Annotated in this window: 85 protein-coding genes and 6 pseudogenes (1 of these 91 cut by a window edge); 44 read left to right on the top strand and 47 right to left on the bottom strand. The window is 65.6% G+C overall.

The window, feature by feature from the left end; genetic code table 11:
• On the top strand, positions 1-187 hold the end of the coding sequence (gene pcaF / locus ACRAQ3_RS19010; protein ID WP_432256764.1) for a 3-oxoadipyl-CoA thiolase. 1,010 nt of this gene lie to the left of the window's left edge; 187 of the gene's 1,197 nt are visible here — the last part of the coding sequence; its start codon lies beyond the left edge, outside the window; it ends in the stop codon at positions 185-187.
• A 188-nt stretch (positions 188-375) separates the two neighbouring features.
• Here the strand turns inward: pcaF and ACRAQ3_RS19005 are convergent, their stop codons facing one another.
• Entirely contained in the window at positions 376-1,209 is an 834-nt protein-coding gene (locus ACRAQ3_RS19005) for an amidohydrolase family protein (protein ID WP_432256763.1), read from the bottom strand.
• On the bottom strand, positions 1,206-1,502 hold the full coding sequence (locus ACRAQ3_RS19000) for an RbsD/FucU domain-containing protein (RefSeq protein WP_432256762.1): 297 nt from the start codon (positions 1,500-1,502) through the stop codon (positions 1,206-1,208). Before ACRAQ3_RS19000 ends, ACRAQ3_RS19005 begins: the two co-directional genes overlap by 4 nt.
• A 131-nt stretch (positions 1,503-1,633) precedes the next feature.
• Between ACRAQ3_RS19000 and istA the strand changes: the two genes are divergently transcribed.
• A complete protein-coding gene (istA, locus tag ACRAQ3_RS18995) occupies positions 1,634-3,121 on the top strand; it encodes an IS21 family transposase (protein ID WP_432256761.1) in 1,488 nt (495 codons plus the stop codon).
• Positions 3,118-3,882 carry an IS21-like element helper ATPase IstB gene (gene istB / locus ACRAQ3_RS18990; protein WP_432256760.1) on the top strand — a complete coding sequence of 255 codons (765 nt, stop codon included), beginning with the start codon at positions 3,118-3,120 and terminating at the stop codon, positions 3,880-3,882. The genes istA and istB overlap by 4 nt, the downstream gene beginning before the upstream one ends.
• Before the next feature lie 427 nt (positions 3,883-4,309).
• On the opposite strand, the gene ACRAQ3_RS18985 is transcribed toward istB, so the two are convergent.
• The 3 genes from ACRAQ3_RS18985 to ACRAQ3_RS18975 are packed head-to-tail and all read right to left on the bottom strand — an operon-like array spanning position 4,310 to position 5,667.
• Positions 4,310-5,218, bottom strand: coding sequence for a recombinase family protein (locus ACRAQ3_RS18985; protein WP_432256759.1), 909 nt, complete (start codon positions 5,216-5,218; stop codon positions 4,310-4,312).
• Complete coding sequence (locus ACRAQ3_RS18980) at positions 5,218-5,358, bottom strand: hypothetical protein (protein ID WP_162620521.1); 141 nt, start codon at positions 5,356-5,358, stop codon at positions 5,218-5,220. Before ACRAQ3_RS18980 ends, ACRAQ3_RS18985 begins: the two co-directional genes overlap by 1 nt.
• Before the next feature lie 45 nt (positions 5,359-5,403).
• On the bottom strand, positions 5,404-5,667 hold the full coding sequence (locus ACRAQ3_RS18975; protein WP_432256758.1) for a hypothetical protein: 264 nt from the start codon (positions 5,665-5,667) through the stop codon (positions 5,404-5,406).
• A 476-nt stretch (positions 5,668-6,143) separates the two neighbouring features.
• On the opposite strand from ACRAQ3_RS18975, the gene ACRAQ3_RS18970 reads away from it, so the two are divergent.
• Entirely contained in the window at positions 6,144-6,473 is a 330-nt protein-coding gene (locus ACRAQ3_RS18970; RefSeq protein ID WP_432256757.1) for a hypothetical protein, read from the top strand.
• A gap of 459 nt (positions 6,474-6,932) precedes the next feature.
• On the opposite strand, the gene ACRAQ3_RS18965 is transcribed toward ACRAQ3_RS18970, so the two are convergent.
• Positions 6,933-16,481 carry a peroxidase family protein gene (locus tag ACRAQ3_RS18965; RefSeq protein WP_432256756.1) on the bottom strand — a complete coding sequence of 3,183 codons (9,549 nt, stop codon included), beginning with the start codon at positions 16,479-16,481 and terminating at the stop codon, positions 6,933-6,935.
• 779 nt (positions 16,482-17,260) lie between these two features.
• Here ACRAQ3_RS18965 and ACRAQ3_RS18960 point away from each other — a divergent pair.
• Entirely contained in the window at positions 17,261-17,890 is a 630-nt protein-coding gene (locus ACRAQ3_RS18960; protein WP_432256755.1) for a hypothetical protein, read from the top strand.
• 195 nt (positions 17,891-18,085) lie between these two features.
• Here ACRAQ3_RS18960 and ACRAQ3_RS18955 read toward each other — a convergent pair whose 3' ends face one another.
• Positions 18,086-19,015 (bottom strand): sulfotransferase family protein, encoded by a 930-nt coding sequence (locus tag ACRAQ3_RS18955; protein ID WP_432256754.1) that lies wholly within the window; start codon positions 19,013-19,015, stop codon positions 18,086-18,088.
• Positions 19,016-19,173: 158 nt separating this feature from the next.
• On the opposite strand from ACRAQ3_RS18955, the gene ACRAQ3_RS18950 reads away from it, so the two are divergent.
• Positions 19,174-23,286 carry a choice-of-anchor Q domain-containing protein gene (locus ACRAQ3_RS18950; protein ID WP_432256753.1) on the top strand — a complete coding sequence of 1,371 codons (4,113 nt, stop codon included), beginning with the start codon at positions 19,174-19,176 and terminating at the stop codon, positions 23,284-23,286.
• Between the two features lie 413 nt (positions 23,287-23,699).
• Positions 23,700-24,487 (top strand): annotated as a pseudogene (locus tag ACRAQ3_RS18945) (integrase core domain-containing protein).
• 105 nt (positions 24,488-24,592) lie between these two features.
• Here the strand turns inward: ACRAQ3_RS18945 and ACRAQ3_RS18940 are convergent.
• The gene (locus ACRAQ3_RS18940) at positions 24,593-26,203 is read right to left on the bottom strand and encodes a BCCT family transporter (RefSeq protein ID WP_432256752.1); all 1,611 of its coding nucleotides are present in this window, start codon (positions 26,201-26,203) and stop codon (positions 24,593-24,595) included.
• Between the two features lie 465 nt (positions 26,204-26,668).
• Here ACRAQ3_RS18940 and ACRAQ3_RS18935 point away from each other — a divergent pair, with 465 nt between their 5' ends.
• Positions 26,669-26,899, top strand: coding sequence for a hypothetical protein (locus ACRAQ3_RS18935; RefSeq protein ID WP_432256751.1), 231 nt, complete (start codon positions 26,669-26,671; stop codon positions 26,897-26,899).
• A gap of 374 nt (positions 26,900-27,273) precedes the next feature.
• Here the strand turns inward: ACRAQ3_RS18935 and ACRAQ3_RS18930 are convergent, their stop codons facing one another.
• The 3 genes and pseudogenes from ACRAQ3_RS18930 to ACRAQ3_RS18920 form a co-directional block, all read right to left on the bottom strand.
• Complete coding sequence (locus ACRAQ3_RS18930; protein WP_432254231.1) at positions 27,274-28,476, bottom strand: IS256 family transposase; 1,203 nt, start codon at positions 28,474-28,476, stop codon at positions 27,274-27,276.
• A gap of 70 nt (positions 28,477-28,546) precedes the next feature.
• Positions 28,547-28,684, bottom strand: a pseudogene (locus ACRAQ3_RS18925) (IS3 family transposase); the annotation flags it as partial.
• 28 nt (positions 28,685-28,712) lie between these two features.
• Entirely contained in the window at positions 28,713-29,822 is a 1,110-nt protein-coding gene (locus ACRAQ3_RS18920; protein ID WP_432256750.1) for an ATP-binding protein, read from the bottom strand.
• A gap of 377 nt (positions 29,823-30,199) precedes the next feature.
• Here ACRAQ3_RS18920 and ACRAQ3_RS18915 point away from each other — a divergent pair, with 377 nt between their 5' ends.
• Complete coding sequence (locus tag ACRAQ3_RS18915) at positions 30,200-30,706, top strand: cupin domain-containing protein (protein WP_432256749.1); 507 nt, start codon at positions 30,200-30,202, stop codon at positions 30,704-30,706.
• Positions 30,707-30,853: 147 nt separating this feature from the next.
• Here the strand turns inward: ACRAQ3_RS18915 and ACRAQ3_RS18910 are convergent, their stop codons facing one another.
• The gene (locus tag ACRAQ3_RS18910) at positions 30,854-31,345 is read right to left on the bottom strand and encodes an autoinducer binding domain-containing protein (RefSeq protein WP_432256748.1); all 492 of its coding nucleotides are present in this window, start codon (positions 31,343-31,345) and stop codon (positions 30,854-30,856) included.
• Between the two features lie 122 nt (positions 31,346-31,467).
• Between ACRAQ3_RS18910 and ACRAQ3_RS18905 the strand changes: the two genes are divergently transcribed.
• Positions 31,468-32,073 carry an autoinducer binding domain-containing protein gene (locus ACRAQ3_RS18905; protein WP_432256747.1) on the top strand — a complete coding sequence of 202 codons (606 nt, stop codon included), beginning with the start codon at positions 31,468-31,470 and terminating at the stop codon, positions 32,071-32,073.
• Positions 32,074-32,204: 131 nt separating this feature from the next.
• On the opposite strand, the gene recD2 is transcribed toward ACRAQ3_RS18905, so the two are convergent.
• A complete protein-coding gene (gene recD2, locus ACRAQ3_RS18900; protein ID WP_432256746.1) occupies positions 32,205-34,427 on the bottom strand; it encodes an SF1B family DNA helicase RecD2 in 2,223 nt (740 codons plus the stop codon).
• Between the two features lie 422 nt (positions 34,428-34,849).
• Complete coding sequence (locus ACRAQ3_RS18895) at positions 34,850-36,421, bottom strand: SLC13 family permease (protein ID WP_432256745.1); 1,572 nt, start codon at positions 36,419-36,421, stop codon at positions 34,850-34,852.
• Between the two features lie 593 nt (positions 36,422-37,014).
• Here ACRAQ3_RS18895 and ACRAQ3_RS18890 point away from each other — a divergent pair.
• The 5 genes and pseudogenes from ACRAQ3_RS18890 to ACRAQ3_RS18870 form a co-directional block, all read left to right on the top strand.
• A pseudogene (locus ACRAQ3_RS18890) lies at positions 37,015-37,128 on the top strand (integration host factor subunit beta); the annotation flags it as partial.
• Between the two features lie 94 nt (positions 37,129-37,222).
• The gene (locus tag ACRAQ3_RS18885; RefSeq protein WP_432254231.1) at positions 37,223-38,425 is read left to right on the top strand and encodes an IS256 family transposase; all 1,203 of its coding nucleotides are present in this window, start codon (positions 37,223-37,225) and stop codon (positions 38,423-38,425) included.
• 58 nt (positions 38,426-38,483) lie between these two features.
• Positions 38,484-38,699: pseudogene (locus ACRAQ3_RS18880) on the top strand (HU family DNA-binding protein); the annotation flags it as partial.
• 1,238 nt (positions 38,700-39,937) lie between these two features.
• Positions 39,938-41,038, top strand: a complete 1,101-nt coding sequence (locus ACRAQ3_RS18875) for an HPP family protein (protein WP_432256744.1) — start codon at positions 39,938-39,940, stop codon at positions 41,036-41,038.
• A 166-nt stretch (positions 41,039-41,204) separates the two neighbouring features.
• Positions 41,205-41,519, top strand: a complete 315-nt coding sequence (locus ACRAQ3_RS18870; RefSeq protein WP_432256743.1) for a hypothetical protein — start codon at positions 41,205-41,207, stop codon at positions 41,517-41,519.
• Between the two features lie 900 nt (positions 41,520-42,419).
• Here the strand turns inward: ACRAQ3_RS18870 and ACRAQ3_RS18865 are convergent.
• The 8 genes from ACRAQ3_RS18865 to ACRAQ3_RS18830 form a co-directional block, all read right to left on the bottom strand.
• Complete coding sequence (locus tag ACRAQ3_RS18865; protein ID WP_432256742.1) at positions 42,420-42,782, bottom strand: hypothetical protein; 363 nt, start codon at positions 42,780-42,782, stop codon at positions 42,420-42,422.
• Positions 42,779-43,126, bottom strand: a complete 348-nt coding sequence (locus ACRAQ3_RS18860) for a hypothetical protein (protein WP_432256741.1) — start codon at positions 43,124-43,126, stop codon at positions 42,779-42,781. The genes ACRAQ3_RS18865 and ACRAQ3_RS18860 overlap by 4 nt, the downstream gene beginning before the upstream one ends.
• Before the next feature lie 76 nt (positions 43,127-43,202).
• The gene (locus ACRAQ3_RS18855) at positions 43,203-43,382 is read right to left on the bottom strand and encodes a hypothetical protein (protein ID WP_432256740.1); all 180 of its coding nucleotides are present in this window, start codon (positions 43,380-43,382) and stop codon (positions 43,203-43,205) included.
• Positions 43,383-43,620: 238 nt separating this feature from the next.
• Positions 43,621-44,025 carry a DUF1428 domain-containing protein gene (locus ACRAQ3_RS18850; RefSeq protein WP_432256739.1) on the bottom strand — a complete coding sequence of 135 codons (405 nt, stop codon included), beginning with the start codon at positions 44,023-44,025 and terminating at the stop codon, positions 43,621-43,623.
• A 1-nt stretch (position 44,026) separates the two neighbouring features.
• Positions 44,027-44,521, bottom strand: coding sequence for a VOC family protein (locus tag ACRAQ3_RS18845; protein ID WP_432256738.1), 495 nt, complete (start codon positions 44,519-44,521; stop codon positions 44,027-44,029).
• Positions 44,522-45,359: 838 nt separating this feature from the next.
• Positions 45,360-46,784, bottom strand: a complete 1,425-nt coding sequence (locus tag ACRAQ3_RS18840; RefSeq protein WP_432256737.1) for a C69 family dipeptidase — start codon at positions 46,782-46,784, stop codon at positions 45,360-45,362.
• A 29-nt stretch (positions 46,785-46,813) separates the two neighbouring features.
• Positions 46,814-47,545: a Crp/Fnr family transcriptional regulator gene (locus tag ACRAQ3_RS18835; RefSeq protein ID WP_432256736.1), complete on the bottom strand. Its 732-nt coding sequence runs from the start codon at positions 47,543-47,545 to the stop codon at positions 46,814-46,816.
• 222 nt (positions 47,546-47,767) lie between these two features.
• Positions 47,768-48,799 carry a sodium:calcium antiporter gene (locus ACRAQ3_RS18830; protein ID WP_432256735.1) on the bottom strand — a complete coding sequence of 344 codons (1,032 nt, stop codon included), beginning with the start codon at positions 48,797-48,799 and terminating at the stop codon, positions 47,768-47,770.
• A 336-nt stretch (positions 48,800-49,135) separates the two neighbouring features.
• Here ACRAQ3_RS18830 and ACRAQ3_RS18825 point away from each other — a divergent pair, with 336 nt between their 5' ends.
• A complete protein-coding gene (locus ACRAQ3_RS18825) occupies positions 49,136-51,589 on the top strand; it encodes a vitamin K epoxide reductase family protein (RefSeq protein ID WP_432256734.1) in 2,454 nt (817 codons plus the stop codon).
• 149 nt (positions 51,590-51,738) lie between these two features.
• Here ACRAQ3_RS18825 and ACRAQ3_RS18820 read toward each other — a convergent pair whose 3' ends face one another.
• Together ACRAQ3_RS18820 and ACRAQ3_RS18815 are read right to left on the bottom strand one after the other, a co-directional pair.
• Positions 51,739-51,960, bottom strand: a complete 222-nt coding sequence (locus ACRAQ3_RS18820) for a DUF1127 domain-containing protein (RefSeq protein ID WP_432256733.1) — start codon at positions 51,958-51,960, stop codon at positions 51,739-51,741.
• Positions 51,961-52,478: 518 nt separating this feature from the next.
• On the bottom strand, positions 52,479-53,501 hold the full coding sequence (locus ACRAQ3_RS18815) for an LLM class flavin-dependent oxidoreductase (RefSeq protein ID WP_432256979.1): 1,023 nt from the start codon (positions 53,499-53,501) through the stop codon (positions 52,479-52,481).
• A gap of 185 nt (positions 53,502-53,686) precedes the next feature.
• Between ACRAQ3_RS18815 and ACRAQ3_RS18810 the strand changes: the two genes are divergently transcribed.
• Positions 53,687-55,822: a UPF0149 family protein gene (locus ACRAQ3_RS18810; protein ID WP_432256732.1), complete on the top strand. Its 2,136-nt coding sequence runs from the start codon at positions 53,687-53,689 to the stop codon at positions 55,820-55,822.
• A gap of 1,203 nt (positions 55,823-57,025) precedes the next feature.
• Positions 57,026-57,553 (top strand): hypothetical protein, encoded by a 528-nt coding sequence (locus tag ACRAQ3_RS18805; protein ID WP_432256731.1) that lies wholly within the window; start codon positions 57,026-57,028, stop codon positions 57,551-57,553.
• Between the two features lie 591 nt (positions 57,554-58,144).
• On the opposite strand, the gene ACRAQ3_RS18800 is transcribed toward ACRAQ3_RS18805, so the two are convergent.
• Positions 58,145-58,603: a hypothetical protein gene (locus tag ACRAQ3_RS18800; RefSeq protein ID WP_432256730.1), complete on the bottom strand. Its 459-nt coding sequence runs from the start codon at positions 58,601-58,603 to the stop codon at positions 58,145-58,147.
• A 532-nt stretch (positions 58,604-59,135) separates the two neighbouring features.
• Here ACRAQ3_RS18800 and ACRAQ3_RS18795 point away from each other — a divergent pair.
• Positions 59,136-59,846: a hypothetical protein gene (locus ACRAQ3_RS18795; RefSeq protein WP_432256729.1), complete on the top strand. Its 711-nt coding sequence runs from the start codon at positions 59,136-59,138 to the stop codon at positions 59,844-59,846.
• Between the two features lie 1,062 nt (positions 59,847-60,908).
• On the opposite strand, the gene speB is transcribed toward ACRAQ3_RS18795, so the two are convergent.
• Both speB and ACRAQ3_RS18785 read right to left on the bottom strand, forming a co-directional pair.
• The gene (gene speB / locus ACRAQ3_RS18790) at positions 60,909-61,886 is read right to left on the bottom strand and encodes an agmatinase (RefSeq protein WP_432256728.1); all 978 of its coding nucleotides are present in this window, start codon (positions 61,884-61,886) and stop codon (positions 60,909-60,911) included.
• Complete coding sequence (locus ACRAQ3_RS18785) at positions 61,883-62,494, bottom strand: TetR/AcrR family transcriptional regulator (RefSeq protein ID WP_432256727.1); 612 nt, start codon at positions 62,492-62,494, stop codon at positions 61,883-61,885. Before ACRAQ3_RS18785 ends, speB begins: the two co-directional genes overlap by 4 nt.
• 114 nt (positions 62,495-62,608) lie before the next feature.
• Here ACRAQ3_RS18785 and ACRAQ3_RS18780 point away from each other — a divergent pair, with 114 nt between their 5' ends.
• From ACRAQ3_RS18780 to ACRAQ3_RS18720, 13 genes and pseudogenes are all read left to right on the top strand, one after another.
• Positions 62,609-63,658, top strand: a complete 1,050-nt coding sequence (locus tag ACRAQ3_RS18780; protein WP_432256971.1) for an ABC transporter substrate-binding protein — start codon at positions 62,609-62,611, stop codon at positions 63,656-63,658.
• A complete protein-coding gene (locus ACRAQ3_RS18775; protein WP_432256970.1) occupies positions 63,655-64,503 on the top strand; it encodes an ABC transporter permease in 849 nt (282 codons plus the stop codon). The genes ACRAQ3_RS18780 and ACRAQ3_RS18775 overlap by 4 nt, the downstream gene beginning before the upstream one ends.
• Entirely contained in the window at positions 64,503-65,273 is a 771-nt protein-coding gene (locus ACRAQ3_RS18770) for an ABC transporter permease (protein ID WP_432256969.1), read from the top strand. Before ACRAQ3_RS18775 ends, ACRAQ3_RS18770 begins: the two co-directional genes overlap by 1 nt.
• Complete coding sequence (locus tag ACRAQ3_RS18765) at positions 65,270-66,313, top strand: ABC transporter ATP-binding protein (protein ID WP_432256968.1); 1,044 nt, start codon at positions 65,270-65,272, stop codon at positions 66,311-66,313. Before ACRAQ3_RS18770 ends, ACRAQ3_RS18765 begins: the two co-directional genes overlap by 4 nt.
• On the top strand, positions 66,310-67,041 hold the full coding sequence (locus tag ACRAQ3_RS18760; protein WP_432256967.1) for an MBL fold metallo-hydrolase: 732 nt from the start codon (positions 66,310-66,312) through the stop codon (positions 67,039-67,041). The genes ACRAQ3_RS18765 and ACRAQ3_RS18760 overlap by 4 nt, the downstream gene beginning before the upstream one ends.
• A complete protein-coding gene (locus tag ACRAQ3_RS18755) occupies positions 67,038-68,495 on the top strand; it encodes an aldehyde dehydrogenase family protein (protein WP_432256966.1) in 1,458 nt (485 codons plus the stop codon). Before ACRAQ3_RS18760 ends, ACRAQ3_RS18755 begins: the two co-directional genes overlap by 4 nt.
• A 135-nt stretch (positions 68,496-68,630) precedes the next feature.
• A pseudogene (locus tag ACRAQ3_RS18750) lies at positions 68,631-68,799 on the top strand (IS30 family transposase); the annotation flags it as partial.
• A 293-nt stretch (positions 68,800-69,092) separates the two neighbouring features.
• Positions 69,093-69,204: pseudogene (locus tag ACRAQ3_RS18745) on the top strand (ABC transporter permease); the annotation flags it as partial.
• A gap of 157 nt (positions 69,205-69,361) precedes the next feature.
• Entirely contained in the window at positions 69,362-70,522 is a 1,161-nt protein-coding gene (locus tag ACRAQ3_RS18740; RefSeq protein ID WP_432256965.1) for an acyl-CoA dehydrogenase family protein, read from the top strand.
• 3 nt (positions 70,523-70,525) lie between these two features.
• A complete protein-coding gene (locus ACRAQ3_RS18735; protein ID WP_432256964.1) occupies positions 70,526-72,580 on the top strand; it encodes an acetate--CoA ligase family protein in 2,055 nt (684 codons plus the stop codon).
• Positions 72,577-73,362, top strand: coding sequence for a carnitinyl-CoA dehydratase (locus ACRAQ3_RS18730; RefSeq protein ID WP_432256963.1), 786 nt, complete (start codon positions 72,577-72,579; stop codon positions 73,360-73,362). Before ACRAQ3_RS18735 ends, ACRAQ3_RS18730 begins: the two co-directional genes overlap by 4 nt.
• A gap of 19 nt (positions 73,363-73,381) precedes the next feature.
• Positions 73,382-74,305, top strand: coding sequence for a 3-keto-5-aminohexanoate cleavage protein (locus tag ACRAQ3_RS18725; protein ID WP_432256962.1), 924 nt, complete (start codon positions 73,382-73,384; stop codon positions 74,303-74,305).
• Entirely contained in the window at positions 74,302-75,723 is a 1,422-nt protein-coding gene (locus tag ACRAQ3_RS18720) for a carnitine 3-dehydrogenase (RefSeq protein ID WP_432256961.1), read from the top strand. The genes ACRAQ3_RS18725 and ACRAQ3_RS18720 overlap by 4 nt, the downstream gene beginning before the upstream one ends.
• Before the next feature lie 30 nt (positions 75,724-75,753).
• Here the strand turns inward: ACRAQ3_RS18720 and ACRAQ3_RS18715 are convergent, their stop codons facing one another.
• Positions 75,754-75,930 carry a hypothetical protein gene (locus ACRAQ3_RS18715; RefSeq protein WP_432256960.1) on the bottom strand — a complete coding sequence of 59 codons (177 nt, stop codon included), beginning with the start codon at positions 75,928-75,930 and terminating at the stop codon, positions 75,754-75,756.
• A 102-nt stretch (positions 75,931-76,032) separates the two neighbouring features.
• Here ACRAQ3_RS18715 and ACRAQ3_RS18710 point away from each other — a divergent pair, with 102 nt between their 5' ends.
• Complete coding sequence (locus ACRAQ3_RS18710) at positions 76,033-77,040, top strand: zinc-dependent alcohol dehydrogenase family protein (RefSeq protein WP_432256959.1); 1,008 nt, start codon at positions 76,033-76,035, stop codon at positions 77,038-77,040.
• 99 nt (positions 77,041-77,139) lie between these two features.
• On the opposite strand, the gene fahA is transcribed toward ACRAQ3_RS18710, so the two are convergent.
• Together fahA and hmgA are read right to left on the bottom strand one after the other, a co-directional pair.
• On the bottom strand, positions 77,140-78,399 hold the full coding sequence (gene fahA, locus ACRAQ3_RS18705; RefSeq protein ID WP_432256958.1) for a fumarylacetoacetase: 1,260 nt from the start codon (positions 78,397-78,399) through the stop codon (positions 77,140-77,142).
• Positions 78,400-78,433: 34 nt separating this feature from the next.
• Entirely contained in the window at positions 78,434-79,774 is a 1,341-nt protein-coding gene (gene hmgA / locus ACRAQ3_RS18700) for a homogentisate 1,2-dioxygenase (RefSeq protein ID WP_432256957.1), read from the bottom strand.
• Positions 79,775-79,948: 174 nt separating this feature from the next.
• Here hmgA and ACRAQ3_RS18695 point away from each other — a divergent pair, with 174 nt between their 5' ends.
• Positions 79,949-80,392, top strand: a complete 444-nt coding sequence (locus tag ACRAQ3_RS18695; protein WP_432256956.1) for a MarR family winged helix-turn-helix transcriptional regulator — start codon at positions 79,949-79,951, stop codon at positions 80,390-80,392.
• 415 nt (positions 80,393-80,807) lie between these two features.
• The gene (locus ACRAQ3_RS18690) at positions 80,808-83,696 is read left to right on the top strand and encodes an ExeM/NucH family extracellular endonuclease (protein WP_432256955.1); all 2,889 of its coding nucleotides are present in this window, start codon (positions 80,808-80,810) and stop codon (positions 83,694-83,696) included.
• Positions 83,697-83,875: 179 nt separating this feature from the next.
• Here ACRAQ3_RS18690 and xylA read toward each other — a convergent pair whose 3' ends face one another.
• The 3 genes from xylA to xylB form a co-directional block, all read right to left on the bottom strand.
• On the bottom strand, positions 83,876-85,177 hold the full coding sequence (gene xylA / locus ACRAQ3_RS18685) for a xylose isomerase (protein WP_432256954.1): 1,302 nt from the start codon (positions 85,175-85,177) through the stop codon (positions 83,876-83,878).
• Between the two features lie 117 nt (positions 85,178-85,294).
• Positions 85,295-86,323, bottom strand: a complete 1,029-nt coding sequence (locus ACRAQ3_RS18680) for a LacI family DNA-binding transcriptional regulator (protein ID WP_432256953.1) — start codon at positions 86,321-86,323, stop codon at positions 85,295-85,297.
• 122 nt (positions 86,324-86,445) lie between these two features.
• Positions 86,446-87,891 carry a xylulokinase gene (xylB, locus tag ACRAQ3_RS18675; protein WP_432256978.1) on the bottom strand — a complete coding sequence of 482 codons (1,446 nt, stop codon included), beginning with the start codon at positions 87,889-87,891 and terminating at the stop codon, positions 86,446-86,448.
• 504 nt (positions 87,892-88,395) lie between these two features.
• On the opposite strand from xylB, the gene ACRAQ3_RS18670 reads away from it, so the two are divergent.
• The 5 genes from ACRAQ3_RS18670 to ACRAQ3_RS18650 all read left to right on the top strand — a co-directional run bounded on the left by ACRAQ3_RS18670 (position 88,396) and on the right by ACRAQ3_RS18650 (position 94,140).
• Positions 88,396-89,157, top strand: a complete 762-nt coding sequence (locus ACRAQ3_RS18670; RefSeq protein ID WP_432256952.1) for a GntR family transcriptional regulator — start codon at positions 88,396-88,398, stop codon at positions 89,155-89,157.
• Between the two features lie 135 nt (positions 89,158-89,292).
• On the top strand, positions 89,293-90,840 hold the full coding sequence (locus ACRAQ3_RS18665; protein WP_432256951.1) for an extracellular solute-binding protein: 1,548 nt from the start codon (positions 89,293-89,295) through the stop codon (positions 90,838-90,840).
• Between the two features lie 137 nt (positions 90,841-90,977).
• Positions 90,978-92,105, top strand: a complete 1,128-nt coding sequence (locus tag ACRAQ3_RS18660) for a Gfo/Idh/MocA family protein (RefSeq protein WP_432256950.1) — start codon at positions 90,978-90,980, stop codon at positions 92,103-92,105.
• A gap of 165 nt (positions 92,106-92,270) precedes the next feature.
• Positions 92,271-93,497, top strand: coding sequence for a D-mannonate dehydratase ManD (manD, locus tag ACRAQ3_RS18655; RefSeq protein ID WP_432256949.1), 1,227 nt, complete (start codon positions 92,271-92,273; stop codon positions 93,495-93,497).
• A 148-nt stretch (positions 93,498-93,645) separates the two neighbouring features.
• Positions 93,646-94,140, top strand: a complete 495-nt coding sequence (locus ACRAQ3_RS18650) for a GNAT family N-acetyltransferase (protein WP_432256977.1) — start codon at positions 93,646-93,648, stop codon at positions 94,138-94,140.
• 27 nt (positions 94,141-94,167) lie between these two features.
• On the opposite strand, the gene ACRAQ3_RS18645 is transcribed toward ACRAQ3_RS18650, so the two are convergent.
• The 10 genes from ACRAQ3_RS18645 to ACRAQ3_RS18600 form a co-directional block, all read right to left on the bottom strand.
• Positions 94,168-95,532 (bottom strand): MATE family efflux transporter, encoded by a 1,365-nt coding sequence (locus ACRAQ3_RS18645; protein WP_432256948.1) that lies wholly within the window; start codon positions 95,530-95,532, stop codon positions 94,168-94,170.
• A 179-nt stretch (positions 95,533-95,711) separates the two neighbouring features.
• On the bottom strand, positions 95,712-97,175 hold the full coding sequence (locus tag ACRAQ3_RS18640) for a polysaccharide lyase family 7 protein (RefSeq protein WP_432256947.1): 1,464 nt from the start codon (positions 97,173-97,175) through the stop codon (positions 95,712-95,714).
• A 73-nt stretch (positions 97,176-97,248) separates the two neighbouring features.
• The gene (locus tag ACRAQ3_RS18635; protein ID WP_432256946.1) at positions 97,249-98,193 is read right to left on the bottom strand and encodes a sugar kinase; all 945 of its coding nucleotides are present in this window, start codon (positions 98,191-98,193) and stop codon (positions 97,249-97,251) included.
• Positions 98,190-99,710 carry an aldehyde dehydrogenase (NADP(+)) gene (locus ACRAQ3_RS18630; protein ID WP_432256945.1) on the bottom strand — a complete coding sequence of 507 codons (1,521 nt, stop codon included), beginning with the start codon at positions 99,708-99,710 and terminating at the stop codon, positions 98,190-98,192. Before ACRAQ3_RS18630 ends, ACRAQ3_RS18635 begins: the two co-directional genes overlap by 4 nt.
• A gap of 165 nt (positions 99,711-99,875) precedes the next feature.
• The gene (locus ACRAQ3_RS18625; protein WP_432256944.1) at positions 99,876-100,622 is read right to left on the bottom strand and encodes an SDR family NAD(P)-dependent oxidoreductase; all 747 of its coding nucleotides are present in this window, start codon (positions 100,620-100,622) and stop codon (positions 99,876-99,878) included.
• 65 nt (positions 100,623-100,687) lie between these two features.
• Positions 100,688-103,021 carry a DUF4962 domain-containing protein gene (locus tag ACRAQ3_RS18620; RefSeq protein WP_432256943.1) on the bottom strand — a complete coding sequence of 778 codons (2,334 nt, stop codon included), beginning with the start codon at positions 103,019-103,021 and terminating at the stop codon, positions 100,688-100,690.
• Between the two features lie 72 nt (positions 103,022-103,093).
• Positions 103,094-104,641 (bottom strand): extracellular solute-binding protein, encoded by a 1,548-nt coding sequence (locus ACRAQ3_RS18615; protein ID WP_432256942.1) that lies wholly within the window; start codon positions 104,639-104,641, stop codon positions 103,094-103,096.
• A gap of 35 nt (positions 104,642-104,676) precedes the next feature.
• The gene (locus tag ACRAQ3_RS18610) at positions 104,677-105,558 is read right to left on the bottom strand and encodes a carbohydrate ABC transporter permease (RefSeq protein ID WP_085896480.1); all 882 of its coding nucleotides are present in this window, start codon (positions 105,556-105,558) and stop codon (positions 104,677-104,679) included.
• A gap of 13 nt (positions 105,559-105,571) precedes the next feature.
• Complete coding sequence (locus tag ACRAQ3_RS18605) at positions 105,572-106,501, bottom strand: ABC transporter permease (RefSeq protein WP_432256976.1); 930 nt, start codon at positions 106,499-106,501, stop codon at positions 105,572-105,574.
• Positions 106,502-106,560: 59 nt separating this feature from the next.
• Entirely contained in the window at positions 106,561-107,670 is a 1,110-nt protein-coding gene (locus tag ACRAQ3_RS18600; RefSeq protein ID WP_432256941.1) for an ABC transporter ATP-binding protein, read from the bottom strand.
• Positions 107,671-108,032: 362 nt separating this feature from the next.
• Between ACRAQ3_RS18600 and ACRAQ3_RS18595 the strand changes: the two genes are divergently transcribed.
• Positions 108,033-108,380, top strand: a complete 348-nt coding sequence (locus tag ACRAQ3_RS18595; protein ID WP_432256940.1) for a cupin domain-containing protein — start codon at positions 108,033-108,035, stop codon at positions 108,378-108,380.
• Between the two features lie 56 nt (positions 108,381-108,436).
• On the opposite strand, the gene ACRAQ3_RS18590 is transcribed toward ACRAQ3_RS18595, so the two are convergent.
• The gene (locus tag ACRAQ3_RS18590; RefSeq protein ID WP_432256939.1) at positions 108,437-109,198 is read right to left on the bottom strand and encodes a FadR/GntR family transcriptional regulator; all 762 of its coding nucleotides are present in this window, start codon (positions 109,196-109,198) and stop codon (positions 108,437-108,439) included.
• The gene (locus ACRAQ3_RS18585) at positions 109,174-109,890 is read right to left on the bottom strand and encodes a ribonuclease activity regulator RraA (protein WP_432256975.1); all 717 of its coding nucleotides are present in this window, start codon (positions 109,888-109,890) and stop codon (positions 109,174-109,176) included. The genes ACRAQ3_RS18590 and ACRAQ3_RS18585 overlap by 25 nt, the downstream gene beginning before the upstream one ends.
• 245 nt (positions 109,891-110,135) lie before the next feature.
• On the opposite strand from ACRAQ3_RS18585, the gene ACRAQ3_RS18580 reads away from it, so the two are divergent.
• Genes ACRAQ3_RS18580 through ACRAQ3_RS18570 form a run of 3 tightly spaced genes read left to right on the top strand, consistent with a single transcriptional unit; the run spans position 110,136 to position 112,981 of the window.
• A complete protein-coding gene (locus ACRAQ3_RS18580) occupies positions 110,136-111,110 on the top strand; it encodes a TRAP transporter substrate-binding protein (RefSeq protein WP_432256938.1) in 975 nt (324 codons plus the stop codon).
• A gap of 57 nt (positions 111,111-111,167) precedes the next feature.
• Positions 111,168-111,698 (top strand): TRAP transporter small permease, encoded by a 531-nt coding sequence (locus ACRAQ3_RS18575; RefSeq protein WP_432256937.1) that lies wholly within the window; start codon positions 111,168-111,170, stop codon positions 111,696-111,698.
• Positions 111,698-112,981 carry a TRAP transporter large permease gene (locus tag ACRAQ3_RS18570; protein WP_432256936.1) on the top strand — a complete coding sequence of 428 codons (1,284 nt, stop codon included), beginning with the start codon at positions 111,698-111,700 and terminating at the stop codon, positions 112,979-112,981. Before ACRAQ3_RS18575 ends, ACRAQ3_RS18570 begins: the two co-directional genes overlap by 1 nt.
• Before the next feature lie 111 nt (positions 112,982-113,092).
• Here the strand turns inward: ACRAQ3_RS18570 and ACRAQ3_RS18565 are convergent, their stop codons facing one another.
• A complete protein-coding gene (locus ACRAQ3_RS18565) occupies positions 113,093-114,433 on the bottom strand; it encodes an aspartate aminotransferase family protein (protein ID WP_432256935.1) in 1,341 nt (446 codons plus the stop codon).
• Positions 114,430-115,188, bottom strand: coding sequence for a 3-keto-5-aminohexanoate cleavage protein (locus ACRAQ3_RS18560; protein WP_432256934.1), 759 nt, complete (start codon positions 115,186-115,188; stop codon positions 114,430-114,432). The genes ACRAQ3_RS18565 and ACRAQ3_RS18560 overlap by 4 nt, the downstream gene beginning before the upstream one ends.
• Between the last annotated feature and the right edge of the window lie 155 nt (positions 115,189-115,343).

The following is a 115,343-nucleotide window of genomic DNA, read 5'->3' as shown; positions in this document are numbered from 1 at the left end:
CATCGCCGATAACGACGCGCGGGTGAACCGCAATGGCGGCGCCATCGCGCTTGGCCACCCGCTGGGCATGTCGGGAGCCCGGATCACCGGCACCGCCGCGCTCGATCTGAAATCGGGCGAGAAGTCGCTCTCGACGATGTGCATTGGCGTGGGCCAAGGCATCGCCGTGGCGCTTGAAGGCGTGTGAGCGGACATGGGCTGGGCAGCTTGACTGCCCGGCCCACTGTTGAACGAGGCATCAGCGCCGAAGCTTGGGGTGGACAAGCCGCCTGAGCGTGCCGGAACTCGCAATATGGCCAGACGGGCCGCGCGAGATCGGATTTCGTGCGTAGAGGGATGCCCGCCGGCGCGTCCGGGAGATCCGGTCTTATCGTTTCAGGCTGCTTTCAGCCGGTAGAACTCGACCGCATTGGTCTCGAAAATTCGCGCCATGTCCTCGGGCCCATAGAGCTCGCCCAGCAGGTCGCGGGCGAGCCGCGTCACCTCGGCATGGCTCGCGGCAAGGGTGCAGACCGGCCAGTCGGTGCCGAAGACCAGTCGGCGGGGTCCGAACAACCCTGCCACGTGGCGCAGCCAGGGGCGAATGCGCTCCGCGCTCCAGCCGGGGCCGGCTTCGGTCACTAGGCCAGAGACCTTGCAGTACAGGCCAGGATGCGCAGCGAGTCGGGTCATGTCGGCGCCCCACTGGCCGAGACCGCCACGCGTCATGTCGGGCTTGGACAGGTGGTCGATGATGCCCCGCAGCGGAGGCGTCGCGGCCAGCGTTTCGAGCAGCATCGGCAGGTGCCGCGGATAGGTGAGGATGTCGAAGGGAATGTCGCGCCGCGCCACCTCGGCCAGCGCTTCGCGAAAGGCGAGCGTGGTGATCAGTGCCGGGTCGTGATCCTGCAGCATTGGCCGCAGCCCGACCCATTTCGGCTGCGCGACGTAGTGCGTCAGTCGCTCAGAAAAACTCGGCGCCGTCATGTCGAGCCAGCCGACCACGCCGGCTACGAAATCGCAGCGCGCCGCGATCCCGAGCAGAAAATCGGTTTCTGCTTCGCTTTCGGCTGCCTGCACGAGGATGGTGCGGTCGATCCCGGCGGCGCGGTTCAGAGGTGCGAGATCCGCGGGCGTGAAATCGCGCAGCAACGGCGCCTGGTCCGGGGTCATCCAGCCGTAGTCGCCGCGCGCCACCTGCCAGAAATGCTGGTGGGCGTCGATCGTCATGATCGCACCACCCCCTTCTTCAGTACAAGGTTGGCGTAGAGCCGGGTTTCTCCGGTGGCGATCACCGCGAAGGCGGCACGGGCTCGGTCGTAAAAGGCGAAGCGGTCGATTGCCTCCATCGCGACCGGCCGGCCCTCGGCTGTGGCTAGGATGCGCTCGAAGGCGTCGTGGATCGTCGGCCGCCCGTCGGGGTCGGCCATCGCCGCGGCCGGGGCCGCCACGAAATCGTCGAGCGGCAGCACCTCCAGCACCGCCACGGCGGCGCGCTCGATATCCGTGCCGGGCAGGCGCACCAGCCGTCGCGCCTGAGAACGGCGGTGAGAAAGTCGGCCATGGTAGCGGCAGGGTGAGCCTGCTGCGGACGGCGTAAAAGTCGTCCACCTTTACCCTTTCTGAAGGCAGGGAGGGCGGGAGGATTTTCACCGTGGACTTGTATCGCAAGGTGCGACTGGCCTGTGCCGAGGGAATGAGCCAGCGAGAGGCGGCGCGTCATTTCAACATCTCGCGCGACAGCGTAGCCAAGATGATGGCGTTCTCTGTGCCGCCCGGATACCGCCGCACGGCGCCCGTGAAGCGGCCGAAGCTGGATGCCTATACGGGGATCATCGATGGCTGGCTGGAGGGGGATCGCGCGGTTCACCGCAAGCAGCGGCACACGGCCAAGCGGGTGTTCGAGCGGCTTCGCGACGAGCATGGGTTCACCGGCGGCTACACGATCGTGAAGGATTACATGCGGGAGCGCGAACGGCGCGGCCGCGAGATGTTCGTGCCGCTGGCGCATCCGCCCGGTCATGCCCAGGCCGACTTCGGCGAGGCGGTGGTCGTCATCGGCGGGATCGAACAGAAGGCGCATTTCTTCGTCATGGACTTGCCGCACAGCGATGCCTGTTTCGTGCGGGCTTACCCGGCGGCGACAGCGGAAGCCTGGGTCGACGGCCACGTCCATGCCTTTGCATTCTTCGGCAAGGTGCCCGCCTCGGTCCTCTACGACAACGACCGCTGCCTGGTTGCGAAGATCCTGCCGGACGGAACGCGCAAGCGTGCCACGCTCTTCAGCGGGTTTCTGTCGCACTACCTGCTTCGCGACCGCTACGGCCGTCCAGGCAAGGGAAACGATAAGGGCAACGCAGAGGGCCTGGTCGGCTACTCCCGCCGCAACTTCATGGTGCCGCTCCCGCGGTTCGCGAGCTGGGACGCGTTCAATGCCTACATGGCGGGGCAATGCCGCAAGCGCCAGGCTGATGTCCTACGCGGCCAATCAGAGACCATTGGAGAGCGGCTGGCGCGGGATCTGGCAGCGATGGCCGGCCTGCCGACCGCGCCGTTCGATGCCTGCGATCAGGCCACCGGGCGGGTCAGCTCCCAAGCCCTGGTGCGCTACAGGACCAACGATTACTCGGTGCCGGTCGCTTATGGCCACCGCGACGTCTGGATCAGGGGGTATGTCGACGCGGTCGTGATCGGCTGCGGCGGCCAAGTCATCGCGCGCCACCCCCGCTGCTACGACCGCGAGGACATGGTCTTCGACCCGGTCCATTACCTCCCGCTGATCGAGCGCAAGATCAACGCCTTGGACCAAGCAGCCCCCTTGGCCGAATGGGACCTGCCGTCGGAGTTCGCGACCCTGCGCCGCCTGATGGAAGCGCGAATGACCAAGGCAGGACGGCGGGAGTATGTGCAGGTCCTGCGCCTGCTGGAGACCTTCGACATCGACGATCTCCACGCCGCCGTGAGGAAGGCGCTGCACTTGGGCGCGGTCGGCTTCGATGCCGTAAAGCATCTCGTTCTCTGCCAGGTCGAAAAACGGCCGCCGAAGCTGGACCTCGACGTCTACCCCTATCTGCCGCGCGCGACTGTCGGGACCACGAAGGCCGCCAGCTACATGGCGCTCCTGTCGGGGGATGCGGCATGATCGACACCCCGAAGATCCTGCTCGCGGATCATCTGAAGACGCTGAAGCTGCCCACCTTCCTGCGGGAATACGAGAAGCTCGGCCGCCAATGCGCCATCGAGGGGCTGGACCATGTTCAGTTCCTGGCCCGCCTGGTCGAGCTGGAGCTGATCGACCGCGAGCGCAGGATGGTCGAGCGCCGCATCAAGGCCGCGAAGTTCCCGGCGGCCAAGAGCCTCGACAGCTTCGATTTCAAGGCGATCCCCAAGCTGAACAAGATGCAGGTGCTGGAGCTCGCCCGGGGCGAATGGATCGACCGGCGCGAGAATGTCATTGCCTTGGGGCCCAGTGGAACCGGCAAGACGCATGTCGCCCTCGGGCTGGGGCTGGCCGCCTGCCAGAAAGGGCTGTCGGTGAGCTTCATCACGGCCGCCGCGTTGGTCAGCGAGTTGATGGAGGCCCGCGACGAGCGCCGGCTGCTTCGCCTGCAAAAGCAGCTGGCCGCCGTCAAGCTGCTCATCATCGACGAGCTGGGCTTCGTGCCCTTGTCGAAGACCGGCGCCGAACTCCTGTTCGAGGTGATCTCGCAGCGCTATGAGCGTGGCTCGACGATGATCACCAGCAACCTGCCATTCGATGAGTGGACCGAAACCTTCGGCACCGAACGCCTGACCGGCGCGCTGCTCGACAGGCTGACCCACCACGTCAATATCCTCGAGATGAATGGCGACAGCTATCGGCTCGGCCAAAGCCGGGCACGAAAGGCCGCAGCCCCCACCTGATCCTCGCCGGATGAATTGGCCTCGCGGGCCAATGCGCCATGCCACGCCCCAGCTACGGGGCAAGCGGGCGCGGCATGGCGCTTGCCGCCGCGCCGCTGGCCTGGTTTTGCGCCGCCGCGTGGCCGATTTTTGGTCCGCCGTTGACAATCATGAACTTTCGCTTTGCAGTCAGGGAGGGGCGCGATGCCCCCGGTGGTCATTGGCCTCACGCACCATCGGCCGTGCCTCTTGAACGGCAGCACTTAGAAGCGAGAAATGCTCTGCGGTTCCGGCCTCGTCGCCTTGCTATGGCATCGCTTTGAATAGCTCCATGGTACGTGGACGTCTTCGTCGCTAATTCGGAGGCAAGGAGGCCATGGTGAGCAGCAGCAAGCTCAGCGACGCGGCCAAGCATGCGCAGAGGTAGTAAAACGACAGTCGATCTTGTTTACGGCCTCCCGTGCCGAGCCTCTTCGCCGAGAAGCCCGGCTTCGGCGGCACGTGACAGGAAATGGGCTACGGAGGACGTCGCCCATTTCGAGCGGCCCCGGGGCGTCGGCTCTCGCATCGCCTCGAGGCGCGCCGCGATCTCCTTCAGCGTCATCTCCGGCGCCGAGCTCTTGATACCTGCGATGATCGCCAGGATCCGGTCGTCCTTCTGCGCAGGCGGGGCGCGGTCGAGCACGGCACGATCCAGCAGCCCATCCTTCACGAAGCGCCCGGCGGCGCGCCGCAGTCGCTCGACGGTCCAAGGCTTCGCGCTTGAATGCCGGCTGTTGATGATCCGCACGACATCCTCCCAGGGCAGCCGGGGCCGGAACTGCCGCACGGCGGGCAGCCAGTGCTGCGCCTCGCCGTTGAGCTTGTCGAAGTAGCTGCGGTCGCGCGCGCGGCTCACCTTGGCGATCGCCTCCGGGTCGCGATCCCGCAGCCTGGGATTGCCGCCGACGCGGCCCTTCTCCCGCGCAGATGCGAGCCCTGCCATCGTCCGCTCGCGGATCAGCGCCCGCTCGAACTCCGCTGTAGCGCCGAGGATCTGTAGCGTGAACTTGCCCTGCGGCGAAGTGGTGTCGATCGGATCGCCCAGAGATCGGAAATGCGCCCCTCGGGCTTCCAGCGTCTCGATGACCTCGAGTAGGTGCGACAGCGAGCGGGCGAGGCGGTCGATGCGCACGACGACCAGCACGTCGCCCCGGCCGAGGCTCGCCACGAGCTTCGCGAGGACTGGCCGGGCGCGCGCGGCGCCCGAGGCGAACTCCTCGTGGATCTCGGTGCAGCCTGCCGATTTCAGTTCGCGGCGCTGTGCCGCAGTGTCTTGAAGGTCGGTCGAGACGCGGGCGTAGCCTATGAGTGCCATCAGCGCGCCATCTCATCGCACAACACGACCTCGACCATCTCCTGGAATGGCGAGCCGCTCGGCACCTCGCTCAGATGTTCGGCGATCCGGGCGAACCCCTCGCGCGGCATCGGCTCGAGGGCAGGGGAAGGGAGGTCCATGATGATCTCTTTCGCGCTAGATCTGCACCGCAGCGACTGCGGTCATTAAGCCAACTCCCGGAATGCCTGCTTGTCCTCGTCGCAGACCCCGCCGTCGCTGACGGGCTCGGTTTCCGCACTCGCTATGGAGTTTTGGGAGAGCTTCCACACGGCATCGAGAAGCTCGGCAAGCTCATGCTCGGTGACGCGTGCTATCACGCTCTCGGGGAGGGCACGAAGTAAGGCCTCAGCGGTAGTCCTATGCTCGCCAACCTCGGCCAGCCGCATGGCGCGATTGATCTTGGTCCGATGGCTTGGGAACGTGGTCATGCTGGATCCTGTGGTTCGGCCTGCGAATGCAGGTGAGACGGACGTTACCATCGATCAAGCCCTCCTGCGGCTGCCAGAACATGGCGCATCCATTTTAACTATACTTGAGAATACGTTCGTTTGAAGGCGCCGGCAAGTCGCAGGCGGCTGTGGTCCAACCGGTAGGGGAGGGCAGGCCTCAGGCTCAAACTCCTTTGGCTTCAAGGGGGCGGAACGAAGCTGAGGCTTCCGTTCCACCAATAGGGCGGGATCGGACTGAACGGATCACCTTTTCCGACCCTTGATATTTTGGGCCTGACAAAACACATCTACTATCCCCATAGACAAGTGAAAATGGGTTCATCCATCCTCAAGTAGTTTGAATATCCTGTTTTATAGCAGAGACTTGTCTGAGGGCCTTCACCCACGCCGAAGAAACGCGAAGTGCCGTCTTAACCTTTGTGCGGGCCGAGGTTCTGACCGCGCGCCTGGAGGCCATGGCCCGGACCGAGCCCGAGGTCGGAAATCTCTGGCGCTTGGAGATCGCCCTGGCCGAAGCCGTTGCGAGTGCAGGTTTCGAAAGCACCCGGATTTCCAAGGGCGACCTGCTGCCACGCATAGCGCAGAATGGAAGCCAAGGTGGGGATCCGACCGGCCCGGAGCTGTCGCTAAGCCTGATCCGGGTACTGAACGCGCCGGGCGATCCTCTAGCGCGGCCTGTGCAAACAGTACGGCGCTCCGAGAGGGCGGCAGGCACTGGCATGGGGCCCGGTGTGGACCCGAGCGATGAGCCTGAAGGCCAGCTGCTCGAAGGCGCCGAGATGTGAGATACGGCCCATAGCCGCAGCCGGATCAGAGAGCGGCTTCGGCGCAGGAGATGCGGCAGGCCATTTCAGAACTCGACGCAGCGCCTGACCAAGTGAATATACTGCTGATCGACCGGAGGCGGCGGATCTCGAACTAGGACGATATCGAGGGGTGGCCGATGCAGGGATGGTGCGGCGCATTTGCATGGGGCTACCAAACACATGCTGCGCCCGCGCAAAGAGCCTGAGCGGATCCATGATCCGAAAGCCGACGAAGACGTCGTCGGCGGCGGCCTCGACAAGTTCCATGACGGTCAGCAGATCCGGCGTCGACCAACCCCTATCCCCATGGGCACCCGAGAGCGGCCGTCATCAGCGCCTTCTCACGGCTCTACCGTCAGTCCTTTGGACCGCCTTGTTCTGCCTCGCCCGCGTCATGCGCCCCCGGCCGCTCTTCCGGCTGGGGGCGCATGCGTGAGCTCACATCGTGAGCGCGCTTCCGTCGTCGAGCACGAGGACCAGCGCGGGCCCGGCGCCACTGTCGAAGCTGCTGGCCACCCGGCTGCCGCTGCCCTCGACGATGAAGGCCAGGGCGGCGTTCGTGGCCCCGTCGGCGCCGATCACCGTTTCGATCAGCCCGCTGATGTCGGGCGTCCGGTAGGTGCCCCCGGCGGTCCACTGCTCGACATTCGACCAGGCGAACTCGTCGACGGCGACGCGCGACTGCGGCGGCGCGCCGGAGGAGAAGGTGGCGGCGGTCTCGCTGCCCTGGATGCCGATGGTGAGGTTCGCGGCCCCCGAGGAGGTCTCGAGCGAGGTGAACTGCAGGTAGGCGTCGGTGATGGTCGCCGTCTGCGGGATGTCGATCCCCTCGAAGCGCATCCCGACAGCCTGCGCCCGGCTGCCGTTCAGGCCGAACTCGAGGTCGCCGCTGCCGCCGCCGCCGAACTGCTCCCAGTCGTCGGAGGAGGCGCCGATCGGCGTGACGACCGTCGACACGGTCCCGCCGCCGGTGGTGACGTCGTCCTCGATGACCATGCCGCTGGCGCTCGCGGTGCCGAGCGTCACGGTCGGGCCGGCGCCGCTGGCCCCGGTCAGGGTGACCGTCACCGTCTCGGTGCCGTTGTCCACATCGTCATTGGCCACCGACACGGCCAGCGAGCCGATCCCATTGACGAAGCTGACGCTCTGGCTCGTCGCCGTGCCGGTGTCGTAGGCCACCTGCAGACTGCCGGTGAAGCCGGTGTCGTTCAGGCTCAGCCCGAAGGCGAGATCGGTGGCCCCGGTGTCGCCGGCCTCGGTCACCGTCGGCGCGTCGGCGATCGAGAGAACGACGCTTGCAGGCGGCGCCGCGACGTCGTCCTCGGTGACCGTGCCGCTGGCGCTCGCGGTGCCGAGCGTCACCGGCGCGGCGGTGCCGCTGGCCCCGGTCAGCGTGACCGCCACCATTTCGTCGCCGTCGTCGACGTCGTCATTGGCGACCTGCACGCTCAGCGTGCCGACCCCGTTGACGAAGCTGACGTCCTGGCTCTGGTTCGTTGCGGTGCCGGTGTCGTAGGTCACCGTCAGGGTGCCGGTGAAGCCGGTGTCGCTCAGGCTCAGCCCGAAGGCGAGATCGGTGGTCCCGGTGTCGCCGGTCTCGGCCACCGTCAGGGCATCGGTGATCGAGAGCACCGGCCCGGTCGGCGGGGGTGGCGGCGGCGCGCTGCCCTGCACCAGCTCGACGTTCGAGAAGCGCACGATCGAGCTCTGCGCGGCGTCGTCGTCGTTGATCAGCGCCAGGTAGTCGAAGGTCCGTCCGGCATGCGCCGCCAGCGGGATCTCGTAGCTCACGGTCTGGCCCACGGTGGTGTAGTCGTTGCGCACCGACTGGTCGAACCTCGCGATGTTGATCGAGCCGAACACCTGGAACAGCAGGTCGTCGGTGGTCTTGTAGTTGTCGTCGTTCTCGAGGCCGATGCTGACGAATTCGGCGGTGCCGTTCTCCATCGTCACGTCGAAGCGCAGCACCGTGTCGGCGCCGACGGTGAAGGTGCCGCCGGGCAGCAGGGTCTTCTTCCAGGTGTTGCCGCTCAGCGTGATGCCGGCGCCATCCTGGTCGATCTGGAAGCCCTGCGGCGTCTGGTCCTGGTTGCTGTAGCTCAGGAGCGGGTTGGCGTTGAAGTCGATCGGCAGCACGCTGCCACCCGGCGGTGGCGCCGCGACGTCGTCCTCGGTGACCGTGCCGCTGGCGCTCGCGGTGCCGAGCGTCACCGCCACACCGGTTCCGGTCGCCCCGGTCAGCGTGACCGCCACCATTTCGTCGCCGTCGTCGACGTCGTCATTGGCGACCTGCACGCTCAGCGTGCCGACCCCGTTGACGAAGCTGACGTCCGGGCTCTGGTTCGTTGCGGTGCCGGTGTCGTAGGTCACCGTCAGGGTGCCGGTGAAGCCGGTGTCGCTCAGGCTCAGCCCGAAGGCGAGATCGGTGGTCCCGGTGTCGCCGGTCTCGGCCACCGTCAGGGCATCGGTGATCGAGAGCACCGGCCCGGTCGGCGGGGGTGGCGGCGGCGCGCTGCCCTGCACCAGCTCGACGTTCGAGAAGCGCACGATCGAGCTCTGCGCGGCGTCGTCGTCGTTGATCAGCGCCAGGTAGTCGAAGGTCCGTCCGGCATGCGCCGCCAGCGGGATCTCGTAGCTCACGGTCTGGCCCACGGTGGTGTAGTCGTTGCGCACCGACTGGTCGAACCTCGCGATGTTGATCGAGCCGAACACCTGGAACAGCAGGTCGTCGGTGGTCTTGTAGTTGTCGTCGTTCTCGAGGCCGATGCTGACGAATTCGGCGGTGCCGTTCTCCATCGTCACGTCGAAGCGCAGCACCGTGTCGGCGCCGACGGTGAAGGTGCCGCCGGGCAGCAGGGTCTTCTTCCAGATGTTGCCGCTCAGCGTGATGCCGGCGCCGTCGGGGTCGATCTGGAAGCCCTGCGGCGTCTTGTCCTGGCCGCTGTAGCTCAGGAGCGGGTTGGCGTTGAAGTCGATCGGCAGCACGCTGCCACCCGGCGGTGGCGCCGCGACGTCGTCCTCGGTGACCGTGCCGCTGGCGCTCGCGGTGCCGAGCGTCACCGCCACACCGGTTCCGGTCGCCCCGGTCAGGGTGACCGCCACCATTTCGTCGCCGTCGTCGACGTCGTCATTGGCGACCGACATGGTCAGCGTGCCGACCCCGTTGACGAAGCTGATGTCCTGGCTCTGGCCCGTCGCCGTGCCGGTGTCGTAGGTCACCGTCAGGGTGCCGGTGAAGCCGGTGTCGCTCAGGCTCAGCCCGAAGGAGAGGTCGGTGGTCCCGGTGTCGCCGGTCTCGACCTGCATCGGCGCGTTGGTGATCGACAGAAGGACGTCGACAGGCGGGGGCGCCACATCGTCCTCGGTGACCATGCCGGTGGCCATGGCGGTGCCGAGCGTCACCGCCGCACCGGTCCCGGTCGCCCCGGTCAGGGTGACCGTCACCATTTCGTCGCCGTCGTCGACGTCGTCATTGGCGACCGACATGGTCAGCGTGCCGACCCCGTTCGTGAAGTTGACGGTCTGGGTTTGGTTGGTCGCCGTGCCGGTGTCGAAGCTCACCTGCAGAGCGCCGCTGAAGCTGGTGTCGTCCAGGCTCAGGCCGAAGGCGAGATCGGTGGTTCCGGTGTCGCCGCTCTCGGCCATCGTCGGCGCATTGGCGATCGACAGTATGACGGGAACGACGTCGTCCTCGGTGACCGTGCCGCTGGCGGTCGCGGTGCCGAGCGTCGCCACCACGCCGGTGCCGGTGGCCCCGGTCAGGGTGACTGCCACCGTCTCCACGCCATTGGCCAAGGCGTCATTGTCGACCGGCACGATCAGCGCGCCGAGCCCGCCGGCGAAGCTGACGGCCTGGGTCTGGGCGGCCGCTGTGCCGACGCTGAAGCTCACCGTCAGAGTGCCGGTGAAGCCGGGATTATCGACGCTCAGGCCGAAGGCCAGGTTGGTGGCTCCCGTGTCGCCGGTCTCGACCTGCATCGGCGCATCGGTGATCGAGAGGACGATGGCAGGCGGCGCTTCGACGACGTCCTGCAGAAGGATGGTGAACTCGCGGCTGTCGATGAGATCGCCGCCCGCTGCCGGATCGAGATCGTAGGTGTCGATCACGATCTGGTACTGGTTGTCGACGATCTGGAAGGGGTCCTGGAACTCGTAGTCCATGTCTCCACCGGCGACGACCAACTGGTAGAGCGGGTTACCCAGAAAGTCCTGCCCGCTCTGGACCACCTCGAACCGGCCACCGGCATCGAAGCCCGCACGGATCTGATGGAACTGCCCGGCTTCCCCTTCGTGGGTGGGCGGTATCTGTGTGGTCACGAGCGTGCCTGGGGCCGCATTCTCCTCGACCGAGAAGGGGGCCGTCGGCGTTGCCGTTGCAGCGGAGTAGACCCGCTCGGTGATGCCGTTATTGTCCTTGAAGACGGCCACCGCGCGGAGGCTGCCCTCGATGTCGGTCTCGCGCACCGTGTACTCGATCTGGTTGGTCGCCACCGTGGTCCAGGTCGGCTTGCCGCCCAGCATGGACTGCCATTCGATCTGGAACCCCTGGGGCAGGCCGTTCGCCCCCAGCGCCAAGCCGTCGGCGTCGGCGAGATCGAAGGCCGCCGCACTCAGCACCTGGCCCACGAAGGGCGTCACACCGCCGAGCAGCTGCGTCGGATCCGCAATCTCCACGAGACCCGTCGCCCGCTGGTTGGTGCCATTGGCGGCGTTGCGGATGTCGATCGTCTGGTCGGAGAACTGCAGCATCTCGATGTTCTTCAGCAGATCCGTGTCATCGGTGAGCTGGTTGCGCGTCGGCAACGCGACCCCATCGACGATCGCGCCAGTCCTGCCATCGTCGAGATCGGTGACGGCGATGAAGCCGTCGCCGTTCAGGTCGTAGGCGGCCTGCGCGACGTCCTCGCCCGGATCATCAAAGTCGCCATCCCCGTTGAAGTCGATGAAGTGGCCGCGGCCCTCGATGCTGTACTCGGCGAAGGTGCCGCGGAACACGGCGGTGTCGATGTTGTTCTGCGGGGTGTCGTCATACTTGATCTCGCGCACGATGCTCATGTCGCCAGGCTTGATGGTCCGGTCGAGCAGCAGCGACTTGAGCGAGCGGCCCCCGAAGGCGAGCTCGCCCGTCTCGACGTTGTAGACCCTGCCGGCCTTTGCGCCCGCTACCATCGTGTCGGTGGTGAGCGACTCGGCGGTATACTCGGTGCCGCCGACCATGATGCGGATCCGCACGTTCAGCCAGGCATCGCCGTCGATGAGGTCATAGCCACCGCGCCCCATGATGATGTCGTTGCCGTTGCCGCCCATCAGGATGTTACCGTCACGGTAGCTCGAGACGTCTGCGCCCGGGACGGCGCCGAAGAGCGTCTCCCGCGCGCCGCCCATCCATTCTTCGAGGCCGTCGATGCGATTGATACCTTCTTGGGTGAGAATGTGGTTGGTGAAGCTCGCTTCCGCCTCGGCCCCCGGTCCGACACCGCCGAGAATTTGTCCGCGGTCGTCGCCGGCGAGCCTGTCATCGAACTTCCAGCCTGACAGGGCCTCCATCTGATCGAAGCGATCGCGCAGGATCTGCTGCGGGTCGGTGGTGAAGATCGGGATCGCCATGTCCTGGTCGACGCCGGCGACATCGAACTTGGCGGTGCTCCAGTCGAAGCCGAACATGCCTTCGAAGCGCTGGACGCCGATGCCCGACAGAGCGATGTCGTCCCCCGATTCCAGATCGTAGTCCTGGTCGTTGCCCTGACCCCAGGCAACGTCGTGGCCGATGATCGAGGAGTTGAAGAACAACTCCGAGTTCTCGCCAGCGATGACGTCGAAGCCTTCGCCACCCTCGATCCAGTCGTCGCCCTCCCCGCCGTGCAGCAGGTCGGGGCCGGAGCTGCCAAGGATGAAGTCGTTCCCCTCGTCGCCGAAGGCTTCGGCTGCATCTTGGCCGAGGAAGATCGCATCGTCGCCTTCGTTTCCGAAGGCCAGCGTGAAGCCCCGCGCCGTGGAGATGACGTCGTTGCCGGCGTTGCCGCGCAGGAAGTTCTCCCCGAACGGATCCTCGATGATGTCGTCACCATCGCCGCCATAAACTTCGTCGGCGCCTTGGCCGCTGTTGATGTAGTCGTCGCCGCCATCGCCCCAGATGGTGTCGTCGCCGATGTCGGAAATCAGCCGGTCGTCACCCTCGGTGCCGCCGATCACCACGTGCTCGCCGCCGCGGAACTGCAGCGTCCCGCCGACGTCGTGGCCGCCATCCGCCGTCACGCCGCTGTAGGAGCGGGTCACCTTGGGATCGAGCGATTGCAGGATCGGATCGTCCCACACCGGATCGGAACCGGAGCGATTGGGAGAGGTGTCGTCGGGGTTGTAGTCCTCCTGGGCGATCCCGCGATCCAACTCGAGGATCATGTCGGGCGTGACGAAGATATGCGAACTCAGATGCGTCGCGTACTTATCGCCGAGATCGCTGTTGCGCATGATGATGTCGGAGAACGTGTTCTGCTCAAGCTGGTTGAGCATGTTCAGGCCTTGCGTCCGGGACAGGTAGTAGAACCGGTCGCCGTTCTGCAGGCGCTCCATCTGGTATTCGAAGATGAAGTTGAAGGTCGAGCCCAGCATGCCGCCGAATTCGTTCAGCCGCTCGGCGAGGCCGCCGATCCAGAGGTCGACATTGTCGAGGCCCCCCTTCTCGCTGACATAGGCACCGCGGGCGTTGAGGAAGTCGATCCGGTCCTCCGGCGCCCCGGCGCCGCCGAGGACGAGCAGGGTAGCCGCATCACGCTTCGCCTGGAGAGTCCCGGCATTCTCGATCGTGGTGTGGGTCCCGTAGGCGGCGATGAAATTGATCACCGAAAGCGGGTTCTTGATGTTTTGGACGAAATCGTTCCAGCTCGTGTAGGGCTTCAGGTCCGGCAGGCCGAAATCATCGGAGAGCTGCGCGCGGGTCTCGTTGAGCGACGGCACGCCGGTCTCGCGGCCGCGCGCGATGTTGAGCGCGGCGAGATCGAGCGGCAGGCCAAGGAGGTTCGACTGCAGCGCCGGGACGACGAACTCGTCGATCTCGTTGCCGACGTCGCGCGACATGCCGCGCAACAGCGCACCCTGAATAGCCGCGACGTCCGTGCCGCCGTCGAGATATTCGACCGGGTTCAGGAAAGCCTCGATCAGGGAGAGCTGATCGCCGCCACCGACGACGCCGAGATCGTTGTCGAGCCGGTCCACCGAGCCGTTCAGCATCGAGTGACCGAACCGGTACACGGTGTGGGCGAACTCGGCGATGATCGAGCCGTCGATATCGGCGGTGTTGGTGAACACGAAGGGATCGATGGCGGGCTGGATGCGTCGCGCGAACTCTTCGAAGACCATGTGCTGGTACTGCATCTCGGTCGAGAAGCGCCCGGCCTGAAACAGGCGCGCCCCGTCCCATTCGAGCGCCGGGTCGTCCACGCTGGTCGGGATCGGATCGTTCGGGCCGAGATCGACCAGCAGCCACTCGTTGATGAAAGCCCGATCGCCGCTATCGAGGATGGTCTGCTTGTCGGCTTCGACGACGCGGTTGTGCTCCGAGTGGAACACGGTGTGAATCGCGGTCAGGCCGATGTTCTCGTTGCCCCGGCCGTCGCCCGAGATGAAGTGCCTGTCGAGAAGCTCGTTGTCATACTCGGTGATCTGGCCCCGCTGGTTTGTCCCCACCGCGTTGCCGGCCACGTCGTCGCCATCGGCTGCGATCGCGCTGACAAGCACTTCGGGGGTGCCCGGATTGCGGTCATGATCGACCGTGCGGACCTCGCCGTTCTCGTCGAGCAGGTCGGTGGGAACGGCGGTGTGGGCGATGTCGGCCAAGAAGGCGACGCCGCTGGCGAAGCTGCCCTCGGTGGTGACGCCTTGTGCGGTGCCCTCCTTCAGCCAAGTTTCGGCATGGTCTTCATCGGGCGCCATCACCAGCTGGGCATAGCCCTGGTTTCCGAGGATCAGGTTGCCGTACTGATCGGTCAGCAGCAGCGGCACGCGGTGCACGTCGGTGTCCTGCAGGCGGATGCCGAGCATCGAGAGCGCCTGCGCCTTGACCTCGCCCCAGTTGGCGAGGGCGCCGTCCTTGTTGCCGAAGCCGGTGCTGGCCTTGCCGTCGAGCAGATGACCGGTCGAATAGGCCTTCTCGCCGTCGCCGATGTTCTTGCGGACATACTCGCGGAGGAAGACCTGATGCGAGGCGTGCGAGGTGTAGGTCTGGTTCTGGTCAACCCATGGGGTCGTGGCGTTGACATGCTGCGCGGTGCCGTCGGCATCCCAGGTCGGGGTGGCTCGGCTCAGCGTCATGAAGTGCAGATGCTCGGGTAGATCGTCGGCCGTGCCGAATACCTTGTCGGCGCCCGCGATCAGCGGATCGTCGGCCTCGAGCGGGATATAGACCGTACCGTTGCCGCCCTTGTTCACGAGGTCCAGACCGTGGTCGAAGAACTGGCCGAAGATCGTCATGGCGGTGTTGAAGGAGGCCGAGAGGCCGATGTCGGGCGACTGGTTCTCGATGATAAACCCCCCATCCTCGCCGACCTGAATGCCGAACTGGTCGAGCAGATCCTGCAGAGCTGCCGCGGCTTCCTCGGGCGTGCCCGACGTGTCGGCAGCGGCCTGAACGATCGCGAGTTCGGCGTTGGCCGCGTCGAGTACGGCCGAGGCCTCATCCGCTTCCGCTTGGGCCGCGGCGAGGTCCGTGTCGGCAATGCTCTTGAGCGCGCCGAGGTCATCCATGTTCGATTGCGCGAGCCCCGGTGCGCCGGTGAAGTCGGCAAGGGCACCCGAAACCGTTTCCGCGTCGCCTGAATTGAGGGTGCCTATGGCAATCCCTTCGATCTCGGTGCGCAGGGTGGTCGCCATGGCCTGCAAGGTCAGAACACCGGGGGTGGTGCTGTCGCCAAGTGCGGTCACGACATCACCGGCCGCCGCTTCGGCATTTCCAACGGCCGTCACGGCGGTCTGATAGGCGAGGGTCGCGGTGGCCAAGGTGGCGTTGTAGGCGGCGAAATCAGTGTCGTATTGAGCTTCTGCGGCGGTATGGGCTGACTGCGCGTCGTCGAACTCTGTCGTTGCCGCTGTGAAACCGTCGCCGTCGAGGAAGTCGAGCAGCTGTGGCTCGGTGGCGGTCTGGTCGGACGCGCGCCAGGCGGCGTGCGCCTCATTGTATGCGGCCATATCGATGAAGGTCGCCTGGTCCGGAGGGCTGAGGTTGAACTCCGGAACCGGGGCTGGTTCGTCGGTGATCATGCGAAGCGCGGCGATCAGGCCCTGCACCGCGGTCTGGGCGGTGGTCATCGTCGCTGGAAGCCCCTCTGCCGCGGACAGGCCCGCGGCGTAAAGCGATTGCAGCGCAGAGGCAGCGGCGAGGGCGGCGTTGGCCGCAGACGCGTCGGCACTGGCCTCTGCAACCACTGCCGTGGCAGCAGCCACCTCGGCATTCGCGCCATTGGCGTTCAGCGTGGCCCGGTAAGCGGCGCTGATCGCGTTGGTGGCCGCCGTCTGGGCGGGGCCCTCGACACCCGCGAGCTTCAGCGCGGCGCGGATCGCGGCGGGGTTGGAGACGTCCTGGGTGACGATGAGGTTCGAGATGGTGCGCGGATCGGCGTCCACCACGGTTCCGGTGCCGACATGACCCTGGCCGTCGACGACGCCGTAGTCGGTATTGGTAATGGCGGGAGAAGGGCCCGCCCCGTCGAAATCGATGGAATCACCGTCGTTGTCGTTCCTGTAAACGGGATCGAGCAGCCGAGGGAATTTGGTCTGGGCGGCGCCGAAATAAGCCTGTCCAGGCAGCAGGTTGTTCAGCGTCCCATCGACGGTGCGAAGCCCCGCGGGCAACAGCGCGGCGTCCTCGGCATCGACGCCGTAGACCTGCCGGATTGCCTCGGTGATATCGGTGCCCGATGCATGAGCCTCGGAAATCTTGATCTGCTGCAAGATGAATTGAAGGTCGTGCTTGTTGACAATGAAATTGGTAACCATGGGTCAATCCCCTCGGATTGGTACGGACAGAAAGGCCCGTGCCGCGAAGTGTTTCGCGGCCTGATTTGCTTCTGTCTTGAAAATCACTTGCCAGTGCGAGCAGCCTTAGGCTCGAACTTCGAAAAGTACACTCATCTGTAGGTGTTAATACGCAAGATGGAAATGCGGACTAAGTTACCATTTTTATTAGACTTATGTATCTTGCAGAGCGTTCCTTGCGGTAACCTTGAGGAAGCCCGAATACACCCCTGAGGTGCCGGACCTGCGTTTGCGTGGCCTGTTGATTTGAAGCGTTGATTTCTTTTGATTCGATCTCCGCGCGGATCGTTCGTCTCCGGTATCCGGGCGGAGATATCCGATTTGTTCAAGGCGCTTAGATCGCCGCTGAATTTATCGTTGATCACCACAGCTCGACGAGTGTGATTTTGACGACCGAAAAACAGTTTCGGTTGCTTGATTTGTTGCTCTTGGCCGCAATTTTTCTCGAATCAGGCCAATGCAGGAGTGCGCCGTTTCCTGCCTTGATACTAACGACCAATTCGATCGTGGCCGGTCAAAGTGTGAGCCGGAATGGGCTCTTATGTTGTGACCGCCCTTCAACGTGGTTTGTTGCAAACCCACCTTGCCGCACCGATGCCATCGGAGGGCGGTCGCACCGTCAATGCCCATCTGATCCAGGCCAATCGCGTCATTTGCCCCAGATGCGCGGTGTCGAGGGCCTCTGCGCGTTGCCACGGGCTGCTATCATGGTCGGGTGATTTTCATGAAGGGTTGGAAACATGCGCAAGGTATTCATGGCTGCGACAGCTTTCGTCGCTCTCGGAGCGACGCCCGCCCTCGCGTCGCCGAAGGGGGAGATGCTCATGCAGAAGTATCGAGCCGCTGAGTATACCCGAGTCGAGATCGAGGAGGGCCCCACCCAATACAAGGTGGAAGCCGTCAAAAACGGCAGGAAGGTTGAGGTCGTCTACGATAGGAAGCTCAAGGTCCTGAAAAAGGAGTATGAAAAGGCGGACGCGGACGACGACCGGCCCCGCTATCGAATTCGCAGCAAGCCCAAGGATTTCGTTCGGGTTCGCGATCATGCCGAAAAGTATGATGATGATCATCCGGGCGACAGGAAGTGGTCCGGAAAGGGTCGAGGTGGCGGCGGCGACAAAGCCGAGGATGACGATGACGACGACAAGAAGGGTCGGGGCAAGGGTCGCGACAAGGCCGAATATGATGACAAAGACGACAAGAAAGGCCGTGGTCGCGGCCGAGGTCGGGGTGGCCACGAAACCGACTATGAAGACGACGATGATGATGACCACAAGAAAGGTCGGAGCCGCGGCCGGGACGGCGATAGAGCCGACCAAAAGCATGACGACAAGGGCAAAGGCAGGAAAGGCAAGCGGTCGTCCGACTGACACCGCACAAGCCATGGCCGGGTTGCGACTGCGCGGCCCGGCGCCGGGGCGGTCGAGCTCAAGTCAATGAAATCGGACTGTGTCCTCTATCAGCTGGCCCGCGTCGAAGAGATCTGCCGGGGCACATGAGGGCAGTGATGATGTGACCGCCCCCGCGACGGCATCGGCGTTCTTGATCAGTCAGCTTTGCCCTGATCAGCGCGCCTCCGTGGTCGAATGGTTCTGCTGATCCTCGACGATGCGCCAGGACGCCGATTTCTGGGGATTGGTCCAGAATGCGAGCTTGTCGAACCGCTCGAACAGATCGGGGGGCAATATCGTTTGCCGCGGTTCGAGGCGAACCGGCCCGCTTATCTTGTGCAGACCCCGGGCACCGAGATGACGGTCGAATTCGGGTTCATCATATTCAACCCGTTCGAAGTCATGCTCGAACCATGCCTCATCAAGAAATTCATAGATGAGACGCAGGCAAGCCTCCGGCCTGCTGGCGAGGATCGTGTAATCGATCAGGAGAATCTGTGAGGAATGTTCGCCGTAATAGGCCTCTTTCATCGCTGAATAGGAAAATCCCACCACACGGTCACGGTTCGCCAAGGCTTCCACTCGGCTGTAGACGGTAGCCCGCTCTTCTGCGGTAAAGAACAACTTCGAAGGCTCGAAGGCATTTCGTCTGACAAGGCGTTCGAAGCTGTCCATGATCCATGCGACGTTTCTCACGCAGCACAGGATCTTCGCCTGCGGGAACAGCGCTTGGACAAGCGGAAGCTGCGCGCACCATATCCGGTTGGTATCGAAGATCACGCCCTGCATGCCCGGCTCGTCGTAGTGGGCCTGAACCACCGCGCGTAGGATCCGCCTTCGTTTCGCATCGTCGAGAAACACGGACGTTTCGTTTTGCGGTCCCATAGCGTTCAGGAGGGTTGTTAGCAGCCCTCCGACCGGTCCGGTCATCGCCGCCGTAAATCTTGGATTCTGCCGGAGAATTCCCGCCAGCAACGTCGATCCCGAGCGTGGCAGGCCGGAGATGAAATGAATTGCATGCACAGGCGCGACCTCCAGTACCTCTCGATGAAAACCATAGGCAGATTTCGCGGCCTTATGAACCTCCGAGAGGATCCTGCGCATTATGGTTCCCTTCTGCAACCATATCGAGATCGGCGCTCGTTTTGCGCGGCGTAAAGTGGTAGAGTTCACCATCGAAACGCTGAAGTGCATAATGCGCTTTTCAGCGCCGATCTTTTTATTGTCGCAAGATTCCACTGCAGACGCCGGGAGTCATGGTCATGGTCATGGTTGCGTTTCGGATCGAGGCGGAAAGTTTCAACATCATCGAGGGTTTCAAGATCGAATCCCTAAGCACGTCGTCCGGCGGCCAGAATCTCAAGGCCCTGAACAAGACGACCGAATCCCGAGCCGAGATCGTTTTTTCAGGAACGGCGGGAATCTACGATCTCGATATCGGCCATTACGACGAGAATGACGGGACGGCCGGGTTGAGGCTGTTCGTGAACGGTGTAGAAGCCGGTGGCTTCGTCCTGGACCGGGATCTGGGCAACCACCTCGCTTCCGAAGAGACTCACCTTGTGCGTCGGATCGGAGATGTCGCGCTGCAGCCGGGAGACGTGATCGAGTTGCGGGGTGCGCGCGATGGGGACGAACCCGTACGCCTCGACTATGTCGATTTCAGCCCTGCCGGGGCGGCGCAGGAGGTGCCGAGCCTGACGGTGACCACCCTGGACGACGTCGTTGACGGCAGCGACGGGCAGACCTCGCTGCGCGAAGCGATCGGCTTCATCAACGATGGCCTCTTTGCGCCCGGCTCGACGATCCGCTTCGCCGACGCCCCGGGGGAGGCCTTCGAGGCGGGAGGCACGATCACCTACGCCCGAGGGTCGGGGCCGCTGACGCTCACCCAATCGATGACCATCGATGGCGATCTGGATGACGACGGCATGCCGGACGTCACGATCGATGCGCAGCGGGGATCGCGGGTCTTCCGCGTGGACGACGGGGACGCCTCCACCGAGCTGCCCGTCATCCTGGACGGGTTGATCCTTACGAACGGGGCGGCGCCGGAAGACGAGGCGGGCGGTGGCGTGGAGAACCTAGAGGATCTGTCCCTCCTGAACAGCGCCGTCACCGGCAGCAGTGCCTATCTTGGGGGCGGAATTTCGAACGCCGGGACGTTCCTGGGGCAGGGGATCATGATGTCCGGCAACCGGATCGACGGCCGCTACGGCGCGGGTGGAGGTCTGTTCAACACGGGCACGATGACGCTCGCAGCGAGCGAGATCCGGGAGAATACCGGCAGTTACGCTTACGGGGCAGGGGTCTTCAACCGCGGCGACCTGACCGTCACGGAGTCCACGATCAGCGACAACCGCATCGGCACCGTCGATTTCGGGGCTGGCGGAGGCCTATACCATGCGGGAGGCCATCTGCTGATCAGCCGCAGCACCATTTCCGGGAACGAGGTGACTTACGGAGGCGACGGTCAGGATCTGTTTCTCGGCGGGTTTTTCGGATCGAATCCGACCGCACGGATAGAGAACAGCACCATCAGCGGTCCCGGCTCCCACCCGCTGGTCTCGGCCTACCGCGCCAGTCTCGACCTTGTGAACAGTACCTTGGCAGGCGGTATCGAGTCGCATGAGGCCATGATCCGGATCGGCTCGACGATCGTCGAAAGCGCTTCCGGCGATGGCTTTCTGAGCCTTGGCAACAACCTGATCGCGAATGGTGACGGGGCCAATGGCGCGTTCCAGGATGGCGTTCTGGGGGATATCGTGGGAACCTCCACGACACCGGTCGATCCGAAACTCTTGCCGCTGAGGTTGAACGGCGGGCCGACCGCCACGCATGAACCGCTCGCCGACAGCCCGGTGCTGGACGCCGGTGCCAACCCGGACGGGCTGACGACAGACCAGCGGGGAAAGCCACGCGATTCCGACCTTCCCGGGATCGGCGGCACGACCGACATCGGCGCGGTGGAGCTGGATGCGGCCGAGTACGGCGCCCCGCCCCCCGCGACCACCCTTACGGTCGATACCACGCTCGACGTCGTGGATCCGGGTGATGGCCTCACCTCGTTGCGCGAGGCGATCGAGGCCGTCAACCGGGGCGCCTTCGCGCCCGGATCGACCATCGGCTTCGCCGACGGCCCGGGCGAGGCCTTCGCGGGCGGCGGGACGATCGTGCTGGGCGGAACGGCGCTCGACATCGCGCAATCGATGGTCATCGATGGCGATCTCGACGATGACGGCACGGCGGACGTGGTGATCGACGCCGACGGGCTGTCTCGCGTCGCAACGATCGCCCGCGGCTCGGGTGAAGAGGTCCGTGAGGTTGTTCTGGACGGTTTGGTGCTGACGAATGCCGGCGCCGACAGCGCCATCTACAACCAGGAAAAACTGACCATGCGCCATTCCGAGGTCCGCGATGGCGTGGATAGCGGCGTGTGGAACAGGGGTGATCTGTCCCTCCTCGGTACCACCGTCGATGGTCACCAGGGGACCGGCATCTTCAACGACGAGGGATCGCTGGATGCCCGGGACAGCACGATCAGCAATAACCTGCTCTGGGGTCTCTTCAACTCGACCGGCGGCGCCCTCAGGGACGTGGCTGTCGTGAACTCGACCTTCTCCGGCAATGGCTATGACGGACACATCTTTGAGAACCCCGGCGGAATCTACAACCGCTCGGGGGAGATCGGCATCTCCAACAGCACGATCACGGAGAACGTCGTCGGCGTCTATCTTGGGGGTCCCTTCGAAGAGATACCGCTCAGCGAAGGCGTGACGCGGATCGCGTCCAGCATCATCGCCGGGAACGGGGCTGCCGACACGACCGAAAACGGTGGCACGGCGATCAGCCTTGGCCACAACCTGGTCGGGGATGGCAGCATCTTCAGCGACGGCATAAACGGCGACATCGTCGGAACGATTGCCTTGCCCGTGGCACCTTTCCTCAGCCCGCTCGCCGACAATGGCGGCCCGACGCTGACGCATCTGCCAGGCAGTCTCAGCCCGGCTCTCGACGCGGGCGCCAACCCGCTGGGGCTGGCGACCGACCAGCGGGGCGCGGCCCGTGATATTGATCTGCCCGGCGTGAGCAGCACCCCGGATATCGGCGCGGTGGAGCTGAGGATCGACGAATTCGCAAGCATGCCGCCGCCCGAGCCGTTCAGGGTCGAGGCAGAAGATCTCACTCGTGACGTGGCGCTCAAGGTGAAGGCCCTCGCGGTCGCCTCGTCCGGCAAGGTCCTGCAAGCGGACGGGTCCGGCGAGCAACGGGCAAGTTATCTGTTCGACCGGCCCGGCGGGGTTTATGATCTCACGCTTGGCTATTTCGACGAAACCGACGGGATCTCGACCCTTGCGATCTTGGTCGATGGCGTCGCAATCGACAGCTGGCTGTGGGACCAGAACCTCGGCAGTCCATTGGCGAACGCGGCCACGGCGACGAGCCGGCATATCTCCGGCGTGACGATCGACGAGGGCTCCAGGATCGAACTTGTCGGGCGGCAGGACGGCAGCGAGCCGCTGCGCGTGGACCACATCGATTTCCGCCCGGCAAGACCGGATACGGTGCCGCCCAGGATCGACGCTGTGCTGGCGCCCGACATAGGCGCCGCGCAGGCGGGAGCGCCGGGCGCGATACTGCGCGTGACCTATTCCGACAATGTCGCGATCGACGTCTCGAGCATCGGTGCGGGCGATATTCAGGTCAGCGGGCCGGGTTCCCTGCTGGTCGTATCGGGCGTCGAGGTCGATCACGACTCCGACGGCACCCCACGGAGCGTGGACTACATCGTGAATGCGCCGGGCGGAAGCTGGGATGCCGCAGACAACGGCTTCTACAGCGTCACCCTCAATGCCCTCGAGGTCCATGACACGAGCGGCAACCCGGTGCCCGTCCAGCACGCTCTGGCGACATTCGGGGTGGATGTTTCGGCGTCCCCCCCCGCCCCCTTCCGGATCGAGGCCGAAGATCTCGCGCGCGACGTCGCCTTCAAGCTCAATTCGCTCGGCGCCGCCTCGGCGGGAGCGGTGCTTCAGGCGGACGGTCGGGGCGAGCAGCGGACGTCCTACATGTTCGACCGGCAGGAGGGGTTCTACGACCTCACCATCGGCTATTTCGACGAAACCGACGGGGTGTCGAACCTGTCGGTCCTGGTGGACGGGCGGGAGGTCGAGAGCTGGGCCTGGGACCAGGATCTCGGCAGCCCGCTGGCCAACGGGTCCACGGCGACAAGCCGCCTGATTTCCAAAGTGGCGATCGGCACGGACGAAAGGATCGAACTCGTCGGACAGATGGACGGCAGCGAACCGCTCCGCATCGATTACATCGATTTTTCGGCAACTCCGCCGGATGCCCTCACGCTGGATTTTCTCTAGGCTGTGTTGGCAAAATGCCATCATCGTCTGCCGGATATGTTTCAAATGGTCTCTGCAGCGGAGGCGAGGCTGACGCCAGATTTGATGTCGGATAAAGAGTAGTCTGCCTCTGGGCGGTGCATCCTCGCTATTTGTGCTTCAAGTGGGCGTAGGCCTACCAACCTCTGCCGAATTCTTGACGGAACGCGAACTCCATCGCCTACGCAACTGTGCACCCACGACAACCTGCCGTTCTGCCCGTTTCGATCAAGAAGAGCGGCCTGATATGTTGGCGGCCGGTGCAAACGGGATGGATTAATAGGTTCAAGCGTTTGAAAGCATTAGGCGACGGCAGGGTCCGCTCTTCATCGATGCCTTAGGTGAATAGTCCCGCAAAGAGGTGGTACGATCTCCGCCTCTGAGATGGAGACGGTATGGGACAGGTTCTTCACGGCAGCGCCCGAACGACAGCGGCAGTTCGTCGAGCAATCCAAGGTAGTGAAGAGAGCGTAAGGCAGCTTGCTCGGCGGTACGGGACCAGCCCGACGACGGTGCAGAAATGGCGTAAGCGCTCCTCGACCGCCGACCTGCCGATGGGGCCTTCGGATCCCCGCTCGACGGTGCTGAGCCCGGCGGATGAAACCATCATCGTCGCCTTCAGGCGGCATTCTCTGCTGCCCCTCGATGATTGCCTCCATGCCCTGCAGCCGACCATTCAGCAGCTGACGTGCTCTTCGCTGCACCGTTGCCTGCAGCGTCATGGTCGGCCTCCTCTTCGGTGGGTGGTGTGCAACAACCACCGTAAGAGACCTGAGACCCGGCCATGGCCACCTGCCGCGCGATATGAGGGCTCCGCAGGCGCCCATGGCCTCCCTTCCATAGGTGCTACGGCATCCAGTTTGCCGATCAGCCTCGCAACCGTAACACTGCCGCCTCGCGGCTCATGCGGTTCGACATGATCTGCGAGACCAACGGGATCGAACACCGACTGACCCAGCCAAACCACCCTTGGACCAACGGGCAAGTCGAGCGGATGAACAGGACGATCGAGGACGCCACGGTGAAACGCTACCACTACGACGATCACGCGCAGCTCGAGCGCCACCTAGCTCTGTTTATCGACGCCTATAATACGGCGCGGCGTCTGAAGACGCTCAAGGGGCTAACCCCGGCCCAATTCATCTGGCGAGAGTGGCAGACGAACCTCGACCTGTTCCACTGAGAGCCGTGTCACTTGACCTCGGGACCATACACCTAGGCTGGGACGCCCCCGTTACTTACGTCCTAACTCCCATCAACGTCAGCAACCTTTTATCACAGACCGGCCTCAAAGGTCCGACAGACCTGGTCGCTTTCCGACTGAAACATGATCGATCTCCTCAGTACGGAATCCGCGTATCAGCGAGGGGATCATAGCGAAGATGAGACAAAAGATCGGAAGGCCCACTACCGTGATAACCTGTTGCAACGCCGTTAGTCCCAAATCGCCAGCGAGCACCAGCAGCATCGCGGCCACTAGCCCTTCAGACACGCCCCAGAATACGCGCTGGCGGACCGGTCCGGGCTTGGCGGAGCCGGTGCAGAGCATATCGACCACCAGTGAGGCAGAGTCCGACGAGGTTGCGAAAAAGATCGCCACCACCAGCACCGCGATGCCCTGCACCAGATCGGCCAGCGGGAAACTCTCGAAGAAGGCGAACATGGCGAGCGGTACCGACTCCGCGACCGCGGCGCTGAGGCTTCCTGCTTGTTCGCCGAGCGCTGCGCGGGCGGCCGCGCCGACACCGTCGATCTCCATCGCCTGCCAGCCAAAGATCGAGAACCAGATCAGGGTGAAGAGCGACGGCGCCAGAAGCACGCCGAAGACGAATTCGCGGATCGTTCGCCCGCGTGAGATCCTTGCCACGAACAGACCGATGAAGGGCGACCAAGTCACCGTCCACGCCCAGTAGAACACTGTCCAGCCGCCCTGCCAGCCCCAGTCGCCGTTTTCAGGATTGGTGTCGGCCAGCATATCGTTCCAAAAGGCAAGCCGGGGCAGATTGCCGAGATAGAGGCCGAAAGTTTCGACCATGCCGCGCAGCAGGAACAGCGTCGAGCCGGTGATCAGAACGAAGATCATCAGACCGACCGCCATGCCGATATTGATGTTCGACAGCAGCTTCACGCCCTTGTCGAGCCCGGCGACGATAGAGACCACCGCGACCCCCGTGAGCACCGCGAGAATGCCGACCTTGAGCGGCACCCCCGCCTCCCAGCCGAACAGGGCCGAGAGGCCGGAGGCAATCTGCGAGGAGCCCAAGCCCAGCGAGACCGCCACGCCGAACAGCGTGCCGAGGATCGAGACGATATCGATCGCCTTGCCCCATGGCCCGTGGATGCGCTCCTTCAAAAGCGGGTAGAACACCGAGCTGACCCGCACCGGCAGGTCGTAGCGGTTGATAAAGTAGGCGAAGGCGAGGCCCGGCAGCGCGAAGATCGTCCAGGTGTGCAGCGCGAGGTGATAGGTGGCGATCGAGATCGCGTCGCGCGCAGCTTGCTCCGAGAAGGGCTCGACGCCCGGCAGCGGCGGGTTCGAGAAATGGCTGATCGGCTCAGCCACGCCCCAGAACATCAGCACCGTGCCGATGCCGCCGGCGAAGAGCATCGTAAACCAGGATAGGTTCGTGTAGTCCGGCCGGCTGTCGCGGGGCCCGAGCCGGATATGGCCATGCCGGCTCATCGCGGCCCAGATCAGGAAACCGAGCCATACATTGACGCCGAGGATGAAGAACCAGCCTAGATTCGTCACGATCCAGGCGCGTCCCGCGGCAAAGGCATCGCCGATTTCCTCTGGCGCGATCACCAGCGCCAGCACGAACAGCGCAGTGCAAATGGCGGAGACAAAGAAGATGACCGGATCAGTCCTAAGCCCCATTCGTTCTGCCAGTTCCTGCATCCAATCGCCCTCCCGGCGGACATCCTTCAGGTTGCGCCCTTAGGGGTGCAGCGATCCAATGGCCCGATGGCCGGGATTGTTCCGATAGGCGACTTCGAGCCGCATGCGCAGTCAGGGCAGGGCATAGCGAACTGGGTCGGCCCCGGTGGTCGAGAACCGGAACGACATCGCCGATGCTCCCAAAAAGGCTTCGCATCGTCGCGGCCGCCCCGGCGGATGTGTATCGCGAAACCAAGATCTTCGAGGCGCGGACGGCGGCGGAGGTCGAAGCGAAAGCGCGGGACGGCAAAGCCGGGCGCGTGGCGCGGCTCAAACGCATTCTGCATCGCCGAGGCTGATGCGCGACCACCTGAATTTCAGCAGGCAGGCGGGATCGAAACGCGCTCTCGGCGGTTGGTTTTTCGATGCCGGGCATCGGAATGACCCAGCGCTCGGCAACCGGCCGAGAGGCGGCTGGAGACCGAGATGATCCATTGGTGTCCGGCGGCGGCACCGGAGAACCGCCACGACATAGACGACCTGAAAGCCAAGCTCGCGATTGCGGAAGCCGCGGTGGCCGATCTCCGACGAGAGGTCGATATCTACGAGGCGAGGGAGCGTATGCTGGCCGAAGAGCGCGAGAGCGACGCAGGCATGGTCGGGCGCCTGAGACGGGTTCTCTATCGCCCGAAGGATGGCCTTCGCGGAGGAAGTTGACCCGCCAGCCTTCGTTGTCGAAGGGTGACGCTTTGCCCGATGGTCCACGGGGAAGTCTGACGCGCTGGTAGCGGCTTGTACGCCCGGCCTGGCGTTCAAGCCGTTAAACCTATCGCCCGTTAAACCTATCCCCTGGACCGACAGTGCATTAGTTCAAAGCATGCCCAAGGGACGTCCGCTAGGGACGCGGCTCTGTCCCGCGGTCGCGACCTAATCATCGTGTCCACGAGATCGGCGGCAGCGCGACGAAGTTCATCAGAGTCCGGTGGAGCCGATGTGGAATGACCCGGCGCTAGGGCTTCCCTCGCCGGATCGTGTCCCACGACGTGGTGTAGCTCTTGGCTGGCCTGACTGGTGTCGGCGGGCCGAGCTGATCAGTCCGTCTGCGCGGCAGGCAGGCTGACGATGGGATCGTCGCAGACTGGCGCGAGCGTTTCCAGCGTCATGTAGCGGGAGCGCTGCACGGCCCATTCCTCGGTCTGCTCCATCAGGATCGCTCCCACCAGGCGACGGATGGCGGCCTCATTGGGGAAGATGCCGACGACATCGGTGCGCCGTTTGATTTCCCCGTTCAATCGCTCAATCGGATTCGTGGAGTGCAACTTTGCCCGGTGCTGCTGAGGAAAGGTCATGTAGGCAAGGACATCCTCTTCGGCCCCGTCCATGAGGGTGGCGAGCTTCGGCAGCTTGCCCCGCATCTGGTCGGCCACGAGGCGCCATTGCGTTCTGGCCGCGCTGTGGTCGGGCTGGGCAAAGGCCGTGGCGATGAAGGCCGAGACCACGCGCCGGCTGCTCTTGCCGGCATGGGCCAAGGCGTTTCGCTGGAAATGTACACGGCACCGTTGCCAGGTCGTGGACAGCACACGAGCCGTAGCGGCCTTGATGCCTTCGTGGGCATCGCTGACCACCAGCTTCACGCCGGACATCCCTCGGCGCACGAGATCGCGCAGAAAATCGGTCCAGAACGTCTCCGCCTCGGAGGGCCCGATGGCCATGCCAAGCACCTCGCGACGGCCATCGGTGTTCACACCCACGGCGATGGTGACGGCGACGGACACGATGCGGCCGCCTTGGCGGACTTTCAGGTAGGTGGCGTCGATCCAGAGATAGGGCCACTCGCCCTCGATCGGTCGAGTCAGGAAAGCATCGACCCGCTCGTCGATCTCCTCGCACAGCCGACTGACCTGGCTCTTCGAGATGCCGGTGCCGCCCATGGCCTGCACGAGATCGTCCATGGCGCGCGTCGAGACGCCATGCACATAGGCTTCCTGAATGACCGCCGTCAGCGCCTTCTCCACGGCTCGCCGGGGCTCGAGAAACGAGGGGAAGTAGCTTCCCGTCCGCAGCTTGGGAATGCGCAGCTCCACGTTCCCGGCCCGCGTCTGCCAGTCCCGGTCACGGTAGCCGTTGCGCTGCGCCCGACGCTCAGGGCTCTTCTCGCCATAGGCGGCGCCGGTCTGGCCGCCGACCTCGAGCTCCATCAGGCGCTCGGCGGCAAAGCCGATCATCTCGCGTAGAAGATCCGCATCACCGCTCTTCTCGACGAGCTCTCTCAGGTCCATCATGGGTTTGGTCATCGGGGGCATCCCTCGGTTCAGGTTGGCTTTCGCAACCCGACCCTACCGAGAAACCCGATGGCCGCCTCAGCTACACCACGCCCAGGGACATGACCCCTCGCCGGGCCTCGTTGAAATCGATCCAGTTCCTGAGCCCCGCACGTGCCTCCGAGCCGGTCTCCCAGGCGTGCAGGTAGACGCAGTCGTATTTTAGGGCGCGCCAAAGCCGCACGTTTGTCTCAAGCTACGGCCTGGGCTCAATCAGCGTCCGATCGTGCTAGGGCGACCGCGATGTCCGCATTGTCGAGAATGTACTGGCCATACTCCCGACGCCAGACGAAGCCCTTCTCCCGCAGCGCCAACAGGGCCGTCTGGACCGTCGTCACGGCGGGCATTCGACCGCGATGGACATCCTTCAGGGCTTGGCGCGTTTCCTCCGAGAACGGCTGGAACGCCAGCCCCTTCTTCGCCATGATCCGCAGGATCCCCTGCTGAAGAGGGGTCATGGAGGCGATCTCGGAAAGCGTGTCGATCTCGGCCTGCACCTTGCGCTCGGATGCGATGCGTCTCAGTGCTTCCGGGCCGGCGCCCTCCGGCGCGAAGATCAAGTCGCGCAGGCAGTCGGTCAGCAGTTCCGGTCGCCGCCCGACGACCTCGAAAGCCGCTTCGAGATCTTCTGGAGCGAGCTTCGCGCTGTCGGCAAGGGACTCGTTCACGCGCGCGACCATGCTGGCAATGTAGGAGGATCCAAGCGGCGGAAAGGGTCTCACGATGCCGCCGAAGAACGGGGCCTGCCGGTTCTGTACGAGGGTCGACAGCTTGTCGCGGTGCGAACCGGTCATCAGGAGGTAAAGGTGCCGATCGCCCGGTGCTTGGTTGATTGCGTCCCGTGCGGCCTTCAATGCGAACATGGCGTTGAGCCCGGCATCGGTTTCGACCGCCTGCTGCGCCTCGTCGATGATGACGACCAGGTCCTTGTCCGTCGCTTTGATCAGATCTTCGAGGGCCTCGGCGATCGTGCCCGACCAAGGGCCACTCTCCTTCAGCCCGACAGAGAAGCCCAGCACGCCGACCCGGTTGACGGGGCTCTTCCTTCTCATGCGCGAGATCAGGCGGTCATGCTGCTCCAGCGCGACCCTGATCCGAGAGATGATGAGGTCGGCCGGATCGGCGGACCGATCGGACCACAGGTCGACATAGATGACGGCATAGCCCTTGCTGTCGAGATGCGGGATTAGATCCGATCTCAAGAAGGTAGTCTTCCCCGTTCGCCGCGGCGCTGCGAGAAACAAACCGGCCAGCGAGCCAGTAAGCGGATCAGGGGTCAGCAGTGAGGCAATGCGGGCGGCATCCTCAACGCGGGGCACATGTAGGGGAGATGTCATTACGCATGCCTATGTAAAGGGTGCGTAACTTACGTAATACAAGAGTAAGGTGGCGTAAAGTGTCTTACGTGTGGGACTTGAGCAAACGACGTGACACCGAGCATATCGCGCATCCGCCCACTCCCTCGCCACCTTTCCGTAGGAAGGCGGGGGCCTTGTATCTCTTTCTGGATCTGGGATGGGGCAAGGGGCAGGAACTGGGACAGCATGGACCCGCCATTCGCTGCGTTCTCCCGACAGCAGGGTGTCGCATCCGGAGCATTGTCTCCATCCAGCTCGTGCTATGATTTCCTTCTGATCGAAACCCGATGCAGGGTGGTCGTGCGTCATCCAGAAGGGTGGTTCAAGGAGCGACATCCATGGCCATGATGGTGGATCAGGACCAAGCCTTCGGCGCCTACTTCCTCAAGCCCGGTCGAGCCGAACTGCGGCATTCCGGTAGAACACGCACCCATTTCCTCGCCACGGGCGGTACGACGGGCGGCGCCTTTGCCTTGATCGACGAAACCGCGCCCTGCGGCGAGACTGTGCCGCTGCACCGGCATCCCGCCGACGTCGAGTCCCTCTATGTGATCGAGGGAGTGCTGTCTGTCTTCCTCGAACGCTCGCCTTGCCGGATGGCCGCTGCGGGGGCCTTCGCCCATTTCGCTCCCGGCGCGGTCCACGGCTTCCGGGTCGAAAGCGACACAGCGCACTACCTCCTCTTCACAACACCTCGGCATGGGGAGTTCTACCGGGCCATCTCCAGGGCACCCGGCGAGACCGACGACCCCGACGCCCCCATCGATGACGAGACGATCATGACCGCCTGCCGGGACTACGATGTCGAGTTCATCGGTCCGTTCCCTTCCGGCCCTTTGTCCTGAGAGGCCCCCTCCGGCTTGCCCTACGACGCGGCGTGCCTGATCGATTTCATTGATCAAGATCAAGGGAGACGGCGAAGACCGTGCTACGGTCAGGAGGTATGAGCGGGCAAGGTTGCGAGTGGGGGGATCGCACAACCGAGACCCGGCTCACCCAGGCCTCTCGGTCATGACGATGGCCATCTCGTGGAGAGTTGCGCTGACATCGGTGCCCAGCGTCTCGCGACGATGCGTGACATCGTGCAGGCGCTGCAGAATTTCGCAGGCCTCGCGGATTTCATGCTTCGTGAACTCCCGGTCCGATCGGGCCAGACCCCCCATGCTGAGCGAGGGGTGGTCGTGAATGGAATGGCTGATGCCATAGACCAGCCCATGCGCGCGGGCCCGCCCTAGGACGTCTGCTTCGTCGAAGGCTGCGAGTTCGGACCATCGCGTCGTGCCAGGATGCCGCATGGCCCACCGAACGGTGGGATCCTGCAGCAGAAAGCCTTCGCGTGCATAGGTCTCGAGCCAGGCGGGGGGATAGCTCTCGAACATGTAGCTGGGCGCCTGGAACCGGACGTGCAACGCGATCGCGAAACCCGCGGGTGCCAGTTCACCGAGGCGCGCCAGCCCTTCGATGACGGTCTGCTCTGTCTTCATTCCGCTCCTCGTATGAACTTACGCTAGCTCGGAAATTTCTACTCAACTGCGTTGGTTCAATCTGTTAAGGCAATCTTCCTAAACGGGAGTTCATCCCGATGTCAGGTAACCGAAAGGTAGTCGTGAGCGTGTCCGATCTCTCTGCCAGCGCGCTGCAGGTCTTGGCCCCGGCGGGGTATTATCTCGGCCTGCGCATTCTCTTCGCCTTCCCCGCTGCCGAGGAAAACGAGTTGCCTGCTTCGTGGGTGGAGCTTTATGCGCGCGAGCGGTTCTTTCTTGCCGATCCCGCGTTGCGCTGGTCGCTCGACCATAGTGGCGCGATCCGCTGGAGCGACTTGTCCCGGAACGATCCAGCCGGGATGACCCGGCTGAGCGCGGACTACGGCATGCGTCATGGCGCGGTTGCCGCATGCCGAGAGTCCAGCGGGCTGCGCTCCTATGGCCTCTTCTACCGCGATGACCGCGACTACAGCGCGGCCGAGCTCGAGCAACTCGCCCGCTTCATTGCCCACCGGCATCGCGGCGTGATATCGAACCTGCAGCTGACCCGGGCCGAGATCGCGGTATTGAAGGCGATCAAGGAGGGCACGCGGCTCAAGCAAATCGCCCACGACTTCGGGGTGAGCGAAGGCGCGATCAAGCAGCGGCTGCGCAACGCCCGCCTGAAACTCGACGCCGCGACCGGCGCGCAGGCCGCGATCAAGGCCAGCGAGGCCGGGCTGATCTGACTCCAAGCTTCGCGCAGCCTGTCCATGGAGATGCAGATCTCCTACTCGGCTGAATGGTGTTTCTTCCTGTGCCAACGGCGGCCGTAAAACCAATTCGGCTCTCAGAAATGGCTATCTGAATTGAAACAGCCTCAGGGCGCGACGTGCGTTCTGCCGCTTGCTGCCCCCCTCAACCACTCGTCGAGCTTCGACCATCGCCTGCGGCCGGACGTGTTCTTGACCGCCATCGCCACAGCCTTCGGCTGTCCCACGAGAACCACCAGCTTCTTGCCCCGGGTCACCCCGGTGTAGAGCAAGTTTCGCTGCAGCATGGCATAGTGTTGGGTCAGGACCGGGATGACCACTGCCGGGTATTCTGATCCCTGGCTCTTGTGGATCGTGGCGGCGTAGGCCGGCACGAGCGTGTCGAGCTCGCCGAAGCCGTAGGTGACCGAGCGGCCATCGAAATCTGCCACGAGCTCGCCCTCATCGACGTCGACGCTGGCGACATAGCCGATGTCGCCATTGTAGACGTCCTTGTCGTAGTCGTTCTCGATCTGCATGACCTTGTCTCCCGGGGCGAAGGTCCAGCCGAAGCGCTCGATCTTGCCGCCCGCGGTGGGATTGAGGGCGGCCTGCAATTCGATGTTCAGCGAGCGCGCACCCACGCCCCCACGGTTCATCGGGCAGAGAACTTGAACATCGCGAATGGGATTGAGGCCGAAGCGCCGCGGGATCCGCGTGCGGACAAGCTCCACGACCCGGGTCACGGCTTGCTCTGGGTCCGACGCTGGGACGAAGTAAAAGTCGGTTTCTGCTTCGGGCTTCGTGAGGTCAGGGATCCGCCCGCTGTTGATCAGGTGGGCGCTGGTGATGATCCGGCTTTCGGCCGCCTGACGGAACACTTCCGTCAGCCGAACCACGGGGATGGCTTCTGACTCGATGATGTCGGCCAGAACCTGTCCGGGGCCGACGGATGGCAGCTGGTCGATGTCGCCGACGATCAGCAATGCGGCCCCATCGGGGACGGCGTTGAGCAAGGACTGCATCAACAGGACGTCGACCATCGAGCTCTCGTCCACGACCAAGAGATCGCAGTCGAGCGGGTTCTCCCGATCACGTTTGAAGCCGAAGGCTTGGGGGTCGAACTCGAGAAGACGGTGGATCGTCCTGGCTTCCCTTCCGGTCGCCTCGGTCATGCGTTTGGCGGCGCGGCCGGTCGGGGCACAAAGCAAGAGCTCGACGGACTTTGCTTCCAGAATCCGCAGGATCGAGTTCACGATCGTTGTCTTGCCGACACCCGGACCGCCCGTGATGACCAGCACTTTGGAGCGCAGAGCCAACCGGATGGCGTCCGTCTGGCTCACTGCCAGAGAAATCCCTGTCTGGCTCTCGATCCAGGGCAGGGCCCTGTCGGCGTCGATCTCGGGCCACGGGACCTCGCCCGCCGCGATCCGTAGGATCCGATCTGCAACCACTTTCTCCGCGTGATAAAGGCCGCTGAGAAATGTGCAGGGTTCGCCCGCGACGCTGTCGTTTATGACCGTGCCATCCGCCAGTTCGAGCTTCATCGCTGCCTCCACGAGGTCAGCTGAGATGTCGAGCAGTTTCACGGCCAAGGCGGTCAGATCCGCCACAGGCAGCCCGCAATGCCCGTTGCCCATCGCTTCACTGAGTGCGTAGGAGATCCCGGCGCGCACGCGGATCATGGCGGTCTTCTCGATGCCAAGTTTCTCGGCGATCAGGTCCGCCGTGCGAAAGCCGATGCCGCGGATGTCCCGTGCAAGGCGGTAGGGGTTCTCGCTCATCACCTGTACGGCGTCAGTGCCGTAGGTCTTGAAGATGCGAACCGCACGTACCGTTCCGACCCCGTGCTGATGAAGGAAAACCATGATCTCGCGGATCACCTTTTGATCGGCCCAGGCAGAGGTGATCTTCTCGGCGCGTTTCGGACCGATCCCCGCGACCTCACGCAGTCGCTCCGGCGCGGCTTCGATGATATCGAACACGTCCTTGCCGAAGTGCTTGACCATGCGCTTGGCGTAAACCGGCCCGATACCGCGGACCATGCCGGAGCCGAGGTATTTCTCGATACCCTCCAGAGACGAAGGCGCCGACGTTTTCAGGAAGCGCGCCCGAAACTGCAGACCGTGCGTCCGATCGTTGATCCATTCCCCGGAAGCCGTCACCCATTCGCCGGCAGAGATAGTGGCGGCGTGACCGATGGCGGTGACCAGATCGCGATGCCCGCGCGCCTTCAGCCGCAACACGCAAAACCCGCTCTCAACGCTGTGAAATGTCACCCGCTCCACCAAGCCGGCGAGCACTTCGCTGGTAGTTGGATCTCCCTCTTCGAGGTCTCGGTTGCGCGTCATGCTACAGCCCAAGTGCGACCGAGCCGACAGGCGTCAACATGATCGAAGATGGCGTCACCCTTCCACATCCCGCGCCCCCCATCGCGCAAAGCTCAGCTCCAGAGCAGGGCCATTGCTCCCTTTTGCTCTCGTTTGTTCCGACACAAGGGTAGCGGCAGGTGCTGGGAAGGTTACAGAACTTCCGCTGTCCAAGCTTGGTGCGCAGGGCGACCGGTATGTCGTTGGCACCGACCCGGCCCAAGGCGCAGCTCGGCAAGTGCCGCCGGAAAATGGGCACAGCGCGTCTTCGCTTGCGTCCTGTCGAGATGTGAGGAGCCGAGCGGCGAGGCGGATGGCGGAACGCGCGCGTGACGCGTTCCGCATGGGGTGTGATCTCCATCTGGGCTCAAAAGACGCGCATCACGCACCTTTCGCCCTGGTTGTCAGATGCCCAGCACCAGCCCGCCCAGCAGGTAGAAGAGGGCGGTGATCAGCAGCACGCCCACCACGTTCAGCACCACGCCGCCCCGGACCATCTGGCCGATGGTCACGTTGCCGGTGCCGAAGACGATCGCGTTGGGCGGTGTGCCGACGGGCAGCATAAAGGCACAGGTCGCCGCGAAGGCGGCCGGGATCAGCAGGCTCAGCGGCGCCACCCCGATCCCGAGCGCCACCCCACCGAGGACGGGAATGAAGGTCGCCGCCGTCGCGGTGTTCGAGGTGATCTCGGTAAGGAACAGCACGATCAGGACGACCGACCCCATCAGCAGGATCGCAGGCAGGCTGCCCAGCCCGCTGACCTGCGCGCCGAACCAGTCATCAAGCCCCGACGCGGCCACGGAACTGGCGAGGCTCAGTCCGCCGCCGAACAGCAGCAACACGCCCCAAGGCAGGCCTTCCTCGGCATCGTTCCACTCGAGCAGCATCTCGTTCCGGCCGCGTCCCGGCAGCAGGAACAGCGCGATCCCCGCCGCGATGGCGATGGCGGTGTCGTTGAGCCCATCGAGGAACGCCAGCCCCGGCAGGCCTGACACGAGACCAGGGACGATCCACAAGAAGGCGGCCCCGCCGAAGACACCCGCGACCATCTTTTCGCCCTGGCTCATCGGCCCAAGCGCCGCGAGCTGGCTTCGGATCATGTCCTGGCCGCCCGGGATCGCATCCAGCTTGAACCGGTAGAGCACGTTAACCATCAGCCACCAGCCGATCAGGATAAAGATCGCCGCGAGCGGCACACCCAGCAGCATCCATTCCAGAAAGCCGATGTCGCGTCCCAGCTCGTCTGCAGCGTAGCCTGCCACGATGGCGTTGGGCGGCGACCCCAGCAGCGTGCCAAGGCCGCCCATCGAGGCCGACCAGGCGATGGCGAGCAGCAGGCAGACGCCGAACATCTTCACATCGGGGTTATCGACCACGTCGGAAATGGTGCCCTTCTTCAGGCCCTCATGCATCTCGGCCGCGGACTGGCTGCCGGCACTGCGCTCGACCACCAGCGCCAGAACGGACAGCCCGATCGGCAGCATCATCAGCGTGGTCGCGGTGTTGGACACCCACATCGACAAAAACCCCGTGGCGATCATCATGCCCAGCACGATCCGCTTGGGGGACACGCCCACCCGGTCGAGGACCATCAAGGCGATCCGGCGGTGCAACTCCCATTTCTCCATCGCGATCGCGATCAGGAAGCCGCCGACAAAGAGGAAAACCAGCGAACTGGCGTAAGGGGCCGTCGCGTCGCTGACCGTGGTGGCGGTCAGCGCGGGCAAGAGCACGATGGGCAGGAGGGAGGTGATGGGCAGTGGCACCGCCTCGGTCATCCACCAGACCGCCATCAATGTCGCGACCGCGGCCACCGCGCGCGCGTCGTTACCCAGATCCTCGGCTCCGCCGAGCAGAAGCCAGACCAGGGCGGCCATGATCAGTCCCAGGGCCCGCAGGCCCCACACGATCTTGCTGGAGGTCCGCTGACCTTCTTCGGATCCGCCCATCCCTTGCTTGTCGATGATATCGCTCATGCGCTCTCCTCATCACCGCGAAAACTCGATCGGCCCTTCGCGCCAGCGATCGGAGTTCCCTGGCACCTTGCCTTCTTGGCAGTCGTTCACCGGCTCACGGCAAATGTCTGAAAGGCTCGAATCGAGCGTGAGCGTGATCGCTCAACCTGCGCGGGCTACAGCACGAGACGCGAAGGACTGGCAAGAGAGGCCATCCTTGAAGGCGATCACTTCAACGATCCCAGGTGATACCTGCCACCCGATCGGCAGCACGGTGTCAGAGTACCGGCCGCAGGGCCATTCGATCGCCTATCGGGAGTTCACCCCGAGGGGGGAGCGGGTCATCCTCACGCTGGGCGTCTTGTAAGAGACGAAAAAAGGCCCGCCATGTGTGATGGCGGGCCGCACTCGAAACCTACCAGAACCATACGAGGGCAATGCGCGAGGGATACTGCGCCGGATCACGCTCCGCGATAGTTGCCCCTAGGTCAATGAACGTCGCTGCGCTCTTTCCATCTCTTTGGTATAGGCTCGGCGGTTGCCCGAGTAGGCGACTGCCAGCGCTGTGAAATTCCTGTAGGCAGTCGCCATCGCGTGACGGCGGGAGGATGAAAGTGGTTCGATCTGAACTGGTTCAAAGGATTGCCGACGACAATCCGCATCTGCTGAGGCGTGACGTCGAGCGGATTTTGAATGTAATCTTGGCAGAGATCATTGAAACGCTGGCGGTCATGTCCCTGGGCGTGGTGTAGCTGAGGCGGCCATCGGGTTTCTCGGTAGGGTCGGGTTGCGAAAGCCAACCTGAACCGAGGGATGCCCCCGATGACCAAACCCATGATGGACCTGAGAGAGCTCGTCGAGAAGAGCGGTGATGCGGATCTTCTACGCGAGATGATCGGCTTTGCCGCCGAGCGCCTGATGGAGCTCGAGGTCGGCGGCCAGACCGGCGCCGCCTATGGCGAGAAGAGCCCTGAGCGTCGGGCGCAGCGCAACGGCTACCGTGACCGGGACTGGCAGACGCGGGCCGGGAACGTGGAGCTGCGCATTCCCAAGCTGCGGACGGGAAGCTACTTCCCCTCGTTTCTCGAGCCCCGGCGAGCCGTGGAGAAGGCGCTGACGGCGGTCATTCAGGAAGCCTATGTGCATGGCGTCTCGACGCGCGCCATGGACGATCTCGTGCAGGCCATGGGCGGCACCGGCATCTCGAAGAGCCAGGTCAGTCGGCTGTGCGAGGAGATCGACGAGCGGGTCGATGCTTTCCTGACTCGACCGATCGAGGGCGAGTGGCCCTATCTCTGGATCGACGCCACCTACCTGAAAGTCCGCCAAGGCGGCCGCATCGTGTCCGTCGCCGTCACCATCGCCGTGGGTGTGAACACCGATGGCCGTCGCGAGGTGCTTGGCATGGCCATCGGGCCCTCCGAGGCGGAGACGTTCTGGACCGATTTTCTGCGCGATCTCGTGCGCCGAGGGATGTCCGGCGTGAAGCTGGTGGTCAGCGATGCCCACGAAGGCATCAAGGCCGCTACGGCTCGTGTGCTGTCCACGACCTGGCAACGGTGCCGTGTACATTTCCAGCGAAACGCCTTGGCCCATGCCGGCAAGAGCAGCCGGCGCGTGGTCTCGGCCTTCATCGCCACGGCCTTTGCCCAGCCCGACCACAGCGCGGCCAGAACGCAATGGCGCCTCGTGGCCGACCAGATGCGGGGCAAGCTGCCGAAGCTCGCCACCCTCATGGACGGGGCCGAAGAGGATGTCCTTGCCTACATGACCTTTCCTCAGCAGCACCGGGCAAAGTTGCACTCCACGAATCCGATTGAGCGATTGAACGGGGAAATCAAACGGCGCACCGATGTCGTCGGCATCTTCCCCAATGAGGCCGCCATCCGTCGCCTGGTGGGAGCGATCCTGATGGAGCAGACCGAGGAATGGGCCGTGCAGCGCTCCCGCTACATGACGCTGGAAACGCTCGCGCCAGTCTGCGACGATCCCATCGTCAGCCTGCCTGCCGCGCAGACGGACTGATCAGCTCGGCCCGCCGACACCAGTCAGGCCAGCCAAGAGCTACACCACGTCGTGGGACACGATCACGCTGGCGCGTGGCGGGCGCGTGGAACTGCGCGGCTTCGGTGCTTTCTCCGTCGTTCGACGCGACCCGCGCCCGGGTCGCCATCCGAGGACCGGCGCGCCCCTTCAGGTCGATGAAACCCATGCACCGAAGTTCAGGGCGAGCAAGAAGTTGCTTGCCCGACTGAATGGAGCCGCCCTCGATCGCAGCGCGCACCACACTCCGACCTGATAGCAGATTACAAGGGGCCGCGCCTGTCCGCGTCGGCCCTGCAGCAGCCATCGGCACCGCGCATTACGAAACACCCCAGGATCAACCGTGGCAGGCGTTCGTCGCTGTCGTCCGGAGCAATTTGCTCGCCAAGCCATAAGTCCATGCGCGCGTGATGTCCGCCGGCGGCGGGCTAGAGACGGTTGACATGTCGAAGCAAGGGATCGGCCTGGCGCCATGTCCGCCCGGGATTTGAAGCGCTCCACTTGTGTGCCTCAGAAGAGAACTACGGCGGCGTCAGGGAGGAGGAAGACGCCGCCGCTAGTTCCTCGGGCCTGGGAGGAGAGACCCTCGGCGCTTCGGTTCGGACCGCCCTGGGAGGGGAGGTGAGCTCGAACCGAAACAGGTGCCCGTCGCGAGTGGGAGGACTGCGGGGACAGGATCGACATAACCACCCATGTCCCGGCCACAATCCGCATTCATGACAACCCCGGCATGCATCAAGCGCATGGCTGTCATGGATCTACTCTGAGCGGAGACGTGCGGCGATACCGTCAGCCAGGTCCGAAGCCGGGAGGGGAGTATCGCGTCCCTCCTTCTTGTGTGTCTGGAAGGCAGGAGCGGAGGGTGACTTCGCTTTCAAACCGCGCATTGCCGGACAGATCCAAGGCTCGCTGCCCGCAGGGCAAGGTCGACCGGGACACACTACCGGAAAGGAGAATGGTCGCTCCCGCTACATCGGGTCTTTCGTGACGGGATGGCCGGATGCGGAGGGACCTTGGCAATTTCGTCCGTCGCAAAAAAATGCTGCCACTGGATGTGCCAGGGCAGCAGGTGTTCGGAAAAGCAACGGGGAGCGTTCCTGATCCGCCGAGAGATACTCTGCCCCAACAAGCCGGCATCCCACATGACAGACCTATACCTTCGGATATGTGCGGGTCAACCTGTCGTCGAGAAAGCTTGCCGGTCGACCTTGCCAGTAGCATCCCAAGGGAGCGCTGGCCCCGCTCTTTCGTTCCCCCGTAAGGATCCTTGCATGCGTCGAACACGGGCTTGAACGGCCCGAAGGGCAAATCGGCCGTTCCACGCATTTGGACGATAGCGCACGCCCGTTCCGGTGAGGCCGGGGGTTGTAGGCACGGTGTTCCTATCTCCTTCCAGGCGCCGGCTGCCGGTTTCAAGTCTGCTCGGGAATCAGGCAGACCCCGACCAGATCGCGCAAGTTTTCAGCTTCGCGCGCTGCTCCCGGAGACACCCGAATGCGAGCTTGGCATCATCTCTACCCCGCGCTCCCGGCGCCTCAGGGCGCCGAACAGCTGCGGGCCGACTTCGGGGCTTTGATCGGCATCAGCCTCTGCGCTGCGCTGGTCAGCCTTGGAAGCGGCTGGACTGGTCCACACCTCATTCTCGTGGCACCGCTCGGCGCGACGGCCGTGCTGGTCTTCTGCGTGCCGAACTCGCCGCTCGCTCAGCCCTGGTCGGCGGTCGTGGGCAACGTGACCTCGGCCCTTGTCGCGCTGCTCGTGCTCCGGTTCGTCCCGGCGCCTTGGGTGACCGGCGGGGCGGTGGGCGCCGCGATCATTGCGATGATGCTCATGCGCGCCCTGCATCCCCCCGGCGGCGCCGTCGCCCTGCTGATGGCGCTTGATCCGGCGCCAGAGTTGGAAGCGGGGCCGCTCTTCGCGCTGATGCCGGTCGGGGTGACGACGGCCGCGCTGGTCCTCGCGGCCGTCATCTACAATCGGATGACGGGCAGGGCTTACCCATTCCGCCAGCCGGATACCGATGGCACCCAGGATCCGGCCTTGCGATTGGGGCTCTCGACCGAACAGCTCGGCGCACTGCTGGAGCGCTTCAATCAATCGGCGAATGTTGGCATCGCGGACCTTGGGCGGTTGCTTGCGGCCGCGGAGGCAGAGGCGGCGCAGCATCGCTTTGCAGGCACGACCTGCGCCGACGTCATGACCCGGAACCTCATCACCGTGCGGCCTGACACGACGTGGACCGAGGCGGCGCGGCTCTTTCGCCATCATGCCATTAAGAGCCTTCCCGTCGTGGACGAGGACATGAAACTGTGCGGCCTGGTGCTCCAGTCCGATCTGCTTGCCCCGATGGTCGACGGGAGCGGCCTGGGAGCGCCACAGCAGAACCCTGCGCCCTCCATCGTTGCCGATGTCATGCGCGCAGCCGATTGCGCCGTGCCTCACGACTTGGCCGTCGGGGTCCTGTTGAACCGACTGGCCGCCCAGGGAAGCGAAGTCATACCAGTCGAGAGGAACGGCCAGCTCGTCGGCATCCTGACCCGCTCGGATATGATCCGGCTGCTGCTGAGCGGTGCCGAGGAGCGCTCCGCAGCCTAGCCGGTCCGCCTTGACCAATGGCGGGTCAACGAGACCACCGCGCCTGACCGTCGGTGTTCGCCATCGCTCGGTGTTTCGCCCCTCTCTGAAACGTGTGGCCTGACCCGTTTTGAGAGTGGTGCCGCAGGCATTGTGCAGGTGCAGCATCGCGCTTAGCTTGCCTTGCATGAGCTACACGATCGCTGTTTCCGACCGCATGATCCTCGCCTGCGCCCCCGATGACGCGCCAGCGGAGCTCGCCCGTCGTCTGGAAACGGTCCTGCCCGGCGACATGGGCGTGCGGGCTCACATAGAAAGCCAACTGGTCACGGTGACGGGCGTCACCTTGTTTCCCGATGACGTTGCCGCATTCCGGGCTGGTGCTATCGATCTCTGGCACGCCCGCCCCGGTGCCTTGAACGGCTTTGCCGATGCGGAGGGGAGGCGGGTGACCGTCGCGGCGCGGTTGGGCAGTCGGAAGCCTTGGGGCAGCCGCCGGTAAAAAATGCCCGCCATCTGCGATGGCGAGCAAGAAGGGGAAGGTTGCCAAGACAGGCATCCATGATGCGCGAGTGACCACTCGCTGCCTCACGTTTTACGATAGCAAATCGGACGTCAATGCTTCTGGATTGCGCATCTGTCGGTATCACCCGGCCATTGCAAGATTGCGCCAACTCCTAGACGGAAAGCTGAAGGCTTGGCCGCTTGTCACAAAAGCGAAGGGAAGCGGGGCCGAATGGCATGCGGAAACCTACGTGAGTGCGACGATAGCTCATGGGCCCGCATGGAATATCTGAGGCTGCGCTGTCGGACCAGGCCGAAGGCCAGGTTTGTTTTCTTACGAACTGGCAGCGTTTTCAGCGACAGCATTCTGGAAATGCCGAGCCTGGCCCCGCGACGCGGCACAGCCTGTCCAGCCCTCTACGGCAGGTGCCAGATGCGGGATCGTGCGCAAACGAACCATGCCATACAGGAACTCCTGCGGCCATGCGCCGTTGGGATTGGCTCCCTGATCAACGCACAGCGGGAGCAGAGAACGGATCAAACTGTCGCTCTCTCGGCGGGTTCTTTGCTTTCCTCACCTGTGCCTTGAGCAACCGAGCATGGCGATGGTGGCCTAAACCTCACTCTCTGGGCCGTCATCGCCGCCTGCCGGTAACCGTGAAAAAAGGGGAGAGCGACCTTTCCGCCGATCCTGCGACTGCCGATGCAGGATGGAGGGTAGCGGAGCATAGGAGATGGCCTCTTCGGAGCTTCCGCCAATCCTTCGGTGAAACGCGCATTCGACACCGAGCGCGGTCGCTGCCCGAACGCCGCTCATCGTGGACACTGCATTTGACCAAGGCGCAAACCTCGCCCGCGGCAAGAAGGATCCTCTCTGCGTTGCCGCGAGCAGCGTGGGTCAGTTGGACCCGGAGCGGGGCCAGACCAGCCGCACGAAAAGCAGCATGGCGGCAATCAGGATCAGCGGCGCTTGGGCAAACACCAGCATGACGAGCCCGCCGATGGCCAGGGCTCCCGGAAGAACGACAAGCAGTCGCGGCGACGCTTTCGGATCCGGGGTGTCGTGGTTCATGATGACGAGCCTCCGCTCGGCCGAAGCTCGATCAGGCGCCATGACTTTCCGTGCAGAGAAAACGGTCGCACCGGAAAATCGTTCCGCGACGTCAGCCTCGGCGCCGCTCGGGCGATCCGGCGTCCACACTGGTCGAACGCGGGAGGTCGGCATCCTGCGCAAGGGGGCGGTTTCTGTGGTCTCGGTCACGAGATCGGATCCGCCGCTTCACCCGACATGGTGGCTCCCTCGCATATCCGCCCCAGCGGGACCCGGAGCTCGAAGTGGAAGCCGGTAGCATCGATCTCACGTTCGAATGTCCCGCCCAGCCGGCCTTCGACCATGCTCTGCAATAGCTGCGATCCAAACCCGACGCGTTCGGAGGGGGTGGGCGCGGGTTGGCGCGGGACATGAAGCCGCTCCCGCCAGGTCAGGCACAGATCGCCCGTGTCGACGCAGACCCGGCCCGAGATCGCCAGATCGGCCTCCGTGCCGAGCCCGCCGTATTTCAGCCCGTTCGTCGCCAGCTCGTTCAGGATGAGCGACAGCGGCATCACGCAGTCGCTGTCGATGATCAGGTTGGGAACGGTGATCGGGAGGACATTCGCATTGGGCAGGTGGCCGACGGCGTTACCAAGGGCTCATGGCAATCATGACGAGGACCACCAGGGTCCCGCCGGCCAGGCGCACGGTCAACTCGCATGGCCTACCATTCTGGTCCCCGAAGTGGATCAGAAGCAGGCACAGCAGCGGGATCACCAGCCAGACCCAGCCCTCTGTGCCCAGCAGGTCGGACAGAACGGCGCTCATGCGAAAAGACCTAGCGCGCAGGTCGCGTGGATGGACGACGCAAAAGGATAGGCCCATGCCATCGCTCTCACGGGGCGCTAGGAGCGCCACAGGTGCTCGAGCGTCGATCTCGGCAAGTTCGCAATTCGAGGGCAAACTCCGGATGCGTGCCGGGGTCAGCGCAGCTCGTGGTTCTGGGCCGGAGGATATCCAGATCTCGCCTCGAAGCCTTCTGGAATCTGGATCATACCAGGGGTAGTCACCCTTCCGACTTGGATTGCGCTTTCCCCAGGTCGACCACGGGCATGAAGCCCCCGTAGATCAGCCGCATGCCATCGAAGGGCATCGGGTTCTTTTCGGGATCCATGCGCGGATCGCCGGTCTCGGGGTTGTTCATCCACTCGGTCATCTTGGCATGGGCCGCGTCGCGCACGCCCTTGTCCGGCCACTCGATCCAGGACAGGACGATGGTCTCGTCGTCGGTGGCCTGCACCGCCCTGCGAAAATCCGTGACCTTGCCCTCGGGCACGTCGTCGCCCCAGCATTCGATCACGCGGGACGCGCCCAAATCCATGAAGACGCTGTCGCCCAACTTGGCGTGGTCGATGAACTTCTGCTTGTTCGCGATTGGAACGGCCAACACGAAACCGTCGACGTAAGACATGTCAAATCTCCTTTCGGGATTCTCCAACTGCCGCCTCGAGCGCGGCAATGTCGATCTTGCCCATGGTCATCATCGCCTCGAAGGCGCGGCGCGCGACGCCGCGCTCGGCGCTGGTAGTCAGGTCCAGCAACCGCCGTGGCGTGATCTGCCACGAATGCCCCCAACGGTCCTTGCACCAGCCGCAGGCGCTCGGCATTCCGCCATTGTCGAGGATCGCGTTCCAGTAGCGGTCGGTTTCGTCCTGGGTCTCGGTCACCACCACGAAGCTGACCGCCTCGTTCGGCACGAAGGCCGCACCACCGTTGAGCCCCAGGAAGGCGCGGCCGGGCACGGTGAACGCGATGGTGGGCCCGTCGCCCTCCTTGCTACCGGGAAAATCCGCGGGGGCCGCATTCACGCGGTCCAGATGGCTGTCGGGAAAGGTCCGGGCATAGAACTCGGCGGCGTTGCGCGCCTTGCCCCGATTGAACCACAGGCCTGTGACGAGCTCTGTCATTTCGACCTCGCTTCCGACCGTCCAGCACGAGGGGGTCTCGCTTGATCGCACCGAAGCCGGAAATCACGCTACTTGAGTATGACAGGATTCCATCCAACTGGAACGGGAAAACGACGGAACCGGCGCAGCGTCCTGCGCCCAGTGCAGACGCTCATTTGGGAGTACAGCGGTGATCCTTTCTGGTCCCTTGGTCGAGTGCGCGCATGCCCCCGCGCGGCCATCTGAGATGTGTCCGCATGATCTTGGTAAGACGTCGGCGCATAATGTGCAGCAAGCGGCCTTGAAGCACCGTCCGCAGACTGCGGATCGGGAATCCAGGCCTTTAGACAAGGGAGCGTGACCATGAACGTGACTGCCATCTATCTCAGCATCAACGCAGCCGACTTCGATGCTCAATCCGATTGGTGGAAACGGCTTGTCGGGCGTCACTGGGACCGCGAGCCGATGCCGTCATGCCACGAGTGGAGCCTTCGCGACGGCGTTCTCCTTCAGGTCCTTGATAGCCCGGAAGGGGGGGGAGCACGACAGTCACCCTGCACGTACCCGACCTCGAGACCGAAAGGGCGCGGCTGGCGAAACTGCGGATTGAGGTGCCGCAGCCGGTAAGCATCGAAGGGTTCGAAACCCTGCGCTACGCGGAGATCTCCGATCCCGAGGGCAACCAGGTGGGCCTTCTCGACGGGCATTAGTCCGGCCGCCGAACCGTGCCGCCGCCTTGTGCTGTTCGGGTCGTGCCACCAGTGAACGCACCTGCCTCTGGCATACGGTTTCCGGAAAGGTAGGGTAGAAGCTCTTTCGGAACGCGGCACTCTGATCGGGCGATGTGGACCGTGCCTGCTTACCAGATTTGGTCGGGCAGGCGGGGCACGGTGCTCATGTTGAGGCCGACCCCGGCCCGCAGCCGTGCCTCGTAGCCGGCGGCGAGCGCTTCCGCCTCCGCCAACACGCGCAGCAGCCGAGTCTCCACATGTTCGGTCAGCAGGCGCCGCGCCAGTTCGGGCGCCCCGGCGTCAGCGAGTATTGCGGCGCTGCGCTGCACATCCGCCAGTTCCGCGGCCAGGCCGCGCTCCACCGCCCGCCAATGCGTCGAAACCTCTGCCACCCATGCATCGCCCCCTTGGAAGGCCAGGTGCATCAGCCGCTTGAAGACCGCGACCGCCGAGCGGGTGGAGGCGGCGCCCTGCGGGATGTCGGAGATAGCCTCGGCCCCCGTCACCTCGTGCACGCGATCGATGAAGCGGGCGCTCTCGCCACGTCCGAGATAGCGATGACGGCCGTATTCAAGAGGCACGCGCTCGATGCCCAGGAACACCGGCACAAGGGGCGCGGTGACGGGGCCGACCGGGGCATGCCACATCATGCGCAGCATCTCGGGCGTCTCGGCGGTGAGGGGCACGATCTGCCCATACCCGGCGCTGTCGCCGGTCAACCGTGGGGTCGACACGGCCCAGATCATGTCTTCGAGCCCTAGCCCGCCGGGGCGGGCCGCGCGCTTTGCCATCTCGCCCTCGATCCACGCCACGCCGGGACGCCGTCCTCGGCCATCGCCGAAGACCCGGTTCACGTCGAAGGCATCGCCTGCCATGTGCCACCCGAGCCTCTGCGCGGTCTCGAGGAAGTGTTCAGGAAACAGCACGTCTTCACCCGCTTCCTGCGGGATCAGGCCGATCCAGCCCGGTCGCAGCGCGCGAATGCTCCGAGGCCCCAGCCGTTCGGCCACCCAAAGCCCCAGACCCCCGGCGAACTCGATCACCACCCAGCCTTCGCGGGCATCGGCGATCAGGTGCGAGTTGCCGCCATAGCTGCTGTGACCATGCGTGGCGATCAGCGCGCCGATGATCCCGACGCCCTCCCGCGCGGTCCGGGCGCGCTCCAGCACGATCTTCGAGAGATCCGAGTAGTTCGGCCCCTTCTGATCCGGCGGGGTCATCGCCACGAGCTCGGGCCGGGAGGGAGACCAGACATCGCGCACCGCGACGCCGTGCTGGTTCACGCCGCCATTGATGAGCGGTGGCGGCGCACCGAGATAATGGCTGTAGTTCACGCCCATGTAGCGCGCCGTCCGGGGCACCTGCGGGATCGTGCTCAGCCGGCCGGGCAGGGCGGCCTCGGCCGTGACGCCGACCGTGATCGTGCTGTCCGTGGCGTGGCTGCGGCAGGGCACCACCTCCAGCCAGTGGCCAGAGGGCTCATCTCCGTACCCCGCAAGCCAGCCATGGCCCGAGGCGCAGAGGTCGGACCCGATATAGAGGGCGTAGCTCATGACGGCCGGTCAACTCTTGCTGCGAGGGGCTATAGTTCGGCGCGGAGCGGCTGTTCGGCGCAGCCCTTGGCGCCGAGGAGCCGGTCATACTCGCGTTCCGGAGCGCCATAGAACCCGTCGGTCGACATCTCCATGGCTTCCCTGTCCCGAATTTCAACAAGACCGCGGGTCGAGCGAATGTATCCCCGGCCTTCGAGCTCATGGAGGGCCACCGTCACGCCGGCTCGGCGAACTCCGAGCATCAGGGCCATGTATTCATGCGTCAGCTCGAACGCATCACCCTGCACCCGGTCATGGCACATCAGCAGCCAGCGGGCCAGGCGCGTCTCCAGCTTCGCATGATTGCAAGCCAGGATCGTGCCATACATTTGCGCCATATGGGCCTGCAGATAACGCAGCATTCGGCGTCGGACGTCGGAAATTTCCATGGCGGCCCGAAACGCGCCGGCCTCCATGCGCCATCCCTGGCCGCCGACCTGCACGACCACATCGTGCATGCTGCGGTCGTCTCCGAGGATCAGCGAGGTGCCGGTCATCCCCTCATGACCCGCCATCCCCGCCTCGGAACCGGGAAGTTCATGACCGCTGGCCACCACGGAGGCTATGCCTGCGGTCGGGAAGTAGGCATGCGCGACGTTTTGACCGTGGCATTCGAGCCGCGACCTGAGCGGCAGATCCACGGCTTCGAGGCGGGGTCTGAGTTCCGCGAGGACCGCCTTGGGAAGCCCATCGAGGAGCCGGTTTCCAGTTGATGTGCCCATAGCCACTCGCCTCAAATTCGCAGAAGGGAAACCCCTCTCGTATGGTGGCAGCTCAGCGAGCGAACAACCAATGGAAGCAGGCTAGCAGCAAAACCGGGGGTGACAAAGTCGTCCCGCCAAAAGAGGATGGGCCTGGGCGCCAGGCATGCAACTTCGACCATGCCCGCCACGCCTTGATGTGAATTCGGAGCTTCATCGTCTCGGACGGAGCCGAGCGCCGTCTCAACGCAATCCGAACAGCAAGGCGACCCCACCTAGATAGCAGACAGCGACCGCGATGGAGTCGAGGCCGATGCCTCCGACCGCCGGATCACGGCGCTCGAGAAGGCCGGCCATGTAGATCGCCGTCACCAGGATGCCCAGGGCCCCGGCCACGATCGAAAAGCTGCCGGCCTCGCCCAGCACCGGCGGGCCGAGATAGGCCAGGTCCACCAGCAGGATCAGCGCGATGTCGAAAAGGTTGGTGCCAAAGATGTCCGAAACCGCCATGACGAAGCGCTTGAGCCGCATCGCCGCAAGCACTGTCGAAATCTCCGGAAGCGAGGTCGCGATGGCAACGAAGACCGCCCCGAAGAAGCTCTGTCCCAGCCCGGTCTGTTCCGCCAGCGCCTCGGAAGCAGAAGACAGCGCCCAGCCGGCCACGAAGATCGCCAGGGCAACTACGACGGTCATCAAGGTGAGGCGGCGCGACGACATGTCAGGGTGCTCGACATCCGGTAGCTCCTCCGCCGGCGGCTGGCCCACCACCTCCCAGTCGAGATTGCCCTCGGCCTGCGTCACGAGGCGCAGGGCGTAGAGAAAGCTGCCGAAGATGATCCAGGACCACATCCCAGCGCCGAGCACCGGCACGTCGCCCACGGCAATGCCGATGATCACGAAGGCCATCAGCACGATGCCCAGGGTGCCTTGCAGGATCACCGTCGGGTCCGGCACGGCGGTGGTCAGCGCGCCCCGGCGATAGACGGCATCGGCGACAGCCAGGATCGCGACCTGCATGGTGAAGCCGCCCAGGAGGTTGTTGACTGCGAGCGCGCCCGCCCCGGAGATGGCGGCGCTGCCGGCCACCGCGATCTCTGGCAACGAGGTGACGCCCCCGAGAAGGAGCACGCCCAGGGCCGCCTGCCCGATACCGGTTCGGCGCGCGATGGCATCGGCGTAGACGGACAGCCGGGTGCCCGCGATCCAGACGATGATCGCGGCGACGATGAAGACGGCCAGGTTCGCGGCCAGCGGCAGCCCTTCGAGAACACCCATCAGCAGATGACCCTGTTTGGCGCAAGCGCTACCGATCGGACGAGACCGTTTTCACCTCCCGGCAAATGCCTCCCCATTCTCGAGGTGATATCCGCAAGCATGGCGTGAATGCCGATCACCAACGTCTCCGGCAGATTGCGTCCTTCAGGCGCAACCTGATCCTGCGGCTGCAGGTTCCCCGAGGACCAGCGGGCGGGATATGGCCAACGCCCTCGAGCTTCCCTGGTTAATCCCAGAATATCCTGCGGCGCGCAACGCAAGGCCCGCCCCGGCGCAGCGCTGCGGGTCCCGGTGGAACCGCGTCGAGTCAGCACACGTTGCGCGAGGGGAGGCCTTATGACCGAGAAGCCCCGCGTTCTCATCACCGGCGCCGCCGGCAGCATCGGATCGGCGCTGCGCGAGCGTCTTGTGGATTACGAGGTGATCGGGCTCGACCGCGAGGATGGCCCGGGCGTCTTCGCCTTCGACATCACCGACAGCGCCTCGATCGAGCGGGCCCTGGACCGGATCGCCGACCGGCACGGGCGGCGCTTCGCGGCCGTGATCCATCTCGCGGCCTATTTCGATTTCTCCGGCGAGGACAACCCGCTCTACGACGAGGTCAATGTCGAGGGCACGGCAAAGCTGCTCGACGCGTTGCAGGACTACGAGGTGGAGCGGTTCATCTACTCCGGGACGATGCTGGTGCACCGTCCCGGCGCCCCGGGCCTGCCGATCAACGAGGCGACTGCCATCGATCCGAAATGGGCCTATCCGATCTCCAAGGCCCGGGCCGAGGAGGTGATCCGGGAGCGGCATGGCGAAATGCCCTATCTGCTGCTGCACCTCGCCGGGCTCTACGACGAGAAGACGGCGGTCCCGACACTGGCCGAGCAGATCCGCCGGATCTACGAGCGGGATCCGAAATCGCACGCCTATTCGGGCGACCTGCACACGGGGCAGTCGTTCCTGCACCGCGAAGACATGCTCGACGCCTTCGCCCGCGCGGTGGATCGGCGTGGCGAGCTGCCCGACGATGCGGTGATCCTCGTCGGCGAGCCCGAGGCGGTGCCCTATGAAGACTTGCAGCACATCCTCGCCCGGCTGATCCATGGCGAAGAGGACTGGACCACGCTCTCGGTGCCCAAGCCACTCGCCGCGGCGGGCGCCTGGCTCGAGACCAAGGCCGAGCCGGTCATCCCGGACGACATCGACCAGGGCGAGGCGCCCTTCATCAAGCCGTTCATGGTGCGGATGGCCGATGACCATCACGAGCTCGATATCTCGCGCGCCAAGGCGCTCCTGGACTGGAAGCCGCGCCATGCCCTGCGCGAAACGCTGCCGAGGATGGTCGAACACCTGAAATCCGACCCGGCCCGCTGGTACGAGGCGAACGGGCTGACCCCGCCGCACTGGCTGCAAGCCGTGGCCGAGGAAGGCCACGACGCCGAAGAGCTGCGGGCGCGTCACGAGGCGCGGTTCCGCGCCGCGCACGCCCGCAGCCTTTGGGCCCACTTCCTCAATGCCGGCATGGGTGCGTGGCTCGCGGCCTCGCCGCTGGTGGTCGGCTATGGCGGGCTTGGCATGACGATCAGCGACATCGTCTCGGGGCTTCTCGTGATGGCGGGCAGTCTTCTCGTGCTGTCCTGGCGCCTCGCGCTGATCCGCTGGGCGGTGGCGGCGGTGGGCCTGTGGGTGATGGCGGCACCGCTCCTGTTCTGGACCGAAAGCGCGGCCGCCTATCTAAACGGATCGCTATCGGGCATGATCGTCTTCGCCCTCGCGGTCTGCGTGCGCCCCCCGCCCGGCGTCGGGCGGATCGCCGCGAGCCGCGGGCCGGCGGTGCCCAAGGGCTGGGATTACTCGCCGTCGGATTGGACGCAGAGGATCCCGATCATCGCCCTCGCCATCTTCGGCTATCTGGTCTCGCGCTACCTCGCGGCCTATCAGCTGGGCCATGTCGACAGCGTTTGGGAGCCGTTCTTCGCCGGCGCGCCCGAGGATCCGAAGAACGGCACCGAGGAGATCATCACATCTGATGTCTCACGGGCCTGGCCGGTGCCGGATGCGGGCCTCGGCGCCCTGACCTACCAGCTCGAGATCCTGATCGGGCTGATCGGATCGGCCAGCCGCTGGCGCACCATGCCCTGGCTGGTGCTGGTGTTCGGCATCATGATCGTGCCTCTCGGCGTGGTGTCGATCACCTTCATCATCATCCAGCCGATCCTGCTCGGCACGTGGTGCAGCCTGTGCCTGATCACCGCCGCCGCGATGCTGATCCAGATCCCCTATTCGGTCGATGAGCTGATCGCGACCTGCCAGTTCCTGGTCCGGCGCAAGCGCGCCGACCGGCCGATGCTGAGGGTGTTCCTGACCGGCGACACGGATGAGGGCCCGGATGACGGGCAGCGGGTCGAAAGCTTCGAGCGCCCGCCCGGCGCGGTGATCGGTGAGATGCTGGGCGGCGGGATCGGCGTGACCCCGGGCCTTGCCGTGAGCGCGGCGGTGGGGCTGTGGCTGATGTTCACGCGGCTGACGCTCGGCACCGAAGGGGGCCTCGCCGATACCGATCACCTGATCGGCGCGCTCGCCCTGACCGTGGCGGTGACCGCGATGGCCGAAAGCGCGCGGCCGGTTCGGTTTCTCAACATCTGCCTCGGCGCAGCGCTGGTGATCGCGGCGCTGGTCATGGACGGCAACTGGCTGCAGAAGGGCGCCGACATCCTGGCCGGGCTGGTGCTGATCGCCGCAAGCGTGCCGCGCGGTCCGATCCGGCATTCCTACGGCAGCTGGTCGCGCCTGCTCGTGTAGGCGACGGGGGAAGAGATGCGCATGCCCAACTCATGCAGGATGCTGCTCTACCCTACGAACACGGTTGTCCGCATGGCTGTGGCCGGTTTTTAGTCCGCCGTTGACCAAACTATGCGCGGGCTTTCTCGCGCATCCGGAGGCTGCCGACCTCAGAGGTAGCTCGAGCCGCCGAAAATCTTGCGGACCATCTCGGCCCGGTTTGTGCCAAGCGCGGCGAGATCTTCGTCGGACAGTTCGTTAAGCCGGCGGACCTGTTGCATACGCGGGCCAGCTTCGGCGAGTGCGACAAGACTTCGGCCAATGGCAGCGAAGGGAGCGACAAAGATCCGGACGATCGAAGGTCCGCTGGTCAGGTTTGTGGTCTGGGCCATGGGAGTACCCTTTCAGCTGGTGTCTGCTTTTCTTGCAACAATAGATGGCCGCCTGAGCCGGGCCGGACAACCGACACCTGGGTCTGGCGGGGTTGCGCTGGATGCAAGGCGAGCTGATGCCGGAACAGGATTACAGGTGGGCGATACGCCCCCCGTGATCGTTTCCCCTCGCGCAACTTGGCACGGCATGCTCCCGCAAGCCGACCTCGGTCACTGGTGGGAACCATGAGGGAGCTTGGCCGCTCCTCAACGGCCTCATGAAGATCGGTTCATTGGTCTGCCACTTGTGGGGCCGAGTGAAGACATGTCCGCAAGGCTGAGGGTCGGATAGAGCGAGCCACTAGCGCGCACCGTGTTTCCGGGCGCGGGTCATTCCTCCGCCACCTCCCAAGATCGCACTATGAGCCGACTTCGCGATGCCATGGCGTGTTGCCCACTGCCGGCTTGGATGATGGGCGGGTCGGAGGTCACCCCATCGCAGGCGGCCATGTCAGAACAGAAGAAACGGAAGGGCAGCCTCATCGCCACCCCAAGGCCGGTGCAACATGCGTGAGGATCGCTTCGATGACATGCGCATTGTAGTCGACGCCCAGCTGGTTGGGCACCGTCAGGAGGAGGGTGTCCGCCTCGGCAATGGCCTCGTCTTCCTTGAGTTGGGAGACGAGTGTCTCCGGTTCTGCGGCGTAGCTACGGCCGAAGATGGCCCGTGTGTGCGGGTCGAGATAGCCGATCTCATCGGCGGACTGGTTTCCGCGACCGAAATAGGCGCGATCGAGATCATTCACGAGCGCGAAGATACTGCGGCTGACGGAGACCCGCGGCGTGCGCGCATGTCCCGCTTCCTCCCATGCGGCGCGGTAGGCGCGGATCTGCCGGGCTTGCTGAACGTGGAAAGGCTCGCCGGTCTCGTCATTCTTCAGCGTGGAGCTTTGCAGGTTCATGCCCAGTTTTGCAGCCCAGACGGCTGTCGCGTCCGATCCCGCTCCCCACCAGATGCGGTCACGCAGCCCCTCGGAGTAGGGCTCGAGGCGCAACAGGCCCGGCGGGTTCGGAAACATTGGCTGGGGGTTGGGCTGGGCGAAGCCCTCACCGCGCAACACATCGAGCAGGACCTCGGCGTGGTGCCGTCCGAGATCGGCGTCGGTGCCGCCTTCTGGCGGCTGGTAACCGAAATGTCTCCAGCCATCGATCACCTGTTCGGGCGAGCCGCGGCTGATGCCAAGCTGAAGCCGACCGCCGGAAATCAGGTCAGCTGCACCGGCCTCCTCCGCCATGTAGAGGGGGTTCTCATATCGCATGTCGATGACGCCGGTGCCGATCTCGATGCGGCGGGTCCGAGCGCCCACAGCTGCCAAGAGGGGGAAGGGCGACGCGAGCTGTCGCGCGAAGTGATGCACGCGGTAATAGGCCCCGTCTGCGCCCAGCTCTTCGGCGGCAACCGCCAGGTCGATCGACTGCAGCAGGACATCGCTTGCCGACCGGGCCTGCGAACCGCCTGCCGGAGACCAGTGTCCGAATGACGGAAATCCGATCTTCTTTATGACGCCTCTGCCTCCAAAACTAGCGGCCTCGCCCATCAAGCACTGCAAAAGCGATCCGTTCCGTTCGCTTTCCCGGTCCGAAACCGTGGTGTCGCGCCTGCGACCTGTGATCGCCATCCGCTTGCAGCATGATCTCGCCCCGTGCAGGGTCATCCCACCTTATCATCAGCTCTGACGGGACCCCGATGTTGTCGCCTTCGGTCAAGACCATGCTCGCGGCCCTTGCGAAGGCTTCCGACCCCAAAACGCACGCCGCGGAGTTACAGCGGTCCGGTCGCGCGCTTCTGGAAAGGCCGGACGACGCAGCGGGGCTGTTGGCACAGATGGCTGGCAGCGCGGCCGGCGCCGGTGAGGACGAGGAACGCATGAGCCAGCTGCTCAGCACGGTGCTCGACGAAGCCCGGATGGCGGGGGAGAACGGGCAGCGGCGCGGCGCGCTCTTCATCGATGCCCTCGAGGCGCAGCTCGGCGAACTGGTCGCATCGGATGCCTTGACCCTCAAAGGAAGCCTGGCGGTCTCAGGAATCTGGGTGCGCGCCGGCCTGACCCCGCCCGCCATCCTCGCCGCGCGGCAGGATGGATTCACTGACGCGGTAGCAGCTGGTGACGATCCAGCCGCTCTGGAGACCCTGCTCGACGGTCTGCTCGGCAGCCTGATGCGGGAGCACGGCGACAACGTCACAGTGCTCCAAGCCCTGTTTTCCGAGATGCTGCCCACCGTGCCGCCCGAGGCGCGCCGGGCCTTGGTCCGGCTGGCGGTGGGGCGGCCTCGGGAAGTTTTCGCCGAGCTCGGCTGCGCCTGGCTGCTCGATGCCGGTGCGGAGGTCCGCTCGGGCGCGGTGGACGGCCTGGCGGACCGCTTGGCAGCGGGGACGGCCTCCTCGGAGACGCTGGCCCGCCTCACGATCCTGCGAAGCTGGCTGGCGGATGCGGCGCTGCGCGACCGGGTGGATGGCCTCGTGCGGGAGGCCATGCGCAAGGGCGTGGGCGGCGCAACCAAGGCGCCGGAGCGCAAGCTGCACCGGATCGTCGCCAGCCCGGTGGATGGCTCCGGCGCGCAGAGCATGGCGGCGGCGGTGCAGACCGGGGGCACCCGCAGCGTGGCCGTGGTTCTGCTGAAGCAGGGCTTCGGCGTGAAGGATGCCTATGTGTTGCCCTGCGACAGCGCCACCGAGCAGCGCCGCATCCTCGCCACCCTCACCGACGAAATCGAGGCGCTAGAGGTCCCGCGCACTTACATGGAGCAGGCGCTCGGCATCGCCCTGGGCGAGGGACTGGAGGCGGGCTTGGCGCCCGTGCCGGGGCTTGTGGATGTGGCGCAGGCCTGCGGCCTCGACGCGCTGCGCCCGCTCTCCGCCTCGGTCGAGGCCATGCTGGAGCTGGCGGATCCCGGGGGCCGGGTTGCCGATCTGACGGTCCAGGCCCGGGGCCGGCTGATCACTGCCAGTCAGCACTGGCCGGACACCTATCCGGTCTTGGAAAGCTGGTTCGAAGACAGCGACGAAACCGTGGCAGCGCTGGAGAGCGCCAGGTCCCAGACCGCGCTGACCCGCAACATGTGGCGGGTGCTGGAAGGCCGCCGCGCGCATTGGGCCGCGGTCATCGCCCGCAATGCGCTGCTGCTCAACGCTGCCGGATCCACCCACGTTGACGAAGTCCTCGCTGTCGCCGCGGCGCTGAAGGACGGGCGCGACCTCAAGAAGACACCGGTGATGGGTTTCATCTGCGAGCAATCCATCATGGTGTGGATGGACCGGCGCGATGCCCATGACGGCCCCTTCGAGGCGCCGCTGGATATGCCGTTCGCCTCGTCCCTCCTGGCACCTGCGACTGGGACGATGCCGAATGCCGCACCCGAGACCGCGGGCGAACTGGCGAAGCTGTTGCAGCCTGCCGGGCTGACCGAGCCCTGGCTCGAGGGCTATCTGACGGGGATCTGCACCGCGCCGATCTTCGTGACACCGTCGGATTGGCTCACGCCGCTGCTTCACATTTTCGGCCCCTCCTTGAAGACCGAGAAGAAACTGTCCCGCTTCGTTGACCTGCTGATGCCGCGCTACAACGAGGCCATCTCGAAGCTGCGGGCGCCGGATGAGGGACTGATCCCGGCCGACATCCCGCTGATCCCGATCTGGGCGGACGGCTACCTGACAGCCTGGGAGGCGACGAAGCCGCACTGGCCTGCCAAGGCGCTGGGGCCGCAAGGCAAGACGATCCGCAAGGTGCTCGAGCAGGCGGCGGAGGGCCGGATCGACCCGACCGTATTTCAGGCCACGCTGCCGGCCTGGCTGCGAGAGCGCTTCGCTAAACAGAAGATGTGACGGCTGTCGCCAGACTCTCGAGCGGGCAGCCATCGGCACCGACACATCCGCTCTTCGTGTCGTCAGCCACTCTCATGCAGCGCCTGCCGAGCGGCTGCGCGCGACGGCGACATGTTAACCGCCTCGCCAATGACGGCGCCACTCCGGCAGGGGGCATTCGACGGCGCTTGTGAGCCGTCTCGGAGATCACGTTCGAGCGCGATTCCCGGAGCAACGGCAGCCTCGCGAAAGGTCGATCAAGGCGTTGGTGACACCCAGCATGCGAAGAGTGGTCTGGCGAATGAGGAGAGCTCTGGTCTTTCTTGGCCAACGAACGCGCAGCAGGTCTCGACCTTCCGGACGCCGGACAGCATTCTGATTTATCGAAAAACTTTGACTTGAGAGTTTCCCGGGGGCGCCCGGGGGCCGTTTTCCGGCCTTCACCTATATTGTGGGGGTGGAAATCCGCGTTGTTCACATTTCAGGCAAACGCTTTCGCTTGTCCACTCGTGGGAAACACCTGCCCGGATAAGGCGCATTCGGGGTTTCGATCCGTCGGCGCCCCCCTTCTGTGACCAACTTGGGAGCCTTACCCCCTGTTGTTGTCCAGTCCTGACACCTGTTATCCATATCTTTATACGCGAAAAGCGTGCGCAAACTGGACATGCAAACACTTTGGAGGCTGTAGCTGCAGCCAACCCCGCGTTTTCCGAGCGACGGAGCGGTCGTCAGTTCGGCCGTAGGCGGGCGTCCAGCCCGTCGGCTCGGGTCGCGGTGCACGAGCGTGTCACGTACCCTGCAGGGCGCATCGCTCTCCTGGCAAGCCGACAACACGGCCAACCCATGACGCTTGGCGGAACTACACCTTGTCGCTAAGGAGAGCCGCTTAAAGCCAAGCCTCGAGATCAGAAGCGGCGTGCCGGAATACCGACAGTCTGCGCGGTTCCGGCCTGGCGAAGGTCGCCCGGCCGGGACCGCACTGTGCCCGGCTGCGGCGGTGCGCAAGGGGCCAGGGGCCTCGACGTTGTCCTTATCGCTCGTGGTACGCTCTTCTCCGGCGGAGGATCGTCGCTGCCGCGCAACTCGCGCATATGCCAAAGGCCAGTGTCGGGTCCTTGCCTCAAACCGCTAGGCCGGGGCCATCAACCGCGAGAGGCTCGATGCGATCCCGGGCGGCGTCTACCGCATCCAGAGCGCGGCACAGGGCCCTTCAACGGCAACGACATGCGGATGTCGCCGGAGTTGCGCATGACGCCCGGCGCGCGCATCATCCTCTGCACCAACGAACCCGAGGGGGCCTATCACAACGGCTCGACGGGGACCTGCCTGCGGGCCAAGCGCGACGAGAAGGGGCGTCCGGAAGCCGAGGTCCTGCTCGATTACGGCCGCCCTGTGACGGTCCGGTGCCATGCCTGGGAGAATGTCGACTACGAGTTCGACGAGCAGACCCGCGACCTGAACCGCACCGTGACCGGCCGCTATGCGCAGCTGCCGATCCTGCCGGGCTGGGCCATCACCATCCATCGCAGCCAGGGCATGACGCTGCCCAACATGCATCTCGATCCGACCGGCATCTTCGCGCCCGGGCAGCTCTACGTGGGCCTCAGCCGGGCGCCGAGCCTCACCGGCCTGAGTCTCGCCGCGCCGGTCACCGCGGCGCATGTCCTGCATGATCGTGGGGTCCGCCAGTTCCAGGCAAAGCTCTTCGGACTGGGCGAAGAGGTGGGCGTCGAGGCCCCCGCGCCGGCGTAACGCCCGGCCCGGCTTTCCCCCTCAGCCGGGCGGCAGACACCCTGAAAACTCGCCCGGATGCCATGACGACGCCCGGGCGGGCGTAACGGCGCCGGGCTTTTTCGGCCCAATCCGCCGGGCACAGGAAGCGGCGTCCGGGCGATCCGAGACCGCCTGACCCCCGGTCATTCCCCGACTTCAGTGAAAATTTTCTCCGCTTCGAGGGCCTCAGCCGAGCGGCGTCCGAGGGGCGCTCGAGCAGAGCGGGAAGAAAGTCCCAATAATAAAAGTCACTTACACGTCTTACTTAATGTGATTAGAGGGGGCGTAACGGCGTAACAGGTCCGTAACGCCCCTGTTACGGTTGATGTTACGCCCGTAAGTGACTGATTCCTATGACTATTCTCTATCTACTATCTATATGTAACAGATAAATAGGATAAATATATATATAAGAGGGGGTGGTGGTGGAGGAGAGAGGAGGAGAAGAATAATATATATATTCCCCCCGTTACGCCGTTACGCTGTTACGCTTTTCATCAACCCATTGATCCTTAATGGAAATTCGTGATCTGGGGCGTAACAGAGGGTGTTACGGGGCCGGGTGGGCCGTTACGTCCACTGTTTGTTCACAATGCGACCGTGGCAGGCCACGGCGCCGACGAGGAGAGCCTCCGAGGCGAAAACATGGACCAGCCAACCGAGGCTGTGGCGCGGCGCGTAGTTCACGAAGGCCAGCCCGCGCGCCTGGTCGACGGCATGGAAGAGCGGGTTCCAGATCACCCAGTCAAGGAACGAGGTAGGCAGGACGTTGCCGGGGAACATCGCGCCCGAGGTGACCATGCCGACGCGCATCCAGCTGGTGGCCGCGAGGGAGGCAAGTCCGGGTCGGCACAGGCGCAGGCGCAGCAGGCCGAGTCCGAACCCCGGCCCGGAGATCCAAGCGGAGGCGAGGAGCGGGAGGGCCGGGAGCAGGCGGGCCTCGATCGGCTCGACAAGCGCATGAGGCGCGAAGATCGGTCCGGCGCGAGGACGCGCTGTGTCCTCCCTGGCATTGACAGATCGAACCATTGCATAGCTGGTGCAATGAGCCTGCCGATTGATCCTTGCAGACAGCAGCCGCGCCTGATCACCTGTCCGTGCGCGAAAAACGCCCTGGGATGGGCGCTACAGGCGCAGTGCTCTCGGCCTAGTCTGCCCCAGGCAAATTGCCGAGAACGCATTGCAGCCCCCTCCCAAGGCCTCCCAAGGGCAACCAGGCTATCATCTCTGCAGGATGGTTCGACATCAGGCGGCTTGATGATCGTTTTACGAAAGCACCGCGCCCCTACCCTCCTCGAGCCAAGGCGGCATTCTGCCCGCGTGTGGGCGGTGGGTTTTCCACATAAATCGAGATCGGACCTAGTGAACCCCCATTGTCGGATCGAAGCGCCACATGGGATTATCAGGTTCAGATCAGCTGCGGCTGGACAGCGAGCCGGGTGGCGGCGACGCCAATCACGACCACCCGACTCTCAGCTCTGCTTGCATGGTCTCATACCGAAGCACCGCGGACAAGATTCCGCGAACGAAGGACTGTGTGAATGAACGAAGGAAACCGTGAATGACCGATATGGATGAACCCCGCGACAGCTGCCGTACCGACCTCCTGTCCAGCACTGCCATGCCGGGGCAGGAAGCGGCCCCGCCCGACGCCGCGGTTGCATGGGAAGACACGGACCCTGCCATGGAGCGCCTGGACGTCGCGCAGATGAGCCGCCTCGAGCAGGCCAACATCGATCTCGTGCTCGAGAGCCTGCGTATCGACCCGGCCCATCTCGACCTCCGGCCCCTCATCCGGTTCTGGAGCCACGTGTGCATCTCGCATGGCGAACTGATCTCGGAGGTCGTCAGACACGGCATCTCCGACCGGACCATCGTCAGGGCGCTGCAGGAGGCGCAGGATGAGGCGGAGCTGTCGCCGGCCATGGACGAGATCGCGGCGGCCTGCTCGAATCTCGCGGCGCGGCTGCGCGCGACCCTCGTCGACCCCCGCATGACCGGGATGTGGAGCCCGAGCGACCTCGAATGGCGGGCCTGTGGGTTTCGGATGGGTTATCTGGCGTCGGCGGTGGAGATGTGGGACGGAGAGGACCTCCATGCGCTGTCTGGCGTGCTGCAGGAGATGGTCGAGTTCTGCTGCGTGACGGGGGACACGGTCGCCGACCACATCGACCTCGACGACCTGCCGCCGGCTGCGTTGTTGGCCGCTGGCATCGACGCGTCTGTCCCCGGCGTGGTCAGCGGGAACAAGGTCGAACAGCAGGCGGTCTGAACGAGCTGGGGCAAAGCGATACAGTCATCTGATGCATGGCATGTTCGGCGCCATGCATCAGGTGGCTTGGCACTCTACGTCCAATGTGCTGAAACCGTCGAACCACGGCACCTGCGGTCTCGGCAGCCCGCGCGATACCGAGGGGCCACGCCACGACCGGGGTAATCAATTGATCATCCCGGCTGTCGATCCCGCGCCGTAAACTTGGGGTGAAGACGAACAATGGCAGCGGCGGAACATCAGCGTACGGCCTTCCAAAAGACCCGGTTCATGACCGAGTGGAGTTCAGATGTTTCCATGTTCAGTCAAAACACCTGTTATCCATATCCTTATACGCAAATCCGGTGTTCCAACTGAACACAAACGCCCCCGGCGCGCCGAAAAACATACTTTTGGCCAGAACTTCGCTCGGTTGCCGTGCTGCCGTTGGGGTGTTTCCCACGACTGAACAGTGCGATTTTCCACCCCGACAATATAGGTAAACGGGCCGATCGGAGACGCAGGGGATCTGTTTGGGCCTTGTTCAGTAGTAGGGAACAGGGGTCCGTGACAATGCCCTAAGGGGTTTGCGAAGACACGAATGACCGTCCGCTCCAGTCGGAATGGAGACTACAGGCGGCAGAGACCTAACCTTCATCAGAACCCGCAAAGCTACGATCAGCAGCGTCGGCACTGAAGGTCATCCTGCTTTTAGCTGCGAACGCATGGCGTTGAGCCGCCCACGATGTACTCCGCGATCCTGGCGGAAAACCTGCCTGTTCGGCTGGGGTCAGCTGGCACGGCGCAATCGGGGGCCGGTCTCTGCGAAGTCCAGGGCCATCGCAGTTCCAACTTGATGGACTGCGCAGAAAGACCGAAGCCATCCCCGGTGGGGCCGACATAAGGGGAAATCCGCAACAGCCGCACAAGCGCCCCCAAAACATTCATTGGCGAAAGTTGGGGGACTAAAGTGTGAGAAGGAAAGATATCCCGACAGGGTGTACGTCTATCCCGCTACAATGACGGGGGAGCGCAAACTCAAGGCGTTCTACACTCCTAATTCTACTGACGCGCATGTTCTTTCTATAGCGAGAACCCATGCAACGGCGCAGGCGGCTGCTGCGGCACGCCTGGCAGGACGCAAAGCATCTCGTAGAGCAGGTTGGCGCCGAGCGTCGCGGTGGTGCCCGACGGGTCAAAGGGCGGCGAGACCTCGACGAGGTCGCAGCCGACGATGTCCAGCCCGGCCATGCCGCGCACGATCTCCTGCGCCTGCCAATCCGCGAGACCGCCCATCTCCTGCGTGCCGGTGCCCGGCGCGAGGCCGGGCGACAGGCTGTCGATGTCGAAGCTGAGATAGACCGGCGCGTCGCCCACGAGGGATCGCACTTGGTCCATCAGCCCGGTCAGCGAATGGCCGCGGACCTCCTCGGCGGTGACCACGCTCCAGCCCTGCGCGCGGCCCCAGGCGAAATCGTCCGGCGCGTAGCCCGATCCCCTGAGCCCGATCTGCACGACCTTGTCGTTTTGCAGGCAGCCATCCTCCCAGGCGCGGCGGAACGGGGTGCCGTGCGCGACCCTCTCGCCGAACATGTGCTCGTTGACGTCGGCATGGGCGTCGACATGGACCAGCGCCACCGGGCCGTGCCGCGCCTTCATCGCCCGCAGGATCGGCCAGGTCAGGGTGTGATCGCCGCCCAGCGTCAGCGGGATCGCGCCGTGGTCGAGGATCTCGCCATAGGCCGCGGTAATGATGTCGCAGGACTTCTTCAGGTCGAAGGTGTTGATCGCCACGTCGCCGATATCGGCAACCTGCAGGTGCTCGAAGGGCGCGGAGCCGGTGGCCATGTTGTAGGGCCGGATCATTCGGCTCTCGTCGCGGATCTGGCGCGGCCCAAGCCGCGTGCCGGGCCGGTTCGAGGTGCCGACATCCATCGGGATGCCGATGAAGCAGGCGTCGAGCCCCTCGGCCGTGGCCTGCGCCGGCAGTCGCATCATCGTCGCCGGCGCGCCGAAGCGCGGCATCTCGTTGCCGCCGAGCGGCTGGTTGAATCGGCTCATACTGCCATCAGCCCGGCCAGCGGCGCGGTTTGGGCCGCGACCTTGCGTTTCAGCATGACGATCGTCATTTCCTCGTCCCTCGCGAATTCCATGAACATCTGGTTAAGGTTGTTGAACACGATCCGTCCCAACTCGGCGACCGGCAGAGCGGGGGCGATCTCGCCGCGTGCGCGCAGCCGGTCGAGCAGGCGGATCACCTGGTCGCAGAGTTTTGCGTCGAGCGCGGCATAGTGCCGGCCGTTCGGCGTGTCGGCTGCCTCGATCGAGATCGCCATGGCGTGGCGCCACATCTCCTTGGTCAGGTAAACGAGGCTGTGGTCGTAATAGCCGTCGATCAGGGCTCCGAGCGCCCGCGCGGCCCCGGCGGGCGGCTCGGCAACCAGCGCCTCGCCCTGCGCCAGAACTTCCTCAACCTCCATCGTGACTACGGCCATCAGGATGTCGCCCTTGGTCGGGTAGTAGTTGTAGACCGTGCCGACCGAGACCTCGGCCGCGGCGGCGAGATCCTCGATCCGGGCGGCGCGATAGCTTTCGCGGAATGCGGCGACTGCCGCCTCGAGGATGCGCCTCTGGCGGTCCGCTTTCTGCCGTTCACGCAGCCCGGCCATCGCCGTTCCCCCGGATCAAAAATGAGTTGACTTAAATTCTGAGGCCATTCAACTTTCTTCGCAAGAGGGCATGAGCCCCGCCGGCGCTACACGCCGCTATTCAGGGAGACGATAATGACGACCCCGAGACTCATGATGCTCTGCACCACCGCGATCCTTGCGCCCGGCCTTGCCGCGGCGCAGGAGCTGAATGCTCTCGTCTGGTGCGACCATACCGACCCGGCACTGATCGAACCTTTCGAGCAGGAACACGGCGTGAAGGTGAACCTTCGAGAATACGAAGGCACCGGCGCCGCATTGGCGATCCTCGAGCAATCCCGTCCCGGCGACTGGGACGTGCTGGTGATCGACGCGATCGACGTGCCGCGAGCGGTGGAGGCGGGGCTGATGGCCGAGCTGCCGACCGGGGAACTGCCGACTGCCGATTTCTTCCCCGAGGTGGTGATGGAGGAGAGCACCACCCGCGACGGCAAGACCTATGCCGTCACCGAGAAGTTCGGTTACAACACGATCTCCTACAACGCCGACAAGGTGGACGAGGCCGACATGCAGTCGCTCTCGACCATCTGGACCGACGAATACGCCGACCGGATCGCGATCTACGACTACTACCTGCCGGTGATCGGCCTCGCCGCGATCGCGCGCGGGCTGGAGACGGCGGATCTCTCCAAGGACGATCTCGACGCGCTGCGCGAGGAACTGTTCGCGATGAAGGCCGCCTCGCGCTCGGTCGGCGAAGTCGTGGCGAGTCAGACCGCGCTCGCGACCGGCGAGGTCGACATCGTGGTCGGCGGCGGCGAGTGGCTGACGGCGGTGCTGGCCGAGGAGCGGCCCGAACTGACCTGGACCATCCCCGAGGAAGGCGCGGTCCGCTGGGCGCAGTCGATCGGCGTGCTCGAGGGCAGCGAACAGAAGGACCTCGCGCTCGAATTCGTCAAGCACGTGGTCAGCCCCGAAGGGCAGGCGGCGCTGGCGACCTCCTCCTGCTTCTGGGGCATGCCCGCCAACATGCAGGCCGGCGACCATCTGAGCGACGCGCAGAAACAGGTGCTGCGCTGGGACGAGCAGCAGGACTACCTCGCCCGTGCCCAGCTCTATCCCGCGCCCGACGAGGATCTTGACATCGAGATGCAGGATCTCTGGCTGGAGATGCTGCAGCAGTGAGCGACGGCGGAGCGGCCCGGGGCTGGGGCTTTGCCGCCCCGGCGCTGATCTGGACCTCAGTCTTCTTCGTGCTGCCCTTCGCGGTGATGGCGGCGATGAGCCTCGCCACGCTGGACGGGCGGACACTGGTCTGGGGGATAAGCCTCGCCAACTACGCCGAAATCTTCGGCGAGAGCTTTTTGCGCCGCGCCATCGTGGTGTCGCTGGAGATCACCCTCACCGTCACCGTGGTGTCGGTGCTGCTGGCCTACCCGCTGGCGTGGATCATCGCCTACCGGGTGCCGCCCAAACGTCAGCGGCTGGTGCTGATGCTGGCGATCCTGCCTTTCTGGACCTCCTACGTGGTGCGCTCCTATTCTTGGCTACTGGTCCTGTCGCGCGAAGGGGTAATCAACAAGGCGCTGATCGGGCTGGGGCTGATCTCCGAGCCGCTGACGCTGGCCTCGACCCGTTTCGCCACGGTCACCGGCTTCGTGCATTTCTTCGTCATGCTGCTGACGCTGACGATCTACGCCAACCTCGTGCAGCTCTCGCCGAACTACCGCCGCGCGGCAATGGATCTCGGCGCCAACGCATTCCAAACCTTCCGGCACGTGATCCTGCCGCTGACCCTGCCGGGGATCGTGGTCGGGGCGTTCCTCACCTTCGTGCTTTGCATCGGCGACTACATCACGCCGCAGATCCTCGGCGGCAACAACGAGCTGACCGTGCCGCAAGTGATCATGGTGCAGCTCGGTCGCCGTGCCGACTTCCCTATGGCCTCGGCGCTGTCGATCGTGCTGATGGGGCTGGTGACGCTGGCCTACCTGACCAGCTCGCGCTGGCTGAAGCTGGACCGGCTGTGATGCGCGCGCTGCCGTGGATTTACGTCGCGCTGGCCTTCGGCTTCATCTACCTGCCGGTCGGCGCCTTGGTGCTGTTCTCGTTCCAGGGTGGGACGCTGCCGGTGCCGCCCTTCGACGGGCCGTCGCTGCACTGGTATCGCGCGGTGCTCTCGAATCGCGACCTGATGGCGGCGCTGGCCAATTCGCTCATGGTGGCACTCGGCTCGGCAGCGCTGGCCTGCACATTGGGTTTCCTCGCGGCCTACGGGTTGGCGCGGCACGTGCTGCCGGGCTCGGGGCTGGTGCGCGCGCTGCTGATCGCGCCGATGACGGTGAGCTACCTGATCGTTGGTCTGGGTCTGCTGATCGTGCTGAACCGGCTTGGGCTACCCTTGTCGCTCGCCACCGCCGGGCTTGGCCACGTTGTGATCAACCTGCCGCTCTGCTTCGCGATCATCTACGGATCGATGGGCGCGCAACAGCAGAACGCCGAGCGCGCGGCGCGCGATCTCGGCGCGAACGAGGCGCGGGTGATCTGGTTCGTCACCGTGCCGATGCTGGCGCCCGCGATCCTCGCCGCCTTCTTCCTGTCGGTGACGCTGAGCTGGGACGAGTTCATCATTGCCTTCCTGCTCACCCGCTTCGACGTGACCCTGCCGGTCGAGATCTGGAGCCTGCTGCGCTCGGGGCTGTCGCCCGAGACCAACGCCATCGGCAGCCTGGTCTTCCTGGTCTCGGTGGCGCTCGTCCTCGCGCTCGAACTTCTGGTCTTCGGGAGACGCCGTACGTGACTGCCCCCATTGCCCTTTCCATCCCGTCGCACCGCTTCGGCAGCTTCACCGCGCTGCGAGAAATCAAACTCGACATCGCGGCGGGCGAATACGTGGTGCTGCTCGGGCCGTCGGGCTGCGGCAAGACCACGCTGTTGTCGATCCTCGGCGGCTTCCTGTCGCCGAGCCAGGGGCGGGTGACGGTGGGCGGGCGCGACATGACGCATGTGCCGCCCGCCAAGCGGCCGACCACGACGATGTTCCAGGATTACGCGCTGTTCCCCCACATGAGCCTGCGCGACAATGTCGGCTTCGGGCTGCGCATGGCCGGGATGGGGCGGCGCGAGCGCCACGCCCGGGCCGAGCGGCTGCTCGGCATGGTCGGGCTGGAGGGGGCGGCGGCCAAGCGGCCGCACGAGCTGTCGGGCGGCCAGCGGCAGCGGGTGGCGCTGGCACGGGCGCTGGCGGTCGAGCCGGACGTGCTGCTCTTGGACGAGCCGCTCGGTGCGCTTGACCTGAAGCTGCGCCGCGCGATGCAGGACGAGCTGAAGGCGATCCAGCGGCGGCTCGGCACCACCTTCGTACATGTCACCCACGACCAGGAAGAGGCGATGGCGATCGCCGACCGGATCGTGGTGATGAATGCCGGGCGGATCGAGGATCAGGGTCCACCCGACCGGGTCTATCGCCGCCCCGCCAGCCTGTTCGCTGCGGGCTTCATGGGCGAGATGAACCGCATCGCCGGGACCGGGCGGCAGGGGCGGGTCGAGACCGCCTTCGGGCCGCTGCCGGACTGGGCACCGCCCGAGGGGCCGCTTACCATCTGCCTGCGGCCCGAGGCGCTGCGCGCGGGGGAGGGGCGCTGGAAGCTCGGCGCGGCGCGGATCGAGGACGCGGCCTTCTTCGGCACGCATTACCGCGTGCATCTCATGCCCGAGGCCGCGCCTGACACCCGTCTCGTCGCGCATCTCGCACCCGAGGCCCGACCAGAGTCCGGCGCGCGGATCGATCTCGCCGCCGATCCGGCCGACCTCACCGTGTTTCCGGAGGATGCCCCGTGATCCGAGCCCGCCCTGAGGAATGGTACGCGACCGAAACCAAGGCCGACGGCATCACGCTGATCTCCGAGCCCTTCATCGAGGAATTCTACCGCTGCAACATCTGGCACATCCGCGGCCGGGACCGCGACCTTCTGGTCGACAGCGGCATGGGGGTGGTGAGCTTGCGCGACTGGGTGCCGCTGGTCACCGAGAAGCCGCTGATCGCCGTGGCGAGCCACACGCATTTCGACCATATCGGCTGCCACCACGAGTTTCCCGAGCGCTGCGTGCACCGCGCCGAGGCGGAGATCCTCGAACGCCCAGGCAACCGTGCGACGCTGGCCGATCCCTATGTGAGCGACGCCATATTCACCCGACTGCCGCCCGAACCCTACAGCTCGGCTACCTACGGGCTGAAGGGTGCGGCGCCGACCCGGCTGCTCGAGGATGGTGACGTGCTCGACACCGGCGACCGGCATTTCAAGGTGATCCACACGCCGGGCCATTCGCCGGGCGGCATCGCGCTGTGGGAGGCGGCAACGCAGACGCTGTTCTCGGGCGACATCGTCTATGACGGGCCGCTGATCGAGGACACCTACCACGCCGATGCCGCCGATTATCACGCCTCGATGGTGCGGCTTTACGACCTGCCGGTCCAGGTCGTGCATGGCGGCCATTTCCCGAGCTACGATGGTGCGCGGCACCGCGAGATCATCCGCACCTGGCTCGACGCGAAGGAGCGGGGATGAACGCGGCGCAGGACCTGATCGAGCGGCGGAAGACGCTCTTCGTCGATGGCGGCTGGCGGGCGGCCTCCGGCGCGAGCCGGCTGGTCGTGACGGACCCGGCGGACAAGACGGTCATCGCCGAGGTCCCGGCTTCGGGTGTCGGCGACATCGCCCGCGCGGCGCAGGCGGCGGCGCGGGCATGGGGCGACTGGAAGGCGCGCACTTCGGCGGAGCGAGCAGGCTACCTGCGCGGCTTCGCCGAGGGACTTCGGGCCCGGCGCGCGGCGCTGGTCGAGCTGCAGATGCGCAACAACGGCAAGCCGCGCGTCGAGGCCGAGATCGACCTCGACGACGCCGCGGCGACCTTCGACTACTACGCCGGTCTGGCCGAAGGCATCGATGCCGCGCAGGACGCGCCGGTCGCGCATGCGGGCGGCGTGCATCGCGGGAGAGTGCGGCACGAGCCGCTGGGGCCGGTCGGGCTGATCGTGCCGTGGAACTTCCCGCTGGTGACGTCAGCATGGAAGATCGCCCCGGCGCTGGCGGCAGGCTGCACGGCGGTGCTGAAGTTGTCCGAGGCGACGCCGCTGGCGGAGCTGGTCTATGGCGATATCTCGATGGAGGTGGGCCTGCCGCCGGGCGTGCTCAACATCGCGGCGGGCAGGGCCGAGGCGGGAATCGCGGTGACCGCCGCGCCGGAATTCCGCAAGGTGTCCTTTACCGGATCGAACATGATCGGCTCGCAAGTGATGGCGGCGCTGGCGCCGCGCTGCCTGCCGCTGTCGCTGGAACTGGGAGGCAAGTCGGCGATCGTGGTGCTCGACGACGCCGATGTCGAACGGGCGGTGGATTGCATCATCGGCGGCATCTTCTTCAATGCCGGGCAGATCTGCTCGGCCACCTCGCGGCTGATCATGGAGCATGACATCGCGCCCCGGTTGACCGAGGCGCTGGTCGAACGCACTCGCGCGCTGCAGGTCGGCGGGCCGTTTGAGGACAGCACCGAGATGGGGCCGATCACCACCGAAGCGCAGTTCGAACGGCTGCGCGAGACGCTGGCGCGTGCCCGCTCGGCTGAGCTCGAGGTGCTTGCGGGCGGCGACGCGCTCGACCGCGAAGGGCGGTTCATCGCTCCCACGATCTTCCGTGACGTGCCGCATGCGGACCCGGTCTGGACCGAGGAGCTCTTCGGCCCGGTACTCGCCACCGCGACGGTGGCCAACACGGAGGAGGCGGTGGCTCTTGCCAACGCCACACGCTTCGGGCTGGTGGGCTCGGTGGTCAGCGGCGACCCGGAACGGGCGGATGCGGTCGCCGACCGGCTGGAGGCCGGACAGGTCTGGGTCAACACCCCGCAGGTGGTCTACCCGGACAGTGCCTGGGGAGGATTCAAGCAGAGCGGCATCGGGCGGGAGCTGGGCCCTTGGGGCCTCGCCGCTTACCAAGGGGTGAAGCATATCCTGCGCGAAAACTGACCGCCAATTCGTAGCTTGCAGACGATAAATTACATAATGAAAGTTACGCGTATAGGTTGCATGTAGCGGCACACGCTACTTCCAACTGCGACTCTTGTTTGAAAACAATGCCCTATCAAGCAGGAGTTTTCCAGTATGGGACGTGTTTGCGCGCAACTGGCGTGCGAGGAGCGCCGCAAGATCGAGCGCTGGCGCCATGCCAGAGTATTCGTGAACGAGAGGCGCAGGTGCTGCGGCGTCACCGCTCGACCATTTTCTGCGGGCTCGGCGCGATCATTTTCAGGATCCCTCCATGCCAAAGGTCGTTCTGCGACCCCTCCCCGTCCTAGCAGTAAGGCACAGCTGCGAACACCAATCGCGATGCTCGCCAAGGGCCGCTCCGCGAACCGGGCATCGGTCAACTCTCCGATCACGATATCCGCGAGATCTGCGACAGGCTGAATGTCGCGCTCCGCAAATGCTTCGGAGGGAAGTCGCCCGCCAAGGTGTTCTAGGCCTAGATTCCGCAAAAGAGGCCGCGAGCGCCGTGCTTTCAGACCACCGCGGAGTCTGCGGGTAAGTATCGCCTAAATTCCGTGCTTTCTGTTGAGTTGAAACGAGATCGGCGTGACACTCCTCGTCACCTCGGTCGAGACGATCACCCTGCCCCGCCGCATGTGGATGGGCCTGCGCGACAATGTCGACCCGACGATCGCCGCGCTCTCGAAGCCGCCGACCCTCGTGGTCACGGCCCATGTCGGCCGGCGCGCGGCGCTCCTGATGCGCAAGGGGGCCGGGGCCCGCCGAGCGCCCCGCCTCCCTGCCACGCGGCCCCGTGCCGCGCGGCTCCAGAAGCCCGAACTTTCACCACTGCTACAGGGTGCGACATGAATTTTGGTCTGAGCGACGAACAGGAGATGATCGTCTCCACCGTCCGCAGCTTCGTCGAAAACGAGATCTATCCGCACGAAGCCGAGGTCGAGCGAACGGGCGAGGTGCCCGCCGAGATCGCGCAGGAGATCAAGCGCAAGGTCATCGATCTGGGCTTCTACGCCTGCAACTTTCCCGAAAGCGTCGGCGGGCCGGGCCTGTCGCATCTCGAATTCGCCCTTGTCGAGCGCGAGCTGGGTCGTGGCTCGATGGCGCTGACCCACTTCTTCGGTCGGCCGCAGAACATCCTGATGGCCTGCGAGGGCGAGCAGGTCGACCGCTACCTGATGCCCGCCGTGCGCGGCGAGCGGATGGACGCGCTGGCGATGACCGAGCCCGATGCCGGCTCGGACGTGCGCGGCATGAAATGCACCGCCACGCGCGACGGCGACGACTGGGTGATCAACGGCTCCAAGCACTTCATCTCGGGTGCCGACCACGCAGATTTCTTCATCGTCTTCGTTGCCACCGGCGTCGACGACACCCCGCGCGGGCCCAAGAAGCGCATCACCTGCTTCCTTGTCGACCGCGACACGCCGGGCTTCGAGGTGGCGCGCGGCTACAACTCGGTCTCGCATCGCGGCTACAAGAACTGCAACCTGTATTTCGACGACTGCCGGCTGCCCGACGCGCAGGTGCTGGGCGAGGTCGATGGTGGTTTCGCGGTGATGAACGAATGGCTCTATGCCACGCGGATCACCGTGGCGACCATGTCGGTGGGCCGCGCCCGCCGGGTCTTCGACCACGCGTTGCACTACGCGGCCGAGCGCCAGCAGTTCGGCCAGCCGATTGCCAAGTTCCAGGGCGTTGGCTTCCAGATCGCCGACATGATCACCGAAATCGACGCCGCCGACCTGCTCACGCTCTCTTCGGCATGGCGGCTCGACCAGGGCCTGTCGGCGAACCGCGAGATCGCCTCGGCAAAGCTCTACGCCTCGGAGATGCTGGCGCGGGTGACCGACGCGGCGCTGCAGATCCATGGCGGCATGGGGCTGATGGACGAGCTGCCGATCGAGCGCTTCTGGCGCGACGCCCGGGTCGAGCGGATCTGGGACGGCACCTCCGAGATCCAGCGCCACATCATCAGCCGGGAGCTCTTCCGGCCGCTGGGCGCCTGATCCGTGGAGCCGCTCGGCCGCTTCTTCTCGCCGCGCGCCATCGCCGTCATCGGCGGCGGGATCTGGTGCGAGAACGTGGTACGCCAGTGCCGGGCGGCGGGTTTCGCCGGGCCGATCTGGCCGGTGCATCCCGGGAAGGCCGAGGTCGGCGGCCTGCCCGCCTATCCCGATCTCGCGGCGCTCCCCGGCAGGCCCGACGCCGCCTTCATCGGCGTCAACCGCTTGCTGACGGTCGAGGTCGTGGCCAAGCTGTCGGCCATGGGCTGCGGCGGCGCGGTGTGCTTCGCGGCGGGGTTCAGCGAGGCGGTATCCGAGCTGTCCGACGGCGTGACGCTGCAGGCCGATCTGGTCGCGGCGGCGGGCGGGATGCGGGTGCTCGGCCCGAACTGCTACGGCATGGTCAACGCGCTCGATCAGGTCGCGCTGTGGCCCGACCGGCACGGCATGACGCCCTGCGACAGCGGTGTGGCAGTCATTGGCCAGTCTTCGAACGTGCTGATCAACCTCACCATGCAACGCCGGGGCCTGCCATTGGCCGTCGTCGTGGCTGCCGGCAATCAGGCCCAGACCTCGATGGTGGATCTGGGCATCGCGTTGCTCGAGGATCCGCGCATCACCGCGCTGGGGCTGCATATCGAGGGCATCGGAAACCTGCCCGCCTTCGAGCGGCTGGCCCGCCGCGCGCGCGAGCTGGGCAAGCCCGTCGCCGCGCTGAAGGTCGGCACCTCGGGACAGGCGCAGGCGGCGGCGGTGTCGCACACTGCTTCGGTCACCGGTAGCGATGCCGGCGCGCGGGCGCTGCTGCGGCGGCTCGGCATCGCGCAGGTCGACACCCCGGCGGAACTGGTCGAGACGCTGAAGCTTCTGCATGTGACCGGCGGGCTGGCCTCGACGCGCATCGCCTCGGCCTCCTGCTCGGGCGGCGAGGCGTCGCTGATGGCCGATATGGGCGAGGCGGCGGGCATGGTCTTTCCGCCGCTGGAACCGGGCCAGCATGCGGCGCTCCGCGCCGAGCTCGGCCCCAAGGTCGCGCTCGCGAACCCGCTCGATTACAACACCTATATCTGGGGCGACGAGGCGGCGCTCGCGGCCTGTTTCAGCGCCCTGTGCGACGCCGATCTGGCGCTTGGCTGCGTCGTGATCGACTTTCCCCGCGACGACCGTTTCGACGCGCCCGAGTACGATCAGGTGCTCCGCGCGGCGGCGGCTGCGCAAGATGCCACCGGCACGCCGATGGCGCTGGTCTCGCTCTTGGCCGAGGGGCTGCCCGAGGCGGTCGCGATACGGGCACTGCGGCTCGGCATCACACCGCTTTGCGGCATGGGCGAGGCGCTCCACGCGATCCGCGCCGCCGCCGGGATCAGGGGGTATAGGGACCGGAACGGCGCCATGCCCGAGCCCGTGCTGATCCCGAACGAAGTGCGGGGCGCGACCCGCATCTACCCCGAGGCCGAGGCCAAGGCGCTGCTCCGCGCGGCTGGAATCCGGGTGCCGAGATCGACCCGCGCCGCCTCAGCCGAGGCGGCCGGGGCCGCCGCCGCCGCGATCGGCTTTCCGGTCGTGCTGAAGGGCGAGGGCATCGCCCACAAGACCGAGGCCGGGGCGGTCGCGCTGAACCTCGCAGACGCCGGGGCAGTGCGCGAGGCGGCAGAGGCGATGCCGGCCGAGAGCTTTCTCGTCGAGGAAATGATCACCGGTTGCGTGGCCGAGCTTCTCGTCGGGGTGATCCGCGATCCGGCGCATGGCTTCGTCCTGACGCTGGGGCTCGGCGGCATCCTCACCGAGCTGATCGGCGACACCGCCTCGATGCTGGTCCCCGCCAGCCGCGGCGCGGTCGCGGAGGCGCTTGCCGGGCTGGGGACCGGTGCGCTGCTGACCGGCTATCGCGGGCGGGCAACAGCCGATATGCAGGCCGTGCTCGATACGGTCATGGCATTGCAGGAGTTTGTCAGGCTTCATGCGGATCGGCTGCAGGAGGTCGAAATCAATCCGCTGCTCTGCCGCGCGACGGATGCCGTGGCAGCGGACGCGCTCATCAGGATGGGAGAGAGCCGATGACATCTTCGAACGTGCGCACCGAGCGCCGCGGCGCGGTACTCGAGGTGACGCTGGACCGGCCCAAGGCCAATGCCATCGACACGGCCACCAGCCGCGAGCTGGGCGAGATCTTCACCGGTTTTCGCGACGACCCCGAGCTGCGGGTGGCGGTCATCACCGGCGCGGGCGAGAAGTTCTTCTGCCCCGGCTGGGACCTCAAGGCCGCCGCCGAGGGCGAGGCGGTCGATGCCGATTACGGCAAGGGCGGCTTCGGCGGGCTGCAGGAGCTGCGCGGGCTCAACAAGCCGGTCATCGCCGCGGTGAACGGCATCGCCTGCGGCGGCGGGCTGGAGCTGGCGATCAGCGCCGACATCATCCTCGCCGCCGATCACGCCAGCTTCGCCCTGCCGGAGATCAGGTCGGGGACGGTGGCGGATGCCGCCACGATCAAGCTGCCCAAGCGCATCCCCTATCACATCGCGATGGAGCTGCTTTTTACCGGCCGCTGGTTCGACGCGCAGGAGGCGCATCGCTGGGGTCTCGTCAATCGCATCCTGCCCGCCGCCGAGCTGATGACGGCGGCGCGCGCCATGGCCGAGGAGCTGGCCGCCGGGCCGCCGCTGGTCTTCGCGGCGATCAAGGAGATCGCCCGCGAGGCGGAGGACATGAAGTTCCAGGATGCCATGAACCGCGTCACCGGCAGCCAGTTCGAGACGGTCGAACGGCTCTATCGCTCCGAGGATCAGAAGGAGGGCGCCCGCGCCTTCGCCGAGAAACGCGACCCGGTCTGGAAGGGCCGGTAACGAAAGGACAGGAGAGGTCATGCCACTCGAGATGAACCGCAAGATATTCCTCACCGCCGCGATCACCGGGGCCGGGGCCACGCAGGACAAGAGCCGCCTCGTGCCCCGCTCGCCCAAGGAGATCGCCGACGCCGCCATCGACGCCGCGAAGGCGGGGGCCGCGATCGTGCATTGCCACGTGCGCGACCCCGAGACCGGCGCGCCCTGCCGCGACCTCGATCTCTACCGCGAGGTGACCGACCGCATCCGGTCGGCCGATATCGACATGGTGCTCAACCTGACGGCGGGGGTCGGCGGCGACCTCGCCTTCGGCGGGGTCGAGACGCCCATGGATGTCGACGCGGCCCAGACCGACATGGCCGGCGCGACCGAGCGCATGGCCCATATCCGCGCCTGCCTGCCGGAGATCTGCACGCTCGATTGCGGCTCGATGAATTTCGGCGATGGCGATTACGTCATGACCAACACCACCGCCATGCTGCGGTCCATGGGCGCCCAGATGACCGAGCTCGGCGTGAAGCCGGAGATCGAGGCCTTCGACACCGGACATTTGTGGTTCGCCAAGCAGCTGGTCCGCGAGGGCGTGCTGGACGACCCGGCGCTGGTGCAGCTGTGCATGGGCGTGCCGTGGGGCGCGCCCAACGACCTCAACACCTTCATGGCGATGGTCAACAACGTGCCCGAAAGCTGGAACTGGTCGGCCTTCAGCCTCGGGCGCGACCAGATGCCCTATGTCGCCGCCGCCGCCTTGGCGGGGGGCAATGTCCGCGTCGGCCTCGAGGACAATCTCTATCTCGAGCGTGGCGTGCTGGCGACCAACGGGCAGCTGGTCGAGAAGGCGGCCAGCCTGCTGTCGAACATGGGTGCCACGCTCATGGGTCCGCAGGAGGTTCGCGACCAGCTCGGGCTGAGCAAGCGCGCGCCCGGTGACCTGCCGGCATGAGCCGCGCGGCGATCATCGGCGGCGGCGTCGTCGGCGGCGGCTGGGCCGCCCGTTTCCTGCTCAACGGCTGGGACGTCGCGGTCTTCGACCCCGACCCCGACGCCGAGCGCAAGATCGGCGAGGTGCTCGACGATGCCCGGGCCTCGCTGCCCGCCCTATACGACCGGCCGCTGCCGCTTGAGGGCCGGCTGAGCTTCGCCTCTTCCGTCGCGGATGCGGTGGCGGGGGCGGATTGGGTGCAGGAAAGCGTGTCGGAGAGGCTCGACCTCAAGCACGCGGTCTATGCCGAGATCGCCGCCCACCTGCCCGAGGGCGGCTTCGTCGCCTCCTCCACCTCGGGCTTCAAGGCCAGCGACCTCGCCGCACGCGGCGCGCCGGTCGTAGTGGTGCATCCGTTCAACCCGGTCTATCTGCTGCCCCTGGCCGAGATCTCGGGGGAGGCGCGGTATTGCGATGGCGCCCGCGAGGTCGTCGCCTCGATCGGCATGCATCCACTCGTGCTGCGCAAGGAAATCGACGCCTTCATCGGCAACCGGTTCCAGGAGGCGGTGTGGCGCGAGGCGTTGTGGATGCTCGAGGACGGCATCGCCACGACATCGGAGATCGACGACGCGATCCGCATGAGCTTCGGTCTTCGCTGGGCACAGATGGGGCTGTTCGAGACCTACCGCATCGCCGGCGGCGAGGCCGGCATGCGAGCCTATATCGAGCAGTTCGGCCCGACCCTCGGCTGGCCCCGGAGCAAGCTGACGGACGTGCCAGAGCTGGACGATGCGCTGATCGACACGATCGGTCGCCAGTCCGATGCCCAGTCCGGGCACCAATCGATCCGTGCGCTGGAGCGGCTGCGCGACGACAACCTCGTTGCCATCCTGCGCGGCCTGCGCCAGACCGGCAGCGGTGCAGGCGGCGTCCTTCTCGAACATGAGCGGAGCCTGCCCGAAGGCGGGGAGATCGACGGGCTGCCGATCACGCTGCGCAAATCCGTACCGGTGACCTGGACCGACTATAACGGACACATGAACGAGGCCGCCTATCTCGAACTGGGCAGCCGGGCGACCGATGAGCTGATGAAGCTGATCGGCGCCGACGCGGCCTATATCGCTTCGGGCAAGAGCTTTTTCACCGTCGACACCCGTATCCGGTATCTCGACGAGGTGCATCGCGGCACGATGCTGACGGTGACCACGCAGCTGCTCGAGGCGGCGGGCAAGAAGATGAAGCTGTTCCACCGCGTGACCAAGCCCGACGGGACTCTCGCGGCGACGATCGAGACCCTGCTTTTGCACACCGACCTGACGTCCCGCCGCGCCTGCCCCCCCGAACCGCAGGTAGCGGCGGCGCTCGAAACCCTGGCCGCGGCCCATGCCGGGCGTCCCGCCGAGGGCGCCGGTGGCACCGTCGGGCAACGCAGCTGACGAACGGAGACACCAATGGGTCGGCCCATTTCACTCGAAGAAGAGAAGGCCCGCGATGGGCTGGCCGCCCATCTGCATGGGTAATGCGTGCGGATGAACGCGGCGGATGGCGATCTCGAACTTGGGCGGCAGGCGCATATGACCTCGCTCGCCGGGATCGGCCCGGCTTGCCGGACCTGATCCCGGCGTCGCGCGGCCAGTGGCCATGCCCGAATTCCGAGGTGCCGGGACATTCCGACGCATGCGCTAGATCCTGACATCGAAGGGGGCGCGGCCCCGGCAGGGACAGGCAACAGGAAAGGCAGGCTCTTGAAACAGGTAACGAGCAAGGCGCCGGGCGGCCTCGACAACCTCGTGCTCGAGGAGGTGGCCGAACCGGCGGCACCCGGCCCGGGCGAGATCACCGTGCGCCTGCATGCCAGCTCGCTCAACTACCACGATTACCGGGGCTGCGCCGTCGAGGGGGCCTTGCCGGACGGGCGAATTCCGATGGCCGATGGCGCGGGCCGCGTCGAGGCGGTCGGCGAAGGCGTGGACGACTTCGCCGCCGGCGATTCCGTCGTGTCCTGCTTTTTCCCGGACTGGCAGGCGGGCGACGACCGGCCATTCGACTTTTCGGGCACCCCTGGAGACGGGCGTGACGGCTATGCGCGCGAACGCGTCACACTGCCCGCGAGCTGCTTCACCCATGCGCCCGAAGAATGGAGCCACGAGGAGGCGGCGACCATCACCACCGCCGGACTGACCGCTTGGCGCGCGCTGGTGGTCGATGCTGGGCTCAAGGCCGGCGACACGGTCGCCGTGCTCGGCACCGGCGGCGTGTCGATCTACGCGCTGCAACTGGCCAAGGCGATGGGCGCTAACGTGATCGCTACCTCCTCGTCGGATGCGAAGCTCGAGCGCCTGCGCGGGATGGGGGCGGATCACGTCATCAACTATCGCGAAACCCCCGAATGGGGCGAGGAAATGCGCCGCATGACCGGAGGCCGCGGCGTCGATATCGTGGTCGAGGTCGGCGGGCCTGCCACGCTCGCGCAATCCATCGTCGCCGGACGGCCCGGGGCGCATATCGCGCTGATCGGCGTGCTCACCGGTCGCGCCGGAGAGGTACCCACCGCCCTGCTGATGGCGCGCCAGCAACGCCTTCAGGGCCTGATCGTCGGCTCGCGCGCGCATCAGCTCGACTTCGTGAAGGCGCTCGACGCGTTGAAGCTGCGCCCGGTGATCGACCGCAGCTTCGAGCTGTCCGAACTCGCGCAAGCCTTTCGGTATCAGGAAAGCGGTGCGCATTTCGGCAAGATCTGCGTGACGATGTGAAGCGGGCTACATCGGCCTGCCGGCGCTTCGCGGCGATCTCCACCGGTTCGTGATTGTTCCGGGCTCTTCTGAGGGCCAATCGGCGGGCCGGGGACCTTCTCAGCAGCCGTCCTCATAGGGATCGTCCAGCGCCGGCAGCACCTTGCCCGTACATTCGCCGAAACCGACACGGTATCCGTCGCCCTGCGCATGGCCCCGGAACCTCAGCGTATCGCCATCCTCGATGAAACTGCGGGTCTGGTCACCGACGGCGATCGGCTCCCTGCCGCCCCAGCTTAGTTCGAGGAGCGCGCCGCGGCTCTCTCTGGCGGGCCCCGATATGGTGCCCGAACCCAGCAGGTCGCCGACCCGCATCGGGCAGCCCGAGGTGGTATGGTGCGCCAGTTGCTGCGCGGCGGAGTAGTACATCTCGCGGTAATTGGTCCGTGCGATGGTGACCGGCCCTGCGCCTTCGGGGGCGAGTTCGACCTTAAGCTCGATGTCGTAGAGCATCGGGCCCGGCTCCCGCAGATAGGGCAGAAGGTCGCGCTCGCGTTCGGGCGTCGACGTTCGAAACGGCGCCAGCGCTGCGGCGGTGACGATCCACGGGCTGATCGAGGTCGCCGTCGCCTTGCCTTGGAACGGGCCGAGCGGCTGGTACTCCCAAGCCTGGATGTCACGCGCCGACCAGTCGTTCAGCAGCACGTAGCCGAAGATCATCGCGTCGGCCTCTGCGACGCTCACCGCTCCGTTCGAGGGCTGGCCGAGGATCGCCCCCATCTCCAGTTCGAAGTCGAAACGCGCCGACGGCGCGAAGCGGGGAAGCGCGTCCTCCGGTCCCTTGATCTGGCCCCAGGGGCGACGGATCTCGGTGCCCGACACCACGACCGAGGAGGCGCGGCCATTGTAACCGATGGGCATCGACAACCAGTTTGGCGGCAAGGCGTTCTCGGCGCCGCGAAACATCGTGCCGACATTGGTGGCGTGATGGCGGCTGGCATAGAAATCCGTGAACTCGGCCACCGTGAAGGGCAAGTGCATGCGGGCCCCGGCCTGCGGCACCAGATGCGCGCGCAATGCCTCGACCTGCGACGCCCCCTCGGCCAACAGCTCCCTCAGCCGCGACCGGAGCGCCGCCCAAGCCTCGGCGCCAGCGGCCATGAGCGGGTTCCAAGTGGCCGCCTGCAACAGGGGGCCGCCTTGCAACGCGATGATCCCCGCACGCTCCAGCGCCGCGACGTCGAGGATCATGTCGCCGATCGCCACGCCGCAGCGCGGGCCCCCGCCCGGGGTCGAGAAGACGCCGTAGGGCAGGTTGTTGAGCGGGAAATCGGTCCCGGCCTCATTGGCGCTTTCGACCCAGCTTCTGTCGAGGCTCATCTCCCCTCCCCGCGTCCTTGTCGTGAGAGGGGGCTCAGTCCCATTTGCCTTCCGGCGTGCCGTCGAAATGCTTCTCGAGACTGTCCCAGCAGCCGATATAATCCTCCTGCAGCGGCGCCTCCTTCGCGGCGAACTCGGTCAGATGCTGCGGAAAGCGCGTCTCGAACATGAAGGACATGGTGTCCTCGAGCTTGCTCGGCCCGAGATCGGCATGGGTGGCCTTCTCGAAGGCCTCGTTGTCGGGCCCGTGCGGCAGCATCATGTTGTGCAGGCTCATGCCGCCCGGCACGAAGCCCTGCGGCTTGGCGTCGTACTGGCCGCGGATGTTGCCCATCAGCTCTGACATGACGTTCTTGTGGTACCAGGGCGGACGGAAGGTGTTCTCGGCCACCGACCATCGGTCGCGGAACAGCACGAAGTCGATATTGGCGGTACCCTCGACGCCCGACGGCGCGGTCAACACGGTGAAGATCGACGGGTCGGGATGGTCGAACAGCACCGCGCCGATCGGGCAGTAGCTCCGCAGATCGTATTTCACCGGCGCATAGTTTCCGTGCCAGGCCACCACGTCGAGTGGCGAATGCCCGATCTCGCAGCGGTGGAATTGGCCGCACCATTTCACGGTGACGGTCGAGGGCGTCTCGCGGTCCTCGAAGGCGGCGACTGGGGTCTTGAAATCTCGTCGGTTGGCCATGCAGTTGGCGCCGATCGGCCCGCGCCCGGGCAGCTGGAACTTCTGGCCGTAATTTTCGCATACGAAGCCGCGCGCCGGCCCCTCCAACAACTCCACCCGGTAGACCAGCCCGCGCGGCAGGATGGCGATCTCCTGCGGTTCGAGGTCGATCACGCCGAGCTCGGTGCAAAACCGCAGCCGCCCTTCCTGCGGCACCACCAGAAGCTCGCTGTCGGCGGAGTAGAAATAGGCGTCGACCATGCTTTGGGTGACGAGATAGATATGGCTCGCCATGCCGGTCTGCGTGTTCACGTCGCCCGCCGTGGTCATCGTGCGCATGCCGGTCAGCCAGTCGAGCGGCGTGTCGGAATGCGGCACCGGGTCCCAGCGGTACTGGCCCAGCGAGGTGACGTCGAGCATCACGTGCGGCGCCGATTTCCAGTAGGCCAGATCGATGCGCGCGAAACGGCCGGTGTGCTTCACCGACGGTCGGATGCGGTAGCACCAGGTCCGTTCGTTCTGATGGCTGGGCGCGGTGAAGGCGGTGCCCGAGAGCTGCTCACCGTAGAGACCATAGGCGCATTTCTGCGGGCTGTTCATGCCTTGCGGCAGCGCGCCGGGCAGCGCCTCGGTCTCGAAGTCGTTGCCGAAGCCCGGCATGTAGGATGGTCCCGCGCCGCCGTCGTTCGGCGCGCGCCTCATGTCTTGCGGAAGCTCGCCTGACGCCATCCTTCCCCTCCCCCTGATCGGCCCGAACGGGCCCGTTTCAAGTCGTGGCCAAGTTTCGTTGCGATTGCAATGATGTCAAGAAACATTGCAAATGAGAGGAAGCTGCGCGAGGGGGACGCACTCCCGCGACCGAGATGAGACGATGTCATGGACCACGACCTGCCCGATTTCGACTTGTCGCGCTTCCTGCCCTACCGGCTGTCCGTGGCGGGCGACCGGCTGAGTGCCGGGCTGGCGCGGCGCTACCGGGCGGAGTTCGGCATCTCGGTCGCCGAATGGCGGGTGCTGGTGCATGTCACCGACGCCGGGGAGGTCTCGATCCGGGATCTGGAGCGCCGGGTCAATCTGGAGAAGTCCAAGGCCAGCCGCGCCGCCACGCGGCTCGCGCAGGCGGGCTATATCCGCAAGGCCCCGAACCCTGCGGATCGGCGGCTCCTTTGCCTGTCGCTGAGCGAAAAGGGCCGCGAACTGATGTCCCGGCTTCTCCCCATCGCCTCGGCCTACCAGGCGCGGCTCGAAGAGATCATCGGCGACCGAATGAGCGAACTCGAAGCAGCGCTGGAGATCATGGTGACCTCCGAACTGGACTGACGCCGCTTGCTGCCCGGACGGTTCCACCCATGTCGGGCAGCCAAATCGCGGGGATGCAGGTGGCACCTCGATGCCACCACCGCTCCGTCGCCCCGGAGACTCGGTGATCGTAACGTGCCCGTTCCCGGTAGAGGTAGGTTGGTAACCGGAGCTTGGCCCTGTGACGCAGCGGTGAATCCAGACCTCAATCGCATGGGTATGACGGTGATCTGCCGAGGCGGCCGGCCCGGGGACTGCTTGTCGAATTTGGAGAAATTGCCAACTGAGTTCCCCTCTGACGGGTCCCGGCGAACCCTTTACCGTGCATGACCTAACGGAAGATCACCTTTGATGTGAATTGTCGTAGGGCTGTCATGCCGTTCTACTCAGCTACTGGGAGAGGGCCTCACTGGCCCGCTAGTCTGAGGATGATCCGATGAGCAGTTCGACCGAAAGCCCCGCACCGTCCGCGACCGAGGAAGATGACGCCGCCCGTATCGGCCTCGGGCAACGTCTTGGGAGCGCCCAGCTCGTCACAGCCCCCTACCCGCCGCTTGTCATCAACGAGGTCGATGCCGATACGGCGGGACCCGACACGCAGGAATTCGTCGAGATCTTCGACGGAGGCGCCGGAAACACCCCCCTCAACGGGCACGTGCTGGTCTTCTTCAACGGCGGCAACGCCGATAACGCATCCTACGAAACGATCGACCTGACCGGCTACAGCACGAACGCGGATGGCTATTTCGTCATCGGCAATGCGGGCGTTCCGAATGTGGGCCGGGTGTTCGCCTCGAACAGCCTTCAGAACGGGGCGGACGCGGTGGCGCTCTACCGGGCAGACCCGAGCGATTTTACCGACGGGACCGCGCCGACCACCCAAGGGCTCATCGACGCGGTGGTCTACGACACCGATGATGACGACGATGCCGAACTGCTCGCGGCGCTCGGGCAAAGCGTTCAGTGGAACGAAGACCAAAATGGCGACAAGGACGGGCATTCGAATGCCCGCGATCCCGGCGGCAGCGGGGAATTCATCGCGCAAGCCCCGACGCCGGGCGCGCCGAATGACGCCCCGCCGCCCGCGCCGGCCACCCCCCGCCAAGTCTACATCTCGGAAATCCAGGGCACGCCCGAAACCCAGTCCACCGCCAGCTTCGGCAATGACGGGACTTCGCCCCTGCTCGGCCAGAACGTTACGATCCAAGGGGTCGTCACCGCCACCTTTCCGGATCTAAAGGGCTTCTTCGTGCAGGAAGAGGCCTCGGACAGCGACGGCGACGATCAATCCTCGGAAGGAATCTTCGTCTACGCGCCCGGCGGCTTCACGCTGCGCGAAGGCTACCGCGTGTCGGTGACCGGCACGGTGGACGAGAATTTCGGGATGACCCAGATCGATGACGACAACGGGCTGCTCGCGATCGAAGTCATCGATGATGGTAACAATCTCGACCTGATCGACGTGCCCGTGATCGATCGCTCGGACTATGGCGGCAACGAAGAGATCACCGCGCTCGAACAGTTCGAGGGCATGAAGATCTCCTTCGCGCAGGAGATGGTCGTCTCGGAGTATTTCGAACTGGCGCGCTACGGGCAGGTGACCCTCTATGAAGGCGAGCGGCCCTACCAGTACACCCAGCTGAACGAGCCCGATGTCGCGGGATACGAGGCCCATCTCGACGCGCTCGCAAGCAGGCGCATCATCCTCGACGACGGCAATAATTTCCAGAACGCCGCCACCCCCGACGGTGCGATCTTCCATCCGCAGCCGGATGGTTTCGGCACCGGCACGCAGGGCGTGAACTTCTTTCGCGGCGGTGACGTGATCGAGGACCTGACCGGCGTGCTGCACTGGTCCTGGGCCGGATCGGGCGGCACCGATGCCTGGCGGCTGCGCCCGACCGAAGCCGATCCGGTCGAGTTCACGCCGAGCAACCTGCGCAGCGACGCACCGGCGGATGTCGGTGGTTCGCTGAAGGTGGGGTCGTTCAACGTGCTGAACTACTTCACCACGCTCGACGACGGCACCGGCCAGACCGCGACCGGGCAGAACCCGCGCGGGGCCCATAGCGCCGCCGAACTGCAGCGGCAGACCGACAAGATCGTCGAGGCGCTCGTTACCATGGATGCACAGGTGGTGGGCCTGCTGGAGATCGAGAACGACGAAGGTGCGGCCACGGCGGCGCTGGTCGAGGCGCTCAACGCGCGGCTCGGCACGGACAGCTACGCCTATGTCGATACCGGCATCATCGGCACCGACGCGATCAAGGTGGCGCTGATCTACGACCAGACGCAGGTCCGGCCGGTGGGTGACTTCGCGATCCTCGACGGTAGCGTCGATCCGCGCTTTCTCGACGGGGCGAACCGGCCCGCGCTGGCCCAGACCTTCGAGGAGATCGGCACCACCGGTACCTTCACCGCAGCGGTCAACCATCTCAAGTCCAAGGGCAGCGTCGCCAATGGCGACGTGGCGGCCGGGGATGGTGCCGGCAACAACGACCAGATCCGCACCGATGCGGCCGAGGCTCTGGTCGACTGGCTCGCAACCGATCCCACCGGTTCGGGCGACGCCGATTACATGATCCTCGGCGATCTGAACGCCTATGCGAAGGAAGACCCGATCGACGCGATCATCGAGGGCGCGGATGACAGCCTCGGCACCGAGGACGACTACGTCGATCTCCTCGCCGCGCATCAGGGCGAGGCGGCCTACAGCTATCTCTTTGACGGCCAGCTCGGCACGCTCGACTATGCGCTGGCGAACAAGGCATTGGCTTCGCAGGTCACGGGCGCGACGGCCTGGCACATCAACGCCGACGAGGTGCCGCTTTTCGACTACAACGACGACATACGCGATGCCGAGGAGCGGAGTTTCGAGGAGGAGCCTTCCGGCAACGACCTCTACGAGGCGAACGCCTTCCGCGCCTCGGACCACGATCCGCTGGTGGTCGGGCTCGATCTCGCGTCGAGCTTCAATTTCGTGGCCGGGCATGATCGCTTCGAGTTCCTGCGCGGCACGTCGGGGCGCGACCTGATCGAGAGCAAGGGGGGCTGGCTCGACATCGTGATCGGCGGCGGTGACGCCGATCGCTTCGTGTTCGGCGACGAAACGGCGAATGGTCGGCGCGAGCGCGAGGTGATCCTCGACTACGAAGCGGGTCTCGACGAGATCGACCTCGGCGGCGCGAGCATCCGCAAGGTTGCCGGGTTCGGCAACAACCTCCAGATCGAGCTCGACGGGGATCGCGACATGATCTTTCTCACCGGGGTGGGTGACATCGACGATGTCACCTTCCTGAATGCCGAAGGGCTGGCTTTCGTCTGATCCAGATGCCGCCGCGATCCCAGTATGGGGCCGCGGCGGCCCTCCCATATCGGTCGTGGCCCCGGGGCGAAGAGGCGTGGCGGAAAGCGCGTCATGGGTACGGCATCATGTCCGGCTATGGTCGCGACACTCTACCGGGCTGATCGCGGCGGCCCTCTCTAAGGCCGCCGCGCTTTGCATTACAGATAGCGGTTCACGAGGTTCTCGAGCCGCTCCTGTCGGCCCGAGCGCGGCTCGGGGTTGATCCCCTCGCTCTCGACCCGGGCCGCGATTTCCTCGAAGCCGCCCGCGAGCATGTCCTTGGCCTCCGGCGTATCCCAGCCCGCATACCGTGCCTCGCGCGCGGCCTCGAGCTTGCCATCCTCGAGCATCTTTGCCGCCGCCTTGAAGCCCGCCGCGCAGGCGTCCATGCCGCCGACATGGGCGAGGATCAGGTCTTCGGCGTCGAGCGACTGGCGCCGCAGCTTGGCGTCGAAATTGGTGCCGCCGGTGGTGAAGCCGCCGGCGCGCAGAACCTCGTAATAGGCCAGCGCCATCTCGGGCACGTTGTTCGGGAACTGGTCGGTGTCCCAGCCCGACTGGTAATCGTTGCGGTTCATATCGCTCGAGCCGAAGATCCCCAGCTCACGCGCCAGCGCCAGCTCGTGCTCGAAGCTGTGGCCGGCGAGGATCGCGTGGCCCTGCTCGATGTTGACCTTCACCTCACTCTCCAGCCCGAAGTCCTTGAGGAAGCCATAGACCGTCGCGACGTCGTAGTCGTATTGGTGCTTGGTCGGCTCCTGCGGCTTGGGCTCGATCAGGATGGTGCCATCGAAGCCGATCTTGCGGGCGTATTCGACGGCTTGTGTCAGGAACCGGCCCGCCTGCTGCCGCTCGCGCCCCATGTCGGTGTTGAGCAGCGTCTCGTAGCCCTCGCGCCCGCCCCAGAGCACATAGTTCTCGCCGCCGAGCTGATGCGTCGCGTCGATGCAGGACTTCACCGTTGCGGCGGCGAAGGCATAAACGTCCGGGTCGGGGTTGGTGGCCGCCCCCGACATGTAGCGGCGATGCGAGAACAGGTTCGCCGTGCCCCACAGGAGCTTCGTTCCCGTCGCCTCCATCTTGCCTTGGAAGTAGTCGGTGATCTCGCGCAGGTTGCGGGTGTTCTCTGCGAAGCTCGCGCCCTCGGGCCGCGCATCGACGTCGTGGAAGCAGAAATAGGGCGCGCCGAGGATCTCGAACATCTCGAAGGCCACGTCGGCCTTGAGCTTGGCCTTTTCCATCCCCTCGCCGAACCAGGGCCGATCGAAGGTCTGGCCGCCGAAGGGGTCACCCCCCTCCCAGGCGAAGCTGTGCCAGTAGGCGACCGAAAAACGCAGGTGGTCGCGCATCGGCTTGCCCATCACGACCTCGTCCGGATCGTAGTGCCGGAAGGCGAATTCATTATCGCTGTCGGGTCCCTCGTGGCGGATCTTGGGGATGTTCCTGAAGAAGTCGGTCATGTCGGTCTCGTTCCTCGCCTGCCGATCTGCCCCGTGGCGCAGGACTCGGCCCATCATTTCTGATTAACGTACATCAAAGAAGGCACCTCGCAAAGCCCGATCCGATCGCGGTACGGCTCAGGGCAGGTTGTCGCGCAGGAAGATTTCGGTGTGGATCAGCCCGGTCTCGGCATCGATCGGCATCGCCTCGATTAGGTTTCGGATGATGACGAGGGCGCTCGTCACCTCCTTGCGGATGTCCTGTTGCAGCACGGCGTCGAACACCCCGTCCTGCAAGGCCATGCGGGACTGGTCGGTCAATTCATGCACGACCACCATGGGTCGCGGGTCGGGCCCCGCACGATCCAGGGCGTCGCGCAGGCCGCGATTGCCGCCGCCGAGGCTGTAGATGCCGACGATATCAGTATGCTCCCGCAGCAGGTCGGTCAGAAGCCGGTCCACCCGCGCGGCCTCGTCGCCGCCCTCGATCGGGGGCAGCAGCTTCAACTCGGGAAACTCCGCATGCATGACCTGCTCGAAGCCGAGCCTGCGTTCGACATGATCGCGCACCAGCATCGAGCCCGCGACGATTGCGATGCGGCCGGGCCGACCGGCGCAGAACCTTCCCAGCAGCCCGGCGGCGGTGCGCCCGGCCGAGACGTTATCGATGCCCACGAAATGGCCGCGCGCCGAAGCCGAAAGGTCGGAGATCAAGGTCACCACCTGGATCCCGGCCGCGCGCAACTCCGAGACGGCCTGCCGGACCTCGGCCGACTCCGTGGCGACCATCACCACCCCATCGGCCTCCGTCTCTCTCGCCCGGCGCAACTCGGCCGCGAGTGCCCGGCCATCGAATGGCGGGACAAGCGATACGCCGATCTCGGTGCGATCGCGCAGCGCGATCCGCGCATGCGCTTCCAGCTCGGCCGCGAGGTTGCGCATAAAGCTGTTCGGGCCGTCGGGGATCACGAAGCGGATCTTGTAGATCCGCTTGCGCGACAGGTTCGCCGCCATCAGATCGCGCTCGTAGCCGAGCTGCTTCATCGCCGCGCGGACCCGCTCCTGCGTGGCCGCCCGCACCCCGTTGCGACCGTTCAGGACCCGGTCGACGGTGGAGAGGCTGACATTAGCCACGCGCGCCACGTCATGCACGGTCGGTCGCGACATATGACGGCCCTTCTGGATTGCTACGATACCCGGTTAAAGCAGCGCTGCGGGATCGACAACTTGGCGAGAGGTGCCAGCCGGAAACGACGCGGCGTTGCGGTCACCGCGCGCCATGCGCGCCGTCACCCCCGGCTCAAAGCCTTGAGCGCCGCGTAGCTCTCCTTGTAACGGCCATGCGCCTCCGAGAAGGCGCCAAACAGATCCCGCTCCGGTTCCACCACCCGCGAAATGGCGGGTGGCGTGGCGATCTCGGCGCCCTGCCCGCTCGCTGCCATCAGCCCGAGCCGCGCCGCGCCGAAGGCGCCGCCGAAATCCCCCGCGACCGGCAGATCGACCGGCATCTGGAGCGCGGTGGCAATCGCCTTCAGCCAGTATTCCGAGCGCGTGCCACCGCCGACGCCGATCAGGCGGTCGAAGCGGGTCCCGGTCGAGGCCAGCGCGTCGCGGCTGTCGCGGATCGCGAAGCTCACCCCCTCCAGCACCGCGCGGACCAGCGCCGCGCGATCCGTGTCGTGCCCCATATGCAGGAAGGAGGCGCGGACATGCGCATCGTTGTGCGGCGTCCGCTCGCCGCCGAGATAGGGCAGGAACAGCGTACGGGACGGCGCCTGCAGATCGCCCAGATCCGCGGTCAGCGCGGCGGCCGGACTCCCCAGCACGCCGGCAAACCAGTTCATCGCATCCGCCGCGGCGAGGATCACCCCCATCTGGTGCCAGCTCTCGGGCAGCGCGTGGCAGAAGCTGTGGACCGCGCTGGCGGCGTTCGGATGAAACCCGTCCGTCGCGGCGAAAAGCACGCCAGAGGTGCCGAGCGACACGAAGGCCGTGCCGGGCCTCACGACGCCCATGCCCACCGCCGAGGCCGCGTTGTCGCCACCGCCTCCGGCAACGACGACGTCCGAAGGCAGGCCCCAGCGTACAGCGAGTTCCGGGCGCAGCCGACCCGACACCTCGGAGCCCTCGACCAGCCGTGGCATCCGGCCCCGATCCAACCCCGTCGCCTCGAGCAGCGCCTCGGACCAGTCGCGCGCGGCGACGTCGAGCCAGCCGGTCCCGGCGGCATCCGACATCTCCGAGACATGCTCTCCGGTCAGCCAGAGGCGCAGGTAATCCTTGGGAAGCAGCACCTTGCTGATGTTTTCGAAGACCTGCGGCTCGTGGCGCCGCACCCAGGCGAGCTTGGGGGCAGTGAAGCCGGGGAAGACGACGTTCCCGGTGATCTCGCGAAACCGCGGATCGGCATCGAGCGCCGCGGCCTCAGCATGGCTACGGGTATCGTTCCACAGCATGCAGGGCCGCAGCACCCGGTCGGAGGCGTCGAGTAGCGTCGCGCCGTGCATCTGCCCCGACAGGCCGATGCCGCGCACCGCCTTGGCTTCGATCCTGTCCATAAGCGCGCCGATCGCGGATTCGGCCGCCGCAATCCAGGCCGCGGGATCCTGCTCGGACCAGCCGTCATGGGGCCGTGCGACCGAAAGCGCGGCGCTGCTTTCTGCCAGGATCGATTGATCCTCGGCGATGGCCAGCGCCTTCAGGCCCGAAGTGCCGAGATCGAGGCCGATCAGTATCATGACGACCTTCCTGCCCGGTAGCGTCTGTGCGAAAGGATGCGGCTCGACGCATGACGCATACGGATCGGCGGCGCCGTATACAAAACGGTATCCGCCTGCGCCGTTCTGTTGGCATCCATCGGCTGTTCCTCCCAAACCCCTGACCGGCCACGGCTTCGCGACAGGGCCATCCGCATATGAGTTACGTACATCAACCTGCATCTCCTGCAAAGCAGGATCTGGTGTTGCTGGACGTTAGCGATGCCATGCTCTCGAACCCTTCTGCTGCGGCTGCATGGTAGCTTGGGCCATCCCGGCACAAGCAACATTGATGCTGGAAGTGGAAGCAAGCTACTTCCGCCGCTGGAAATGGCAGTTGACGAATCTTTCCAGCATCTGCCTACATAGCAAACAAATGTTTAACTATTATTATAAGATTGCCAAACTGATATATCAGAGCACGAAGTGAGAGGCGCGGCCTCCGAGCGAGGTCGTCACCCCCGTTTGGTTCGGGAGAGCGAATTGCAGAACCCATCGCCGCAGACCTACCCGCCCCAGCCCGTTCCTGTCGCTGAACTGCTGGCCGGCACCCGGCTCGATCCGAGGGCCAACATCACCTTTCAGGTGTTCGATGCCCTGCGGGATCTCATCGTTTCGGTGAAGCTGCGCCCCGGTCAGAGACTTTCGGAGAAAGAGATCGCCGCTGCGCTCGATGCCAGCAAGACACCGGTGCGCGAGGCGCTGATCCGGCTCGACGAGGTGCAGCTGGTCAAGATCGTGCCGCAAAGCGGGACCTACGTCACAAAGATCTCGGTCAGCCGCTACACGACCGCCTGCTTCATCCGGTTGCAACTCGAACTCGGGGCCGTGCACGACGCGGCGACCCGCCCGGATCCCCGCCATCGGGTCGAGGATCTCGACGGCATTCTCGGCCTGCAATCCGACGCGCTCGACCGCGATGACGCCACCGCCTTCTTCGAACTCGACGAGAGATTTCACCGCCAACTCTTCGTTCTGTCCGGACATGCCGATGCCTGGGCCACCGCCCGGCGATCGCAATTCGACCTGAACCGCGCCCGGCTCATTCGCCGCCAGCACCGAATTCTGCGCGGCCCCGAGGTGATCGCGGAACACGCCGCGATCGCGGACGCGATTCGCGCCCGCGACCCACAAGCTGCCGAGGCCGCGCTCCGGGCGCATATCGGTGATCTGGACCGGCAGGTCGGTGTCCTCTTCACGGATGAAAGGCTGCACGGGCTGATCGAGTTGCCGACCGCGAACTGACGGGGCGGCCCGACGCGGCCGAGCCGGATGCAAGGACTGGACGCGGTAAGGAGGCCGCGCCGGCACGACCATGGGTGAGCCTCCGCTCGGGGCGCGCACCCATGAATGAACGATTTGCGCAAGAGGGAGGACAGTATGCGTAGAGCGTCTTTGGTTTCGGCCATCCTGAGCACGACATGCCTGGCCAGCGCGGCCGCCGCAGAGGAGGAGCTGCGGATCACCGATACGCCGCTGGAGCTTTCAATCCACATGCATTGGGACCGCTCCCAAGGCTATGACGAAAGCTACCCGGTAGAGCAGAAGGCACGCGAGCTGACCGGTATCCACCTGATCGAAGCGACGGCCGGCAAGAACACCAACGACACGCGCGAGGCGATGAACCTGCTGCTGGCGATGGGCAGGATGCCCGATATCGTCGGCAGCCAGCTCATCAAGCAGCCAGTCAATGAATATGGCCCGCAGGGCGCCTTCCTGCCGCTGAACCAGCTGATCGAGGAGCATGCACCCCACATCAAGGCCTTCTTCGACGAACGCCCCGAGCTGCGCCGGGCGATCTCGGCCTACGACGGCAACATGTACTACATCCCCTATCTGCCCGACGGGAAATACGGCCGAGCCTACTTTGTCCGGCAGGATTGGCTCGACAAGCTGGGCCTCGAGCGTCCCGACGATGTCGACGCGCTTTACGACACGCTCGTCGCCTTCCGTGATCAGGACCCCAACGGCAACGGAAAGAAAGACGAGATTCCGTTCTTCGTGCGCGATTGGGAAGAGCTGATGCGGCTCGTGGTGCTCTGGGATGGCCGCTCCTCGGGCTCGGACACGTCGCATGATTTCATGGTCAATGATGATGGCGAGGTGGTGCACCCCTACGCTCAGGAGAACTACAAGATCGGCCTCGCCAACATCGCGCAGTGGTATCGCGAGGGGCTGATCGACCGGGAGGTGTTCACCCGTGGCTCCAGCGCCCGCGACTACCTGCTTGGCGAAGATCTGGGCGGTATGACGCATGACTGGTTCGCTTCGACCTCGGGCTACAACGCCTCGCTTTCGGGCGAGATCGAGGGCTTCGACTTCGTGCCGATGCTGCCGCCGAAATCGGTCAGCGGCCGCCGCATCGAGGAGCATCGTCGCATCCCGATCAAGCCCGATGGCTGGGCGATCAGCCACTCCAACGCGCACCCCGTCGAGACCATTAAATATTTCGACTTCTGGTTCACGGAAACGGGTCGCCTGCTGTCGAATTTCGGGATCGAGGGCGAGCAGTACGAGATGATCGACGGCGAGCCAGTGTTCAAACCGGAGGTGCTGAACAGCGACCAGCCGGTGAACAGCCAGCTCTGGGCCATCGGCGCGCAGATCAAGAAGGGCTACTGGCAGGACTATCGCTACGAGTGGCAATGGACCGCCCCCGCCGCGCGCGAGGGAATCGAACTTTACGACTCCCACGATCTGCTTGTGGACCAGTTCCTCGGCGTCGCCTTCAGCAAGGAGGAGCAGGCGGTCTACGACAAGTACTGGCCCTCGATCCAGAGCTACATGCTGGAGCGCCAGCAAGCCTGGGTGCTCGGCAATGGCGATGTCGAGGCGGATTGGAACGGCTATCTCGCGACGCTCGACAAGATGGGCTTCGACGAGGTGATCGAGGTCATGAACGCCGCCTATGCGCGGCAATACGGCTGAGCCCCTCGCCTCACACATGCCGCGGTCGATCCGATCGCGGCATGCCTCTGCCCGGCCGGCGCACCGACCGATCCGGCGCGAGCGCGTCTGGCACCCAGAAACTCCCTAAATCGCCGTTAGGCCAAAAGTAGGATAACATGACTAGAGTCTTGATTTACGGGACCGGTTTCGCCGGTCAGGGTCACGCCGAGGCATTCCGGGGCGCCGGGGCCGACGTCGTGGGGATCGTCGGCCGCACCCCGTGCGTCGTAGACGAGGTCGCCCGGAACATGGATATCCCCTATTCTGGGACCGACTGGCAGGAGGCACTCGAGACCTGCCGTCCCGACATCGTCTCCATCGCGACCCCCGGCGGCGCCCATTACGAACCGATCAAGCAGGCGATCGCGTTCGGCTGCCACGTGTTCTGCGACAAGCCGATGACGGCGGAGGGTGACACGGCGGCCGAGCTTTACGAGCTGGCGCGGCGGAAGGGGGTCAAGACGGCCTATGCCGCGAGCTTTCGCTACGCCCCGAGCATCCTGCATGCCAAGCGGCTCGTGGCCGAAGGCGCGATCGGCGCGCCTACCGAGGTCGAATGCATTTCGCATTTCAACCTCGAACGCGAGATCCCCTTCGGCTGGTCGCACCGCAAGGAGGAAGGCGGCGGACGCCTCAACAACAACTTCACCCACACGCTGTCGATCGTGACCTCGGTGCTGGGTAACAGGATCCTGTCGATCGCGGGCGAGGTGCGGGACGATCTGGGCCGCGCGCCGATCGTCGAAGGGGTGCACAACTTCGCCACTCGGCGCGACTTCATCCCCCAGAACCTCGACGACCCCTCGCTTGAGTGGGGCGAGAGCGATGTCGAGTGGTCCTATACGGTAATGGCGCGGCTGGAGAGCCGTTTCGCCGACACCCCGGTCTCGGTGCTGTTCAAGCATGGCGGGCTGGTGCCGCGCTTCCACGAGGATCATATCGTCTTCTACGGCACCAAGGGGGCGATCTACGCCAAGGGCCATTACGGCAGCGGTCAGCTGTATCTGCATGAGAACAAGGCCTGGCGGGAATTGCCGCTGCCCTGCGACATCGCCGCTTCCGTGCCGGATGTGCGCGGCGAGACCGAGCAGTGCTGGCACCATCTTGCCCGCGAGTTCGTGCGCGACGTTCGCGGCGAGACGGTCGAGCCCTACCCGACCTTCAGGGAGGGCAGTCAGTACCAGCAGATCATCGACCTGATCCGCAGGAACGACAACTGGACGGATGTGACCGGTCTCGCCTGAAAACGGTTCGATCCACGCGCATTCCCGAGGATGCGCCACGACAAGCCGCCGGGCCGCGCCGGCCCGGCTCTCAATCATCCATGAACGGCCCGAAGGGCCGGCAGGCGGGGTCCGCGCTCCTGCGGGAGCGGCGATCACCGCCCGCTTCGAGGGAGACCCGACCCCATGAAGATCACCGATGCCAAGCTGTTCGTCGGCGGCCCGGCTAAGAACTACGTCACGCTCAAGATCATGACCGATCAGGGCGTCTATGGCCTGGGCGATGCGACACTCAACAACCGCGAGACCCTGCCCGCGAAATACCTGCAGGACTACCTGATCCCGAACCTGATCGGGATGGACCCGCGCCGAAGCGAGGACATCTGGCAATTCCTCTATCGTGGCGCCTATTTCCGGCGCGGCCCCATCGCCATGGCGGCCTATGGCGCCATCGACATGGCGCTTTGGGACATCAAGGGCAAGCTCGCCAACATGCCGCTCTACCAGCTCTTCGGTGGCAAGAGCCGCGATGGCGCGCTGGTGTACGCCCACGCCACAGGCGCCGATCTCGAGGACCTGATGGACTCGATCGCCCATTACGTCGAGGCGGGCTACAAGGCGGTTCGCGTGCAATGCGGCATCCCCGGCATGCCGACGGCGAGCTACGCGGTGCCCGAGACGAAGGGTGACGTGAAGAACTACATCACCGATTACAGCGGCATCCGGCCCAAGCTCGAAATCTGGGACAGCGACAAGTACCTGCGCTTCATGCCCGAGGCGCTGATGCGGATCCGAGAGCGGTTCGGCCCCGAGCTGAAGATCCTGCACGACGTGCACCACCGGCTCACCCCGCGCGAGGCGGCGGCCTTCGCCAAGGAGGTCGAGCCGGCGCGGCTGTTCTGGCTCGAGGACCCGACCCCCGCCGACGATCAGGACGCGCTCAGGCTGCTGCGGCAGCACTCCACCGTGCCGGTGGCCATAGGCGAGGTGTTCAACTCGATCTGGGATTGCAACAAGCTGATCGAGAGGGAGATGATCGACTTCATCCGCGTCGCCGTCACCTATGCCGGCGGCATCACCCATGTGAAGCGGATCGTCGATCTCGCCGGGTTGCACCATGTGCGCACCGGCTTTCACGGGGCGCCGAGCCATTCGCCGATCTGCATGGCGGCGCATGCGCATCTCAACGCATGGGCGCCCAATTTCGGGATTCAGGAATACCTCGTTCTGGGCACGCCGGAATGCGACGCGCTGTTTCCGTCCGAGCACCGGATGGAGAACGGCATGGTCTTCGTCAGCGACGCACCCGGTCTCGGCGTCGATTTCGACGAGACGGAGGCCGCGCGCTACGAATACAGGCCCGGCAGCCACCCCGTCGTGCGGCTCGAGGACGGCACGATGTGGAACTACTGAGGCGCATCCCGGGCGGGGCGAGCTTCCCTGCCCCGCTTACGGCCGGGCGTCCGGGGACTTATCGCGCCCGGCCCTGCTGTCAGGCCAAACCCGTCCTGAATGGCGAGTGCCTTGCCACGGCTATCCGTTTCGGGCCTCATCCATGGCCATGATCATTCGTTCGGAAACCCCGGCCGACGTGGATGCGATCCGCCGGCTGACGACCGCCGCCTTCGAGCCGATGCGCTTCAGCGACGGCACGGAGGCGGACGCGCTGGACAGGCTGCGGCGGGACGGCGACCTCGCCCTTTCGCTGGTCGCGCTCGAAGGAGAAGAGATTTTGGGCCATGTCGCGTTCTCGCCAGCCGCGATCGGCAAGACGCGCGAAGGCTGGTTCGGAGTGGGCCCGGTCTCCGTCCTGCCCGCCCGGCAAGGCGTGGGGATCGGCTCGGCTCTGATGCAGGCCGGTCTGACGCGGCTCGGCGCGCACGGAGCGAAAGGGTGCGTGCTGATCGGCGACCCTGCCTTCTACGGACGGTTCGGCTTCGTCAGCGACGGTGCTCTCACCTACAAGGATATTCCGACGAGGCATGTCCAACGGCTCGCCTTCGGAAGCGACCGGCCCGAAGGCGAGGTGAGATTCAGCGACGGCCTGCAGGATTAAGCCCACCCCGACGGTTGGACGCAGACCTCACTCCGCGGCGAGGCCGCGCTTCCATTCGCCCTTGTAGAGCCGCAGGTGGAAAAGCGGGAACTTGACCAGCTCCTCGATCAGGAACAGCGCGAAGACCCAGGTCACCGACAGGTCGAGATGCAGCACGAAGAGCGCGGTCAGCGGAATCCGCACCAGCCATTGCGCCGCGACGAAGATGTTCATCACGTAGAGCGTGTCGCCCCCGGCCCGAAGCGTCTGGCCGCAGATGGCGTTCGACCCCTTGGGAAAGGGCAGAAGCAACAGCACCGGCAGGAAGCTCAGCAGCGCCGCGGTGGTTTCCTGTTCGAGATTGCCATAGATCCAGCCCGATCCGAGGCAGATGAAGAGATAGGTGGTCGAAACCAGCCCGGCCGCAACGAAGGCCATGCGCCAGGCGCGGACCAGGAAGCGATCCAGCTCATCGCCGCTGCGGTTGCTGCCCAGAAGCTGCGCCACGATGATGCCCGTCGATTGCGCCCAGGCGATGCCGAATGTTCCCGCCGCCTGCACCCATGGCAGGATCAGCGTGATCGCGGCGAACTGGTTCACGCTCATCTTGGCGAAGAGCAGCATCGCGGCATAGTTCGCGACCGCGTTGCTGACGAAGGTACCGGCGATCGGCATCGAGAAGTTGAGATGCCGCCCCAGCGACTGCCACAGCGTGCCGTTGAGCCAGCCCGGCTCGCTTCGATAGCTGCCGGTTTCGCAGTGAAAGGCGCGGGCGAGGTAGAGCGTGCGGGCCAGAGCCCCGAGTGCGCTGCCGATCGCGGCACCTGTGACGCCGAGCCCCGGCAGCCCCGCGGCCCCGTGGATCAGCAGGTAGCTTGTCGCCACGTTGATCGGAATCGCGAAAACATAGCTCTTGAGCGGGATGATGGTGCGGCCGCTGCCGTTGAAGAAGCTGCCCACGCATTGCGCCACCGCCTCGCAGAGCACCACCAGGAGAAAGATGTTGAGATATGCCCTCGCCTGCTCCGCGATCCAGGGCGTATGCGCGATGCGGTCGAGGACCAGCCCGCCGAAGGCCGCAACGAAGACGGTGCCGATCATGGCGACGGCGAGGTTGGTGATCAGCCCGGCATAGAAGCCGGTCTTGAGCGCCACCGGCCGACCCGAACCGACCGCCTGGGCCAACCGGATCTGGGTGGCGGTGGAGAAAGCGAAGAGCGTGCCGACCAGCAGCGTGCCGAAGGCCGAGGCGAGACCCATCGCGGCCAGCGCCGGCTCGCCCAGCCCCGAGACGAGATAGGCGTCGATCAGCACGATGCCGTTGACCATCATCGCCTTGAAGGTCAGCGGCCATGCGACGTCGAAAACGGTGCGGTTCGAGGGCGTCGCGCGGCGGGTGGCAGTGTCAGACATCATGTTCCATCAAACCGATTGGCGCGGCCCCCCTTGGGACCTGCGCTCGAAAATCGAAACCCGGCGCGACGCGCGCGCCGCAAGCGACGACAAGGGCCCCTGGGGCCCGCTCCGACCTGCAAGGTCGTGCATGCGGACGGCCGGGGAATACCCCCGGCCGCCGCCATCGATCTGCGATGTCAGGAGCCGTGCTCCACATCCAGTTCGAAGAATGTCACCTGGTCGAAATCGCGTTCCGGCCGATCGCTGGTGTTGTTCTGCGAATAGGCGCCCGCCTTGAAATACATGAAGTCGTCCGCGACCGAGTAGCCGCTCTCGCTCATGTCGTAGGGCTCGGCCTCGACCCGGCTGCCGTCGTCGCGGGTGATCGCGACATGCAGCATCGGGTGCACCACGCCATCGCGTTCCTCGCCGCGCACCGCGATCTCGTAGGCGAAGGTCTCGTCGAGCGCGATGCCATCATCGGGGTTCTCGGCATGATTGCCGCGGCTGCCGATCATCTCGACATAGACGTCGTCCTCGCCCACCGCCTCATGCGCGAAATAGATCGAGCCGAACTTGTTGCCGGGGAGCTTGCGGTAATAGAGCCGGATCGGCTCGTCGTCCTTGGCGTGGATCTGGCCGATGATGACGCGCCCGACCTTGCCCGCCTCGCCGATCCGGGTGACCTGGTTCACCGCCAGCGTCGCACGCATCACGCCGTCGACGCCGCCCGCCATCGCCTGCGCCTCTTCGGGGGCCGAAGAGAAGACCCAGTTGTTGGCGTTAGGCGTGCCATCGTCGTTGCGGGTGGAGATGCTCTCGTCGCCACGACGGATCATCTCGCGCAGTTCGGAGCGGGCATAGCTCGAGCCGGAGGTGGTGAAGCCGCCCGGCACGGTGCGGAATACCATGCCACCAGTGACCGGGTCGGTGTAGAAGAACCGGTCGTCGGACCAGCCCTGCAACTCGTTCTCGGAGATCTCGTCGACCTTGCCGTCCTGGTCGAGATCGGCGGGCAGCGTCAGCTTCCAGCCGGCCAGATCGAAATTCCCGCTGGGGGGCAGGTCGATGCGCAGGTCCAGCCCGGTCTTGCTCATGTTGGCCACCCGCGCCGTGTCGCTGCCGTCGTTCAGATCCGCGACCTCGCCCGAGCCGCAGCCATAGGCCTGCACCTCGATCAGGCTGTTCCAGCCGCTGGCCTCGTTGCCCTGCCCCGTGAGCCGCAGGTAGCGCGCCGGGGTCGCCGGCACTTCGAACCGCTCGATCGCGGTGCTCTGCCCGGCGCTCTGGCCGCCCGAGATCAGCGAGGTCCAGCTTTCGCCATCCTCGGAGGCCTCCAGGTCGAAACTGGTGCGCCGCTCGTCGCCCTTGTAAAAGGCGAGCCCGACCTCGCGCAGCGCCTGCGCCTCGCCCAGATCGAGGGTGAGCTGCTTGCCCGCCCCTTCTGACGACCAGCGCGAGTCCGGGGCGAAATCATTGTCGAAGACCCGTTCGGGCCCGTATTCGGCGTCGAAGCTGCCGTCATCGCTGGCCGAGACGATGGCCAGCGGCGAAATGTCGGCGCAGGTCTCGGGCGCCTGTGCCGCGGCTTGGGTGACGGGCCAGAGCGCGCCGGCCAGAAGCAGCGTGACTCCGCTGCGCAATACTATGGTGGTGTTCATTTTGTCGCTCCTCCCCGAGCGGTCAAAAGGCGCATGCGCGCCGGGAAACTGGAAAATGGACTGGTCGATGCCGTCAGGACGCGCGTGCCGCCGCAGCCTCCTCGCTTGTGGTGGCGGGCAAGATGGCGCCGGGCGCGGCAACGACCCGCGCCGCCATCTCGTGGGCGCGGCGCAGCGCCTCGTCGACACCCTGCCCCTCGACCCAGGCCGCGAGAAATGTGCCGTCGAAGCTGTCGCCCGCGCCGGTGGTATCGACGACCCGCTCCGCCCGCGCGAAGACCGGCTCGCGTCCGCCCGGGTCCGGCACCAGAAGCCGTGGCCCCGCCCCGCCGCGTTTCAGGACACAAAGCGACATGCCATAGCCCTTGAGCCGACGCGTTGCCTCCGCCTCGCTCTCACCGAACAGCGCCATCTCGTCGTCGATCGATGGAAAGCCGATATCGGTGACGGCCCAGGCCCGGTCGATCGCCGCGCGCGCGGCCGCCACGCTCTCCCACAGGCGCGGGCGGTAATTGCTGTCGAAGCAGATCGCGACGCCCGCCCGCCGCAGCGACGCCAGCCGGTCGAGCAGCGCCGCACGCACCGACGCCGACAGGATCGCCAGAGTGATGGCCGAAAGGAACACGTGGCTCGCCCCGTCGAGCGCGGCGAAATTGGGGGCCGCGTCGGGGCCGAACATCCGCCGCGCCGCCGAGGCATCACGCCAATAGGCAAAGCTGCGCTCGCCCTCGGCATCGGTCTCGATCGCGTAGAGGCCGGGGCCGCGATCGGGGTCGAGGTGAATGCGCGCGACACCGACGCCATGCGCCTTGGCGAAGCTCATGATCCGGTCCGAGAACCGGTCGCGTCCCAGCGCCGTCACCAACTCGACCCGTGCCGCGCCGCGCAGGGCGCGCCGCATGTAGATCGCGGCGTTGAGCACGTCGCCCGCCACGCCGAGCCGGGCGGTCTCCTGCGCTTGCGGTACCGACAGCTCGATCATCGGCTCCCCGACGAAGAGGATGAGGGGAGACGTCACGACAGGACGCCTCCGCGCATCTCGGCGGGCAGAAGTGTCTCGGGGATGTTCTGGAAGCAGACCGGGCGCAGGAAACGACGGATCGAGAGCGTGCCGACCGAGGTGGCCCCGAAATTGGTCGAGGCGGGGTATGGCCCGCCATGCACCATGGCGTCGCAGACCTCGACCCCGGTCGGGAAGCCGTTGGCCAGCACCCGGCCCGCCTTGCGTTCGAGCAGGCGCAGGAGCGGCGCGGCATCCTTCGCATCGCTCTCCTCGATCTGCAGCGTCGCGGTAAGCTGTCCCTCCAACCCCTGCGCCACGGCGCGCATCTCGCCGACGTTCCGGGCCAGAACCACGACACCGAGCGGGCCGAAAGCCTCCTCGTGCAGCGACGTGTCCGCGAGCCAGTCGCTGGCGCGGGTCACGAAGAGCGCGGGCGCGGCGTGGCGGGCGTCGCTCTCGCGCGCGAGCCGCGTCTCGGCCCGGCCATTGGCCGCCAGCGCCTCGCGCGCCGCGCGGTAGGCGCCGGCGATGCCCGGCGTCAGCATCGGCTGGTCGGGCGCTTCGTTCAGCGCCGCCTGCGCCGCATCGACGAAGCTTTCGGCCCGGTCGCCCGCGGGCAGCACCACGACGCCGGGATTGGTGCAGAACTGTCCCGCCCCCATCAGCAGCGACGCGGCCCAGCCGGTGGCGATCTCTCCGCCCCGCGCGGCCAGCGCGCGCGGCAGCACGAAGACCGGGTTGATCGAACCCAGTTCACCGAAGAACGGGATCGGGTCGGGCCGCTGCGCGCAGAGGTCGAACAGGGCGCGGCCACCGGCGAGAGAGCCGGTGAAGCCCACGGCCCGGATCAGCGGATGCCGCACCAGCGCCTCGCCCACGGCGCGGTTGCCGCCCTGGATCTGGCCGAACACGCCCGGGTGCAGCCCCTCGGCCTGCCGCGCCGCATCGACCGCCTGCGCCACGATGTCGGCCACGCCGGGATGGGCCGAGTGGCCCTTGACCACCACGGGGCAGCCCGCCGCCAGCGCCGCCGCCGTGTCGCCGCCCGCGCTCGAGAAGGCGAGCGGGAAGTTCGAGGCGCCGAACACCGCCACCGGGCCGATCGGGCGCTGCATCATCCGCAGTTCGGGGCGCGGCAGCGGCTGGCGCTCGGGCAGCGCCTTGTCGTGGCGCAGGTCGAGATGCTTGCCCGCCTCGACATGGTCGGCAAAGAGGTTGAGCTGGGCCACGGTGCGGCCACGCTCACCGTTCAGCCGGGCCTCCGGCAGGCCGGTCTCGCGCATGCCGATCTCGGTGATCTCGGACCCGCGCGCCTCGATCTCCCGGCCGATACGGCGCAAAAAGGCGGCGCGCTGCGCACCGCTGGTGGCCGAATAGCTGTCGAAGGCCGCTTCCGCCGCCGCGCAGGCCCGCTCGACCAGCTCGGGGTTGCCCGCCTGGAACGTCTCCGGCGTGCCGTGGATCGGCTGGTTCTCGAAGGTCGTGCTGCCGTCGAGCCATTCTCCGGCGATCAGGTGCTTGGTCTTGAGCATGGAAAGCTCCTTTCGGATGTCGTCGCGGCGGGCCAGCCCGCCCGCGTCAGGCGGGCGAATGGGGATGAAATCTGCGGGCGAGCGGGCCGCGCCCCGCGAGAGGGCGGCGCTCGGAGCCCGCGGGGAATTGACGGGGCCGCCGCGCAGGGCGGCCCCGGGGGAGGATCAGGAGAAGACCAGGCCGCCGTTGATGTCGACATTGGCGCCGGTGATGAAGGACGCCGCCGGCGAGGCCAGGAACACCGCCAACTCGGCCACCTCCTCGGAGGTGCCCTCGCGCTTCAGCGGCGTGTTGCCCGCCACCATCTTGCGCACCTCGGGCTTGGTGAAGATGTTGTGGAAATCGGTGTCGATCAGGCCGGGGCAGAGCGCGTTGACGCGGATCGCCGGGGCCAGCTCCTTGGCCATGCCGCGGGTCATGGTCATGATCGCGCCCTTGGCCGCGCCATAGGCCAGCGCGCCGCCGCCGGCGCCGTCGCGGCCCGCTTGAGAGGCCATGTTCACGATCGCGCCGCCCTCGGTCATGTGCGGCAGCGCCGCCTGCACCAGCAACAGCGCCGAGGTGACGTTGACATCCATCACCGCCTGCCAGTGCTCGAGCGTGATCTCGGGGATGGTCTTGCGGGCGATCAGCCCGCCGGTCACGGGCATCACCACGTGGATCGTGCCGAAGGTCTCCGCCGCCGCGGCGACGAAGGCCTTGACCTGCGCGGGGTCAGTCATGTCGCCCTGCATGGCGAAGGCGCGGCCGCCCATCTCCTCGATTTCGCGCACGGCCGCCTCGGCGCCCGCGCCGCTCTTGTAGTAGTTGATCGCGACATTGGCGCCCGCCTTGGCGAGGCGGATGGCGCAGGCGCGGCCGATGTCGCGCCCGCCGCCAGATACGATCGCGGTCTTGCCCTTGAGTTCCATGTGTTCGGTCCTTCGAATTGAGGTGGATTGCGTCACCCGGGGGCTCGGCCCGGGCGGCAGAGACGTCAGGTGCGCGCGAGCTTCTTGATCACCCGCTTGAAGGTGCGTTCCTCGGCGTCGGTGAAGTAGAGGTCGCAATCGTAGCCCTGATCGTCGAGGAAGTGGAAAATCCGCTTCGGCGCGTCGAGCCGATAGGGCACGAGCAGCGTCGCGATCCGGTGCCGCGTCGCCTCCGGGAACCGCGCCGTGAGGCAGGTGCTGACCGGCAGCCCCTCGTATTCCTGCGGGTCGACGCCCGGAAAGCCGGTTTCCTGGCTCAGCCGCGGCATCCCCGCCTCGGACCAGACGACCTGCCCGTAGAACCCCGCCTTGCGGCCGGTGTAGCGGAACGAGGCCTGCCCCAGATCATAGGGACCGTTGGCGTGCAGCAGCCAGTCGATCGAGACCGGGCTCTCGGCGTCGATGCTGTCGACGATGACGAAGTAGTCGTCATGGACGAAATGCACTTCACGGCTGACATGGGTCACCTCTGGGCTCAGCGAGCGGTAGGCCTCGGTCGCGTCGCCATGGATGTAGATCTCCTCGCCGCGATCCTCGGCCGCGAGGATCCGGCCGGTCGCCGCCATGGCGCGCGCCTTGTCCTTGTCCGCGTATTGCCCCTTGCCGTTGACCAGAATCGCGTTCTTCGACCGGGTCTGACGGCGCCAGCCCTGATGCATGGTCGAGTTGAAGGCGACGTAGTGCCCCGACTGGATCGCCAGATCCTCTCCGAAGGCCGAGAGGCAGAACGCGTTCTGGTCCCCATGGCTGTGGCTGATCGAGCCGAAGGGCGAGGCCTTCATCACGAATTGCAGGTGTCGGTCCGGATCACCCATATGGCTCTGGATGGCGGCCCAGCCGATCCCCTTAAACCAGCGTAGCCGGTCCTCGGCGCCCGGCGCCGCGCCCTCGACCTGCGGCCAATCATGGCGATACATCAGGTCGTCGAAGTTCAGGTCCCACCAGCCGTAATTGTAGAACGCGCCCTCGGTACCCGGATCGTTGCGGCAGATCTCGTCGAAATACCACTGGTAGGCGGGGTTGCCGGTGACGCCCGCATATTGGCGCAAATTGTAGCCGATCTTCAGGCAGGGCAGATCGCCCATGGTGCTGTCGTCGCCGAAGGTGGCACGGCGGGTGTCGGGCGCCTTTGTATAGAGCGGGAAATCCCCGGTCTTCTGGAAGAACGGCCGCTCGTAGAGGTTCAGTCCCGTGAAGGATTTCAGCAGGTTGGCCGCCTCGGTGAGATAGGCCATGCCGGTCATCCAGTAATGCGGCCCCTCGGCCCAGCCGCCATCGCTGTCGCCCCATGGCGAGTAGACGGTCCAGAGGAACTCGATCGAGTAGTCGAGCCACTCGCGCGCCTCGGGCTCTTCGTCGAGAAGCGCGATGCAGGCGGGCACGAGCACCGCCGAGACCGAGCGCACCGCGTGGCTGTCATAGGGGAAGAGGTGGATATGCGCATGGCGGATCACGTGATCGGCCACCTCGCGGGTCCGCACCAGGAGCGCCTGGCGGACGCGCGCCTCCTCGTCCTCGTCGAGCACGTCGCGCAGCCAGTCATAGCCCCATGCCAGCGCCACGGCGACGCGGAAGGCCCATTCGTCGGTATAGCCGCGCGAGGTGGTGCCCGCCGGATCCCAGTCGGCAGCCGAGAGCAGCCATTCCTTCGAGCGGGCGAGCATGGCCTCGTCGCCCAGCACCTTGCCCGCGACGGCGAGATGGCGGATCGCGTAGATCAGCTCTTGGCAGTCGATATAGGTCTGACGCCAGATCGGCGCGGTGCGGGTGTTGTTCGGATATGGCGCGGGTTCGGCCATGATCTCGCGGTCGAGCCATGGCTTGACCGACTTGTCGAAGAAGTTCTGCCAGTTGCAATGCTGCGGGTCGGCCGCGACCGCCTCGCGGAATGCCGCGAGCTCTTCGGGGCCGAGCCACAGCCGCGGATGCGCCATGTCGGCGCGGGCATAGCGCTCGGCGCGGTTGGGCAGCGGCGTCTCGGGCAGCGCCTCGGGCAGATCGAAGGCGCGGGACCTGCTCCAGCGGGTGGCCGGACGCTTGGCGTCCGTGTCCCAGACCGCGTAGGACCAATGCCAGCGGCCCGGCGGCAGCGCCGCGTCGGGCGTCAGGAAGTTGAGCGGCAGGTCGGTGAAGAGCCGGGTCGCGTCGTCGGCGTAATCCGGGTCGGTCGAAACGCGCAGCACGTAGCGCGCCGCCTCGTCGACCACCGGCAGCCAGGTGAAGCGCGGCGGGTTCTCGGCGATCTCGGTGCCCTCTTCGGGGGCGTAGCGGATGTTGAGCCGGCCGGCGGCGGGTTCGTCGAGATAGGCGGTCTGGGGTTCGGCGGTCATGGTGGCCATGCGCTTGCATCCTTGGTCGAATGGGAGATCGGGGGTTCCGGGGGGTCGTGATCGCCCCCCGGAACCGGGGCGTCAGCTTTCGTACTGGCGCTCGTAGGCGGAGTTCATCACCTCCAGCACGTCGCTCAGACCGCGCTTGTCGAGCTGGGCCATGTACTCGTCCCAATCGGCTTCGACGTCGCCGGTGCCGAGGATCCAGGCCTGCTGACGCTCCAGCATGTAGGTGAGGATCGAGGGCCAGTACTTGTCGTAGACCGCCTGCTCCTCCTCGTTGAAGGAGACACCGAGGAATTGGTCGATCAGCAGGTCGTTCTGCTCGTAGAGCTCGATGCCCTCGCGCGCGTCGTCGGAAGTCCACTGCCATTCATAGGCGTAGTCCATGTAGTAACCGCGCGGGATCTGCGCGCCGATCTCCCACATCTGGCTGTTAACCGGCTGGTCGCTGGTCAGCACCTCCTCGGTGTAGACCGGCTCGCCATCGACCATCTCGTAATGCACGCCCTCGACGCCGAAATTCGACAGCCGCCGGCCTTCCTCGGTGAACCAGAAGTCGAAATACTTGATCGTCTCGACTGGATGCTCGTTGGCATAGCTGATCGCCCAGCCGTCGGGCTTGAGCGGGGTGCGGCGGTGCTCCTCGATGCGCTGACCGCTGACGCTCTCGGGCGGCAGCATCGGCGCGAAGTTGAAGCCCGGCACCTTCTCGGCGAGGGCGGCGTTGTAGCCGGAGGTCGAGGCGAACCAGTCATGGGTCAGGCCGCCGAGATTCTCCGACAGCAGGTATTCGCGGGCGCTGGAGCCGCGGGTGAAGATCTCGGGGTCGATCAGCCCCTCGGCATACCACTTGGCGAGGTTCTTGATGCCCTCGCGGTAGCCCTCGGTGGCGTAGGGATGCTTGACCTCGCCATTGTCGACGTAGAAGTCGTGATAGGTGTCCGAACCCGATGAGCGGCCGTCCCACAGGGTCACGAAGCGGATCAGCTCCTCCCACTGGCGCTCGAAGATCGGGATCTCGTCCTTCTTGCCGTTGCCGTTGGGGTCCTGGTCGCGGAACGCCACCAGCACCTGGTAGAGCTCCTCGACATTGTCGGGCCGCTCCAGCCCCAGCGCGTCGAGCCAGTCCTGACGGATGTACCAGGCGCGGCCGAACTTGCCGTCGGGCAGGTAGGGCACGTAGTAGATCTTGCCGTCCGACGAGGCCATGGCGTCGCGCAGTTCGGGCCTCTCGTCGAGCAGCGCCTTGATGTTAGGCGCGTGCTCCTCGATCAGCTCGTCCAGCGGCAGGAAGGCGCCCTGGGGGCCGTACTGGTTGACCGGGTCCTTGATCCGGTTGCCGCCGACGATGTCGGGCAGGTCGCCCTGCGCCAGCAGCAGGTTCATCGCCTCGTTGTGGTCGGGGGTGTTGCGCCCGGCGGTGGCGTCCACGAGGTGGATGCCGGTCATCTCGCGCGCCGCCTGCTCGACCGGGTAATTCTCCTCGTAGCCCTGATTGCGTGGCCAGTGGAAATGGATGGTCAGCTCGAGCGGCTCCTCGACGATCCTGAGATGCTCATCGGCGAAGCCGGGCTGCGCCAGCATGGTGGTAGCCAGGAACGCGGCGGACAGTGTTGTTTTACGCATGGTTTCCCTCCCAAATCGCGTGTCGTTCTCGCGGGTCATTCCTTCACGCCTCCCAGCAGGATGCCCTTGTTGAAGTACTTCTGGACCCACGGGTAGATCAGCAGGACCGGAATGATGGAGCAGACGATGATCGCCGCGGTGACCGTTTCGACCGAATAGGCCGCATCGATCAGGGTGCTGGTGAACTCCTCGTCGTCGGACAGCTCGGCGATCAGCTGGCGCAGATAGACCTGCAGCGGGATCTTGTCCTCGCTCTGCAGCAGCACCATCGCCCAGAAGAAGCCGTTCCAGCGCGCCACGATGCAGAACAGGGTGATCGTGGCGATCGCCGGTTTCGACAGCGGCACATAGACCTTCCACAGCACCTGGAACTCGTTGGCGCCGTCCATCCGCGCCGCCTCCTCGAACGACGACGGGATGGATTCGAAGAAGTTGCGCAGCAGGATGATGTTGAAGGCATTGAGCGCGAAGCCGATGATGATGCCGAAATAGCTGTCGAGAAGCCCCAGATCGCGCATGTTCAGGAAGAACGGGATCAGGCCGGCGTTGAACCACATCGTGAAGGCCACGAAGAGGTTCCAGAACCTGCGCCCGATCAGCTGCGGCCGCGACAGCGCATAGGCGCCGGGAATGATGATCAGCAGGCTCACCGCCGTGCCGCCGAAGGTGTAGATGAAGGTGTTGGCGTAGGAGCTCCAGAACTGCGGCTCGCTCAGCACCCGCTCATAGGCGGCGAGGGTGAACTCGACCGGTGCCAGCACCACCGTGCCGGCGGCGGCCGCGAAACCCGAGCTGAAGGAGACGGCGGCGATGTAGATGAACGGGTAGAGCGTCGAGATCGTGAACAGCCCCACCAGCACCATGTTGGCGATGACGAACCATTTGTCGCCGCGGGAATAGAGATTCATGTTGGCCATTGGCGTGTCCTCCTCACCACAGCGACGTGCGCGACACGCGCTTGGAGATGGTGTTGGCGGTCATCACCAGGATGAAGGCGACGACGGCGTTGAACAGGCCGGCCGCGGCGGCGAGGTCGTATTGCCCCTGCTGCAGACCCTGGCGGTAGATGAAGGTGTTGATCACGTCGGCCGTCTCGTAGGTGGCCGGCTGGTAGAGCAGGATGATCAGCTCGAAGCCCACTTCCAGCAGGTTGCCGATGCGGATGATCAGCATGATGATGATCGTCGGCAGGATCGAGGGCAGCGTCACCTTCCACATCATCTGCCAGCGGCTGGCGCCATCGACCACCGCGCTCTCGTAGAGCGAGGGGTTCACGCCCGCGATGGCGGCGAGATAGACGATCGACTGGAAACCCGCCTCCTGCCAGATGCCGGAGCCGACGAAGATCGGCCGGAACCATTCGGGCTTGGTCAGGAAGTAGATCGGCTCCATGCCCAGCCATTCGAGGATGGTGTTCACAATCCCCGCCGATGGCGAGAAGGCCGTGATCACGATGCCTGCGATGATCACCGTCGAGATGAAATGCGGCAGGTAGACGATGGTCTGCGCGGTGCGCTTGTAGGTCTGGTTCAGGATCTCGTTGAACATCAGCGCCAGGATGATCGGCGCCGGAAAGCCGAACAGCAGGGTGAAGAAGCTGATGATCACGGTGTTCCGGATCGCCCGCAGGAACTGGTCGTTCTCGAACAACGTGCGGAAATGCTCGAAGCCGATCCACGGGCTGCCGTCGATGCCGCGGAAGATCGAGTAGTCCTTGAAGGCGATTTGCAGCCCGTACATCGGCTTGTAGAGGAACAGCAGGAACCAGATGATCGTCGGCAGCAGCAGCACGTAGATCTGCCACTCGCGCTTGAAATGATCGCCGAGCCGTGCGGCGCGACGGCGGGCCCGGTCGCGCAAGGCCTCGCGCGACTCGATGACCAGCTCCTCGGTGGAGGGGCCGATATGCTCTTGCTGGCTCATGCCGCCACCCCCATCCGGGAGCCTCCGAGCACCCGGCCGGTGTCGTGGTCGAAGACCTTGATGCGGTCGACCGGCACGTGGAAGGCGGTGACGCCGCTCAGGTGATCGGTGTCGCCACCGGTCTCGGCCTTGATGACGAAGGGCACGTCGCCGATCGAGGTGTGCAGCAGCGCCTCGGAGCCCAGCGTCTCGATCAGGTCAAGCTCGACCGGCACCGTCGAACCACCGCCGACGGGTTCGATCGAGGCGTGCTCGGGGCGGATGCCCACGATGATCTTGCGACCCTGGGCGTTGCGCAGGCTTTCATGCGCCGGCAGCGCGATCCGGGCGCCGTTCGCCACAGCGACCGGGCCGCGATCGCCGGTATCGACCACCGCGTCGAACTGGTTCATCGGCGGCGAGCCGATGAAGCCCGCGACGAAGGTGTTGACCGGGTTGTTGAACAGCTCCATCGGCGTGCCGATCTGCTCAATCCGGCCGTCGCGCATCACCACGATGCGGTCCGCGAGCGTCATCGCCTCGACCTGGTCATGGGTGACGTAGACCGAGGTGACGCCGAGCCGCTTGTGCAGCCGCTTGATCTCGGCGCGCATCTGGGTGCGCAGCTTGGCATCGAGGTTCGACAGCGGTTCGTCGAAGAGGAACACCTCCGGGTGGCGCACGATGGCGCGGCCCATGGCGACGCGCTGGCGCTGACCGCCCGAGAGATCGGCGGGACGGCGGTCGAGATAGCCGGTGAGCCCGAGAATCCCGGCCACTTCCTCGACCGAGGAGGCGATCTCCGCCTTGGGCGTGCGGCGGATGCGCAGCCCGAACGCGATGTTGTCGGCCACGCTCAGATGCGGGTAGAGCGCGTAGTTCTGGAACACCATCGCCACGTCGCGATCCTTGGGAGCCACGCGATTCACCACCCGGTCGCCGATGCGGCAGGTGCCATCCGAGATCTCTTCGAGCCCGGCGATCATTCGCAGCGTCGTGGACTTGCCGCAGCCCGAGGGCCCGACAAGCACCACGAATTCCTTGGGTGCGATCTCCAGATCGATGCCGTGGACGACTTCGAGCGCCCCGTAGCGTTTGACGATTCCCTTGAGATTGACGCCTGACATGGTCCCCTCCCTTTCGGCCCCGACGTGGAAGCACTGCCAGCATGACTACCGGATTCGTCAGGAGTGATCAATACAAATATTGACAACTGACCTGCGAACCGGCAATCAACTGTTAACAAACTCATGCCCCGACTGCTGAGAGGCGCGCGACTGTCTGGCGGGAAAGAAGTGTTAATAGGCGCTTTATCGCCCATTGGCGCGGCCCGCGCTTCGGAACGCATACTAGCGAACCGGACTTTACAAGTTCCGGTCGCCGCGCCCCGGAACGGGACTGGATTTGTTCGGCCTCCCCGCCCGGAGGCCCATGTCATGCCCCGCACCGCGACGGCGCGCGGCGATCTGCCACGAGAGAGGAGACGATGATGCAGGTGAACAGCGATACCCCGGAGGCCTGGATGACCTCCGGCCCCGGCGCCCAGCGGCGCATCCTGTGCGAGAACCCCGAGCTGATGATGGTCGAGTTCCGCTTCGAGAAGGATGGGCGCGGCCTGCCGCACCACCATCCGCATGTCCAGACGACCTACGTGACCTCGGGGCTGTTCCGCTTCACCGTCTCGGGCGAAACCCGCGATCTGGGCCCCGGCGACGCGATGCTGATCCCCTCGAACGCCGAGCATTCCTGCCTGTGCCTCGAGGAAGGCGTGCTGATCGACGCCTTCACCCCGCGCCGCGCCGATTTCATGGAGGCGCACGGCCTGCCGACCGGCTGAACGCAAAGGGCCCCCGCCATGGCGGGGGCCCCTCAAATCATGTCGTCACGGCCACGTCAGGCGTGGCCGATATCGCCCTCGAAGACCCGCCTGCGTGCGTTCTCGATATGGCTGCGCATGGCGCGCCGCGCCGCGTCGCCATCGCGCTCCGAGATCGCCGCGAAAATCGCGTCATGCTCGGCCTGCACCATCGCCAGGCGCTCCTGCGACTTGGTCAGCGACAGGTTGCGGGTGAGGTTGAGGCCGGTGAGGATGTTGGCCTTCATCGAATTGCGCGCGGAAACGAAGTAATGATTGTCGGAGGCGGTGCAGACGGCCGCATGGAACGCCTCGTCGGCGTCGACGCCAAGCTCGCCGGTGCGCACACAGCGATCGAGCTCCTCCAGCGCCTGCTGGATCTGCCGCAACTCCCGCTCGGACCGGCGCTGCGCCGCGAGAAAGGCGGCCTCGCCCTCGATCGCGGCGCGAAACTCGAAGGTGCGCTGGATGTCGGCGATCGAGCCGATCGGCGCGAAATCGAGTACCGCCTCCTCCGGCTTGCGCCGCACGAAGGACCCGGAGCCCTGGCGCGACACCACGACCCCGTCTTCGCGCAGCTGCTTGAGCGCCTGACGCAGCACCGGGCGCGACACGCCCATCTCGAGGCTGAGCTCGTGCTCGGTGGGAAGCTTTTCCCCCACCGCAAAATCGCCCTTCACTATCCGCGACAGCACGCTTTCATAGACCGTGTCGGCCAGCGTCCGGTCGCCGGTGTCGCGGGCGGCCCTCGCCGGGGCCGCCGCCTGCGGGAACTCTATCGCCCGTTTGCCTGTCGCCATGCGCTGTACTTCTCCTTGGTGGCCGGATCGGTCGGCGGGTAGAGGCCGAAGGTCGAAGCGCCCTTCTGCACCTCCTCCATCACGAAGTCCTCGAAGGACGTCATTTCGACCGCTTCCTCGGCGACCTCATCGGCCATGTAACGAGGAATACATACAACTCCCTCGTTGTCTCCGACAATGACGTCGCCGGGAAAAACCGACACGCCGCCGCAGGCGATCGGATCGTTGATCGCCACGGCGTGATGCTTGGTGAGGTTGGTGGGCGCGCTGGGGCGCGAGTGATAGGCGGGCATTTCGAGCTGCGCGATCTCCGGCGTGTCGCGGAAGCCGCCATCGGTGACGATGCCGGCGCAGCCCAGCTGCTGCAGCCGCGTCGCCAGGATGCAGCCTGCGGAGGCCGCGGTCGCGTCTCCGCGCGAGTCGATCACGAAGACCGCGCCCTCGGGGCATTCCTCGACCCCCTTGCGCTGCGCGTTGTCGCGGTCGGCAAAGCTCTCGAGCACATCGAGATCCTCGCGCGCCGGGATGTAGCGCAGCGTGTAAGCCAGCCCCACCATGTTGCGCCCGGCGCGAAGCCGCTGCGGCCCCTGCAGGTAGATGTTGCGGAAGCCGCGCTTGAACAGCGCGGTCGTCAAGGTCGCCGTGCTGACCTGCATCAGCCTCGCATGGGTCTGCGCCCCGAGCGCCGTCATCTCCATCGTCCCCTCCTGCCCGTCCCGTGACGGCTCTGCTTGATGTCGAACCCAAACTATGCGGCTGACCCGCATCTTGTCAAGATTTGTAATTGCCATTTTGACAAACAGTGCCTGGCGCTGTGCTTTTCTACCGTCACGATGGGCCTTCCAAGTGTGTACCGGCCGCCGCACAACATCCATGTTGATATTTTTTGTAATTGCAATTAAGAATCAAAAATTACAAACGAGGGAGGAGAGGAAACATGTCCATCAGGAATATGCTGTGCGGCGCCTTGGCTGCGACCGCGATCGCCGGAACCGTCGCGGCGGAGGAATGGCGGGGCTGGAACATCCATGTCGAGGATTATCCCGTCAGCCATGGCATGGAGCGCTTTGCCGATCTGGTCGAAGAGCGCACGGGCGGCGAGCTGACCGCCAAGACCTTCCATTCCGGCGTGCTGGGCTCGCAGCCCGACGCGATCGAGCAGCTGCGGCTCGGGGTCATCGATTTCGGCGTGTTCAACCTCGGCCCGATGGGCCAGGCGGTGCCCGAGGCCAATGTCACGCTGCTGCCCTTCATCTTCCGGGACGTGCCGACGATGTACCGCCTGATGGATGGCGAGCTCGGCGAGGCGATCGGCGAGGGCATGCGCGAGCGCGGCATCGTGCCGGTGGGCTGGTACGCCGCGGGCGCCCGGTCCTTCTACAACGGCGAGGCGCCGATCGAGACGCCCGAGGACGTGGCCGGCATGAAGGTGCGGGTGATGAACAACGACCTCTTCGTCGGCATGATCGAGGCGATGGGCGGCAACGCCACGCCGATGGATTTCGCCGAGGTCTACCAATCGCTGCGCACCGGTGTCGTCGACGGGGCGGAGAACAACCCGCCCTCCTACGAGTCGACCAACCATTACGAGGTCGCGAAGTACTTCTCGCTGACCGAGCACCTGATCATCCCCGAATGCCTGTGCATCAGCCTCAAAGCGTGGGACGCGCTGACTCCCGAGCAGCAGGAGATCGTGGCGCAGGCCGGCGCGGAGAGCGCCACCTACCAGCGCGAGCTCTGGGACGAGCGCGAGGCGACGAGCTTCGAGACGCTCAAGGCCGCAGGCGTCGAGGTCAATGAGATCGCCGACAAGACGGCATTCCAACAGGCGATGGCCCCCGTCTACGATGCCTATGTGGCCGACAACCCCGACATGGCGCCGCTGGTCGAGATGATCCGCAGCGCCGAGTGAGCCATCGCGGCGGGGGCCCGCATGGCCCTCGCCCATTCTCTTGCCGGGACATCGCCCATGACTGCCCATTCTCGACTGACCGCCGGTCTCGACACGGCACTGTATTTCCTGCGCAATGCCTGCCTCTTCGTGGCCTCGATCTGCCTCGTGGTGCTGATCGCGAGCTTCGGCTGGCTGGTCTTCGGCCGCTACGTGCTCAACGCCACGCCGACCTGGGTCGAGCAGCTGTCGCTGCTCCTCGTCGGCTACATCACCTTTCTGGGCGCCGCGGCGGGCATCCATGACGATGGCCATCTGGGCGTCACCTTCCTGCGCGACGGCTTCGGCCCGCGCTTCTCGTCGGTGCTGCGCTCCATCTCGGACCTGGCGATGACCGGCTTCGGGCTCGTCATGTTCACCGCCTCGACCGAGCTGGTGCGCTTCGGCTGGTCATCGCAACTGCCGATGCTGAACCTGCCGGAGGGGATGCGCGCGATCCCGGCCGCGATCTGCGGCCTGCTGGCGGCGCTGTTCTGCGGCACGCGCGCGCTGCGCCGGATGCTGGGCGACAGGCCCGCCACCGACGCCTTCATCTTGGAGAACATCTGATGGGACTCGTGGTCCTGATGGGCGCCTTCGCCGCCGCGCTGCTTCTGGGCGTCCCCGTAGCCTTCGCCATGGGCATCGCCGCGGCGCTGACCTTCTGGTTCGAGGGGTTGCCGCTCCTGATGACCTTCCAGCGGACGATCTCGGGCATCTCCGCCTTCTCACTTCTGGCGATCCCCTTCTTCATCTTCGCGGGCGAGCTGATGCTGCATGGTGGCATCGCGCGCAAGCTGGTGAACTTCGCCGGCACGCTGGTGGGCCATATCCGTGGCGGGCTGGGCTCGGTCAACATCCTGTCGAGCATGCTGTTCGGCGGCATCTCGGGCTCAGCCATCGCCGACATCTCGGCGCTCGGCTCGCTTCTGGTGCCGACGATGAAGGAACGCGGCTACCGTGCCGACTACGCGGTCAACGTCACCGTCACCTCATCGATCGCCGGCATCGTGATCCCGCCCAGCCACAACATGATCATCTTCGCCATCGCGGCGGGCGGCGGCGTGTCGATCTCCAAGCTGTTCCTGGCCGGTGTCGTGCCGGGCATGCTGATGTGCCTGTGCCTCGCCATCGCCGCCTATATCCTGGCGATCCGCCACAACTACCCGGCCGAGACCTTCCCGGGCTGGCGCGCGGTCCTTCTATCGGCGGCCGAGTCGATCCCCGGCCTCGTCACCGCGATCATCATCATCGGCGGCGTGCTGTCGGGCGTCTTCACCGTCACCGAATCCGGCGCCTTCGGTGCGCTCTACGCGCTGGCGCTGACCGCCATCGTCTATCGCAGCCTGAGCTGGGAGGATTTCCGCACCGCCATCGTCAACTCGGTTCGCACCACCGCGATGGTGATGATCCTGATCGGCTTCGCGGCCTCCTTCGCCTATCTGCTGGCGCTCTATCAGGTTCCGGCGCGGCTTTCGGACGCGCTGTTGGCGCTGACCGAAAACAAGATCCTGATCCTGCTGATGATCAATCTGATGCTTCTGGTTCTGGGCATGATCATGGACATGGCGGCGCTGATCCTGATCTGCACGCCGATCTTCCTGCCGATCGCCCGCAGCCTCGGCATGGAGCCCGAGCAGTTCGGCATCATGCTGCTGGTCAATCTCGGCCTCGGCCTGTGCACCCCGCCGGTGGGTACCTGCCTCTTCGTGGGCTGCGTCGTCGGACGAATCCGCATCGAAGAGGCGGTGCGCGGGATCTGGCCCTTCTACGTCGCCATTGCCGGCGCGCTGCTGCTCGTCACCTATGTGCCCGCCGTTTCGCTGGGCCTGCCGCGACTGCTCGGATTGTAAGGCCGCGACGGAACAAGGCCGCCGGAGGGCGGCCTTGTCATTGCCGAAACGGGCAAGGCCGTTGCAAGCGCGCGGAAGGAACGGGGACGTTCCCCTGCACTGACGCGCGGATCACAGCCCGGGCAGCACCGCGTTGACGGCGCGCGACAGACGCTCGATCATCTCGTCGAGATCGGCCTCCGAGGCGATGAATGGCGGGGCGAGCAGCAGGTGATCGCCCAGCTTGCCGTCGCGCGTGCCCGGCATCGGATAGCAGATCAGCCCCTCGGCCATGGCCGCCTTCTTCAGCTTGCCCGCCACACCCCTGGCCGGGTCGAAAGGCGCTTTTGCCGTGCGGTCGGCCACGAATTCGAGCCCGCGGAACAGGCCACGGCCACGGATGTCGCCGATATGGGGGTGCTGGCCAAAACGCGCCTCGAGCGCGGATTGCAGATAGTCGCCGCGTGCCCGCACCTGCGCCGGAAGGTCGTGGTCGAGCAACTCTTGCAGGACCGCCAGCCCCGCCGCCGCCGCCACCGGATGGCCGACATAGGTGTGGCCGTGCTGGAAGAAGCCCGAGCCATTGGCGATGGCGTCATAGACCTGGGCCGAGCAGAGCATCGCGCCGATCGGCTGGTAGCCCGCGCCGAGCCCCTTGGCGATGCACAGGATGTCGGGGGCGATGCCTTCGGCCTCGCAGGCAAAGAGATGCCCGGTCCGGCCCATGCCGCACATCACCTCGTCGAGTATGAGCAGCACGCCGTGCCGGTCGCAGATCTCGCGCACGCGCTTGAAATAGCCCGGCACCGCAGGCACCGCGCCCAGCGTCGCGCCGACCACCGGCTCTGCGATGAAGGCCATGACGCTGTCGGGGCCGAGGCGCCGGATCTCGGCCTCCAGCTCGTCGGCCACGCGCCGCCCGTAATCCTCGGGGCTCTCCTCCTCGGGCCGTTCGGCATATTCGTAGCAGGGCGCGATGTGGCTCATCTCCACGAGAAGGGGCGCGAATTGCTGGCGCCGCCATGCGTTGCCCCCGGCCGATAGCGCGCCGAGCGTGTTGCCGTGATAGCTCTGGCGCCGCGCGATCAGGTGGCGTCGCTGCGGCTCACCTCGCTCGACATGGTATTGCCGCGCGAGCTTGATGGCGCTCTCCACCGCCTCGGAGCCGCCGGAGACGAAATAGACGCGGTCGAGATCGCCGGGCGCGTTCGTTGCCAGAAGATCGGCCAGGGCCTCGGCGGGCTCGGAAGTGAAAAAGCCGGTATGGGCGAAGGCGAGCTGGTCGACCTGACGCTTGACCGCCTCGCGCACCCGCTCGTTCGAATGGCCGAGGCAGGAGACGGCGGCACCGCCGGAGCCATCGAAGTAGCGCTTGCCCTCCGCATCGATCAGGTAGCATCCCTCGCCACCGACCGCGACGGGAAGATCGGCATGGCAGTTGCGGGGAAAGACGTGGCTTTGCTTGGCGCTCATGAGAGATGCCTTTCGAGTTGGGCGCGAAGCGCCGCGACGGAGGCGGCGTTGTCGGCATGGGGCTGGCCGCGATGGTCGGTCAGGCTGTTCTCGAAGCCAACGCGCAGGCTGCCGCCCTGTTGCGCCGCCCCGATCAGGCAGGCGTGCTCGCGCGGCCCGAAGGCGCAGACCATCCAGTCCACGGCCTCCGGCATCGCGGCCCGGAACGGGTCGAGATCGGCAGGGTCCGAGACCTGTCCCGCAGCGTAGCGGCCGAGGACGAACAGGACCGAAGACTGCTCTTGTGCGACCACGCCACGGGCCTGCCAGTCGCGCAGCAGCGCGATATCGGCGGTGTCGTAGAGGATATGCTGCACCTCGGTGCCCTGCTCGGCGCAGGTGGCGTAGACCTCCGGCGCAAGATCGGGCTCACGTGCGATCTCGCGCACCGAGATCGAGGCCCAGCCGGGCCGGACCCGGCGCAGGCAGTCCAGCTGCGCCGGGACATCGAACAATCCCGCCGCCTCGGTGGTGATCTGGACCCGCATGCCCGGCACCCGGCGCTTCAACTCCTGAAGCACCTCGCCATAGCGGCCGACGTCGAGCGAATGCCGACCGTTCTCGTCGCGCACATGCAGGTGCAGCGCCTCGGCGCCGGCTCCGTGGCAGGCTTCGGCGGTCTCGGCGATCTGCCCGGTGGTGACCGGCAGGGCCGGGTGATCCGCCCTGCTTCGCCGCGCCCCGTTCGGGGCGACCATGATGAAGGGTCGAGCCATGGTTCAGGCCTTCCGAAATGCGTGAGCGCCAATGGGCGGGGCGTGGTCGGGGAGCGTTGCTGGCATGTGAACCTTCTGCGGTTTCCGCGGATACGATGTATCCAACCAAACCTTGCTCCCAAAACGTGTTCGGTCAACAGTCCCGAAATATAACA

The sequence above is a fragment of the Limimaricola sp. AA108-03 genome, from assembly GCF_050847355.1.
GTDB lineage: Bacteria > Pseudomonadota > Alphaproteobacteria > Rhodobacterales > Rhodobacteraceae > Limimaricola.
Note: the sequence above shows the minus strand (reverse complement) of the source record. Positions and strands in the feature narration are given on the sequence as shown.

Bases quoted from the DNA above. Each gene is read 5' to 3' on its own strand.
- ACRAQ3_RS18570 (WP_432256936.1), top strand. From the start codon at position 111,698: ATGGGACTCGTGGTCCTGATGGGCGCCTTCGCCGCCGCGCTGCTTCTG.
- ACRAQ3_RS18560 (WP_432256934.1), bottom strand. From the start codon at position 115,188: ATGGCTCGACCCTTCATCATGGTCGCCCCGAACGGGGCGCGGCGAAGC.
- ACRAQ3_RS18830 (WP_432256735.1), bottom strand. From the start codon at position 48,799: ATGGGTGTTCTCGAAGGGCTGCCGCTGGCCGCGAACCTGGCCGTCTTC.
- ACRAQ3_RS18835 (WP_432256736.1), bottom strand. From the start codon at position 47,545: ATGGGCACATCAACTGGAAACCGGCTCCTCGATGGGCTTCCCAAGGCG.
- ACRAQ3_RS18650 (WP_432256977.1), top strand. From the start codon at position 93,646: ATGATCATTCGTTCGGAAACCCCGGCCGACGTGGATGCGATCCGCCGG.
- ACRAQ3_RS18895 (WP_432256745.1), bottom strand. From the start codon at position 36,421: ATGAGCGATATCATCGACAAGCAAGGGATGGGCGGATCCGAAGAAGGT.
- ACRAQ3_RS18975 (WP_432256758.1), bottom strand. From the start codon at position 5,667: ATGACCACGTTCCCAAGCCATCGGACCAAGATCAATCGCGCCATGCGG.
- ACRAQ3_RS18960 (WP_432256755.1), top strand. From the start codon at position 17,261: ATGCGCAAGGTATTCATGGCTGCGACAGCTTTCGTCGCTCTCGGAGCG.
- ACRAQ3_RS18795 (WP_432256729.1), top strand. From the start codon at position 59,136: ATGACCGATATGGATGAACCCCGCGACAGCTGCCGTACCGACCTCCTG.
- ACRAQ3_RS18770 (WP_432256969.1), top strand. From the start codon at position 64,503: ATGCGCGCGCTGCCGTGGATTTACGTCGCGCTGGCCTTCGGCTTCATC.
- ACRAQ3_RS18980 (WP_162620521.1), bottom strand. From the start codon at position 5,358: ATGGACCTCCCTTCCCCTGCCCTCGAGCCGATGCCGCGCGAGGGGTTC.
- ACRAQ3_RS18730 (WP_432256963.1), top strand. From the start codon at position 72,577: ATGACATCTTCGAACGTGCGCACCGAGCGCCGCGGCGCGGTACTCGAG.
- ACRAQ3_RS18965 (WP_432256756.1), bottom strand. From the start codon at position 16,481: ATGGTTACCAATTTCATTGTCAACAAGCACGACCTTCAATTCATCTTG.
- hmgA (WP_432256957.1), bottom strand. From the start codon at position 79,774: ATGAGGCGCGCGCCGAACGACGGCGGCGCGGGACCATCCTACATGCCG.
- ACRAQ3_RS18680 (WP_432256953.1), bottom strand. From the start codon at position 86,323: ATGTCGCGACCGACCGTGCATGACGTGGCGCGCGTGGCTAATGTCAGC.
- ACRAQ3_RS18575 (WP_432256937.1), top strand. From the start codon at position 111,168: ATGACTGCCCATTCTCGACTGACCGCCGGTCTCGACACGGCACTGTAT.
- ACRAQ3_RS18660 (WP_432256950.1), top strand. From the start codon at position 90,978: ATGACTAGAGTCTTGATTTACGGGACCGGTTTCGCCGGTCAGGGTCAC.
- ACRAQ3_RS18935 (WP_432256751.1), top strand. From the start codon at position 26,669: ATGATCCATTGGTGTCCGGCGGCGGCACCGGAGAACCGCCACGACATA.
- ACRAQ3_RS18820 (WP_432256733.1), bottom strand. From the start codon at position 51,960: ATGGCCCAGACCACAAACCTGACCAGCGGACCTTCGATCGTCCGGATC.
- ACRAQ3_RS18805 (WP_432256731.1), top strand. From the start codon at position 57,026: ATGCGGATGTCGCCGGAGTTGCGCATGACGCCCGGCGCGCGCATCATC.
- ACRAQ3_RS18910 (WP_432256748.1), bottom strand. From the start codon at position 31,345: ATGAAGACAGAGCAGACCGTCATCGAAGGGCTGGCGCGCCTCGGTGAA.
- ACRAQ3_RS18955 (WP_432256754.1), bottom strand. From the start codon at position 19,015: ATGCGCAGGATCCTCTCGGAGGTTCATAAGGCCGCGAAATCTGCCTAT.
- ACRAQ3_RS18860 (WP_432256741.1), bottom strand. From the start codon at position 43,126: ATGCCGCTGTCGCTCATCCTGAACGAGCTGGCGACGAACGGGCTGAAA.
- ACRAQ3_RS18690 (WP_432256955.1), top strand. From the start codon at position 80,808: ATGAGCAGTTCGACCGAAAGCCCCGCACCGTCCGCGACCGAGGAAGAT.
- ACRAQ3_RS18970 (WP_432256757.1), top strand. From the start codon at position 6,144: ATGGCCCGGACCGAGCCCGAGGTCGGAAATCTCTGGCGCTTGGAGATC.
- ACRAQ3_RS18740 (WP_432256965.1), top strand. From the start codon at position 69,362: ATGAATTTTGGTCTGAGCGACGAACAGGAGATGATCGTCTCCACCGTC.
- ACRAQ3_RS18870 (WP_432256743.1), top strand. From the start codon at position 41,205: ATGAGCTACACGATCGCTGTTTCCGACCGCATGATCCTCGCCTGCGCC.
- ACRAQ3_RS18725 (WP_432256962.1), top strand. From the start codon at position 73,382: ATGCCACTCGAGATGAACCGCAAGATATTCCTCACCGCCGCGATCACC.
- ACRAQ3_RS18930 (WP_432254231.1), bottom strand. From the start codon at position 28,476: ATGACCAAACCCATGATGGACCTGAGAGAGCTCGTCGAGAAGAGCGGT.
- ACRAQ3_RS18665 (WP_432256951.1), top strand. From the start codon at position 89,293: ATGCGTAGAGCGTCTTTGGTTTCGGCCATCCTGAGCACGACATGCCTG.
- ACRAQ3_RS18800 (WP_432256730.1), bottom strand. From the start codon at position 58,603: ATGGTTCGATCTGTCAATGCCAGGGAGGACACAGCGCGTCCTCGCGCC.
- ACRAQ3_RS18755 (WP_432256966.1), top strand. From the start codon at position 67,038: ATGAACGCGGCGCAGGACCTGATCGAGCGGCGGAAGACGCTCTTCGTC.
- ACRAQ3_RS18875 (WP_432256744.1), top strand. From the start codon at position 39,938: ATGCGAGCTTGGCATCATCTCTACCCCGCGCTCCCGGCGCCTCAGGGC.
- ACRAQ3_RS18625 (WP_432256944.1), bottom strand. From the start codon at position 100,622: ATGGAACTCAAGGGCAAGACCGCGATCGTATCTGGCGGCGGGCGCGAC.
- ACRAQ3_RS18810 (WP_432256732.1), top strand. From the start codon at position 53,687: ATGTTGTCGCCTTCGGTCAAGACCATGCTCGCGGCCCTTGCGAAGGCT.
- ACRAQ3_RS18610 (WP_085896480.1), bottom strand. From the start codon at position 105,558: ATGGCCAACATGAATCTCTATTCCCGCGGCGACAAATGGTTCGTCATC.
- ACRAQ3_RS18630 (WP_432256945.1), bottom strand. From the start codon at position 99,710: ATGCTCAAGACCAAGCACCTGATCGCCGGAGAATGGCTCGACGGCAGC.
- ACRAQ3_RS18850 (WP_432256739.1), bottom strand. From the start codon at position 44,025: ATGTCTTACGTCGACGGTTTCGTGTTGGCCGTTCCAATCGCGAACAAG.
- ACRAQ3_RS18885 (WP_432254231.1), top strand. From the start codon at position 37,223: ATGACCAAACCCATGATGGACCTGAGAGAGCTCGTCGAGAAGAGCGGT.
- ACRAQ3_RS18785 (WP_432256727.1), bottom strand. From the start codon at position 62,494: ATGGCCGGGCTGCGTGAACGGCAGAAAGCGGACCGCCAGAGGCGCATC.
- ACRAQ3_RS18720 (WP_432256961.1), top strand. From the start codon at position 74,302: ATGAGCCGCGCGGCGATCATCGGCGGCGGCGTCGTCGGCGGCGGCTGG.
- ACRAQ3_RS18620 (WP_432256943.1), bottom strand. From the start codon at position 103,021: ATGGCCACCATGACCGCCGAACCCCAGACCGCCTATCTCGACGAACCC.
- ACRAQ3_RS18695 (WP_432256956.1), top strand. From the start codon at position 79,949: ATGGACCACGACCTGCCCGATTTCGACTTGTCGCGCTTCCTGCCCTAC.
- ACRAQ3_RS18825 (WP_432256734.1), top strand. From the start codon at position 49,136: ATGACCGAGAAGCCCCGCGTTCTCATCACCGGCGCCGCCGGCAGCATC.
- speB (WP_432256728.1), bottom strand. From the start codon at position 61,886: ATGAGCCGATTCAACCAGCCGCTCGGCGGCAACGAGATGCCGCGCTTC.
- ACRAQ3_RS18645 (WP_432256948.1), bottom strand. From the start codon at position 95,532: ATGTCTGACACTGCCACCCGCCGCGCGACGCCCTCGAACCGCACCGTT.
- ACRAQ3_RS18940 (WP_432256752.1), bottom strand. From the start codon at position 26,203: ATGCAGGAACTGGCAGAACGAATGGGGCTTAGGACTGATCCGGTCATC.
- ACRAQ3_RS18640 (WP_432256947.1), bottom strand. From the start codon at position 97,175: ATGAACACCACCATAGTATTGCGCAGCGGAGTCACGCTGCTTCTGGCC.
- ACRAQ3_RS18590 (WP_432256939.1), bottom strand. From the start codon at position 109,198: ATGGCGACAGGCAAACGGGCGATAGAGTTCCCGCAGGCGGCGGCCCCG.
- ACRAQ3_RS18585 (WP_432256975.1), bottom strand. From the start codon at position 109,890: ATGACGGCGCTCGGGGCGCAGACCCATGCGAGGCTGATGCAGGTCAGC.
- recD2 (WP_432256746.1), bottom strand. From the start codon at position 34,427: ATGACGCGCAACCGAGACCTCGAAGAGGGAGATCCAACTACCAGCGAA.
- xylA (WP_432256954.1), bottom strand. From the start codon at position 85,177: ATGACCGACTTCTTCAGGAACATCCCCAAGATCCGCCACGAGGGACCC.
- ACRAQ3_RS18565 (WP_432256935.1), bottom strand. From the start codon at position 114,433: ATGAGCGCCAAGCAAAGCCACGTCTTTCCCCGCAACTGCCATGCCGAT.
- istB (WP_432256760.1), top strand. From the start codon at position 3,118: ATGATCGACACCCCGAAGATCCTGCTCGCGGATCATCTGAAGACGCTG.
- ACRAQ3_RS18985 (WP_432256759.1), bottom strand. From the start codon at position 5,218: ATGGCACTCATAGGCTACGCCCGCGTCTCGACCGACCTTCAAGACACT.
- manD (WP_432256949.1), top strand. From the start codon at position 92,271: ATGAAGATCACCGATGCCAAGCTGTTCGTCGGCGGCCCGGCTAAGAAC.
- ACRAQ3_RS18840 (WP_432256737.1), bottom strand. From the start codon at position 46,784: ATGAGCTACGCCCTCTATATCGGGTCCGACCTCTGCGCCTCGGGCCAT.
- ACRAQ3_RS18600 (WP_432256941.1), bottom strand. From the start codon at position 107,670: ATGTCAGGCGTCAATCTCAAGGGAATCGTCAAACGCTACGGGGCGCTC.
- ACRAQ3_RS18950 (WP_432256753.1), top strand. From the start codon at position 19,174: ATGGTCATGGTTGCGTTTCGGATCGAGGCGGAAAGTTTCAACATCATC.
- ACRAQ3_RS18580 (WP_432256938.1), top strand. From the start codon at position 110,136: ATGTCCATCAGGAATATGCTGTGCGGCGCCTTGGCTGCGACCGCGATC.
- fahA (WP_432256958.1), bottom strand. From the start codon at position 78,399: ATGAGCCTCGACAGAAGCTGGGTCGAAAGCGCCAATGAGGCCGGGACC.
- ACRAQ3_RS18915 (WP_432256749.1), top strand. From the start codon at position 30,200: ATGGCCATGATGGTGGATCAGGACCAAGCCTTCGGCGCCTACTTCCTC.
- ACRAQ3_RS19005 (WP_432256763.1), bottom strand. From the start codon at position 1,209: ATGACGATCGACGCCCACCAGCATTTCTGGCAGGTGGCGCGCGGCGAC.
- ACRAQ3_RS18715 (WP_432256960.1), bottom strand. From the start codon at position 75,930: ATGGCCACTGGCCGCGCGACGCCGGGATCAGGTCCGGCAAGCCGGGCC.
- ACRAQ3_RS18595 (WP_432256940.1), top strand. From the start codon at position 108,033: ATGCAGGTGAACAGCGATACCCCGGAGGCCTGGATGACCTCCGGCCCC.
- ACRAQ3_RS18845 (WP_432256738.1), bottom strand. From the start codon at position 44,521: ATGACAGAGCTCGTCACAGGCCTGTGGTTCAATCGGGGCAAGGCGCGC.
- ACRAQ3_RS18615 (WP_432256942.1), bottom strand. From the start codon at position 104,641: ATGCGTAAAACAACACTGTCCGCCGCGTTCCTGGCTACCACCATGCTG.
- ACRAQ3_RS18780 (WP_432256971.1), top strand. From the start codon at position 62,609: ATGACGACCCCGAGACTCATGATGCTCTGCACCACCGCGATCCTTGCG.
- ACRAQ3_RS18855 (WP_432256740.1), bottom strand. From the start codon at position 43,382: ATGAGCGCCGTTCTGTCCGACCTGCTGGGCACAGAGGGCTGGGTCTGG.